Genomic DNA, 113358 nt, shown 5'->3' on the forward strand with positions numbered 1-113358 from the left:
CGCACCCTCCGGACCGGGCGTGCGGCTGGATTCCGGCGTCGCCAGCGGTTGCGTCATTCCGCCGATGTTCGATTCGCTGGCAGCCAAGCTGATCGTCTGGGGCGCCGACCGGGCGCAGGCTCTTGCCCGTGCACGCCGGGCGCTCGGCGAGTTCCAGATCGAGGGCGTGCCGTCGGTGCTGCCGTTCCACCGAGCGGTCGTCGACCATCCGGATTTTGCCGGCGAGACCTTCCGCGTCCATACCCGCTGGATCGAAACCGATTTCGCCGGGACGCTGGAGGCCGAGGCCCGACCGTTGCAGCCGGACACGGCGCCGCTTCTGCGCGCCACCGTCGAACTCGACGGCAAGCTCGTCCGCCTCGGCATCCCGGACGCCTTTTTCAAACTGCTGGGCCAGGCGCCGTCTTCGGCGCAGCAGGAGCCAGACCGCGAAAGCCATGCGGGCGATGTTCGCGCACCCGTGCCCGGGACGCTGGTGCAGTGGAATGTTGCCGATGGCGATCTGGTGAAGAAGGGGGACGCGCTTGCGGTCATGGATGCCATGAAGATGGAAACTGCCGTCACGGCACCAGAAACGGGCGTCATCTCCATTCTTGCGGAAGCAGGTTCCTCCCACAACGCAGGCGAGGTGATCGCCCGCATTTCGCCTTCCACCCGCGACAACAGTTCCAACCTTGCCGGGCAGGACGTGCCGGAAACACTTGAATGAGCGCCACCATGGACAATCAAACGCCACTTCTGTCGGTCGAGGGGCTGAGCGTCGATTTCGGCGTCAGCCGGGTCGTCGAGGACCTCTCGTTTTCCGTCCAGCCGGGCCGGACGGTTGCCATCGTCGGCGAGTCCGGCTCCGGGAAATCCGTGACGTCGCTGTCGATCATGAGGCTTGCCGACATGATGGGCGCGACGTTTGCCGCCGGCCGGATCATGTTCGCGGGGCAGGACCTGCTCCAGGCGTCGCAGAAGCAGATGCGCAAGATTCGTGGCAAGGAGATCGCGATGATCTTCCAGGAGCCGATGACGTCGCTCAATCCGGTCTTCACGATCGGCGACCAGATCTGCGAAGTCCTGCTTCTGCACGAAGACATGAACAAGGCAGAGGCTCTGGCCGAAGCCACGCGGCTGCTGGACCTCGTCCGGCTGCCGGATTCCGCCGAGCTCGTGTCACGCTATCCGCACCAGCTGTCGGGGGGCATGCGCCAGCGTGTCATGATCGCCATGGCGCTCGCTTGCCGGCCGAAGCTCCTGATCGCCGACGAGCCGACCACGGCGCTCGACGTGACCATCCAGGCGCAGATCCTCACCATCATGCGGGAGCTCCAGAAGGATCTCGGCATGGGCATGGTGTTCATCACCCACGACATGGGCGTGGTAGCCGAAATGGCCGACGACGTGGTGGTCATGTGGAAGGGCGAGAAGGTGGAGCAGGGGCCTGTCGAGCAGATCTTCGCCAGTCCGCAGCATCCCTATACCCGCACGCTCCTGGCCGCTGTTCCCCGTCTCGGCAGCATGACCGGCGAGGCCTTCCCGAAACGCATGCCGCTCACCGTCCTGGAAGATGGCCAGCCGAAGCTGGTGGGTGAAGAGCGCGTGCAGGATACCGCCCGCTACGGAGAAAAGCCGCTCCTCTCGGTGAAGGACCTTTCCATCCGTTTCGATATCCGCAAGACGATCTTCGGAAAGGTGACGCACCGGCTGAGCGCCGTCTCCAAGGTCGCCTTCGACATCTATCCCGGCGAGACGCTGGCACTGGTCGGCGAGTCCGGATCGGGAAAATCCACCATCGGGCGGACGATCCAGCAGCTGCAGTCGGCCCATTCCGGCGACATCTCCTTCAATGGCCGGGGCTATTCGGAGATGTCGGCGGCGGACCGCTTCCGCATGCGCCAGGAAATCCAGTACATCTTCCAGGACCCCTTCGCGTCGCTCGATCCGCGCAAGACGGTCGGCTTCTCGATCGCCGAGCCGATCAACACGCATGGCCTGATCTCCGGCAGCAAGGCCGTCCGGCGCCGGGTGGACGAACTCCTGGAGCGCGTCGGGCTGGGCTCCCAATACGCGGATCGCTATCCGCACGAGTTTTCCGGCGGTCAGCGGCAGCGCATCTGCATTGCCCGCGCGCTGGCGTCCGACCCCAAGCTGATCATCGCCGACGAGGCGCTGTCGGCCCTCGACGTCTCGATCCAGGCGCAGATCATCAACCTGTTCATGGACCTGCAGGCGGAGCGAGGTCTCGCCTACCTGTTCATCAGCCACGACATGGCGGTGGTGGAAAAGATGAGCCACCGCGTGGCCGTCCTCTATCTCGGCCAGATCATGGAAATGGGCAGCCGCCGGCAGGTCTTCGAGACGCCGGAGCACGACTATACACGCCGACTGCTTGCTTCCGTGCCGGTGGCCGATCCCGCCGCCCAGCGCAACACGGTGCTGATCGAGGGAGACATCCCCAATCCGGTCCACCGCGTCGGCGAGGAGCCCGCAATCCTCGGTCGAGAGGAAATCCATCCAGGCCACTTCATCGCGAAGAGCGCCTGAACAACCGCGAAGACATCGCACGCATCTGAGAGGAACAGGTACATGACAATAATGAAACGGGGACTTCTATCGGCGGCCGTCGCGCTCGCCATGGCCGGAACGGCGTTTTCCGGCCCGGCGCTCGCCGCCGGCAAGCTGACGCTTTCCAGCTCGCAGGATCCAGGCAGCTGGGACCCGGTCGACACCTTCCTGGTGGCCTGGGCTGCCGTCTCCACCAACATCTTCGACGGACTGACCTACCGTGGCCCCGACATGGAGCTGGTGCCCGGTCTTGCCGAGAGCTGGGAAGAGCTGGACGAGGGCAAGCGCATTCGCTTCACGCTGCGCCAGAACGTATCCTTCCACAACGGCGAGCCCTTCAACGCCGAAGCGGTGAAATATACCTTCGACCGCCTGCTGGGCGAAGAAGGTGCCAAGGGTCCGCAGCGCTCGAACTACATCGCGATCGAGAGCGTCGAGGTCATCGACGAATACACGGTCGACATGAAGCTCACCACGCCGGATCCGGTTCTCCTGACGAAGCTCGCCGGCTACGGCGCGATGATCGTTCCGCCGAAGTACATCGAGGAAAAGGGCGAGGATTTCTTCAACCTCAACCCGGTCGGTACCGGCGCCTTCAAGTTCGTCTCCTACGAGCCGAAGGTCGGCATCAAGCTGGAAGCCAATGCTGACTACTGGGGTGGTGCACCGAAGCTCTCGGAGCTCGAGTACCGCTTCATCACCGAGCCGGCGACAGCCGTTGCCGAGCTGCAGGCCGGTCGCGTCGATATCGTCATCCCGCCAATCATTCCGATCGGCATGATCCCGGTCATCGAAGCCGACGACAACCTCGAGATCGTCAGCGTGCCCGGTCCGACCGTCGATGCGCTGCGCTTCAACACCCGCGACGGCATCACGGCCGACCCGCGTGTCCGCAAGGCGATCATCATGGCGGTCGATCGCAAGACCATCGTGGAATCGATCCTTGCCGGCCAGGGCGCCGAGATCGCGACCTTCCAGAGCGCGCTCTCCTTCGGCCATGACCCGGAACTCGCTCCGCTGCCGTATGATCCAGAAGCTGCCAAGGCACTGCTTGCAGAAGCAGGCGTTGCGGCCGGTTCGCCGCTGCAGATCGACATCCGCGGCAATGATGCCACCATGAACGAAGTCGCCCAGGTCGTGGCGAGCTTCCTGCAGATGGTCGGTCTCAACGCCACCATCCAGCCCTACGAAACGAACGTGCTGCTGAACGACATCATCCCGCAGGGCAAGACCGGCGCGATGTTCCAGCAGAAGTGGGGTGGCTGGACCTTCGACTACGACAACACGGCCTACTCGATGTACCACTCGGGCGAAAAGTGGAACCCCTACGAGACGGACGAAACGCTCGACGAAATGCTGGAGTCCCAGCGTCCGCTGACCGATCGTGCCGAGCGCGAGCGGATCCTGAAGGAGATCGGTGCCTACATCGCCGACCGGGCACTGGAGCTTCCGCTCTACAACTCGAACGCCATCTACGGCGTCTCGAAGCGGGTGCAGAACTTCGTGGCAGCTCCCGACAACCGCCTGAAGCTCACAGACGTCACCGTCGAATAATCGCAACCAGGTGCCGCCCAGCCATCGGGCGGCACCTCCCTCGACTTCAAGGAAAAGAACGTGGCCGGGTTTCTCGTCAAACGCTTGTTGCAAGCGATCTTCGTCGTCATCGCCATCACACTGCTCGTGTCCTTCGCCATCCGGCTGACGGGCGATCCTGCCGTGACCATGTTCCAGGGCGGCGGCAGCATGACGGAGGACGATCTTGCGCGCATCCGTGCCGCGCTCGGGACAGACAAGCCGTTCTTCGTTCAGTATTTCGACTTTCTCAAGGGCATCCTGACGCTCGACTTCGGCCGCAGCTTCGTCGGCGGCACGCAGGTCTCGACGCTGATCGGCAACGCCGTTCCGGCAACGCTGATGCTGGCCTTCGTCTCCATGGCGATCTCGATCGTGCTGTCGATCCCGCTCGGCATCATGGCCGCAACGTCCCGGGGCAAGGGGCTGGATCAGGCGATCCGGATCTTTTCGCTGATCGGGCTGTCCTTCCCCAATTTCTGGCTCGCCACCATGCTGGTGCTCTTGTTCTCGATTACGCTCGGTCTCCTGCCGCCGAGCGGGATGGGCGGCATCGAGAGCTACATCATGCCCGGCGCCACCATGGCCATCATCCTGACGGCGACCAACGTCCGCCTCGTGCGCACCACCATGCTCGACACGCTGCAGTCGCAGTACGTGATGGTGGCCCGTGCCAAGGGGCTCAGCGAGACGAAGGTGCTCTACAAGCATGCGCTGCGCAATTGCGCGATCCCGCTGATCACCTATTTCGGCCTGCAGTTCGGCGGTCTGCTGGGCGGCATCGTCGTCATCGAGCGCGTCTTCAACTGGCCGGGTCTGGGTACGCTTGCCTTCGACGCCGTCGCCGCCCGTGACTACCCGGTCCTGCAGGCCGTCATCACTGTCCTTTCGCTGCTGATCGTCGGCATCAACCTCCTGGTCGATATCGCCTACGGGCTCATCGATCCCCGCATCCGCACGGAGTAAGAACCATGGCCGCAAAAACGTCACGCCTGCAGCGGTTCCACAGCCTCGAGTTCATCCTCGGCGCCTTTCTCACCGTCATCATCTGCGGTGCGGTCCTCCTCTCCGACGTGCTTTTCCCGGGCGCCGAGAAGGTCAATCTGCTCTCCCGTCTGGTGCCCCCCTTCAGCGACATGGCGCATGTGTTAGGCACCGATCCGCTGGGCCGTGACGTGCTGGCGCGGGTGGTCGCCGGTGGCAAGATCTCCCTGCTGGTCGGCTTCACATCGGTCATCGGCGCCGTCATCTTCGGCGTGCTGATGGGATTGATCGCCGGCTACTACCGCGGTTTCTGGGACATGCTGGTCATGCGGTTCGCCGACCTGCAGCTGGCCATGCCCTTCATCCTCCTGGCGATCACCTTCATCGCCATCGTCGGCGGCAGCCTGACGAACACGATCATCCTGCTGATCGTCTCGCAGTGGGTTCAATATGCCCGCGTGGTGCGCGGCTCGGTGCTGACCCTGCGCGAGCGGGAATTCATCCTCTCGGCCCGTGCCATCGGCGTGCGCGACTGGCGCATCATCGTCCAGCACCTGCTGCCCAACCTCATCGGCCCGGTGATCGTGCTGATGACGCTCAACGTCGCCAACAACATCCTTCTGGAAAGCAGCCTGACGTTCCTTGGGCTCGGCGTCGATCCGACGATCCCGAGCTGGGGCGGGATGCTGGCCGATGGCCGTACCTATCTGCAGACCGCGTGGTGGGTCAGCGTCTTTCCGGGCCTTGCCATCCTGCTGACGGTGCTCGGCCTCAATCTTCTCGGCGACTGGCTGCGCGACAGTCTCGACCCGACCGGCAGAAGCTCAAGGTAATCCCATGTCCAAGATCCTCACGACCTCATTCGAGCGCACTCTCGACCAGCTGGTGGCGGGCGCGGTGGCCGGCCAGTCCTTCGAGGCCTGGACCTTCGACGACCGCAACAGCCGCAGCGCCGCGGAGCGCCGCCTGGCGGAGAAGGGCATCACCGCCCGCATCCGCAGCGCCTACAAGCCGCTCCTGTACACCTTCCTCGAAGAGGTTGACCTGCGTGGGGTCGAGGCGATCGAAATCCGATACCCGGTGCATCCCGACGCGCCGCGGAATCGGTTCCGCCTCGAGGCCTATCCGCTGGCAGCGCTCGTCGGCGATGCGAAGATCGACTTCGTGGAGCGCGAGGACGGCGAGTTTTTCTACGACGTGCGTTTGACGAAGACGACCGGTGTGAAGACGCTGAAGGTCCTGGCACCCAACCGCGTGCATGTCGATATCGTCGGTGAAACCAATGTGTCTCCGACAGGCTGGTATCGCGCCGCCGGTGATGACCAGGGCGAGCGCCTGGAGACGGATTACGAGGCGCTGTTCGCGGCGTCGATCACGGCTGTTGCCGAACAGGATTGGGGTTCGGAGGAGCCGTATTTCGAAGAGCTGAACATTCGCGTGGCGCATCCCGCCGAGGACGAGCCGTTGGCGGTCGGCGACGAGGTTGTCAGCCTGCGCGAGGCGCTCCACGAGGATTTCTACTTCTCGCTTCTCGAGTTCTTCCAGAAGAAGTCAGGGCGCCCGCTGGGCGACCGCGGACTGAAGCCCGGGCAGATCGTGCCGGAGATCGTCAAGAGCCAGGGCGAGGTCTCGGTGGCAATCGAGGTGAGGCCGCTTTCAACCTTGTTCCTCGACGGTGAAGAGCAGGATCTCGAGACCGCACGGGAGCCGCTGGCGTTCGCGCAGGTTGCCCGGCTCCTCGGTGAGGTCGACGGCGCGGCCTTTGCGGCTCATTCGCGCTCGGGGCGGCAGGTTTCCGCCCGCTATGTTGCCGGTCGCGACGTGCCGGTGATGATCAGCGGGGGGCAGCACCCGAACGAGACAACCGGTATCGTCGGTGCCTTGCGCGCGGCCGACAGGCTTCGCCAGATGCCGGAGGCGCATTTCACCATCTCTCCGCTGGAAAACCCGGACGGTTATGCCATTCACCAGCGTCTGAGGGTGGATAATCCGCGTCACATGCATCACGCCGCGCGCTACACCGCCCTTGGCGATGATCTTGAGTACCGCACGCCGGAGAACGCCGGAGCGCATCTGAACGAGAAGGAAATCCGCTTCAAGGCGCAGGAGATCAGCGGCGCGGAGCTGCATGTGAACCTGCATGGCTATCCCTCGCATGAATGGACACGGCCGCTCTCAGGCTACGTGCCGCGCGGCTTCGGGATGTGGACGCTGCCGAAGGGGTTCTTCCTCATCATGCGGCATCACGCCAGCTGGGAAGACCAGGCGGAAGCACTGCTCGACCGTGTGACGCGCCACCTCGGCGCGATCCCGGGTCTCCTGGACTACAACAATCGGCAGATCGCCCTCTACGAGATCCATGCGGGCGAGACGGGGTTCCGGATCATCAACGGTTTCCCGTGCCTGTCCTCCATCGACGACCGCCATACGGTGCCGATGACGCTGATCACCGAGTATCCGGACGAGACCATCTACGGGGATGCATTTATCGCCGGGCACACCGCGCAGATGGAAACCGTGCTTTCCGCCTATGCCGCCTGGCAGGAGATCCTTCCCGCCAGACAGGCCGCTGCAGCCTCCGTCTGACGAAGGCTGCCTTCTGGGCAGCGCATGTGGAGCGTTCTGGGTGTCCCACGTCCTACCGGGCAGATCGTCGCCCCAAAAATACCGACAACTTCCACGGATATGTGACCGCCATGCGGTCGCTGATGCGCCCGGCTGCGGCCATTCAGATGCTTTCTTGCCGATCCGGCGTAATTTTAGCGGTTTGCTTGAAAAGCAGTAAACATTTCGACGCTAGAAATGAGGGTCTGCTCAGAACCAAAACCACCAGCATGACGCGGCGGTAGAAAAAGGCGGGGCTCCGGTCTCGCGTTTGGCAGGATGATGTTCCAGTCAAACAGCTTGGCCGAGATAGGGCCGGCATCCGGGCGCCCCATGCACATCAGACTGCTCTCCAAGTTTTTCGGCCTCTTTGCTGTGGTGGTGTCGGTTGCACTTCCAGCCATGGCTCTGGACGCGCCCAAAGGCCCCGTGGTGCTGACGGTGTCGTCGCCGGTGCTCGATCATCCCAATGTCGGCGCGACGGCGCAATTCGATCTGCAGATGCTTGAGGCGCTCGCTGGGCGCTCTGCGAAGGTCAGGACGCCATGGACATCGGGAGAGGTCGAGTTTTCGGGACCGTACCTGCGAAGCGTCCTTGAGGCAGCCGGTGCCCGGGGGGCAAAGCTTCGCATCACCGCTCTGAATGACTACTACGCAGATGTGCCGATGGAAGACGTTGCTCAACTGGACACAATCCTTGCCACCCGTCTTCACGGCAAGACCATGTCGGTCCGGGAGAAAGGGCCGCTCTTCCTCATCTATCCCTTCGACCTGGATCCAAACCTCTACAACGAGAAGTATTTCTCCCGTTCCGTCTGGCAGATCGTCAAAATCGAGGTGACGGATTGAGCGAACTTTCCGACACAGACGCAATTCGGAAGGCAAGCAGGGCGACCGCTGTCCTGCAGACTTTCGCCGTCGTACTCCTCCTTGGGCTGGCGGTGGTTTTCGCGCTGATTTCCAACCGCTATTCCAGCCTTCAGGACGGCATCCGCGAAAATGCGCTGTGGTCGATCTACCAGCTGGATCGGGAGACAAGGAAGCTTCACGAGACCATGCATGATCTCACGACGCGGCGGGATTATGCCCCGGACAGCCTCCGCCCGGCCTTGCTCCGCTACGATATCCTGTATTCGCGCATGGCGATCCTCAACAATGGCGATTTCGACCGGAAGTTCGGAGGCGACAGGGATGCTGCTCCGCTGCTTTCATCGATCCAGTCGAGCATTACGGCCATCGAGCCGGTCTTCAACGAGATCGCCGCGGCAGGCAGTACATCGGAAGCGTCGTTCCAGGCCGCGAAGGTTCATGTCATTCGCCTGATGGCCAACACCGAAGACCTGCTTCTTTACGCCAACAGCGCTGTCAGCCTCGATCGCGCCGAAAACAGATCGCAGTTGCTTTCCCTGCAGGTCAAGTCGGGCCTCCTCGTGATCCTCCTCGTCGTCTGTGTCGGCGTCCTCGTCCATCTTCTCCGGCGGCAGTTGCAATCGGTCAGGGCGGCGGGGTCGAAGCTCAAGGCGATGACGGGCGACCTGGAGGTGGCGTATCGCGCTGTGGAGAGTGCCAACCAGGCAAAATCACAGTTTCTGGCGACCATGAGCCACGAGGTGCGCACGCCGCTCAACGCCATTCTGGGAACTGCCGAGCTGCTGGACCTGTCGGATATCCCGGCCGCTGCCCATCACAGCGTCGGAACCATTCGTCGGTCCGGCGAGGCGCTGCTCGAGATCATCAACGAGATCCTGGATTACGGAAAGATCGAAAACGGCATGCTGGAGATCGAGGCCCGGCCGACGGCGATCCGGTCCGTCGCCTGCTCCGCCCTCGGCATCGTTCAGGATCGGGCGCGGGAGAACCGGAACCTCCTGCAGTTCGAAATCGACGAGGACGCCGTGTTTCCGGTAATCCTCTGCGACCCGACGCGGCTGCGTCAGGTCTTGCTGAATCTGCTTAGCAATGCCTGCAAATTCACCTCCGACGGCGTCATCACGCTCAGGATCAGCCAGTTTCAGACAGATGGCGGCGACCGGATGCGGTTCGAGATTTCCGACACCGGGATCGGCATCGACGAGGACGGCATCGGAAAGCTCTTCCAGCCCTTCAGCCAGGTCGATGCTTCCATCAACCGACGGTTTGGCGGGACCGGCCTCGGGCTGACAATCTGCCGGCAGATCGTGGAGCGGCTGTCCGGCAAGATCGGCGTGTCGAGCATCCCCGGAAAAGGCAGCATCTTCTGGTTCGAGATTCCTGCCACCGCTGTCGAACCCGAGGTGGGGGCAAGCGACGTTGCAACGACAGGCCCGCGGGAGCTTCCACAGTTGAAGGTGCTCCTCGTCGAAGACAACAAGGTGAACCAGGACGTGGCGAAGGGTTTCCTCCTCCGCCTTGGCCAGCATGTCACGGTGGCAGGCGATGGCCTGGAGGCGGTCCGGGAGGTGAGCGAGGGAGACTTCGACCTGGTGCTGATGGACATGCAGATGCCTGTGGTCGACGGCCTGGAGGCAACGCGGATGATCCGGGCACTGCCGGGACTGGCACGGCTGCGCATCATCGCAATGACGGCCAATGCCTCCGATGACGATCGGCGGCTCTGTGCGGACGCCGGAATGGACGGCTTCCAGTCCAAGCCGATCACGATGGCGACGCTGCGAAAAATCGTGCTTGAGACAGACACCGTGGCGCCAAGGCCTCGGACTGTGGTCCAGGAGGAAACGGGTTTTGAGGCACGTCGCCTGGAACTCGTCGAGGCGCTCGGGGATGACGGGTTCCGGGAGCTTCTCTCTGACTTCTTCGAGGACGCGGAGAAGCTGCTCGCGCAGATCAAGACAGCGGCAAATGAAGGCGACGTGAAGCGGACGGCGCGATTGCTGCATTCGCTTCGTGGTGCCTCGGCTAACCTTGGTTTTACGGGCGTTGTCAGCTCATGCATGGCTTTGGAGGCGTCGGGCCTTGCGGCCACCGAACTGGACGGACTGGCGGCGACTTTCCACGAACAACGGCGCCGCATAGCGGCATAGGGGAAATAGTGATGCGTATCCTGCTTGTAGACGACAATAGCACCAACCTTGCGTTCCTGAAGAAACTGGTCGAAAAACTCGGCTATCAGGTTCTGGAATACAGCTCTCCCGAAGCCGTTCTCGCGGATATGCCGGATCTCGATTACGACGTGGCCGTCATCGACTACCTGATGCCGGCATATACCGGCGTCGAACTGCTGGCGGAAATCTGTCGGTTCCCGAAGTACCGCGACAAACCCACCGTCTTCGTCACCGCCGACACCGAAATGTCTGTGCGGATGTTGGCACTGGACGCGGGTGCGATCGACTTCCTGACGAAGCCGGTCGATCCCTTCGAATTCCAGGCGCGGATGCGCAACCTCGGAGCGCTTGTCGAGGCCCGCAACCAGCTTGCCGAAAAGGCGGAATGGTTGCGGAGGGAAGTCGACAAGGCACTCAAGGAACTGCGGGCGCGGGAGGAGGAGATCATCGAGCGGCTCACCATCGCTGCCAGCTACAAGGATTCCGATACGGCCAAGCACACAAGACGGGTCGGTGCCTTCTCGGAAGCCATTGCCAGCGCCTACGGTCTCGATCCGGATTACTGTCGCGATATCCGATTGGCGTCGCCGATGCACGATATCGGCAAGGTCGGGATACCGGACGCCATCCTGCTGAAGAGAGGCAAGCTGACCGAGCGGGAGTATGCCGAGATGCAGCACCATACCCTGGTCGGACGCAGTATCCTGCAGGAGTCGAACTGCAGCCTGCTGCAACTCGCCGCCGAGATTGCCGCTACCCATCATGAGCGGTGGGACGGGCAGGGCTATCCAAACCGCCTGTCGGGTATGGAGATTCCCCTGGCCGGTCGCATCGTCGCGATCGCCGATAATTTCGACGCTCTCACCACGGCACGTCCCTACAAGGAGGCCTGGAGTGTGGAGCGTACGGTCGATCATATTCGCAAGCGTGGAGGCTCGCAGTTCGACCCGGCCTGCGTGTCGGCCTTCGTCAAGGCGCTGCCGACGATCATGCGGATCATGCTCGAGAATATCGATGAGCCCCGCTGGTCTGCCGCCCCGAACGTCACGGTGCAGCACGGCGGGAAAGAACGGGCGGTCGCCTGATTTCTGCATGGCCCAAGCGTCGGCCGGACGTGTTTCTGGCTGATGAGATCGTCTGAAACGGCCGGTTGAGCGTCGTGCTGATCTTCCGCAGGTCATCTCGACAGAGATTTTTGCACACGCGTGCAATTTGTCATTTGGATGTTATGCGCGGCCTCTAAAGCGGACCCGTTGATGATCGTTTCAACGCTTCTGCGGCATCTCGCGCACTGCTCGGCGAGCAGCAGAAGAGTCCATTTTCTCTTCGGAGGTTCAACCATGACCGTTGCTTCATTCATGAAATCCGCAACGCTGGCAGCGGCGCTGCTTGCGTCAACTGCGGTTCTTGCGTCCGCCAAGGATGTCACCATTAAAGTGTGGGCTGGCGGTACCGGCCCCACCAACGACTACCGCATCGAAGCCATCAAGATGGCGGCCGATATCCTGGAGCGCGAGGCGGTGATCCGCGGCGAGGAGCTCAACGTCACCGTGGAAGGTCAGACCTGGACCACCTGGGACGACTTCAAGCAGGCGGTGACGCTCGCGGCTGAATCCAATACCGCGCCCAACATCATCGTTTCCGGCCACGAGGACATCGGCACCTGGTCGCAGTCCGGTCTTCTGCGCCCGGTCGAGGACTACGTCGATTTCGACGCCTGGCCGCTCAACCAGCTCTATCCCAACCTGATCGACGTCGCGTCCTTCGACGGCCGGGTCTGGGGCATCCCGCAGGACGCCGAGTCGCGTCCCTTCTTCTTCTCCCGCAGCCACATGAAGGCGATCGGTTATACGGACGCCGACATCGAGGCGCTGCCGGGCAAGGTCGAGAGCGGCGAGTACACGCTTTATTCGATGCTGGATGATGCCAAGAAGATGCAGGATGCCGGCGTGGTCGAACCGGGCAAGGGCTTCATGCCGCGTCCGTCGAACGGCACCGACTACTGGCAGTTCTATCAGAGCTTCGGCGGCGAGATGACCGACCGCGAATCCGGCAAGCTGGTTCTCGACCGGCAGGCGCTGACGGACATGTATCAGTTCTTCGTCGACGCGGTGGAGAAGGGCGTGGTTCCGGCGACCTACCTCGGCACCACCTGGGACAGCTGGCATGACGCGGTTGCCCACGACAAGGCCGGCATCTGGCATGGCGGCACCTGGCACAAGGCCGAGTGGGAAACCAAGTGGGGCCTCAAGGACTTCTTCGGCCAGATGCAGTACAGCCTCATCCCGGCCGGCAACGAGAAGGGTCGTGCCAACACGATTACCCATCCGCTGGTCTACCTCCTGTCCACGACAGGCACGGATGATGACGCGACGATCGCCGCCGAACTGATCACCATCGCTTCGGAGCCGCGCATCAACGCTCTGCATGCGGTGAAGTCGGGCCACCTCGCGATCGGCACGGCCGAAGCGGAGATTCCGCTCTATGCCAATGATCGCTGGACGACGGTTGCAACGGAAGCCCTGCTTCCGCACGCGACCTCGCTCCCGAACGATCCGGACTTCGGTGTCGTCTGGAAGGCCATGTACAAGGGGCTCGAAGCCTCGTGGACCAAGACCTCCCCGGTTGCCGATGCCGTCAGCGGCGTGGAGAGCGAGATCAAGGCGACGCTGGGCGACAAGGTCGTCATCCGCTGAAGCCGATTGCCGGGCGGAGCTGATGTTCCGCCCGGCGCACCATTCCCTTAAATTTGAGAGATACCGATGCGTACGCGATCCTACATGGTCGGGCTCGCCTTCATGAGCCCTGCGCTCGTCGTGCTGATAGGGTTCTTCTTTCTCCCTGTGGTGCTGACGGGGGTATTCGCCTTCACCAATATGAGCACGTCGACAGGTATCAGCGGCGGTTCCTATGTGGTGACGGGAAACCTTCTGACGGCGCTGAAGGAAAACGGCGTTCCGGTCGAGATCGCCGACGCGCTTTCCAAGGCGAGCTTCGTCGTCGATCCGGAGGGGATTGCAAAGGCCAGGGATGCCGGCACCGATCCTGCGTTTCTCGCAGAGATCGAGCAGCAGTTCGGCGGCAGAACGTTTACGGACGAGCGTCTGTTCGAGCGTGAGCTGAAGACCCTGCAGCACCGGCCGCGCTCCATCCGCGACCTGAAGCTTGCCGTCGACCAGTTCGAGCTTTCCATCCTCAATAGCCGCTTCACCAGCGAATCCGCAGCGCGCCAGGCGATCGCCACGTTCCTGCCTTCGGCGCCTGCCGATACGGTCGATCAGATCGTCGAGGCGAGCTATACCGGCTGGACGTGGACGACGGCCAATTTCAAGCAGCTGTTTTCCACCAGCGACACGTGGCGGATTGTCCTCAATACCGTCTTCTACGTGGCGGTCACGCTATCCTTCACGGTTTTTGTCGGCCTGTTCCTCGCCGTGACAACCTTCTACCTGCCTGCGGGAGCCGCAAGCGCCTTCAGCATGCTCTGGCTCCTGCCGCGGATCACACCGATCGTCCTCTATGCCGTCATGTGGAAGTGGTTCACCTGGGAGGGCGGTTTCCTCTACACCGCCGCGGATGCTCTCGGTCTGCCGGCCTTCAACTACATGAAGGGCTCGGTACCCACCGCCTGGACCATCGTCATCATGGTCAACGGCTTCATCGGTGCCGCATTTGCGATGATCCTGTTTTCCAGCGCGCTAAAGGCCATCCCGGTCCAGCAGCTCTGGGCAAGCGAGGTCGATGGGGCGAGCCGCTGGCAGCAGATCCGCTACATCATCCTGCCGCACCTGCGCTGGCCGATCCTCTTCGTGACCAGCTATCAGACGCTGTCGCTGCTGTCCTCCTACCAGGAGATCTGGCTGACCACGAACGGCGGTCCCGGTCGCACGACGACCGTCTGGGCACTGGAATCCTTCAATACGGCGCTGAACAGCTACACCGGCAACCTCCAGTATGGCCTCGGTGCCGCCATGGCGCTCATCCTGGTTATCGTCGGCGTGTCGCTGTCGATCATCTACCTCAGGCTGTTCCGGTTCGACGAGCTTCTCGGCCGGCCGAAAATCGAATTCTGAGGGAAGCACATGACACGCAATTATTCCAACTGGCCGATCATCCTGGTGTTGCTCCTGATCAGCGCGCCGATCATCGTGATGTATGCCTTCCTGCTGATCGACACGGTCACCACTTCGCCGCCCGGCTCGGCCATCCCGAATGGCTTCACGCTGTCGCACTGGCGCTTCCTGATCGATCCGACCGCGACCGGTGACGTCTGGGGTCCGACGCTGACGACGATCCTGTTCACGGCAAGCATCGTCCTGATCGTGCTCGGGGTTTCCTCCACCGCCGGCTACGCGCTGTCGCGGCTCAACATGCCGTTCCGGCGGTTCTTCCTTGGCGGGATTCTCGTCATGCACGCGTTCCCGCTGGTGACGCTGATCATCGGTGTCTTCCTCGTGCTGCAGTTCGTCGGCCTCTACAACACGCTGACCGGCGTCGTACTGGTCAAGGCCGGGCTGATGCTGCCCTTCGGCATCTGGATCATGAAGGGCTTCTACGACACCGTTCCGTGGGAGATCGAAATGGCGGGCGTGCAGGATGGCGCAAGCCGCTTCACGGTCTGGCGCCGGCTGATCCTGCCGCAGGTCAGACCCGGCCTCTTCGCGCTGGCACTGTTTGCGGCCATCGATGCCTGGGGCGAATACATGCTGCCGCGCATCCTGGCGCCGTCCGCCGATTTCGAGGTTCTGTCGATCTACCTGAACACGGTCTCGGACCCGGATTCCACCACCTACAACTTCAACCTCTTCAAGTCGGTCGGGCTGTTCTACACGCTGCCCATCCTGGCGCTCTACGCCATCTTCCGGGACCGACTGATGAACATTTTCGGCGGAGGCACGAAAGGCTGATGCAAATCGTCCTGAAAGATTTTACCAAGACCTTTGACGGCAATACCGTCATCGACCGCATGAACCTGACGGTTGAGGACGGCGAAATGCTCGCCCTCCTCGGTCCCTCGGGGTGCGGCAAGTCGACGACCCTCTTTGCCGTCTGCGGCATCCACCGGGTCAACGGCGGGCAGATCCTGTTCGGCGACCGCGACGTCAGCAATCTGCCCAGCCAGCAGCGCAATGTCGGCGTCGTGTTCCAGAACTACGCGCTCTATCCGCACATGAGCGTCTTCGAGAACATCGCCTTCCCGTTGACCGTCCGCAAGGACAGCAAGGCAGATGTCGATCGTGCCGTTCGGGACATTGCCGAGCTGACGCACATCTCCGAGCTCCTGGAGCGGCGCCCCGGCCAGCTGTCCGGCGGACAGCAGCAACGAGTGGCGCTGGCGCGGGCCCTGGTGCGCAAGCCCGACGTGCTGCTGCTCGACGAGCCGCTCGCCAATCTGGACGCCAAGCTGCGGCTGGAGATGCGCTCGGAAATCCGCCGCATTCAGCTGGAGACCGGGATCACCGCCATCCTGGTGACGCACGATCAGGTGGAAGCCATGTCGATGTGCGACCGGATCGCCATCATGAAAGGTGGCAAGATCATCCAGATCGACACGCCGAAGGACATGTACAGCAATCCGCGCACCTCCTTTGTCGCCGGGTTCCTGGGCAATCCGCCGATCTCCTTTCTCAAGGGGCGTGCGGAGGCGGGGGGCTTCGTTCTCGACGATGGCAGCCTGAGGCTTCCGCTTCCTGTCGCTTCCCAAATCCCTGACGGAACCGACCTGACGGTCGGCATCAGACCGGAGCACTTCGGGCGCGCCGGCGATGTGCCGATTTCGGGCAAGGTGATATTTGCCGAGACGCAGGGGCGTGAGAACCTCTATGATGTTGCCTTGCCGGACGGCTCTGTGCTGCGCTCGGTGCAACCGGCGCAGGATGACGTGAGAGCGGGGGACAGCGTGAGCTGGAAACTGGAGAGCACCGCGGCGCTGGTCTTTGCCGAGGATGGCCGGAGACTTTAGCATGAACGATCTCTCGGATTTCCTCGCACGCTTTGCCTGGCCCTCCATCGCCTCGGGCCGGCCTTTCTGCATCGGGCATCGCGGGGCAAGCGGCCATAGCGTCGAGAACACGCTGTCTTCGTTTCGCCTCGCTGCCGAACTCGGTGCGGAGATGTGGGAACTGGACACCCAGATGACGGCGGATGGGGTCGTCGTCGTCTCCCATGACGACCATCTTCAGCGTGTCTTCCAGAAGGATCTGCATATTTCGCAGATGTCGTTTGCCGACCTGCGGAGAGAGGTTCCGGATGTGCCGAGCTTCGAGGACGTAGCGGCCCTGGCACGCGAGACCGGCTGCGGCCTCTACGTCGAATTGAAGCGGGCTGGCAGCGGTCCGATCTGCTGGCAGCACCTGAAGGATAAGGAGCAGCGCTTTGCCTGCTTCGGCTCCTTCGACGTGGCGCAGGTGCGCGAACTGCGGGACCTGGGGTGCGACTACCCGCTCTCCGTGCTGGTCCGTGTCGGGGCTGATCCGCACGCGCTGGGCGACGAGGCGAACCCCGATATCCTGCACCTCTGCTGGGAGCGGGCAAGCGAGACGCCGCAGGAGTTCGTCACCGAGGCGCTTCTGGAAAGAGCCTTCGCCGATGGCAGGCAGATCGTGCTGTGGCACGAGGAGAGGCCGGAGGTCTTGAGCGACATCATGGCGCTTCCGGTTCTCGGCATCTGTACCGACCTGCCGGATCTGATGCGCTCGAAGCCGGGCAACGGCAATGGCAACGGCCAGGCGCGCGAGCTTCGCCGGGTAACGTCCTTCGACGTCGCAAAGGCGGCCGGCGTGTCGCGCGCCGCGGTGTCGCGCGCCTTTACACCGGACGCCAGCGTTTCTAACAAGACGCGGGAGAAGGTCTATCAGGCTGCAAAGGAGCTGGGCTACCGGGTCAACTATCTGGCCCGCAGCCTCACCAACAAGCGTTCCGACCTTGTCGGACTGGTTGCGGCCGGGCTCGACAACCCCTTCCGGACCTTGCAGCTCGAACAACTGGCCCACACGCTGATTGCACGCAATTTCCGGCCGATCCTGCTGCCGACGTCCAAGGAGGCCGACAGCGCGACTGTCATCGGTCAATTGCTGCACTACGCCGTCTCCGGCGTGATCGTCACCTCCGACGCGCCTCCCTCCCATATCTTTGAGGAATGCGCCGCCGAGGGCGTGCCGATCGTCCTCATCAACAAGGGAGAGGACTTTCCTTTCGTTGACCGGGTCGTTTCCGACGATCGTATGGCGGGCTATACGGCCGCCGATGTTCTTCTGAAATCTGGAGCGAAAAAGCTCGCCGTGGTCTCCGGGACCGCCGTGTCCTATTCCTCACGCCGGCGGGCGGAAGCTTTTCTGGCACGCTGTTCGACACTCGGCGTCGAGGCGCAGCTGGTGCCGGTCGCGATCAACGATTACCTCCATGGACAACAAGCGGCGGGAGAGCTGCTCGATCTCGGCATCGACGGCGTCTTCTCCGTGAACGACTACATGGCCTGCGGTGTGCTGGACGGTCTCGCTGCGAAAGGCCGCAACGACGGGTCCATCAAGATCGTCGGGCACGACGACATTCCCCAGGCAAGCTGGAGCGCCTATCAACTGACCACCTTCCTGCAGCCCTGCGACGTGCAGGCAAGCCAGGCCGTCGACCTGCTGACCAGCCGCATGTCCGAACCGGATGCCGTGGCGCGGGTGGAGTTCACCCCCATCACCCTGATCACGAGAAGAAGTGCATAGATGACATCATTCGATATCGCCTCGCTCAAGGCCCGCGCCGAGGCAGCCATTTCCGTTGCCCGCGATGTTGGTCGCGCGGCTGCCGCTTTCAGGGCCGAGGCCCTGCCGGAGACGCTTGCTGTGGAGAGCAAGGGAACTCAGGATTTCGTCACCGTGGCCGACAAGCGGGCCGAAGGCGCCATCCGCACTGCGCTGCTCGATGCCTTTTCGGAGGACGCCTTCATGGGCGAGGAGGGGGGCGGAGTTGCCGGTGAAGGCGGGACCTGGGTGGTCGATCCCATCGACGGAACCACCAACTACATCCGCGGCTTCCGCCACTGGGGCGTCTCAATCGCATTCGTCGCAGCGGGCGAGATCCTGGTCGGGGTGATCTACGACGCGGCGCAGGACAAGGTATTCCACGCCATTCGCGGTGAAGGTGCGTTCAAGGATGGCACTGCCATCAGGGCATCCACCACCAGCGACCCCGGGCACGCCATTGCCATCCTCGGCCACTCCCGCCGTACGGACTTCGAGGACTATCTCGCCGTCTCCCGGAGGCTCTACGATCGCGGCATCGACTATCGACGCATGGGAGCGGCCGCAATCGGGCTTGTCCGGGTTGCGGAAGGTATCTCAGATCTCTACTACGAGCGGCAGCTGTCGGCCTGGGACATGCTGGCCGGCATCCTGATTGCCCGCGAGGCCGGTGTCGAGGTGTCTGCGCCCATGCTTGCGGAGATGATCGCCCGCGGCGGCCCGGTCGTTGCCTGCACGCCGGGTCTGAGTGCCGAGCTTGCTTTCCTGGTCGAAGCGGCCGGCCTGTCGCAGGCCGCCCCTGCAGCCTAGCCTTTGGCGTTCGTTCTGTCGGCCCAGGCCTGTTCGGTGGCCAGGGGCTCATCCGTGGTGATCTGGTCGGGCCTGAGCGCCATCAGAGACCGGAATTCCTGCCATTCGCCTTCGCTGAAGCCTTGGGCAGGATCACGCAGGTTGTAGGTCCAGGCGTCGACGATCTTGCCGTGGTCATGGCAGATCCCGATCATGTCCAGCCCCTGCCTGGCGGCGTCCAGCAGAAGCGGCCATGCCAGATAGATGGTCTCGGGCTCCGTCGGTCCGGTGATGTCTGCGATCAGGGCCTTCTCTACGGCGCTCAGGCCCTCGCCGTGCAGCAGATCCACCAGCTGGTCGGTGGGGTCGATCCCGCGCCGCAGGTCGGGCACGCGTTTCTTGATGGCGAGAATCAGATCCAGATCGGAAGCGCTGACGATCACGTGCTGACCCAGGTGGCGGAAATGGTCCGTGAGATGGTCTAGTCCCCGTTCGCCGATCGAGGCGAGGTCGTCCTTCATGTCGAACTGCATGAGCGCATGCGGATGCGCGGTGGGGAGCATGTCGGCCAGATCTTCGCTCAGCGTCAGAGCCTCGCCACCAACCTTCATCTGCAGTTTCCGAAGGTCGGCAGCCGAGGCGTCGCGCACCGGGCCGTGACCCGTCGTCTCTCCCTCCAGAACGTCGTCATGGAGAACCACGAAGCCGCCGTCGGCGCGGACCTTCAGGTCGAGTTCCATGGAGGCACCGAGGCGGAAGCCATCCTTCATGACGGCCGCCGAGAACAAGGGATCGTCGAGCCGGCGGCGAAGACGGTGCCATTTCAGGCGGGTGGCGTGACCGGCGTGGGATATGGAGAGACCTTGATAGTCGCTCATCGGACGCGGCGCCGGAGTGGGCAGTGGGGTAGCTGGCGCGCTTGGCATGAACGAATCTCCTGATGCTGTTGGTCCGTTCCTCCTAGGCACCAAGAATGTCAGTTGTGTAAAAAACCAGAAGCCAGTGCTGCGTATCCGGGCAGCAAGGCCAGTGGGTTCATGTCCCGCAGAGGGTGAGCCAGGCGACCCCGCCGAAGGAGAAGGGGATGGCGATGGCCGCGGCAAGCCAGACGTAGCCGCCAACCTCGCGCACGAATTGCGCGGTGTCGTCGGCCGGCTGCCGTTCTGCCCGGCGCTTTCTGGCCCGGAGGAACGGACCAATACCCGCGGCGATCGAGAGCAGAAGCAGTCCGATCAGCACCGACCGCAGAACGGGATGTTCGCCGAGTGCCGAAACATTGTCGCCGGCAAGATGGCAGCCGGTCGCCTGCACGCCGTAGAACAGCAGGAAAAGGGCACTCCAGAACAGAAATCCGGCGATGATGTAGATGATCGGGTGAATGGTCATGGAGAAACCTCGCTGGTGAGGCTGGCGAGGACGAAGGGGAAGCCCGCGGCGGCGAGCCCCACCATGGCGGCAAAACCGTGCCAGAGCATGCCGATGCGCAGATCCAGATTGCGCCTTGGCGAGACGAAGCCGCTGCGCACCCGCCAGATCCCGTAGCCGGCAAACACGGCTCCAAGCCCGCTGTGCATTGCGGCGTAGATGAAGACGACGAAGATGCTGGCGACGGCCGCATGGCTGCGCGGCGACGGCAGCGCCGTCAACGCCAGCCACAGGAAGACGGTGGTGGCGATCAGATGGCCGACAGTCGTCAGCGAGAGCCAGGCGACTGCGCCTTTGCCGCCCCCGGCGGAAGCCTGGCGACCGGACCACGCAGCCAGCACCAGCGAGACAGCGGCGATTGCAGGTCCCAGCAGCCCGATCTGCCCGATGTCCTGGGGCGGCCAGTTCGGGGCGGAGATCCAGAGGAAGAGGCTCCCGAACAGAAGCGAGATATAGGCGGTCGCATCGGCGACGAGCGCAAAGACCATGGCCCACCAGGATGGCGGCCGGTCCGCCTCGATGTGCGGCGGCAATTCCTGTCCGTTGCCGATCGGAAGGTTTCCGAGGTCATCCTTTTCGGCGGTGTCCCTGCTCCACAGGAGAAACATGAAGACCACGGAGGCAAGGGCAAGGGGAGCGACCCAGTAGAACTTGAAGAGCAGCGACAGGAAGAAGAAGCCGGTGCCGATCGCAGTCCAGAGCGGCATGAAGGTCTGTCGCGGCAGGCGAACCACGTGCTCGGGCTTACCGGTCACGATGTCGACGGCCAGAAGCTCCATGCGCCCGTCGCGCGGAAAGCCGAGCAGCCCCTTGCCGGCGGCAAGCTGCGGTCCGAGCACATCGGGATCGAGCATATCCGCACGCCGATCGATGACCGGGAGGGAGGCGAAGTTGTAGGAAGGGGAGGGCGTCGGCATTGCCCATTCCAGAGTGCCGGCGCGCCAGGGATTGCGCCGGAAGGGACGGCCGAACCGGAAGAGAAGGATGAAATCGAGCGCCACCAGTGCAAAGCCCATCGTCATCACGAAACTGCCGAGGGACGAAAAGAAGTTCAGCATCTCCCAGCCCGATTCCGGCGGGTATTCGAACACGCGCCGCGGCATGCCCCGCAGGCCTGTCAGGTGCATCATGAAGAAGGTGATGTTGAAGCCGAGGAAGATCATCCAGAAGGCGGCCTGCGACAGATGCTGCACGGGCTGTCGACCGGTGATGTGCGGCAACCAGTAATAGGCGGCCGCCAGCATGGGAAACACGAAGCCGCCGACCAGGACGTAATGCAGGTGCGCGACCACGAAGTGCGTGTCGTGGGCCTGCCAGTCGAACGGCACCATGGCCAGCATCACGCCCGTCAGCCCGCCGATCACGAACACGAAGAAGAAGCCGATGATGTGCAGCATTGGAATGGAGAAGCGCGGTCGCCCGTGGCTGATGGTCGCCAGCCAGGCGAAGATCTGGATGGCGGTCGGGATCGCCACCAGGGCGCTGGCGGCGGAAAAGAACGAGAGCGCGACGTGCGGTATTCCCACCGCGTACATGTGGTGGACCCAGAGTCCAAAGGACAGGAAGGCCGTCGAGACCAGTGCGGCGATGATGATACGGTAGCCCGCCAGCGGCGTTCCGGCAAAGACGGGCAGGATGGTCGATATCGCGCCGGCGGCAGGCAGGAAGATGATGTAAACCTCCGGGTGGCCGAACAGCCAGAAGAGGTGTTGCCACAAGAGCGGGTCGCCGCCGCGGTTCGGGTCGAAGAACGGCAGGCCGAAGGCCCGTTCGGTCTCGAGAAGGATCGACCCGAGGATGAGCGGCGGGAAGCCGACCAGCATCATCGTTGCCACGATCAGCATGTACCAGGCAAAGATCGGCATCCTGTCGAGCGACATGCCGGACGCCCGCAGCTTCAGGATCGTCACCATGATCTCGATGGCCGCCGAAAGAGCAGAGATCTCGACGAAGGTGATCCCCAGCAGCCAGACGTCGGAGTTGATGCCCGGCGAATAGATGTCCGAGGAGAGCGGCGTGTACATGAACCAGCCGCTGTTGGGTGCAACGCCGCCGATCAACGCCATGATCAAGATGCTGCCGCCGAAGAGGTAGCACCAGAAGCCGTATGCGGTCAGCCGCGGAAAGGCGAGGTCCCGGGTGCCGAGAAGCTTCGGGAGGAGGTAGATCGTCAATCCCTCGAAGAACGGTATCGCAAACAGGAACATCATCACCGAGCCATGCATGGTGAAGACCTGCGCGTATTGCTCCGCATCCATGAATGCGCTTTGCGACGAGGCAAGCTGCGTGCGGATCAGCATGGCAAGCAATCCGCCGATGGCAAAGAAGACAAGCGCCGTCAGCATGAACCGCTTGCCGACCACGTTGTGGTTGACGGTTGCCAGGCGGCCCCAGCCGGATTTCGTGCCCCAGATCCGGTCCAGTGCATGATGAAGGGCAATCGGCGAAGTGGGTTTCTCGTGGTGATCTGTCATGGGGCTTTCTCGATGCCGAGGGCGGCGGCGTAATCCTCTTCCGCGTGGGCGTGAACCTCGAAGTTCATGCCGGCATGGCCGGTGCCGCAATATTCCGCGCATTGGCCGCCGTAGCGGCCCGGTCGATCTGCGCGCAGCCGCAGATAGGTGACGTGACCCGGGACGGCATCGATCTTGCCCGCCAGGCGCGGGATCCAGAAGCTGTGGATGACGTCCGTGCTGGTGACCGCAACCTCGACAGTTCTTCCGGCGGGGATGTGCAGGACGCCGGATGTGGTGGGGTTTTCGGCTGTATCCGGGTAGCGGAATTGCCACTGCCACCGTGTTCCCAGCGCCTCGACGCGGACGAGCTCCTCGGCTTCTGTGCCGCCACCCCTCAGCAGGTATTCGCCTTGCCAGAAGGCGTAGAATGTCAGGGCAAAAAGGATCGGGATCGGCAGCGCGAGGCCGCCGGCCAGGATCCACGACCGCTGCGAAATCCGTCTGCCGAAGTGCGGGAACATGATGGCGACGAAAAGCAGCCCCATGACCAGCAGGAAAAGCAAGACCGAGGCCGCCAGCATCACCCACCACAGGCGGGCGATCGAGGCAGCGGATGGACCGGCCGGATCGAGTGCCGACAGGTCTCCGGTGCAGCCGGCGAGGAGGGTGGCGCCAAGGCCAAACAGCAACCTTGGGAACCACTGGCGGCATTGCCGGATTATCCCGCGAAAGGGAGTACGGTCATGGCCGACGTCGAAGATAGAAAAAATCCGGTAGTCTCCGAGGTTATGGAAAAGGATGTGACCTCCGCGGTTGCCGTGGCCGGGCATCCGCTGCATGCGATGACAGTTCATTTTCCCATTGCGCTTGTCTTCGTCACCCTGGCGATCGACGTCATCTACTGGTGGTCTGGCGATGCGTTCTGGCTGCGGGCCGGCCTGTGGTCCTCGGGCGGCGCCTTCTTCATGGGCGCCGCAGCGGGTGCGGTCGGGACCATCGAGCTGCTTTCGGTTGCCGGTATCCGCGAGCGTGTCGCCAGCTGGGCGCATGCCATCGCGGCCATCATGCTGATCGCTCTCGCCGGGTTGAACTGGGGCCTGCGCGTGACGGAATCGGCCGAAGTCCTGCCTCACGGATTGCTGGTTTCCATGATGGCGGCAGTGGTGACGGGAATGGCCGGTTGGCATGGCGGCAAGCTCATCTTCGATCATGGCATTGGCCTCATGGTATCGCCCAAGGACTGATGGACTGCACGAGGTCTCGAAGTCCGCCGGGCTTGAACAGGTCCTCGATGATCGACGCATGGATCGTCGGCTTGGCGAGCACGACGAACAGGATGGCAAGAACCACACCGCAGGTCAGGACGGTCGTCATCACGAAACGCCAGACGGGATAGATCTCGCCTTCGCGAAACAGGCGAATGATGACCAGTCCCGTCAGGACGTGCAGGACGGCGAGCAGGGCGACAAAGAAGAGCTTGAGCGAAAACCAGCCGGCAAAGGTCTGCTGACCGAAGATCAGCATGATCCCGCTTGCGACCGCGATGAAGGCAGCCGGAGAGATGACGGCAACATAGGCGAAGCGAACGATCATCTGCAGGCGGTAGAGCGAGTCCTTGTCCTCGACATAGGCACGCTGCACGTAAAGACCCGGCAGGCTGACGAGACCTCCCGCCCAGATTGCGATCGCTGCAATGTGCAGAAACTTCAGGCTGAGGATCATGAAGACCCTCGCTTCAGCCCATCGGTAGCCGATCCGACTCCCCAGTTCATATCGTGACCTATCCTTGGCATGACCGTTCACGACCGCACTTAGGGCGGGAGGAGGAGGCTTCTAGTGACGACGGTGGAAGAAAGCGGCAGGACGGCGCTAACCCCTTGCCTTTGGAAACGCTCCCCTCCCGCCTGAAACACATCTTAACGAAGCGTTATCATCGGCGATGGATCATTTTTCCATCACAATCGTTCTCTCCAACTGAAAAGACGCATGGCGCCATGAGGCGATGTGCGGCAGCATTTTCAGAAGGAGATAACAATGAAGAAGATCCTCGCGCTTACCGTATCCGCAGCAGCCGTCGCATTCGCATCGGCCCCGGCCGCATTCGCCGCTGACGCCGTCCGCTACCAGGAGGCTGCACCGGTCTATCAGGACTCGGGCGCGCGCAATGGCGTGAAGCTCGGCTACCTGGCCTGCGACATTGGCGGCGGCGTCGGCTATGTTCTGGGCTCTGCCAAGGAAGTGAGCTGCGTGTTCACCTCGACCGACGGCGATCGCAGCGACGCCTATGTCGGCAGCCTGCGCAAGATGGGTATCGACCTTGGCTTTACGACGCGCGGCAAGATGGTGTGGGCAGTCTTTGCTCCGACGGCTGGATATCACGCCGGTTCGCTCGGTGGCCTCTACCAGGGCGCCACGGCCGAGGCGACTGTTGGTGCCGGCATCGGTGCGAACATCCTGATCGGTGGTACATCCGGTTCGATCCATCTGCAGACGGTCAGCGTCCAGGGACAGCTGGGCCTGAACATCGCGGCAACCGGCACCTCCATGACGCTGACGCCCGCCAGCTGATCTGGCGAATGGCCCTCTTCACGGAGGGCCGTTCGCTTCCGCGGGCAGCCGTGCTCTCGGAAGCTTGTCTGTCACATATGCGCTGTTGGGTTGAACCTCCGGTCGATCCGGGGTATTCGGCCCCCTTCCTGACGAGCAAGCTCCGAGGCTAGGCGTGACCAGCAGTATCCAGACCCCCTACTACCTGATCGACAAGTCGAAGCTGCTTCGCAACATGGAGACAATCGCCACCTTGCGCGAACTCTCCGGCGCGAAGGCGCTGCTGGCGCTGAAATGCTTCGCCACCTGGGGCGTCTTCGACTTCATGCGCGACTACATGGACGGCACCACCTCGTCCTCGCTCAACGAAGTGCGTCTCGGCCACGAGCGGTTCGGCAAGGAAACCCATGCCTATTCCGTCGCCTACGCCGACTACGAGATCGACGAGGTGATCAGCCACGCCGACAAGATCATCTTCAACTCCATCGGACAGCTGACGCGGTTTGCCGACAGGGCTTCCGGCATCACCCGCGGCCTGCGGCTGAACCCCGGCGTTTCGTCCTCCAGCTTCGATCTCGCCGATCCCGCCCGGCCTTTCTCCCGCCTGGGTGAATGGGATCTTGCGAAGGTCGAGCCGGTCATGGATCTCGTGTCCGGCTTCATGATCCACAACAACTGCGAGAACGGCGATTTCGAGTTGTTCGACCGCATGCTCAGTCAGATCGAGGAAAAGTTCGGACCGCTGCTTCGCAGAGCCGAATGGGTGAGCCTCGGTGGCGGCATCCATTTCACCGGCGACGACTATCCGCTGGAGAAATTCGCCGAACGTCTGAAGCGCTTTGCCGGCGAGTATCAGGTGCAGGTCTATCTGGAGCCCGGCGAAGCCTCGATCACCAAGTCGACGACGCTGGAAGTCTCGGTGCTCGACACGCTCTACAACGGGAAAAATCTCGCCATCGTCGACTCTTCGGTCGAAGCACATATGCTCGACCTGCTGATCTACCGCGAAAGCGCCAAGTTGCTGCCGAGCGATGGACCGCATCGGTTCATGATCTGCGGCAAGTCCTGCCTCGCCGGCGATATCTTCGGCGAGTTCAATTTCGACCAGGAACTGAAGGTCGGCGACCGGATCTCGATCCAGGACGCGGCCGGTTACACGATGGTCAAGAAAAACTGGTTTAACGGCGTGCAAATGCCGTCAATCGCCATTCGCGAACTGGATGGCAGCATCAGGACGGTCCGTGAGTTCGACTACGCGGACTACGAGCAAAGCCTCTCCTGAGGCTTCTGACGATTGGACACAAGGAGCAAGTCCCTATCATGAAGAAGAACGTCCTCATCATCGGCGCCGGCGGCGTCGCGCAGGTGGTGGCGCACAAGTGCGCACAGAACAACGACGTGCTGGGCGATATTCACATCGCATCGCGCACAAAGAGCAAGTGCGACGCGATCATCGCCTCTGTTCACGAGAAAAAGGCGATGAAGCAGTCCGGCGTGCTGGAAGGCCATGCGCTTGACGCGCTGGACATCGAGGCCACCAAGGCCCTCATCCAGAAGACCGGCTGCCAGATCGTCATCAACGTCGGCACCGCCTTCCTCAACATGTCGGTGCTGCGCGCCTGCATGGACACCGGAGTCGCCTACATCGACACCGCAATCCACGAGGAGCCGAACAAGATCTGCGAAACCCCGCCGTGGTACGGAAATTACGAGTGGAAGCGGGCGGCCGAATGCGAGGAGAAGGGCATCACCGCCATCCTCGGCGCCGGCTTCGACCCGGGCGTTGTCAACGCCTATGCGCGTCTTGCCAAGGACGAGTACCTGGACAAGGTGACCGACGTCGACATCGTCGACATCAATGCCGGCAGCCACGGCAAGTATTTCGCCACGAACTTCGACCCGGAAATCAACTTCCGCGAGTTCACCGGCGTCGTTTACTCCTGGCAGGGCGGCGAATGGCAGGTCAACAAGATGTTCGAGATCGGCAAGGACTACGACCTGCCGGTCGTCGGCACGCGCCGCGCCTATCTCTGCGGCCATGACGAAGTGCATTCGCTGGCCAAGAACATGGACGGTGCCGATGTGCGCTTCTGGATGGGCTTTGGCGATCACTACATCAACGTCTTCACCGTCCTGAAATCGATCGGCCTCCTGTCCGAGCAGCCGGTCAAGCTGGCCGACGGTTCCGAAGTCGTGCCGCTCAAGGTCGTCAAGGCCTGCCTGCCCGATCCGTCGTCGCTGGCGCCGGAATACGAAGGCAAGACCTGCATCGGCGACTTCGTGAAGGGAATCAAGGACGGCAAGGAACGGACGGTGTTCATCTACAACGTCGCCGACCACAAGGAGGCCTTCAACGAGGTTGGCTCGCAGGGCATCTCCTACACCGCCGGCGTTCCGCCGGTCGCAGCGGCCATGCTGGTGGCCACGGGTGAGTGGGACGTGAAGAAGATGGCGAACGTCGAGGAGCTGGCGCCGAAGCCCTTCCTCAACATTCTGAACCACATCGGCCTGCCGACCTGGATCCGGGATGAAGAGGGCGAGCGTCCTCTTACGTTCTCCTGATCCATCGGAATGATCTGACCCAAGTGCCGCGGCGTTTGCTGCGGCACTTTTGTTTTTACTTGATGCCCAGCCACTCGTTGAGTTCGGCTTCCGCCCGCTCCAGCGCGCTGTAGTTGATCAGCTTGCGCAGGAAGGCCACCGAAACCGCCCGGCTGCGCAGGTTGTAGCGGCCCTCGTCGCCATCGTCCCCCAACCTCTGATAGACGTCGAGCTTTTCGTAGAGCTGCTGCAGGCGGTTCTGGACGCTGCGCAGCGAGAGGTTCTGCCGCCGTGCAATCATCCGGTCGGTCAGTCCCAGCGCGATGTCGATGAGGATCTCGTATTCGACATCGGTGAAGCCATGGCTGTTGCCGAGGCTCTTCTGCTGCATGCCGCGAACCTCGCGGTCGACGACGCATTGCGATTCCATGAAGATGCCGCGCAGGGCAAGCTTGAGCCGGTCGTCGGAGGCGGACTTCAGGACATAGCCGTAGGCGGCCCCCTCCGGGACGATGCGCGAGACGCCCCGCACATAGGCTTCGTCTGCATAGTTCGACCAGAACAGGATGCGGGTGTCGGGCCGCTCCTTCCAGATCGTCCGCGCCGCTTCGATGCCGTTGCGCTCCGACATCTGGAGATCCATGACGATGTGGGCAGCGCGATGCTGACGCGCCAGCCCCTCGCCGATCCTGCCGTTCTCAGCCTCCAGCACGGTGTCGCATTCCGGCAGGGCCGCTCGAACCGCGTCGTGCAGATAGGACCGGTGGAGAGGATCGTCTTCGATGATGAGGACTTCCATGGTGGCTTCCTTGCTCATGCTGTGCGTATGCCATCCTCACCGAGGAAGAGGCGGACGCGGGTGCCGTGCCCGTCGCTGCTGCCGATCTCGAAGCGCGCTCCTATGAGACGGGCCCTGGTGCGCATATTGTCTATGCCGTGGCCGGCCTGCTCCTGCGGATTGCCGATGCCGACACCGTCGTCGGTCACCGCGACGGAGAGCCCTGTCGGGGCGCTCTGGAGGACGACGACGATGTTGGCGGGCTGGCCGTGCCGGACGGCATTGTTGATCGCCTCCTGGACGATCCGGAAGAGTGCGATCGCCACCGTCTCTTCCAGACCGTCAAGCTTGCCGTCGCTCTCGTCGACCATCCGCCAGTCGATGGGCAAACCGCTTTCCCGGACGGACCGGTCGAGGTGATTTTCGATCGCCTGGGCGACGCCGAAGAGCTGCAGGACGGAGGGCTTGGCCTCCTCGATGATCTGCCGCAGGTCGTGCATGCAGTGCTGCAGACTGCGAAACATCGGCTCCAGCGCTTCTCCCGGCACATCGGGCAGGTGCGTCATCCGCTCCATGCGCCGCGCCAGCCGTGTCAGATCCGCCAGCGTCTGGTCGTGCAGATCCATACCGATCCGCTGCCGTTCCGCCTCGAGGGCTTCCGTAAGTTTCAACGCACCAAGCCTGAGCCCTTCCTCGCGCGCCCGTGCCTCCGTTTCCACCACGGCGGAACGCTTTGCCTGCTCGGCGGCGCGCAGCGCAAAGAAATAGGGGGCCAGCAGGTCGGCGATCGAGCGGGCGTTCTCCACGTCGTCCATCGTATAGTGATCAGCCCGATGGCTGGAGCAGCTGAGGGCGCCGATGAAATCACCCTGGACGCGCAGGGGGACGTGCAGGCGGCTGCGCAGCGAAAGCTCGATGATCGGGCGCGAGAAGGCGCCGGAAAAGTGGAAGCGGGGATCGTTACAGGCATCGCCGGACAGCAGGTAGTCGACCTCGCCGGAGAGCAGGCTGCGGATCGGGCTTCCCGTCAGCAGGGCAGGGGGCTGCTTGCTCCAGTCCGTCTCCAGGCCGCTTTCGTAGGCGATGTGATACTTCCCGTCGACCATCTTGATGCAGACATCCAGATGGTCATGAGGGATGATGTGCCCGATCTCGATGGCCACGGCCTGGATGATGGAATGGAAATCCAGCTGGCCGGCCAGCAACCGGGAAATCCCCAGATAGTGATCGAAGAGCGAGCTTCGTGTCGGATTGAGCATCAGCGACGTCCTCCCAGCCGTCGAAAACCGGGCGGACAAACCACCCGACGTGATTAAGCGCTTCATCGGCTCGATTGTCTTGCGGGATCCCGCATATTTCACGCGTTTCTCCGCAGGATGCTTGCAGGGATTCACCTTTGCAAGCTCGCGCTTCTGCTTCATTGTTTGGTCGCTGACGCAATGGCGCCAGTGAAAACATCCGTCGGGGACCGTTGAGGAGCGGCCTGATGAATGAGCCCGAGGGCACAGGGAGGAAAAATCATGACCATCAAGAAGATGCTTCTGGCATCGATCGCTATCGCATGCGTGACTGCACCCGTTTCTGCGTCGGCCGAGACCGCTGACAAGAAGATCGCGCTGTCCAACAATTATGCCGGCAATTCCTGGCGCCAAGCCATGCTGACGAGCTGGGACAAGATCACCAAGGATGCCGTCAGCCAGGGAATCGTCGCCGCTGCCGATCCATTCACGACGGCTGAAAACCAGGCGACCGAACAGGCCGCGCAGATCCAGAACCTGATCCTGCAGGGCTATGACGCCATCGTCATCAACGCGGCCTCGCCGACCGCGTTGAACGGTGCGGTCAAGGAAGCATGCGACGCCGGCATCATCGTCGTCTCCTTCGACGGGATCGTGACCGAGCCCTGCGCCTGGCGGATTGCCGTCGACTTCAAGGCGATGGGCGAGAGCCAGATTGCCTATCTCGCCGAGAAAATGCCGGACGGCGGCAACCTGCTCGAGATCCGTGGACTGGCGGGCGTTTCGGTCGACGACGAAATCCATGCCGGCATCCAGGCCGGTGTCGAGAAGAACACGCAGTTCAAGATTGCCGGCGCCGTCAACGGCGACTGGGCCCAGGACGTTGCGCAGCGTGCCGTCGCCGGTATCCTGCCGAGCCTGCCGGAAATCAAGGCGGTCGTCACCCAGGGTGGCGATGGCTATGGTGCCGCTCAGGCCTTTGCCGCAGCCGATCGTCCGATCCCGACGATCGTCATGGGCAATCGCGAGGACGAGCTGCGCTGGTGGAAGGAACAGAAGGATGCAAACGGCTACGAGACCATGTCGGTTTCCATTGCGCCGGGTGTCTCCACGCTTGCCTTCTGGGTCGCCCAGCAGATCCTCGACGGTCAGGACGTGAAGAAGGAGCTCGTCGTGCCCTTCCTGCGCATCGACCAGGACAATCTCGAGGCCAGCCTTGAGAACACGGAAGCGGGCGGCGTTGCCAACGTCGAGTACTCGCTGGAAGATGCGCAGAAGGTCATCGACGCTGCCATGTAACGGAGCAGTCCTTGCTCCACCTCTCAGCTGGATGCGGCGCGTGGCGTCGCATCCGGTGGAATCCCTCTTGTCCAGTTGATCCTTCCCATGAATGACAGAGTGCCGAAACAGGAAGTGGTGGCCGCACGCGACGTCAAGGTCGCCTTCGGTGCCGTCAAGGCGCTGGATGGGGCCACTCTCGTCATCCATTCCGGCGAATGCGTCGGCCTTGTCGGCCACAATGGCGCCGGCAAGTCGACGATCGTCAACGTCATCAATGGTGGCCTGACCCCGCAGGGGGGCGCGATCACCTATGGCGGTGCTGCCGTTGACCACGGTATCACCGCGGCACGCGCCAGCGGCGTGCGCTGCGTCTTCCAGGAACTGTCGCTCTGCCCGAACCTGACGATTGCCGAGAACGCCCGCGTCATGCTGAGCGATCTCAAGGGCGCAGGCTGGCGCAGGCGCGGCCTGGCGCTCGTGACGCGGCAGCTGGCGGAGATCTTTCCCGGCCACAGCATCGACTGCGAGAGTGTCGTCGAGGATCTCACCATCGCCGAGCGGCAGATGGTCGAGATCGCGATCAGCTTTGCGGCGGTGGACGCGCGTCCGAAGCTCGTCATCCTCGACGAGCCGACATCGTCGCTCGACGCGGGGCTGGCAGCGCAGCTGATGGCCTATGTGCGCCGCTTCGTGGAGACAGGCGGCTCGGTGCTGCTGATCTCTCACATCCTCGGGGAAATTCTCTCCACGTCCGACCGCATCGTCGTGATGAAGGATGGCAAGGTGGTGGCCGACCGGCCGGCAGTCGACTTCAACACCCGCCGCCTGGTGGAGACCATGGGCAGCGTGGTGCGCGAGCAGGGCTGGCAGCGCTCGGCACGGACAAAGACGGGCGTGCCGGTGCTTTCGGTGCCGCCGCTTCAGGGGGCGCCGATCCGCCTTGAAGCCTTCGCCGGCGAGATCATCGGACTTGCCGGGCTTGGCGGTCACGGGCAGACCGAGGCGCTTCTCGATCTCTATCTTGCCGCCAACGGCAACTGGTGGCCGGCCGCCGAGCCGAAGATGGCCTTCGTGGCCGGCGACCGCGGCCTGAATGGCACGTTCTCGCTCTGGAGCATCCTCAAGAACCTCAGCATCTCCTCGCTCAAGGGGCTGTCCAACCGCAGCGTCATCGACACCGAGCGGGAGAAGCAGGTGAGCGAGAGTTGGAAGAAGCGGATCGAAATCCGCACGCCGGACATGCACAACCCGATCCTGTCCCTGTCCGGCGGCAACCAGCAGAAGGTGCTGTTTGCGCGGGCACTGGCGACGACCGCAAAGATCGTGCTGATGGACGATCCGATGCGCGGCGTCGACGTCGGGACGAAGCAGGAGGTCTACGAGATCCTTCGCGCCGAGGCAGCATCGGGGAGAACATTCATCTGGTATTCGACGGAAATGGACGAAATCCGGCTCTGCGACCGCGTCTATGTCTTCCGTGACGGGGCCATCGCGGCCGAGCTGGTGGGCGATGACATCACGGAGGCCGGGGTGCTGGCGGCCTCATTTGCCGGAGGAGAAGCAGTATGAGACTTTCTTCCAGCGCCGTCCGACTGATCATCCCCGCCGCATCGCTGGCCGTCCTTCTGGCCGCGGTCTTCTACATGCAGCCGCGGGCGATGAGCTATACCGGCCTCAACCTCCTTTTCAATCTGGCCGTCCCCATCGCACTCGCCACGATCGCCCAGATGCTGATCATGTCGGTGAACGATCTCGACCTGTCGATGGGCGCCTTCGTCAGCTTCTGCGCCTGCGTCGCCGCGACCTTTCTGCAGACCTCGCCGGCGATCGGCGTTCTGATCTTTCTCGGCGCCATCGCCGTCTATGCGGGCATCGGCGTCGTCATCCACCTGCGGCAGCTGCCGTCGATCGTCGTGACGCTCGGGATGAGCTTCGTCTGGGGCGGTCTTGCCGTCCTGCTTTTGCCATCGCCGGGCGGGGCCGCGCCGGGCTGGGTCCGGTGGCTGATGACCGTCAAACCGCCGCTCGTGCCGATGGCGATCGTCGCCAGCGTCATCATCGCGGCCGTCACGCATTACGTGGTGATGCGGTCCTCCTTCGGCGTGCTGGTCCGCGGTGTCGGCGGCAACAACCGCTCCGTGGAGCGGGCCGGCTGGTCGGTGGTCGGCATCCGGGCGGCAGCCTATGCGCTGGCCGGGCTCTTTGCGGTGCTGGCCGGGATTGCCCTCGTCGGCCTGACGACGGCGGCGGACGCCAATATCGCGCTTCGCTACACGCTTCTTTCGATTGCCGGGGTCATTCTGGGCGGCGGTGAATTCGTCGGCGGCCGTGTCTCGCCGATCGGCGCGGTGATCGGAGCACTGACGCTGACGCTCGCCGGTTCGTTCCTGTCCTTCATGCGGATATCGCCGGACTGGCAGATCGGGGCGCAGGGCGCCATTCTGATCGTGGTCCTGGCGCTGCGCCTTTTCCTGAACCGGGTCGAAAAGCGGGAGAAGAACCGATGACTGCTCTCACCGCCAAGCCCTGGGTCTGGTCCTTTGCCGCGGCGATCCTCGTGTGGGTCATCACGGTGCTCTTCACCGGGGGATCGAGTTCCGTCAGTCTGTCCCAGGCAACACTCACCTTCGCGGCCTTCTCCGTGATCGTCGGCATCGGGCAGATGTTCGTGATCACGCTGGGGCCCGGCAACATCGATCTTTCCGTCCCCGCCACCATGACGCTGTCCGGAACGCTGGCGCTGAAGGTGATGGACGTTCAGGACAGCATGATCGCGCTGGGCCTTCTGATCGCCATCCTGGTCGGCGTTGCGATCGGCATCGGCAACTATGCGCTGATCAAGCTTCTGCGCATTCCGCCGATCATCGCGACGCTCTCGATGAGCTTCATCGTGCAGTCATGCGCCATCTGGACTAACCGCGGGCTGCGCATCAAGCCACCGGAAATGCTGTCGGACTTCACGACGTCCTATAGCTTCGGCGTTCCCAATGTTGCGCTGGTGGCGCTGTGCCTTTCGCTTGCAGCCTGGTTTCTGCTCGAAAAGACGACCTACGGCCGCTGGATCTCGGCGATCGGCCAGAGCAGCTTTGCAGCGCGCATGGCCGGCATACCCGTCGACGGCACGCGGTTCGTCACCTATGTCCTCTGCGCCGTTCTGGCCGCTTTAGCCGGCTACCTGCTGGCGAGCTTTTCCGGAGGTGCGGCGCTCAACATGGGTGCCGAATACCTGCTGATGTCGATTGCGGTGGTGGTCATCGGTGGTACGGCGGTTGCCGGTGGAAACTCCAATGTTCCCGGCATCTGGGGCGCCTCGCTCTTCATGTTCCTCGTCGTGTCCATGCTCAACACCTATGGCTTCGGCGCGGGCGTGCGCCTCATCCTGACAGGCCTCATCATCATCGCCGTCATTCTCGCTGCTGGCGGCAGGAGGATTTCACGATGACCGCAACAGACGCCTCCTCCCTCCATCACAGTTCCCGGATGCCAGACATGCCGCAGTCACCCTCGATCTACGAAATCCACGACGAGCGCTTCCGCCAGCTGACGGTGGCTAGTTCGGCACTCGAGGAACTTTACGCGGGCTGCCGGTGGGCGGAAGGGCCGGTGTGGATTGCCGACATGCAGTGCGTCATCTTCAGCGACATTCCGAACCAGCGGATGCTGCGCTGGGTGGACGGTGGCGGCGTGTCCGTCTTTCGGTCCGCCTCGAACTTCGCCAACGGCAATACCCGCGATCGCCAGGGGCGGCTGATTTCCTGCGAGCACGGCGGCCGCCGCGTGGTGCGCACCGAGCTTGACGGATCCCTGACGGTGCTGGCCGACCAGTATCATGGCAGGCGGCTCAATTCGCCGAATGATGTGGTGGTCCGGTCGGACGACAGCATCTGGTTCACCGATCCCACCTACGGCATTCTGTCCGATTACGAGGGCTACAAGGCCGAACCGGAGCAGGCGACGCGCAATGTCTATCGGCTCGATCCACAGACGGGTGAGCTGGCGCCGGTCGCGACCGATTTCGGTCAGCCGAACGGCCTGGCCTTCTCGCCCGACGAGAGCAAGCTCTATGTGGCCGACTCCGCCTCCAGCCACGACATCAACGCACCGCGGCATATCCGCGTTTTCGACGTGGCCGACGACCGACGGCTCGTCAACGGAAGTGTGTTCTGCACGATCGACAATGGCGTGCCCGATGGCTTCAGGGTCGATGTGGAGGGCAATATCTGGACGAGTGCCGGCGACGGGGTGCACTGCTTTTCGCCGGACGGCACACTGCTCGGCAAGATCAAGGTGCCGCAGGTGGTCGCCAATGTCGCCTTTGGCGGGGCACGCCGCAACTGCCTGTTCATCACGGCGACCAAGAGCCTTTATGCGGTCTATCTGGCGGTCAACGGCATCTAGTCCAGCATGTCCGCTTCGATGCAGGCCTGGAGAAAGGCTTCACGCGCGATGTCCGGTGACACCCGGAATTCGAGAGCCTCGGCACAGATCGTCTTGGCGCTGCGGCAGTGTTCGCCGTCGACAGCCGGCCAGCGAAAATTCAGATAGCTCAAGGCTTCGCGCGGGCCGCGAATGGTTTCGGGAAACCCGTAGCCGATCCGGACGCGGACGGGAGAAGGCCAGCGAAGGTCGCCGGTTCTGATCATCATGTTCATTGCGATACCCTAGCTTCGGGCACCTCAACGTATCCTGACGGCAAAAGTTGCATCACGTCAGAGGATGAAAACTCGCAAATACCGACGCCGGTGTTCAGTTGTCCCACCGGCGTCTGCGACGTTCTAGGGCAGCTTAAAGGCTGACTTTTTCGTTCTCGCCCATGTCCGGCTTCGAGCTGGAAACGGCAGCTGCTGCCATTTTGATATAGCTGATGACCGTGCCAGGGCTGTCCCAATATTCGGCAAACTCGGGATTGACCTTCAGGATGCGGATCGACGGATCGTCCGGGCCTTCCCACCAGGCCTTTGCCGGAAAGGCCCAGATTTCGCGGATCAGTTCGCGGTCGTTGAGCACTTCGGCGGTGCCGGAGACGGAAACATACTTCTGGCCCTTGGTATCGGCGAAGGCGAGGCAGACGTTTGGATGCCGCGCGACCTCTTCATCCTTGTGGCTGGCAACGTCGGTCAGGAAGTAGACAGAGCCGTCGTCCCTCTTGGTGTAGGCGGACATGGGGCGCGAACGGATATCGCTGCCATTGTGGGTGGCGAGCATGCAGAAACCGATCTTGTCGATGAGTTCCCAAACCTTCGTCGTGTCGTCGTGGTCAGACATTCCTGATCTCCTTTGTTCAGACCAGAAAAACCCGGTGGATCGCCGTCGGTTCCGTCTCCGACCCAGGCGAAATTATTTGCCTGCTCGATGCCTCCCGCCTAAACCGGTGGAACAGGCTGCAGCGGCACGGATGTTGACGCTGCCGCTTCCTCTTTCCGCCTGCGCAGATGGATCCCGTAGATGACGACGAAAGACACCGCCTATTTCTCCCGCCTGGGCGGTCTGCCCGGACAAACCGAGCTTCTCTCCAGCAAGGCGGTGTTCACGACATCCTACGCGGTCATCCCGCGCACCGTGATGACCGACATCGTCACCAGCGTCCTGCCGCATTGGGAGAAGACGCGGGCCTGGATCATCGCCCGGCCGCTGACCGGGTTTTCGGAGACGTTTGCGCAATATGTGATGGAAGTCGCGCCCGGTGGCGGCAGCCGGCGGCCGGAGCCGGACGTGCGCGCGCAGGCAGGCCTCTTCGTCACCGAGGGCGAGATGACGGTGGAGTTCGATGGCGCCGCGCATGTGCTGCGCACCGGGTCATTTGCCTATCTGCCGGCCGGTGCCACCTGGACGCTGCACAACCATTCACCCGAGCCCGCCCGCTTCCACTGGATCCGCAAGGCGTTCCAGCCGGTGGACGGGCTGGAGGCGCCGCCGGCCATCTTCACGAGCGAGGGTGAGCAGGAGATGTTTGCGATGCCGGATACGGACGGCACATGGGCAACGACACGCTTCATCGATCCTTCCGACGTGCGCTACGACATGCACATCAACATCGTCACCTTCGAGCCGGGCGGCACCATTCCGTTCATGGAAACCCATGTGATGGAGCACGGCCTTTACGTGCTGGAGGGCAAGGCGGTCTATCGTCTCAACCAGGACTGGGTCGAGGTCGAGGCCGGCGACTTCATGTGGCTGCGCGCCTTCTGCCCCCAGGCCTGCTATGCCGGTGGACCGGGACGTTTCCGGTATCTGCTCTACAAGGACGTCAACCGGCATGTGGCGCTCTGGTAGGTCGGAGTAGTTCGGTGCGTGATGCTCAGGACAGCGTCACATCCGCCGGGCTGCTGCGCATCCTGACCAGCCGGCCGTTTGGCAGATCGTTGTCCGCCACCTTGGCTCTTGCAGCGTCCGCGTCGAGGCCGAGGTCTAGCCAGCGGCGCATCAGCCGCTCCTCCAGGACCTCTTCCGGCGGCAGCAGCATGATCGTCCAGTCGAAGAGATGTGCCAGCTTCTCCCAGCCGGGTTCGTCGAGGAGAAGGTAATTTCCCTCGACGATGACGAAGCGGTCCTGTGGATCGATGGCACGGGCGCCGGCGATGGCCTGCTCACGGGTGCGGTCGAAGAGCGGCACGAGAACCTCGTCATCCGTTCGCCGCAGGGCGCGAACGACATCGACCAGACCTCGGACATCAAAGGTCAGTGGCGCGCCCTTGCGAGAGAGAAGGCCCTTTTCCCGCAGGACGGCATCATCCATGTGGAAGCCGTCCATCGGGACAATCGCTGCAAGCTCGCCGCGGCTGCGGAGGTCCGATGCCAACTCGTCCGCAAAGGTCGATTTTCCGGACCCGGGTGGGCCGGCGATCGCGACCAGAAACCGGGTGCTGCCCTCCGCCTGTCGCAGAATGCCGTCAGCAATCGAAGGCGCATCCGAGATCATGCGGCAACGGGCTCTTCCGGCGCCTTCGCACCCGTCATCAGAGCGACCGCATCCGACATGCTGTAGTCCTTCGGGTTGATCACCGTCAGCCGCTTGCCGAGGCGATGGATATGGATCCGGTCGGCGACTTCGAAGACATGGGGCATGTTGTGCGAGATCAGCACGATCGGGATGCCCCTGCGGCGCACGTCCAGGATGAGTTCCAGAACGCGGCGGCTTTCCTTGACGCCGAGTGCGGCTGTCGGTTCGTCGAGGATGATCACCTTGGAGCCGAAGGCCGCAGCACGGGCGACGGCGACGCCCTGCCGCTGGCCGCCGGACAGCGTCTCCACCGCCTGGTTGATGTTCTGGATCGTCATCAGGCCCAGCTCCGAGAGCTTGTCGCGCGCAAAGGTCTCCATGGCGGAGCGGTCGAGCTTGCGCAGCCACTTTCCCATGAAGCCGGGTTTGCGGATCTCCCGGCCGAGAAACATGTTGTCGGCGATGGAGAGGGCCGGCGACAGGGCGAGATTCTGGTAGACCGTCTCGATCCCCACCTTGCGGGCCTCGATTGGAGACCGGAAATTGACGACCTTGCCTTCCAGGCGGATCTCCCCTTCGTCGGGGGTAATGGCGCCGGATATTGCCTTGATCATCGAGGACTTGCCGGCACCATTGTCACCGATCACGGCGAGGATCTCGCCGGGATAGAGGTCGAAGTCGGCATGATCGAGGGCGGTGACGCGGCCGTAGCGCTTGACGAGACCGCGGGCGCTGAGAATGGGTTCCTGGGTCATCAGCCTGCTACCTTCCTGATCCATTGGTCGATGGCCACGGCGGCTATGATGAGGACGCCGATCAGCAGATATGTCCATTGCGGGTCGGTGCCGATCAGCCGCAGTCCGAGCGAGAAGACGCCGACGATCAGCGCGCCGAAGAGCATGCCGAGGATCGAGCCACGGCCGCCGAACAGGGACAGGCCGCCGATCACCACCGCGGTGATGGACTCGATGTTGGTGAACTGGCCGGCCGTGGGTGAGACGGAGCCGATGCGGCCGATCAGGACCCAGCCGGCGAAGGCGCAGATCAGTCCCGATAGGGTGTAGACGGAGATGAGCATGCGCCTGACGTTCACGCCGGCGAGTTCCGCCGCATCCGGGTCGTCGCCGACGGCGTAGACGTGGCGGCCCCAGGCGGTGTTGTTCAGAACGTACCAGAGGAAGGCAACGAGAAGCACCATGCCGATCACGCCATAGGTGAGGACGGCGCCGCCAAGGCGCAGGTTCTCGCCAAAGAACTGCAGGATCGGTGCATTCTGGGCGATGTCCTGCGAGCGGATGGTCTCGTTGGCCGAGTACAGGAAATTGGAGGCCAGCACGATCTGCCACATGCCAAGCGTGACGATGAAGGGCGGCAGCTTCATGCGTGCCACGAGCACGCCGTTGATCCAGCCGCAGAAGGCGCCCACCATGAAGCCACACAGAATGGCGATGGTCGGGGGCAAACCGTAGCGGAAGGTGAACTGGCCCATGATCACGGACGACAGAACCATGATGGCGCCGACAGAGAGGTCGATGCCGGCTGTCAGGATCACCAGCGTCTGAGCCGCGCCGACAATGCCGACGATGGCGACCTGCTGCAGGATCAGCGTCAGGGTGAAGGCGGAAAAGAATTTGCCGCCCAGCAGCAGGCCGAAGACGACGAGTGACATGATCAGCACGATCAGTGGCACCGCGGCAGGGCTGGAATGCAGAAAATGCTGCAGCTTCTGAAGGAAATTCCGGTCGTGCGTGTCGAAGGCGGCTACGGACGACGGGCCTCCGGAAGTCAGTGCACTCTCGTAGTCGTTGGTCGAGTTCTGTGCGGCGTGCGGTTCGCTCATTGGGGCTCTCCCGAGTAGGTCCCTCATGCTGGCTTGAGATCGCGGTAATCCACTGGGCCGTGCTGGCCGAGCGTTGATCTACCGGATGCCGCCAAGGTTGCGAGGGGCGCTGGCGCGCCCCTCGTCGATCTTGGCTTGTGGCAAGCTCAGCCCCAGCACTTCTCCATGCCTTCCTTGGTGTCGATCGAGTCGACGCCTTCGGCAGGTTTGTCGGTGACAAGCGCGACGCCTGTGTCGAAGAAGTTCTTGCCTTCCGTTGCCATCGGCTTCTCGCCGGTGTCGGCATAGGCCTTGATGGCTTCGATGCCCTTGGAGGCCATCAGCAGCGGATACTGCTGCGAGGTGGCGCCGATGATGCCTTCCGAGACGTTCTTGACGCCCGGGCAGCCGCCATCGACCGAAACGATCAGCACGTCGCTTTCGCGACCGACGGATTTCAGCGCTTCGTAGGCGCCGGCTGCTGCGGGTTCGTTGATGGTGTGGACGACGTTGATCGTCGGGTCCTGCTGCAGAAGGTTCTCCATGGCCGTGCGGCCGCCTTCCTCGTTGCCGTTGGTCACGTCGTGGCCGACGATCCTCGGGTCGCTTTCGTCGCCGATGCGGTTGATGTCAGCCACGTCGATGCCGAAGCCCTTCATGAAGCCCTGGTTGCGCAACACATCCACGGATGGCTGGGACGGCGTCAGGTTCAGGAAGCCGATCTTGGCGTCCTTGGCGGCGTCCCCGAGGGTTGCAGCGGCCCATTTGCCGATCAGTTCGCCGGCCAGAAGGTTGTCGGTCGCGAACGTCATGTCGGCCGCGTCCACCGGTTCGAGAGGCGTGTCGAGGGCGATGACGAGAATGCCGGCATCACGGGCCTTCTGCACGGCCGGAACAATGCCCTTGGTATCGGAGGCGGTGATCAGGATGCCTTTGGCGCCATCGGCGATGCAGGTCTCGATCGCAGCCACCTGGCTTTCGCTGTCGCCGTCGATCCGGCCGGCATAGGACTTGAGGTTGACGCCGATTTCCTGGGCCTTGGCCGTCGCGCCTTCCTTCATCTTGACGAAGAAGGGATTGGTGTCGGTCTTGGTGATCAGGCAGGCGGATACTTCCTGTGCCTGTGCGGGCAGCGACAATGCAGTGCCCAGAACAAGCGCGCCAAACGCGGTGGCGTAAATTGATGTCTTCATGGTCTCCTCCCAGAGCCTTTGATTCTAGATCAGGGACTATCGTCGTGCGGCGTCAGAAACCTCCTCCAAGGCCGTCCTCGATCCCTGCCTTCATTAAGAGGAAAGAGGTTTGGCTTGTCAATAAATAATTCCGATTGATTTATTTATCCGAGATGCCATTGTCTGCCGGTGCCATAGCGGCGAGGAGCACGCCATGTCCGCAGCAGACATTGGGATCAGGAGCAGTTCACCGGGTCAACACTCAGGCTTTTCCGGTGGTGCCAATCAGGTGCGTGTCCGAGCGTATAACGAGCGGCTCGTGCTTTCGCTCGTCCGCCTGCACGGCTCTCTGTCGAAGGCGGACATCACCCGGCGCAGCGGGCTATCGGCCCAGACAGTCTCGGTGATCATGCGTTCGCTGGAAAGCGAGGGGCTGCTGCTGCGCGGAGAGCCTGTGCGCGGAAAGGTTGGTCAGCCTTCGGTGCCGATGCGCCTCAATCCGGACGCCGTCTATTCCTTCGGCGTCAAGATCGGCCGTCGCAGCGCGGATGTGGTGCTGATGGATTTCGTGGGGCAGATCCGTCTGCAGCATCATCAGACCTATGCCTATCCGCAACCGGACCAGATCATGCAGATCATCACCTCCGGGATCGCACGCCTGGAGACGCAGCTGGATACCCGCCAGAAGGACAGGATCGCTGGCGTCGGCATTGCCGCACCGTTCGAACTGTGGAACTGGGCCGACGAGGTGGGTGCGCCTCCGGAAGCGATGGAGCTCTGGAGAGGCTTCGACCTGCAGGCCGAGGTGACGGCGCGAATCCGCCACCCCGTCTTCCTGCAGAACGACGCAACGAGTGCCTGCGGTGCGGAACTGGTGTTCGGCGTCGGCCCATCCTATCCGGATTTCATCTATTTCTTCATCGGCTCCTTCATCGGCGGCGGCATCGTGCTGAATTCGGCAGTGTTTTCAGGTCGCACCGGAACGGCCGGAGCCGTGGGGCCCTTGCCGGTGCGGGGCAGTGCCGGAGAGACCCGGCAGTTGCTCGACATCGCCTCCATCTTCGTGCTCGAAAATCTCCTGCGGGAGCGGGGCATCGATCCGCAGCCGCTCTGGTATTCGGCGGACGACTGGATCGATTTCGGCGCGCCGATGGAGCTGTGGATCCGCAACAGTGCGGCGGCGCTGGCGCAGGCGATCGTGGCTGCAGCCTCCGTCATCGACTTCGGGGCAGCCGTGATCGACGGCGGCTTCCCGCCCTGGGTGCGCCAGCGGCTCGTCGCCGCGACGATTGAGGCGGTCGGCAATCTCGACCTGCAGGGCGTCATCATGCCGGACATCATAGAAGGGCAGGTCGGCTCCCAGGCACGCGCCATCGGCGGGGCAAGCCTGCCGATCTTTGCGCGCTATCTGATCGACCAGAACGTGCTGTTCAAGAACCTGAGCGAGATCTGACCCGGAAAGCAACGGATGGGTAGCGCCGCCGAGGCGGATGCCAATGCCGCTTCACATCGTTTTTCCCGCCGTCAGCCGATCTGCTTTTCGCCCGGACCGCGCCCATCGGAACTGCGGGAGCGTTCGTCCACCCGATCGGCGCCCTTGGCAAGGTCCGACCCTTTGCTGTCCTCAACGCGCTCCTCTTCGGATCGGCTGCTGTCCTGCAATCCGCGGGCAGAATCCTTGCCCTTTTCCGTCGGTGCCTGCTCGATACCCATGTCTTCCTCCCATGTGGTGAGCAGGATCAACTCGACCGCGTGATGCTGGTTCCCTGACAGGTGGAACCCGATGGCTTTTGTTCCATTGTTAGGGGTTGGGCTAAAGGCCAAGGAGCAGGAGACGGGCATGGCAGGACGCATGGATGACCAGGATTTCGAACGGACGGAGCTGCTGCGGCGGCTGCGTCGTCTGAGCGGTGCGGCACGGCTGATGGACACCGCGCTGCGGATTCCCGGCACCAATATCCGCTTCGGCGCTGACTCGCTGATGGGGCTTGTTCCCGGCATCGGCGATGCAAGCGGTGCAATCGTCGGCTTTGCCATCATTTACGAAGCGCGGCGGCTCGGCGTGCCCACGCACAAGCTCGGTCGCATGGCGGGCAATGTCGCATTGGACGCGGTGGTGGGCAGCGTGCCCTTGCTCGGTGACCTCTTCGACGTCTACTTCAAGGCGCACAATCGAAATATCGGGATGATCCTCGACCATTTCGGAGTGGATCGGTCTGACCTCGACAGGCCGCAACGGCGTTGAGCCTGCGACCTGTCGCTTTTCGATTGCATCTCAGGCCAGGAAGTCTGCCCGGTGCGGCGTGAAGCTGTCGACGAGCCTGCCTGCCTCCAGGGCTTTTACCCCGTGGACGACGTTGGAGGGCACAATGAAGGATTCACCGGCCTCAAGGGTGTCGGTGTGCTCCCCGACGGTCACCTCGAAGCGCCCCTCGGCGACATAGCTCGCCTGGACATGCGGGTGGTTGTGAAGGGCGCCGATGCCGCCCTTCTCGAATGCAAATTCCACCATCATCAGTTCGTCCGTATGCAGCAGCACCCGTCGTCGGTTGCCGCCGCCAAGGTCGGTCCACTCGCCGTCGCCGGCATGGAAGAAGATCTTCTGGTCAGTCATGGGTGTACCCTCCAAAGGCTTTCGGATCAGCGAAGCGTTTCCATGGGCACGGCATCCACGTCGGTGTAATCGACGTTGTCGCCGGCCATCGCCCAGATGAAGGCATAGTTGGAGGTGCCGCAGCCGGAATGGATCGACCATGGTGGCGAGATGACGGCCTCCTCGTTCGCCATGACGATGTGGCGCGTTTCGTCCGGCTCGCCCATGAAGTGGAAGACACGCGCCGTCTCCGGCAGGTCGAAGTAGAGGTAGGCCTCCATGCGACGATCGTGCACGTGGCAGGGCATGGTGTTCCAGACCGAACCAGGGGCGAGCTGCGTCATGCCGACCACCAGCTGGCAGGTCTTGGCGCCGTCGGCGTGGATGAACTGGAAGATCGACCGCTCGTTGGAGGTTGCCTGGCTGCCGAGGTCGACGCGCTTGGCGTCGCCGATGCGGATCAGCGTGGTCGGGTATTTCTGATGGGCCGGCGCGCTGAGGAGGTAGAATTTAGCGGGCGTTGCCGCGTCGTCAGAGGCGAAGGTGACCTTACTGCCCATGCCGATGTAGAGCATGTCGCGGGTGTCGAGCGCGTGGCTTTCGCCGTCCACGGTGATCGAGCCCTTTGCGCCGACATTGACCGCGATCATCTCGCGACGATCGAGAAAGCCTGGCGTGCCCGTCGGCTTGATCGTTTCCAGTTCCAGGGCGGCGGTGGTGGGCACCGCTGCACCAACGATCATTCGGTCGTAGTGGGTGTAGATCAGATTGATACGGTCGGGATTGAACAGATCGCCGATATGGAAATTCTCGCGGAGCTCGCCGCTGCCCATCTGCGATCCCGTCGCCGGATCAAACGCCTGGCGAATCGAATAGTCCGTATGGTTTGCAGTCATGGCATCCTCGCTTTTACTGTCGGAATAGGGTCAGGGCGCAGCATTGGAACCGAACTGGTAATCTGCCTGCTGGCCCGTCAGACGATCGTGGTAACGCCGCTGGCTCTCCATCAGATGCGCGCGCATAGCCATGCGCGCCGCATCCGCATCGCCCGCGGAAATGGCTTTGAGTATGGCAAGATGCTCGCGCTGCAGCGTCGCCTGGTACTCTCGCGTCAAGACGCTGTCCGTCCCCCAGGGCGAGGTGATGTCGCAGGGGATGGCGCGCACCCCGAGGGCATCCAGGACCTCGACGTAGAAGGGGTTGTTGGTTGCGGCCGCAATCGATCGATGGAACATGAAGTCGCTGCGCCCCGTCGCCTCGCCGATGGAGAGCAGCCGGTCGAACTCGAAGAAGGCCTCCTGGATCATGGCTTCCTGGGCGGCATTGCGGCGACCGGCAGCGAGCCCGGCGCTTTCGATCTCCAGCCCCATGCGCACTTCGATGACGTTGAGCGCATGGGAGATCTTCAGCCCGAGGTCCTGCGTGATCGAGGCGAATGCCATTGCCGGCCGCTGGCACACGAAGATGCCGGCGCCCTGGCGCGGTTCCACCAGTCCGTCCGCCGCCAGGCTTGCCACGGCCTCCCGCACCACTGTGCGGCTGACGCCGAAGGCGTCCGTGAGCTGGCTCTCGGTCGGAAGTTTCGCTCCGGACAGGATTTCTCCGGAGAGAATCTGGGAGCGCAGCGACGCGGCCACATGCTCGGAGAGCTTCGGCTTGCGTTCAACCTTGGTGGTGGCGGTAAGATCAGCGGGCATGTCTCGTCCTACTTGAAGACGCCGGGCAACCACAGAGAGATTGCCGGTACGTATGTGACGAGGCCAAGGACTGCTATCCCTGCGAAATAGAAGGGCCAGATCGAGCGCATGGCCTGCCACACCGTAATCTTCCCGACGGCGCAAGCGACGAACTGAACGGCTCCCACAGGCGGCGTGTTGAGACCAAGGCCGAAGTTGAGGATCATGATGACGCCGAAATGTACCGGATCGACGCCATAGGCCTGTGCGACCGGCAGGAAGATCGGCGTACATATGATGATCGTCGGTCCCATATCCATGAAGGTGCCCAGGAACAGCATCATGACGTTGAGAAGCAGCAGGATGATCAGCGGGTTCTCGGAGATCGTGTTCATCCAGGCAATCAGTGCCGCCGGCACCCGGAGGAAGGCCATCAGCCAGGAGAAGGCGGCCGCCATGCCGATGATGAGCAAGACCATGGCCGTGGTGCGCACGGCACCCTTCGTCGCATGGACAAACCCTTCCCAGCTCATCTGCCGGTAGACAAAGACGGTTATGAGGAGCGCGTAGATGACGGCGATGCAGGAGCTTTCCGTTGCCGTGAAGATGCCCGAGCGAACGCCGCCGAAGATGATCGCGATCAGCAGGAGCCCCGGAATGGCGACGACTGCCAGGTGCAGCACCATTTGGAAGCCTGGGAAGGTCTCAACAGGGTAGCCGCGGCTGCGGGCGACGAAATAGGCCGTGATCATCAGGGCCAGGGCGAGAAGAATGCCGGGAATGACGCCAGCGGTGAAGAGGTCGGCAATGGAGATCTTGCCGCCGGCAGAGATGGAATAGATGATCATGTTGTGCGAAGGCGGCAGGAGCAGCGCGATCAGCGCGGCCATCGACGTGACGTTGACCGCATAGTCCGTGCCATAACCCCTCTGCTTCATCTGCGGGATCATCAGGCCACCGACGGCTGCTGCCTCGGCGACTGCGGAACCGGAGATGCCGCCAAACAGGGTTGCCGTGACGATATTGACCTGGCCCAGGCCGCCACGGATATGGCCGACAAGGGAGGCTGCGAAGGCAACGATCCGCTGGGCAATGCCGCCGCGTACCATCAGGTCACCGGCATAAATGAAGAACGGAATGGCGAGCATCGAGAAAACGCTCATGCCGGAATTCAGTCGCTGGAAGACGATGAGTGGCGGCAGGCCGATATAGGCGGCGGTGGCGAAGCTGGCGATGCCCAGGCAGAAGGCGATCGGCGTGCCGATCAGCATGAGAAGCGTGAAGACGCCAAACAGGATCCAGTATTCCATCAGCTTCAGGCCCTCCCGTTCGCGATGTCGAGCTCAGCCGCCACTTCTCCCGGCGGCATTTCATCCAGGATTTCGTCAATGGGCGCACCCGACGCCCTGAGGACGATGCGCTCGAGAGTGAACAGAACGATCAGGATGCCGCCGCCGACAAGCGGCACGTAATCCCAGGCACCAGAGATGCCGAGCGACGGCAGGACGGTGTTCCAGGTCAGCGCAACAAGCTGCCAGCCGTACCAGATCATCCCCACGCCGAAGGCGCATACGACGAAGTCGGTGATCATGCGCAGCCACTTCTTGCCGCTGTCGGGCAGGACGTAGAGCAGCACGTCGAAGCCGAGGTGGTAGTTCTCGCGGACGCCGACCGCAGAACCCAGGAAGATGAACCAGCTCATCAGCATGACGGCGCCAGGCTCGGTCCAGCTGGGTGAATCGTTGAGGATGTAGCGGCAGAAGACCTGCCAGGCCACGAAACCCGTCATCAGCACGAGGCCGATGCCGGCGCTCCAGAGCGCAAGCGTATTGATGCGGCCAAGAAAGCTGGCGGCAGCCTTGAGAGGTTCGGACATGGTGCACACTTGTTTGCGGGTTCTCCGAAGAACGGCTGGTTCGCAGGTTGATCCTGTCGAGAAGCAAAGGGGCGGCCGAAGATCGGCCGCCCCTTAGATCAAGCTACTGAACGGCCTTCACGTCTTCGACCATCTTGATGAGGACGGGGTCGGTAACATGCTTTGCGTAGACCGGCGCCATGGCGTCGATGAAGCCCTGCTTCTCCGGAGTGGTGATCTCCACGCCGGCAGCTTCCACGATCTTGCGGGACTCGCCCACTTTCGCAGCCCACAGCTCGCGCTGCTTGGCGACGCTCTCGGTGGCCGCTTCCTTGAAGATGGCCTGATCCTCTGGGGTCAGCTTATCGAAAGCCGCCTTGTTCATGACGAACACCTCCGGAAGAATGGTGTGCTCATCGAGCGACAGGTATTTTGCCACTTCGTAGTGCTTGGCGGTGTCGTAGCTCGGGAAATTGTTCTCGGCACCGTCGATGACGCCGGTTTCGATCGAGGAATAGACCTCGCCGTAAGGCATCGGCGTCGCGTTGGCACCGAGAGCTGCTACCATGTCGACGAAGATGTCCGACTGGATGACGCGGAACTTCAGGCCCTTCATGTCTTCGACGGAATTGATCGGCTTCTGTCTGTTGTAGAAGGAGCGCGAACCGGCGTCGTAGAAGGCGAGGACAACGAGCCCGGCGCCCTCGAATGCCGTCTTGATCTGGTCACCGATGGCGCCGTCCATGACCTTGTGCATGTGCTCTTCGGACCGGAAGATATAGGGGAGCGCCGGGACGATCGATTCCTTCACGGTACCGTTGAACGGCGCCATCGAAATCCGGTTCAGTTCCAGAACGCCTGAGCGGACCTGCTCGATGGTGTCCTTTTCCTCACCGAGCTGCGCCGAGTGATAGACCTCGACTTCGTAGCGGCCATCGGTGCGCTCCTTGAGCAGCTCGCCGAAGTATTTCACGCCTTCCACGGTCGGATAACCGTCCGGGTGGGTGTCGGACGACCGCAGCACGGTTTGTGCCATGGCTGTCCCAGCCATCAGTGACGCTGCTACCGAGAAGGCGGCAGCGAGTTTTCCGTAATGCAACATGATTTCTCCTCCCATTTGCACCGGCGCACGACGCGCCACTCAAAGCCGATACGCCTCCTTAGCCAACGTATAGGCAAGCTCCCTTGCCAGGCTGAAGGCTTCCTCCTCCTGCAGCCTGTGTTCGGCAACCAGACGCGCCAGGAAGGCGCAGTCCACTCGCCGGGATACGTCATGGCGCGCCGGGATCGACGGAAAGGCGCGCGTATCGTCGTTGAAGCCGACGGTGTTGTAGAAGCCGGCGGTTTCCGTCGTCATTTCCCGGAAGCGCCGCATGCCCTCGGGGCTGTCGTGGAACCACCAGGCGGGTCCGAGACGCAGCGCGGGATAGACGCCGGCCAGCGGTGCCAGCTCGCGGGCGTAGGACGTCTCGTCCAGCGTGAACAGCACGACCGTGAGGTTTGGCTCCAGCCCGACGGCATCGAGCAAGGGCTTCAGCGCCTTGACGTAGTCGGTGCGGGTCGGGATATCGAAGCCCATGTCGCGGCCATGGCGGGACATGATGGAAGGCGAATGGCTGCGCCAGGAGCCAGGATGAATTTGCATGACGAGCCCGTCGTCCAGGCTCATCTTCGCCATCTCGGTCAGCATCTGGGCCCGGAACAGGCGGCGTCCGTCGGCGTCCGCCTTGCCGCTCCTCACCTTGTCGAACAGCGCGGAAGCTTCCGACGGCGACAGGTTGGCCGTGTCCGCCGTGGCATGGCCATGATCGGAGGAGGTGGCGCCGAAGGACTTGAAATAGGCGCGGCGGTTTCGATGCGCTGCGAGATAGCCGGACCATGATCCCGTGTCTTCACCGGAGATATCGCCCAGTTGATCCAGATTGGCGGAAAACCCTTCAAAATCCGGATCGACGACGGCATCCGGCCGATAGGCCGTCACGACACGCCCGTCCCAGCCGCTGTCGCGGATCATCTTGTGCCAGCGCAGGTCGTCCAGCGCGCCTTCCGTCGTGGCGATGACTTCGATGTTGAAGCGCTTGAAGAGAGCGCGCGGCCGGTATTCGGGCTGGCGCAGCTTCTCGGCGATGCGGTCATAGCTGCTGTCGGCCGTGGCCGCCGTCAGCGGCTCGTCGATGTCGAACAGGTTGGACAGCACGTAGTCCATCCAGAGCCTGGTCGGCGTGCCGCGGAAGAGGTGATAGTTCTCGCCAAACCGTTTCCAGATGCGACGGCCATCGACTTCCACAGGCGAACCATCCAGCCGGCGCACGCCCAGGTCCTCGAGCGCAACGCCCTGGCTGAACAGCATGCGGAAGATGTAGTGGTCGGGGACGATCAGCAACTGTGCCGGGTCGGGAAACGGCTCATCCAGAGCGTACCAGCGAGGGTCCGTGTGGCCGTGCGGGCTTACGATCGGAAGGTCGGCGACCGTCTTGTAGAGGGCGCGGGCGATCGAGCGCACGCCGGGCTCGGGCGGAAACAGGACGTCTGGATGTACAAGTGATTTCATGCTGGTCGCCGCTCCTCCTTCGGCCCATAATCGCTAACACGTGGCGAATGTAAGTCAACATACAAAAAATACATGTTGTATGACAAATATTGTGAGGCGACTTTCTCTGCGCTATCAAGGGGCGGAGTGAGGAGAAGCAAATGCGCATTGCCATCATTGGTCTGGGCATGGCATCGGCGCCGCATGCGCAGAGCCTGATCGACCTGCAGGGACGCCTCGATGTAGCTGGTGCCTACAGTCCGACCGCGGCAAGACGCGAAGCATTCGCGGAGACATGGAAACTTCCGGTGACGGGTGATCTTGGCGGGCTTTTTGAAGACCCGACGATCGATGCCGTCCTCATCCTCACCCCGCCCAACAGCCACCTCGAACTCGTCGAGCGTGCGGCCGAGGCAGGCAAACATATCCTTCTCGAGAAGCCGCTCGATATTTCGATGGAGCGTGCGACAGCTCTCGTCGAGATTGCCGAGGCAAAAGGCGTCAAGCTTGGCATCGTGCTGCAACACCGGTTCCGACCTATCAGTCTCGCGCTGCTGCAACTGGTTTCGGATGGAAGGCTTGGAGAAGTTGTCGGTGCCTCCGCCAAGCTCTCCAACTGGCGGCCACAGAGCTATTACGACCAGCCGGGACGGGGAACCCGAGCGCGCGACGGCGGCGGCGTGCTCCTGACGCAAGGCATCCATACACTCGACCTGCTGATCTCGGTCGCTGGGTTGCCTGTGGAAGCCATGGCTTACGCAACAACGACGCCGGTTCACCGGATGGAAACCGAGGATCTGGTTGCCGGCGCTGTTCGATTTACCAACGGCGCGCTCGGCACCGTCAGTGCGACAACCTGCGCCTACCCCGGCATTCCCGATACGATCGAATTCATCGGGACCAAAGGTTCCGCCAGGATCGAGGGCGCCCGGTTGGTCGCAAACCTGCAGGACGGCTCCACGATCGAACTGGATGACGGGCAGCTGGGCGGCGGCGCCGGTGCGGACCCGATGGCCTTCTCGCATGCGCATCATCGCGCGGTGATCGAAGATTTCATCGATGCGGTGGAGCAGGATCGTCAGCCGAAGGTCAGCGGACGCGAGGCTCTCAAGGTTCACCGGCTTATCGAGGCCCTGCTGCGCTCTGCGGAGACAGGACGTCGGGAAGCCGTCTGAGGAGACCCTCAGGCCGGGCCGCTGAACGTTCGCAGGAAGCGCTCCCTGAACAGGTCCATCCGCATCGGCGCCAAGGACGATGCGGGCACCAGTCCTTCGGTCCATTCCCAGGACGAGAGCTGCTCGATCATCGCCGGACTGCCGATGATGTTGACGGGGACATCCCGCGAGGCTCCCTCGCCGGTAATGACGGAGGCCGGCTGGTGATCGCCGAGGATCACGAAGAGCGTGTTGTCACCGTAGCGCGAAACGTAGGAGCCGAGCGTCTCCAGTGCGTAGTCGATCGAGGCCAGATATTGCTCTCGGATCCGCGCCGGATCCGACCAGACCACCGACGGCGGATCGCCCGAGACGGCCTGTTCATCAAAGATCCGGCCATCGCCAATCTTGTCCCAGTCCACCAGCGTGGGGATCGGCGTCCAGGGCGCGTGGCTCGAGATCAAGGCGATCTCCGCCATCACCGGTTTCTCTGCATTTTCGCGATCCATCTTCTGGAAGGCGGACAGCGTGTATTGGTCGGGCATCGTGACCCAGTTGAACGGTTTGCCGCGGTAGCCGAGCCCGCTTGCGTCCCTCACCGTGTCGTAGCCGAAGTAGCCGCTTTCGGGCCAGTCCATGGTGATGGCCGGCATGATGGCCGTCGTGTGCCATCCGGCCTGCCGAAACAGTGCATTGAGGGTTGGACGCTCGCTGGCGATCATGCGGTCGTAGCGCGCCTGGCTGTCCGTCCAGAGGCCGGACAGCAGCGCCCCGTGCGCCAGCCAGCTGAGGCCGCCGACCGTCGGCGCTGTCAGCCAGCCGCTGCGGGCCTGTAAACCGGCGGCAGCGACCTCCTGCGCCATGCTGCTCAACCTCGTCGCAACGCGGGGCGCATACTGCGCATCCTCGATCGCACTTCGTCCGTAGGACTCGACGAAGATGAAGACCACGTCCGTGCCCGTCAGGCGAGAGAGCCGTTGGTCTGGCGGAATGGATGCGGCGGGATCGGACTTCAGCTCCGTCTCGAAGGCCGCGAGGTCTGCGACGGACTGCCGGATCATGGCGATGCGGTTGGTCAGATAGGGAGCAACGTCTGCGGAGACGGGAGGAGCCCGCGCCTCCAACGACATTGTCGCGAGACCTGCGAGAAGCGCTAGAGCAGCGGCTGCGGCAAGGCCGAGAGCGGTCGGTCTGCCCGGCGATCTGAAGCCGCCCAGGGACCAGAAGAAGACGGCAGAGAGGGCAAGCCACAGGAGGATCGCGCCGCTGACGAACGCCGCCGCTTCGGCGCGACCGATGGAGCCGCTCAGCAGGTTCCAGCCGTCGGTCATGATCTTCAGGTCGAGATAGGGATTGAATGGACGCTGGAAGGCGCTGCCGGTCCCCAGATCTGCAAGCTTCAGGAACAGGATGCCGGCAAACAGCGCCGTCGCGAGGGCGCGCAGCAACCGAAAAAATCGTGTCGGAAGCAGCAGGGCCGCCATGGCGAGGCCCAGTATTTCCAACGGCAGGTTCGGCGGGAAGACGTGGTTCAGAGCGGCCGGATTGGAGGGCAGTGCAAGAACGGCAAAACCCAGAAGAAGTGCCGTCGCCATGCGCAGCCAGCCGATTGCATTTGCCCGCGGTGCGGAGCTGTGGCTTAAGCTATCCCCATGAGCCCTTGCGAACAGCCCCATCATCCTGTCTCCTTTCACCGTCAATGCCACGCCAGGGAATGGGCCGCATGAGAGGCATCCGTTATCTCGGTCCACTGGCCGGCTTCGCGATCCTGGCTGGCGTTCTCTATGCGCTCGATGCGGGGCAGATCGGGCGAAGTCTCACATCCATACCGCCCGCCTATGCTATCGCCGGACTTCTTCTGGTCCAGCTGCAAATCGTGCTGTCGGCCTGGCGGTGGCAGTTTACCGCAGGCAGGCTGGGGATGGTCTTGCCGGTCAGTCATGCGATCCGAGACTATTACCTCAGCACGTTTCTCAATCAGGTCCTTCCCGGTGGCGTCGCAGGCGATGCGGTGCGCGCCGTGCGCCATCGCACCGATGAGACGGGGGGATGGAAGGCACCGGCGCTCGGGGTGTTCCTGGAACGCGTTGCGGGGCAGGGCGTGTTCTTTGTTCTCGCCGGACTTGGGCTCATTATCTGGCCCTTCGCCGACGCGGGCGAACTTCCTCCCACCCTGTCGCGGATCCTTCTGATCCTCGCCATCGTGGTGGTCTGCGGGCTTGTTGTCGGCTTCGTGATCCTGCGCTTTCCCCCTGCGTTTCTTGCCGAACGGCTGGAGGCTGGCAAAGCCGCGCTCTGCCGTGTTTTCATCGCGGACGGTGCCTGGAAAACCCAGTCCCTGCTGAGCCTGCTGATCGTCGCGAGCTATGCCGGGATGTTCATGCTCGCCTCGGCTGCGGTCGGGGCGCCTTTGCCATGGCTGGCTGCGGTCACGGCGGTGCCGCTCTGTCTGCTGATGATGCTCATTCCGCTCACCGTGGCCGGCTGGGGTGCGCGAGAGGCGGCGGCGGCATTGCTCTGGCCGCTGTTCGGCTATGCCGCATCCGATGGCGTGGCCGCCAGCATCTTCTACGGTGTCCTGTCCCTGGTCGGGGCCGCGCCCGGGCTTATCGTGGCGCTCATGGCGCTGGTTCGAAAGGATAAGGCAGGCTGAGGTGATCACTGATCGTCCAGCCGGGCGTAGATATCCCCGGATGGCGACGCGACATCGAGGCTCGACAGTTCCGCCAGCAAGGCGTCGTGCGAGATCCAGTCTTCATGCAGAAAGCGGTGCTGTTCACCGCTGACGCGGTTGAAGCGATAGCGGCCGAGGCGCTGCAACTCTGTCATCGCTTCGCGGGCGACACCCATGGCTGCGGGGATATACTCGAAAATGACCAGGGGAAGCGAGGTACTCAGGCCACGCAGGATGTCGGCTTCCGCCCCTTCGACATCGATCTTGCAGAGGGATGGGCGTCCATAGGCTGCCACCATCTGGTCCAGCGTCGTCATCTCAACCCGTTCGATGCGGTCCCAGGCGACCTTCTGGAAGCCTGAGCTTTCCTTGACGGTCGACATCCAGGATTCCGAAGTGCTTGTGACCGTCGGGTGCCTGCTGGAAATATGGAGGTCAATGGACCCCTGCTCCCGACCGATCGCCTTGCGCAGAAGCGTAAGCTTTGGGTGCCGCAGCGTCCGGGTTATGAAATCGGCGAAATCGGGCTGCGGCTCGACCGCCACCACCGTTGCGCCGAGGCCAAGCAGGGTTCTCGACCTGCTCCCGACATGGGCCCCTATGTCGAAGACGAGATCGCCCGGCTGCACGAGTTTTCCGTAGAACTGCCGCAGTGCCCGTCGCCGCCAGGGTTGGCCGTAGTAGATGAGCAGCGACCGGCCGAAACCCAGCGTGCGCGACAGGTCAAGCGACACGTCTGTCTCCATCCGCCTGCATCAGAAGATAGGCGATATCGACGGCAAAGGAGTAAACCAGCGACAACAGGGCAATTGCCAGAACCACTTGCGCCACCAGCGGATTGACGATCGGGGCCATTGCGATGCACAGCGCCACACCCTGCACGACGCAGACGACCTTGCGCCGCATGGATTCGGGAAGCTCGCCCGAGAGCCGTGAAGACGCCATCCTCGCCGCCAGGAAGCCGTAACGCATGAGCCCGATCAGCAGGACCCAGACACCCGCCTTCCCGAGAAGAAGAGCGGCGGTTGCCAGCAGCAGGATCAGCAGCGCATCGACCTCCATGTCGAAGCGGGCGCCAAACCGCGATGATGTGCCGCTTCGGCGTGCCAGGTAGCCATCCAACCCGTCGAGGGCCAGGGCTGCCGCGGCACTGCCGGTGACGAACCAGAGCATTGAGGCACCCGTCACCTGTTCGGCCGTCAGGATGATGCCGCCGATCATTGCTGTCGCTGCTGCGCGCAGTGTGGTGACGATATTGGCGGGCCCAAAGCGGCTGTGAGGATAGGTCGGCAGCTTCACGAGCGCCAGGATCGAGATGCCGACATAGATGACCAGGCTCACCGACAGCGCCTTGCTCCCGACGTCGAGGTCAGTGCCGAAGGTGCGCAGTACCAGAACGATCGCAGCTGCCCCCACCAGCATGGAGCCCAGAGCCTGAGCGTAGACCAACGGTGGTGTCCTGGGCTGGGGGATTGACCGCTCCGGAAGCGTCAGGCCCACCCATCCGGCATGATCAGCCATCGGAGAGCTCCGTGGCGGCCCGGGTGAGGAGGTCGATGTCTAGCGCGTGACCTGCCCGCAATGTCTTGGTGCGAAGATATTCCAGATTGTCCGGCGTAATGCGGCCGGTGACGGACGTGCGCCCGTTCACCGCTATGCCGGCAGCCAGCAGAGCAGCAACCTTGGTGGGATTATTGGTGAGCAGATTGACGGCGCCAATGCCAAGACCGCCGAGCATGGCGACCGCTGCATCGTATCGACGTTCGTCCAGTCCAAAGCCCAGCTCGGCATCGGCATCGATCGTGTCGAGACCTTCGTGCTGATAGCCATAGGCGCGCATCTTGGCGCCGATGCCGGTGCCGCGGCCTTCCTGGTCGAGATAGAGGAGAACGCCGCCGCCCTGTTCTTTCAGGCTCGACAAACCGTTGCGAAGCTGGTCGCCGCAGTCGCACTTCAGCGAGCCGCAGAGATCCCCGGTGAGGCATGACGAGTGGATCCGCACCGGAACAGGTCCGGAGGTATCCGGCTGACCGACAACGATGGCCACCTGGTCCTTCTGCGCGACACCGCCGCGGAACACGACGAATTCGCAATCGCCGAGGTCGCGGAGAGGAACGGGGGTCCGTACGACCACCTCGAAGCTCCGGGCCATCCGGCGGCTCTTGGGCAGATCCAGATGATCGACTTCGGCACAGGCCGCGAACGTCCGTGCGTGTCGAGGAACCTCCACACACATCATCGCCGGCAGCAGAAGTGCAAGTCCCGCAACCTCTCCCGCAGTCCGCATGAGCGAAGTTGCGGGTTTCCACTCGATCTGGGCAGCTGAATCTCGAGCGTAGGCGAGCGCTGACGCAGATGCGAAATCCATATCCCGTGCGGGAATGGCAATGTCGTCCGCATTGCTTAGACCCAGTCGTGCCGCCCGATGGCGGGACAGGTAGAGAGCATGTTGGCCGCCGGCTGCGCGCGCAAACCTCTCGAAGTCACTTGGAGATGCGGCGTCAAGCGCGAGAGCCGCAACGGAGCCTTCAGGCCCGCTCAAAACGATCGGGCGACCGTAACGGAACTCCGAGACTGCCCGCTCCAGGCGCATCGCCGAATCGTCAAACTGGTAGTCGGCACTTTTGTTGGGCGCCCATAGATGCGGTGATACATTCATGACAGTCTCCTCGACAGCTGTACATGGGGCACATAACGGGTCCGGTCAGGCGACGGATCTGTAAGGGCCGTCAATTAAACGTGATATTCCTGTAGCGGGCTAAAGAAAATCCATTCCCTTGCCACAACCGTAAATGCCCCTAAGTCCAGGATGCGCCTGAGCGAAAATGGGGTGATCGTGACATTGAAACAAGAGGTCCCCCCCATGCCGGGCAACGCTGCTCATGCGACATCGCTATGGTTTGCGGCAAAGGCTCGCTGTGTCCTGCGGAATGAGGTGCTGCCGCCGCGTCAGGACGCGGATATCACCATTCGCAGCCTGTTCAGCGGCATCAGCCGCGGAACCGAAGCGCTGGTATTCCACGGACAGGTGCCGGAAAGCGAATTCGAACGGATGCGCGCACCCTATCAGGATGGCGATATGCCATTCCCGGTCAAGTACGGTTATGCTGCCGTCGGTCTCGTAGAGGAGGGGCCGGCTGACCTGATGGGTCGAGCGGTCTTCGCCCTGCATCCTCACCAGGACAGGTTTCGGATCAGGGCTGACGACGCGCGTCTGCTGCCGGAGGGATTGCCTGCCGAGCGTGCCGTTCTTGCCGCCAACATGGAGACGGCGCTCAACATCGTCTGGGACGCCGGGATAATGCCGGGCGACCGCGTGGCAGTCTACGGAGCTGGCGTCGTCGGGCTGCTGACGGCTTACATCGCGTCACGCATCGCGGCGACGGACACGGTGGTCTGCGATACGTCACCTGCGCGTCGACCGGTGGCGGAGGCGCTGGGGATGACTTTCTGCTCGCCCGCCGATGTCCCGCAGAACTGCGACGTCCTGATCAATGCATCGGCCTCGCCCGCGGCTTTGGAAGGCGCCCTCGACCATGCGGGCTTTGAAGCGCGTATCGTCGAAGCAAGCTGGTATGGCGAAAAACGCGTTGAGATCCCGCTGGGGCGCGCGTTTCATGCGCGGCGCCTGTCGATCATCAGCTCGCAGGTGGGAGCCATCGCCGCCAATCGCCGCGCCCGGTGGGACTATTCGCGCCGCATGGGCAAGGCGCTCGAGCTTCTTGGCGATGCCCGGCTGGATGCGCTGATCTCGGGCGAAACCCCCTTTGCTTCCATCGCGGATGCCTATCCGGACATTCTCGCATCTCCCGACACCCTGTGTCACCGCATTCGATACTGAAAAGGAATTGCCATGTTTGCCGTTGAAGTCCGCGACCACATCATGATCGCCCACAGCCTCCCAAGGCCGGTGTTCGGGCCAGCCCAGGGAATGCATGGCGCGACCTTCGTCGTTGACGCCGCCTTTTTCACCGCCGATCTGGATGAAGATGGTCTTGCCGTCGACATCGGCCTGGCCATGCAGGTGCTGGGGGAGGTGTTGAAGCCGCTGAACTACCAGAACCTCGACGAGGTCGAGGAGTTTGCCGGCAAGGTCACCACCACCGAATTTCTGGCGAAGTTCATTTTCGACCAGCTGGCAAAGGCGATTGCAGGCGGACGACTCGGCGATGGCAGCGGTCGCATCCGCCGGCTGAAGGTGATGCTGCACGAGTCGCACACCGCGCGCGGCTGGTATGAGGCGGACCTTTGAGCCGTACGCTCCATTTTGCCTATCCAGGCGAGTTGCAGACCAGGACCGGCGGCTATGGCTACGACCGACGGGTGGTCGCAGCGCTGGGAGATCTTGGCTGGGATGTGAAGCTTGTGCCGCTTGGCGACGGGTTTCCAGCCCGTCCGGACCTTGCGCAGGCCGAGAGCACTCTCGCAGCCATTCCGGACGGCAGCATCCTGATGGTCGATGGCCTAGCCTTCGGGGTTCTCGACCGGGTGGCGAAGACGCTCGGCCAAAGGGTCCGTTTGTTTGCGCTGGTGCATCATCCGCTGGCGCTGGAGACGGGTCTTTCGGAGCATGCGAAGGCGGAGCTTGCGGCGCGCGAGCGGGCAGCCCTGGCCTGCACACGCGGCACGGTCGTCACGTCTGCCGCGACCGCCCGCGAACTGGTTGAAAACTATAGTATCGCAAACGAAGACGTCGTTACGGCTCTGCCTGGCACCGATCCCGGACCGCTTGCGACAGGACGTGGCGCTGTTCCTTGCATCCTCAGTGTCGGATCACTGACGCGGCGCAAGGGGCACGACGTGCTGATTGCAGCACTCGCGACCTTGCGCGATCTTTCGTGGACCTGCCGCATCGTCGGGAGCCGCGACCTGGATGCAGGCGTTGCCGACGAGCTGGAGCGGCTGATCTCCACGCTTCGGCTCGAGGACCGGGTGACGCTCTTGGGCGAGGTCGACGATGTGCAGGCGGAGTTTGCGGGTGCGGATATCTTTGCCCTGGCAAGCCGCTACGAAGGGTACGGAATGGTGTTTGCCGAAGCGCTGGCGCACGGACTGCCGATCGTTGGCTGTGCGGCCGGTGCCGTGCCGGAGGTCGTTCCGGCGACGGCTGGAATTCTGGTGGCGCCGGATGACCGGCAAGAACTCGCCGCCGCCCTTCGGCGGCTGCTGGACGAGCCGCAGACGCGCAGAGCGATGGCCGGAGAGGCCGCCCGCGCCGGAGCGGCACTGCCATCCTGGCGCGACACAGCGGCGATCATAGCCCAATTTCTGGAGAGCAGAGCATGAGCGGTTTCGACAAGGATTGGCTGGCACTGCGCGAGCCTGTCGACCGAAGGTCGCGGGATGCAGGGCTGCTGGAACACGCGGTGACCGCCGTCGGAGAAGGCGGTCGCATCCTGGACATCGGTTGCGGCACCGGATCGACCTACCGCACGCTGGCAGACAGGCTTTCGCCGGCAACCGCCTGGACGCTGTTCGACTACGACGCGCGGCTGCTGGCGGAGGCAAAACGGCGCCATCCGGATGCGGGTATCGCTTTTCTCGAGGGAGACCTCAACGACATCGCATCCCTGCCGCTCGAAGGAACGGCAATTGTGACCGCTTCGGCACTGTTCGATCTCTGCTCGTCGGCCTTCATCGATCGCTTCGTGGGCAGGATTGGGGAGACCGGCGTCGGGCTTTACGCCGCGCTGAACTACGACGGGGAGATGCTCTGGTCGGTCGCCCATCCGCTCGACGCGGCGGTGACGGAGGCCTTCAACGATCACCAGCGAACCGACAAGGGGTTTGGCACCTCCGCTGGACCAGAAGCCTGGCAGGTTCTGGCTGAGCGGCTAGAAGCCGGGGGATTCGCGGTCAGCACTGCCACAAGCCCCTGGATCATGGGTGCCGAAGACGCAGATCTCCAGCGCATGTTCCTGGATGGCGTAGCGCAGGCCGTGCGGGAGGCGGCGCGTCTTTCCGAGGATGAACTGACGGACTGGTACGAATTCAGGCTTGCCTCGATCGAAGCAACCGACAGCTCATGCCGTGTCGGTCACCAGGACGTGCTCGCTCTCCCGTGACACCGACTGCAGGGTTCGGCTGCGAAAATTGCAGTCGAAGACGATATCCGTGCCGATGTTGTAGACCGTGACATCGGGACGGCGCGCCTCCGCCAAGCGGTCGACCGGTGCGAGCGTGATGCCCATCGGGCCGGAGCCGATGATGATCGGCGACACGGACACATGCAGGCGATCGACGAGATCGGCATCGAGGAAGCGGGCAATGGTGTTGGCGCCGCCCTCGACGAGGACTGTCGTCAGGCCGCGTTCCGCCAGACAGTCGAGGATGTCCTGCGGATGCAGGCCTTCGCCGCGACGCGGCAGGCAGACAATCTCCTGGTCCAGATCCCGCAGCGGCGCATCGTCTGCCTGGATGATCAGCACGGGCGTGCCCCCGTCGGTCAGCATCTTGGCGCCGGCGGGAATGCGGCCATTGCAGTCGATCACGACGCGGACCGGGCTCCGGCCGGGAACGGACCGGACGGACAGGCTGGGGTTGTCGGCAACCACGGTTCCGACACCGACGATCACCGCATCCACCAGGGCACGGCAGCGGTGCAGGTGGGCAATGCCGTCGCAGCCGGAGACATCCTGCGCGTCGCCGGTCGGCGTGGCCACGCGGCCGTCGAGTGACTGCCCGACCTGCGCCAGCACGAATGGTCCCTTGCGTGCGGCAATTGTCTCATAGAGCGGAAGGCATGGGAGCGGGAGGTCTGACCGAGGCGGCTGAGGCGAGGAACCGTCTTCGCGGATAGATCGGAGATAGTCCCACGCTTCGTCCGTCATTTGCGTCACGTTCATGCCTCACCTCGGATCTGCAGCCAACTGCTCAAAATGCGCTCCTTGGCAGGATGTTCCCATGGCTTGCTGCCAGTTCCGCTGCTCAGCGTTCCGGAGCGCCTCGCAGAGCATCACGCCCGAGAGCGCACGGCAGATCAAACGGATTGAGGCTGACGTCAGCGCAGGTCGGCAAGATAGGTGTTTTCCGAGCGGGAGCTATGGAAGGTGGCAGGGTCGATCTCTGCAACGATCAGGGCTTCGCTCTCGGCCGGAGCCTCGGCAAGAAGTCCTCCGTCGGGTGCAGCAATACGTGACAGGCCGGCGTAGGCGAAGCGTTCGTCCGTGCCGCAATGGTTGACGTAGGCGACGAAGACCTGGTTCTCGAAGGCCCGGACGCGGATCATGTGCTCGGCGATGAAGGCGCCGGACCAGCCTGACGGCAGTGCCGTCGGCACAACCACCAGGTCGGCGCCTGCCTGGGCGAGGCGACGGACGTTTTCCGGAAACTCGACGTCGTAGCAGATCAGCATTCCCAGCCGAATGCCGTCGATGGTGGCGAGGACGGAAGAGGGTGCCTCCGGCCGAAACCATTGCCGCTCGTAGGGGCCATAGAGATGTGATTTGCGATAGGTCGCCGTCTGCCCTTTGCCGTCGGTCAGGAAGACACTGTTGTAGACGCTCTCCCCATCCTTCTCGGCAAAGCCCGCGACGATGGTCAGGCCATGGCGGCGGGCGATCTGCGAAAGCTGTTGCGTCAGGGGACCGTCGGCAGGCGAGGCGAGGGCGGGAAAGAGGTCGCCGGCACCATAGCCGGTCAAGGCAAGCTCGGGTGCGATCAGCAGCCGAACGCCCTGGGCGGCGGCCTTCCCGGCCGCCGCGTCGATCTTGGCGAGGTTTGCATCGACGTCGCCGAGGACCGCCTGCATCTGGAAGCCGGCGATCTTCATCGGTCGTCCGCCATGGCACCCAGCAGTTTCGGCAGGTCGCCGAAGCGGGCGATCAGCCCAAAGACCAGCGCGGCGATGGCCAGGAACAGTACGGTCACCGAGGCCATGGTCGGCGTATAGCCGTAGCGCAGCGCGTTGAAGATCTTGATCGGCAGGGTTTCCATCGTGAAGCCCACCGTCATGTAGGCGACGATGTACTCGTTGAGCGACAGCACGAAGGCGAAGGCATAGCCGGAGACGAGATAGGGCAGGATCAGCGGCAGCACGACGGTGCGGAAGATCACCCGGTCGCTCGCGCCCATGGTCGCGGCGGCTTCCACCAGCGATCGGTCGATAGCGGAAAAGCCGAGCGACAGGGTCACGAGCGGCAGCGTCACGAAGAAGATCGCGTGGCTGATGACGGCCGTCCAGGGCTGGCCGTAGAAACCGGTGGTGGCCCAGAAGGTGAGAAGGCCGAGCGCCGTGATCACCGGCGGCAGCGTGAAGGGTGCAACGCCCAGCAGCTGGAAGATATTGGCCCAGGGCGCCACCCTGCGCCACAGGAACCAGGCAAGCGGGAGGGCGACGAGAAGCGCCAGCGCTGCCGACAGGGCAGCGAGCGTCAGCGATGCAAAAAGGGCGTTGCGCCAGCCGTCGTCGGTAAAGATCTCGCCGTACCAGGAGAGCGAGAAGCCCTGCGGCGGAAAGGCGAGCGTCTGCTTCTCGTTGATCGACACGCCCACCATCACGATCAGCGGCAGTGCCATGAAGAGCGCGACGGCGAAGAAGAAGAGGCGGCTGAGGATCGTCGTCATGCGGCCTCCCTCCTGCGTCCGGCGTAGACGGCAAGCCCGACGAGCGCCAGCGACACCAGCACCAGGAAGACGGCCATGGCCGCGGCAAACGGCATGTTGGACTGATAGATCGCCTGGTCGGTGATCAGCACGGACAGCGTCCAATGCTGCGGACGGCCGAGAAGCTGCGGCAGCAGGTAGGAGCCGAGCGCGAAGATGAAGACCATGATCAGCGTTGCCAGAACGGTGTTGCGCAGGGCCGGGACGACGACCGTGAAGAAGGCGCGCATCGGTGAGGCGCCGAGCGTTCGGGCCGCCTCCGTCAGCGTCGGGTCGAGCCGCACCAGAGCGGGGTAGAGAACCAGAACCGTATAGGGCAGGGCCTGATAGGTCATCGCCGTCATCACCGCGCCGAAACTCGGTGTCAGCGCCTGCGGTCCCGCCATCAGTCCGAAGTAGGCGAAGAGATTGGTGATGCCGGCCGTGCGCGAGAACAGGGTCGACCACGCAAAGCCGATCATCACTTCGGAAAGAGAGAGGATCGAGAGAAGCACCACGAGCCAGAGGATCTGGACGTTCCGCGCCGACCGCGAGAGTAGGTAGGTGAAGGGAACGCCGATTGCCACGCAGGCGGCGGCGACGGCCATGGCGAGAAAGAGCGAGAAGCCCAGCACCTTGCCGAAGAAGAGGCTGATGAAACGGGCATAATTGTCCCAGACGAAAGCCGGTTGGTAAAAGCCGCCCTGTTCCCGCTCGAAGAATGAGACGGCGATCATTGTCGCGAAGGGGATGACGAAGAAGACGATCAGCATGCCGGCCGGGAAGACCAGCGGCCCGTAATCGGCAAGGCGCTGCGGCGGTTCGCGTCTCATGACGCCAGTACCACGCTGGTTTGCGGATCGAGTCGAATGCCGACGTCCTGTCCCACGGTGACCACGGGCCGGTCGCGAGGAGAAGAGACGGCAACGATCTGCTGACCGCCGGCCTCGACGAAAGTTTCCACCGTGCCGCCAAGGTCGCGGATGAAGGTTACCGTGCCGGTGATGGCCTCGCCGCCGGGAGCGGTCAATTGCACGTCTTCGGGACGCACGGAAACTGTACCCGTCTTGGCGGTGCCAAGCTGCAACCCGTCTACCGATGCGCCGAGGATGGTGGCGCGGCCGCTCGCTTCTGCGGCGAAGGGAATGAGATTGGTGGAGCCGATGAAGTCGGCGACGAAGGAATCGGCCGGGCGGCGGTAGATGTCGACCGGCGCTGCCGCCTGGCGGATCTGGCCACCGTTCATGACGACCACCGTATCGGCCATGGTCATGGCTTCGCGCTGGTCATGGGTGACGACGATGGTGGTGATGCCGAGGCGCTGCTGCAGCTGCCGCAGCTCCACCTGCATGGCTTCGCGCAGCTTGGCGTCCAGCGCCGAGAGCGGTTCGTCGAGCAGGAACAGTTTCGGGGAGATCGCCAAGGCGCGGGCGATCGCGACGCGCTGGCGCTGGCCGCCCGAAAGCTTGCTGACGGAGCGATCGGAAAAGCCCGTGAGGTGGATCATCGCCAGAAGCTCGTTGACGCGCTTCTTCTGGTCGGCCTTGTCGACGCCGCGGATGCGCAGCGCATATGCGATGTTTTCGCCGACCGTCAGATGCGGGAAGAGTGCGAGCGACTGGAAGACCATGCCGAGGTTGCGCTTGTGCGTCGGGACCTCGGTGATGTCGTCTCCGCCCAGCGTGATCGATCCCGTGCTGGGAAGGTCCAGTCCGGCGATCATCCGCATCAACGTGGTCTTGCCGCAACCGGAGGGACCGAGCAGGCACACGAAGGTGCCGTCGGGAACCGACAGGTTCACGTCGTCGACCGCGGTGAAGGTGCCGAACCGCTTCGTCACATTGCTGAGGATTAGTCCGGACATTCGCTCTCCGCTCGTTTTGTCGGGGGCGTTCGATTAGCGCATTTGCGATGGGACGACCACCCCCGCCAGAATGCGAGGGTGGTCGGTAAAAGGCCGGATCAGCCGGCGATCATTTCGGTCCACTTCTGGTTCAGGAAGTCGGACTTCTGCTGGTACATATCGTAGCGCGGAATGATCGGGTCGATGTCGGAGGACACGGCGGCGAACTCCTCGGCCGTCAGGTCGAGCAGGTCACGCTTGATGGTCGGAGAGGTGCCGACCTTGCGCGACAGGATCGCCTGGATCTCCGGCTGGCACATGTAGTTGATGAAGACATGGGCTTCTTCGAGCTTCTCGGATGCGCGCGAGACTGCCCAGCTGCCGGAATCGAGGATGCCGCCTTCCTTCGGGAAGGTCGAACGGACCGGATTGCCATCCGCAGCCGCCAGGCCGGTGACGTCGTGGTAGTACTGACCCATCGGGATTTCGCCGGACTTCAGTGCCTGCTCGAACTGCGCCTCGTCACGGTACCAGAGCCGGACGTTGGGCTTCACTTCGGCAAGCTTGTCGAAGACCTTCAGGATGCCCTCTTCCGTGTCCAGCACCTCGGTGCCGCCGAAGTGGGTCTTGGCGGTGACTTCGAGCAGGAAGGAGTTGGAAACCAGCGCCAGCAGGCCGAGCTTGTCGGCATTGGCCGGATCCCAGAGGGCGGCCCAGGAGGTCGGCGCTTCCGGATAGCTGTCGGTGTTGGTGACCAGCGTGATGTACCAGGAGACGGCGCCGATGCCGGCGACGCGACCGTCCGGATATTTGTTGATGAAGGTCTCGATCAGGCCGGAAGCATTCTCGATCTTGGCCATGTCGAGCGGTGCCCAGAGGTCCGTCGACTGGCCCTTCAGCAGGGCGACCTGCGACATCATGGAGACGTCGGCCGGAGCCTGGCCCGCGCGTGCGGCCTGCTCCAGCTGCACCAGCCAGGCTTCACCGGTCGGCTCGGCGACCGACTGGATGGCGATGCCGGTTGCCTTGGTGAATTCCGGGAAGATGTTGTTGTCGAAGGAATCCTTGAAGTAGCCGCCGTAGACGCCAACCGTCAGGGACTTGTCCTGCGCCCGCAGGATCGAGGGCATGGCCAGCATGGATGCTCCGGCGAGGCCGGCACCCAGCACCGCACGGCGGCTGGCTGTGGTTTTCATGATGTCGCGCATATTGTTCTCCTTTGTTTGCCGGCAGGTTCTCTTGCCTGCGCAGCGAGTTCCCACTCTTGTCGCTATCTTACGTCAGTCGTTGCCCTTCAAGGAAGGGCTGAAGACCATCAGGCTGAGGATTTCAAAGAGCATTTGTGCGCCCGCCTGGGCCGTATTGGTCGTCGTGTCGTACTGCGGAGCCACTTCCACCACGTCGCCGCCGACGAGGTTGATGCCCTTGAGACCGCGGATCAGTTCCAGCACCTCGCGCGTCGTCAGGCCGCCGATTTCCGGCGTGCCGGTGCCGGGGGCAAAGCTCGGATCGAGGCTGTCGATGTCGAAGGAGAGATAGGTGGGTCCGTCGCCGACGATGGCCTTCGCCTTCTCGATGATGGCGGGCATGCCCATTCCGGACACTTCCTCCGCGTGGATGACCGTCATCCCGGAGGCGTAGGAGAACTCCCAGATGTATTCCGCCGCGCCGCGGATGCCGATCTGGATCGTGCGGGTCGGATCGAGGACACCATCCAGTACGGCGTTGCGGAAAGGCCCGGCATGATGGAACTTGCTGTGGTCGAAGGGGCCGCTCGTGTCGCAATGGGCGTCGATATGGATCATGCCGACCGGCGCCTTTTTGCCGACGGCCTTCAGGATCGACTGGCTGATGGAATGGTCGCCGCCGACGGCGAGCGGCAGCACTCCGGCGTCCACGATCTGGTTGAAGCGCTTCTTGATGTCCTCGTGGCACATCTCGAGATTATAGCGGCTGCGCAGCGGCACATCACCGATATCGGCGACACGGATGTCGAAGACCGGTGCGGTCTTCAGCACATGGTTGTAGGGGCCGATCCGCTCGACCGTCCGCAGGGCCCTTGGCCCGAAGCGGGATCCCGGCCGGTTGGTGACGCCAAGGTCCATCGGCACGCCGGTGATCGCTACCTGCAGGTTGCCGAAGTCCGGATCTTCCGCATCGACTGGCATATGCGGCGCCGAGACGAAGGTGGGGACGCCGGCATAGGGGGCCAGACGGGTGCCACTCGCAGAGAAGATCTTGTCGGCGACCTTCCGGAACTCCGGATCGTAGAGATCGCCACCGTGGCCCGATCCGTATTTCTCGCGGAGTTCGCGGAGCTTTTCTTCGTCCAATGCCATGATGTCCGACCGTTTCCTCGCCCGTGCCTAAATTTAATTCCCGAGACTATGTCGCCTTCGTTTTGTGCATTATCGGCAAAGTCAGGCTGGAAATGCAATTGACAATGTTCTAGCAGTCGCCGTGAGAAAAATTCACATACGAGACGCTCCGTGACAACTCGTCTGCCGCCGCTCAATCCGCTTCGCGCCTTCGAGGCGGCGGCGCGTCATGCTTCCGTCTCCGCGGCGGCACGGGAACTGCGGGTGACGCATGGAGCCGTCAGCCACCAGATCCGCGCGCTGGAGGAATCGCTGGATATCGTGCTTTTCGAGCGCGGCGGACGGCGCCTGAAGCTGACGGCGGCGGGAGCCCTGCTGCTGCCGGCCGTCACGCAGGCGTTCAGTGGTATCGCTGCCGCGACGGCGCAGATGCGGCGGCCGGCGACGACCGGCAATCTCACCATCACCTGTGTGCCCGCGCTCCTGTCGTTCTGGATCGTGCCGCGGCTTGCCTCCTTCACGGAGCAGTATCCCGACGTGACGCTGAACCTTGCCGCCTCCAACGATCCAGCCCAGCTGCATTCCCAGGATGTGGACGTCTGCATTCTCTACGGCGACGGAAACTGGCCGGATGCCTGGACACGGCTCTGGAGCAACCTGCAGCTCTTTCCCGTCGCAAGCCCGACTTTGCTCAACAGCCGCCCGCTGCGCTCGATGCGCGATCTGGAGGACCACGTCCTGTTGCATGGGGACCGTGACGGGCGGGAGTGGAACACCTGGCTCGCGGCGGCCGAGGGGGCCGACTTCCCCCGCCGCAGACAGCATTTCATGGGGGATGCCCGGTTTTCGACCGAGGCTGCGCTGCATGGCCAGGGCGTCGCACTGGGGGACACGATCACGGCTGCCAAGCTGATCGCCGAGGGGGAGCTGCTTGTGCCCTTTGATCTCGGCGTCCCGGCCAATGACGCCTTCTACGTCGCCTGCCGGCATGAGATGCGATCCGCCCCGATCGTGCGCGTCTTCATCGACTGGCTCTTTGCCTCGCTGGAGGCCGATCGGTTGCCGGAGCCGACCAGTCTCGCCCGGACGGTTCTGCGCGGCCGCCAGGCGAAGTGAACAGACAGAAAGGGCGACATCGGTGCGGACGCCACCCCCTCTCTGTCATCGACTGTGAAGCGCGTTGGTCAGATCTTCGCCGTTTCACCGGCTTCGCGAAGGGATGCAAAGCGGAGGGTGACGGTTCGAAGGTTTTCATCGATCCACTGAGCCATCTGCTCCTCTTCCTTCAGGTTCGTCTGGAGGGCCGACGTGGCGAAGGAGAAACCTCCCAGTTCGGCCAGCGTCAGGAGCGACTTGTAGGAGGCGATCTCGAAATGCTCGAAGGCGTAGTTGGCAAAGGAGTCCTTGAGGATCTCGTCGCCGGCGACCGTGTGGCCCATGGCCGCCATGCCGCCGGTGAACGATAGCGCCATGTCCTTGATGGACGAATGGCTTTCATCCAGCTGCTGAAGCAGGTCGTCGATGCGGCTCATCTGGCCTTCCGTTTCGCGGACATGCTGTTCGAGGCGGGCAGCGACTTCGGGGTAGTTTTCGATCCGCGAAACCTGCGGCTTCATGATCGACAGAGCCTGGTTTTCCATCGCATGGGCATTCTTGAGGCCCGTCACGAAGATTTCGCGGATAGCGCTGGTATCAGCCATAGTGGTTCTCCATCCAAGGGTTGAGATCGCGGCTCAAACCGCAGGGCGTTGTAAATGTTCCAGAACTCGGACCGGGAACGGCGGGTCGGATGGCTTTTTGTACGCCTTCGTACTATCCAGAGACCACGGCGGAGGGATCGCGGCACCGGGCCGCAGCGATCGCGCCTCAGGGGATGGCATTGGACTGGCTGGCGCTGAGCGAGGAGGAATGGACTGCGGTCAGGCTCAGCCTGAAGGTGGCGAGCGTCGCCATGATCTGCAGTCTCCCGTTCGGCATCTTCATTGCCTATGTGCTTGCCCGCGGCCGATTCTGGGGCAAATCGCTCCTCAACGGCCTGGTACACCTGCCGCTGATCCTGCCGCCGGTGGTGACCGGCTTCCTGCTGCTCGTCAGCTTCGGCCGGCGCGGCCCGATCGGTGCCTTCCTCTACGATTGGTTCGGCATCAGCTTTTCGTTCCGCTGGACGGGAGCCGCACTCGCCTGCGCCATCATGGGCTTTCCGCTCATGGTCCGGTCGATCCGCCTGTCGATCGAGGCCATCGACAGAAAGCTGGAAGAGGCGGCCGGAACCCTCGGGGCAAGCCCCGCCTGGGTCTTCGTCTCCGTGACGCTGCCGCTCGCGCTCCCCGGCATCATCGCCGGCATGATCCTCTCCTTTGCCAAGGCGATGGGCGAGTTCGGCGCAACGATCACCTTCGTTTCCAACATCCCCGGTGAAACCCAAACCCTTTCGGCGGCCATCTACAGCTTTACCCAGGTCCCCGGCGGCGACGCAGGCGCGATGCGCCTGACGCTTGTCGCGGTGGCCATCTCGTTCGGCGCGCTGCTCGCGTCGGAGGCGCTTGCCCAGATGATCGGGCGACGGGGGCGGCAGCCATGACGTTTACCGTCGAAGCACGACACCGCCTCGGCGCCTTCCGGCTGGACGCCAGCTTCACAGCTGAGCACGGGGTGACGGCCCTGTTCGGGCGATCCGGATCAGGAAAGACCTCGCTGATGCGCATCATCGCCGGGCTGTCGCGGCCGGACGAGGGGCGGGTGGTGCTGGATGGCGACGTGCTTCTGGACACCGGGCAAAACATCTTCGTCCGTCCATATCGTCGCCGGTTCGGCTATGTCTTCCAGGAGGCGCGGCTCTTTCCGCATCTCAGCGTCCGGCGCAATCTCGCCTATGGCCAATGGTTTTCGCGCGACCGGTCGCGACGGGACGAATTTGACCGGGTCGTGGAGATGCTCGGAATCGCGCCGCTCCTGGACCGCCAGCCGGACGCGCTGTCGGGAGGAGAGCAGCAAAGGGTGGCAATCGGTCGGGCTCTTCTGAGCGCGCCGCGTCTGCTGCTGATGGACGAGCCCTTGGCGGCCCTCGACGATGAACGCAAGGCGGAGATCCTGCCGTATCTGGAACGGCTGCGGGATGAGGCGGGCATCCCGATCGTCTATGTCAGCCATTCGGTTGCCGAGGTCGCGCGGCTCGCCGATCAGGTGGTGCTGATGCAGGAGGGGCAGGTGGCAGCGGTCGGCGATCCGGGTCAGGTGCTTGCCGGCCGCCGCGCTTCGGCTCTCGACCGGCGCGAGGCGGGAAGCGTCCTCTCCGGTCGCGTCGAAAGCGTCGACGCGGTCAACGGGCTTGCGAGGGTGCGGCTGAAGGACCTGTGCCTCCTCGTGCCGGACGCCGGATTGGCAGAGGGCGCCGCGGTGCGCCTGCACATCCCGGAACGCGACGTTATCATAGCCATGACCGAGCCGGTGGGGCTGAGCGCCCTCAACATCCTGCCCGGAACCGTCGACGCGATCGAGACGGATGGTGACGGCGCCGTTCTCGTGAGCCTGGCGTGCGGCGGCAACATCATCGCGTCCCGCATCACGTCGTTTTCCGCGACAAGGCTGGAACTCCGGGTCGGGCAGCCCGCCTTTGCCGTCATCAAGTCCGTGGCGCTGGAACGGTAGCCTCCAAGAGGCTTCAACAGGCTGGCGCACGGCAATCGCCTGTGCAACATCTGGAAGCGCGGTCGATGAGGGATGGGAGGAGCATCGCTCTGCCTTCACTGCCGCGGCAAGAGTGATCAGTCCGGATGGAGCAGACGCCATGCCTCCGTCCGCAGTCGGGAGGAAGAACATGGCAATCAGCATCGCATTCATCGGTCTCGGCAACATGGGCGGCCCGATGGCGGCCAACCTCGTGAAGGCCGGCTATGGCGTCAAAGGGTTCGACCTGTCGCCGGACTCCCGCGAGGCCGCCGCGGCGACCGGCATAGCAATCGCTTCCAGTGCGGCGGAGGCCGTTGCGGAGGCTGATGCGGTCGTCACCATGCTGCCGGCCGGGCGGCATGTGCTGGCGGTCTGGCAGGAGCTGACTGCCGCGGTGAAGCCGGGGACGCTGCTGATCGACTGCTCGACGATCGACGTCGACAGCGCACGGCAGGCTCATGTCCTCGCGAAGGAGGCAGGCTGCCTGTCGCTCGATGCGCCGGTATCGGGCGGGACGGTCGGCGCCGCGGGCGCAACACTGACCTTCATGGTGGGCGGTGACAAGGATGCCTTTGCGCGCGGGGAGCCGATCCTTCAGGCCATGGGCAAGCGCATCGTCCACTGCGGCGATGCCGGGGCCGGCCAGGCCGCCAAGATCTGCAACAACATGATCCTCGGCATCACCATGGCCGGCGTCTGCGAGGCCTTCGTGCTCGGCGAAAAGCTCGGGCTCTCGCATCAGGCGCTGTTCGATGTTGCTTCCACCTCGTCCGGGCAGTGCTGGTCGCTGACCACCTACTGCCCGGTGCCGGGGCCTGTGCCGACGTCTCCCGCCAACAACGGCTACAAGCCCGGTTTTGCCGCCGCTCTGATGATGAAGGACCTGAAGCTTTCGCAGGAGGCGGCCGTTGCGGCGGGCGCGACGACGGAGATGGGCGCCCATGCCGCCAAACTCTACGAGAAGTTCAGCGACGGCGGCCACGGCGGCGAGGATTTCTCCGGCCTGATCAACTTCCTGCGCGAAAACGCCTGAGTCTCGGGATGCAGGTGGCGCCTCAATCCTCCGAATAGCGCTCCTCGGCCCAGGGGTCGCCGCGCATGTGGTAGCCGTTCTTTTCCCAGAAGCCGGCGCTGTCGGCGGACAGGAAGTCGATCCGCTTCAACCACTTGGCGCTCTTCCAGAAGTAGAGGTGCGGCACGACCAGGCGCACCGGACCGCCGTGTTCGGCCGTCAGCGGTTCGCCCTGCCAGCGATGCACCAGGACCGCGTCCTCGGCGGCGAAATCGGAGAGCAGGAGATTGGTGGTGTAGCCGTCGTAGCTCGTCAGCATCACCGCCGTCGCCTCGGGCTTGGGATCCACGGCATCGAGGAAATCGTGCGTCGAGACGCCGGTCCAGTCGTTGTCGTAGCGCGACCAGGTGGTGACGCAGTGGATGTCGGAGCGGCGTTCTGCCTGCGGCAGCGCGAGGAAGCCGTTCCAGTCGAGGGTCAGGGGATTGTTGACGAGGCCGCGCACGTCGAGCCGCCACTGCGCCGTCGAGACCTCCGGCTGCTGGCCGAGATCGAGCACCGGCCAGTTCTTCACCAGATGCTGGCCGGGTGGCAACCGGTCCTCCGGCCCAGGGCGGGAGATTTGCCCGGTGAGAAAACGCCCTTCCTCCGCCCATTTGCGCTTGGTGCGGGTGAGTTTCGTGTCTTCGGTCTGCATGGGCTCGTCGGCCATGTCCTGTCCTTCCGTTCCAATCCCATCCCTTGCCAGTTTCGATAATCTGGTAAATGAGTGGGCAAATCAATCGCTCCCCTGCCGTCTCCGGCCATCGATCCCTGGAATGCCCATGCCTGCCTTCAATCCGCTCGTCGAAAAACTTGCGCCGCCTCCGGTGCCCTCCGTCTTTGCCTGGGGACGCGCCTATGACGGGTCCCGCGGTCCGCTGATCGATCTGTCGCAGGCGGTGCCGGGTTATCCGCCCCACCCCGACATGCTGACGCTGCTCGGTGAAATGGCCGGCTCCACCGCCTATTGCGGCTATGGACCGATCGAAGGCGAGACGGTTCTTCGCCAGGCCTATGCGGAGCATGTGAGCAAGGTTTATGGCGCCGAGATCGGCAGCGGCAACATCCACGTGACGTCGGGATGCAACGAGGCCTTCGTCAGCGCCGCCATGGCGGTGGCGGGACCCGGCCAGACCGTGCTGATGACCAATCCGTTCTACTTCAACCACGAGACGACGCTGGCGATGATGGGCGTCAAGATCCGCACCGTCTCCTGCGCGGCGGAAGACGGTTTCGTGCCGCAGGTCGAGGCGCTTGCAGCTGCCATCACGCCGGACGTGCGGGCGCTGGCGCTGGTCTCGCCGAACAATCCGACGGGCGCGATCTATCTGGCCGATCTGCTGCGCGAGGTCTTCGAGCTCTGCCTTCGCAAGGACATCTGGCTGATCCTCGACGAGACCTACCGGGATTTCCTTCCGGAGGCAGGTCGTGCGCCGCATGATCTCTTTGCGCAGGACGGCTGGGAGGACCGGCTGATCGGTCTCTACAGCTTCTCGAAATCCTTCTGCATTCCCGGCCATCGGCTTGGCGCCATCACCGCCGGTGCCAAGGCCGTCGAGCAGATCGCCAAGATCATGGACAATCTGCAGATCTGCGCGCCGCGGGCGGCACAGGCGGCGGTCGCCAGGGCGCTCCCCATGCTGGCCGGCTGGCGGGAGGAAAACCGGCAGGAGATTGGCCGGCGGGCCGCGGCGCTGAAGGCGGCGCTGGCACAGGTGCCGGACTGGCGGATCGATGCGATCGGCGCCTATTTCGCCTTCGTGCGCCACCCGTTTCCGTCTCTCGATTCTGCAGCGGTCGCCGAGCGGCTGGCGAAGCAGGCGGGTATCGTCTGCATTCCCGGCATGTATTTCGGCGAGGGCCAGGAGCACTACCTGCGGTTCGCCTTCGCCAACGCCGATGTCCCCACCATCGCTCTTCTGGAAGAGCGGCTGAAGAATTTCGCCGCCGGCTGAGAGCGGGGCCGTGCCTTGTTGCGGGCAGGCTGCTATATGAGTCCGATCTGAAACATCGGCGGAAGACATGGCACAAAGAGCAGGCAGCGCAGATCTTCCGCTTCACGGCGGGCGCGTCCCCGCCTGGCTCGGGCAGCGGATGACGCGGCTCGGCGCCCTGATCACGGAGGCCATCGTCCAGCATTATGGGCGCGACGAGTTCCTGCGACGGCTGGCGCATCCCTTCTGGTTCCAGTCCTTCGGCTCCGTAATGGGCATGGACTGGCACTCCTCCGGCATCACCACCAGCGTCATTGGCGCCTTGAAGCGCGGCCTGACACCGCTGTCCGGTGAGCTCGGAATTCATGTCTGCGGCGGACGCGGCCAGCATTCCCGCAAGACGCCGGACGAGCTTCTGGCGATCGGTGACCGCGTCGGGCTCGATGGCATCCGCCTCGGGACCGCGAGCCGGCTCGTCGCCAAGGTCGACAGCGCGGCCCTGCAGGATGGCTTCGATCTCTACCTGCATGGGTTCATCGTCACCGACGACGGCAAATGGGTGGTGGTGCAGCAGGGCATGAACGGCGACCGCCGCCAGGCGCGGCGCTACCACTGGCTCTCGGAAGGGCTGGAGAGCTTCATGGATTCTCCGCATGCGGCCATAGAGGGCAGGGGGCAGGGAGAGATCCTCAATCTGGCCGACCGCAGGGCCGAAGCCTCGCGGCAGGGGCAGCTCGACCTTCTTGCTTCGTTTGGCCCTGACAAGGTCGTTGCGGAGGTGATCGCGCTGGAAGGACGGCGGCAGCCGGAGCCGGCGCAGCCCATGCTGCCGCATCTCATCATGCCGGGGCATCACGACGTCCGCGAAGGCGACGTCAACATGAAGCGCCTGCACGCCACGCTCGCGGCCGCGGCCGACAGAGGGCCTTCAGATTTTCCGCAGTTGCTGCTGACGCCCGGCGTCGGCGCCCGCACGGTCAAAGCGCTCGCAATGGTGGCGGAGGTGGTGCATGGCGCGCCGTGCCGTTTCTCCGATCCCGCCCGCTTCTCGCTGGCCCATGGCGGCAAGGATCGCCATCCCTTCCCCGTGCCCCTGAAGGTCTATGACGAGACGATCAAGGTCATGAAATCCGCTGTCAGCAAGGGGCGATTGGGGCGCGAGGAGGAGTTGCAGGCGCTGAAACGGCTCGACGACCAGGCGCGGCGGCTCGAGCACTACGCCACAGGCCCCGATCTCAAGGAGATCATCGCCGGGGAATATCGAGATTCGGCCCGGTTTGGCGGCCGCAGTGTCTTCGGGTGGGAGGAAGAGCTTTCCGCGGCGAAAGCCCGAGAAGGCTGACGCAGATCTCCCCCACAAGCACAGTTTGCGCTTGTGGTGGAAGCCGTTTTTTCTCTTCAAGCGGTGGCGCGCTGCGCAGAAGGCGAGACCAGGCGGGCGGCAAGGCTTGCGATCCGCTGCATCGCGGTGACCAGAACCTCATCCGGAACCGTCAGTGAGATCCGCAGGAAGCCGGCTGCCTCAGCGCCGAAGGAAGCGCCGGGCATGACCGCCACCTTTTCCTGGCGCAGCAGTTCCCAGGCAAAATCCGTTCCCGACAGCCCCGTTGCCGACACGTCGATCAGGATGAACATCCCGCCTTCCGGCAGCATCGGCTTGACGAGGTTGGTGCCGGCCAGCGCCTTCTCGGCGATCAGGGCGCGGCGGCTGAAGTTTTCCCGCATCGTCGGGGCCATCTGGAAATCCTGCGACAGGGCCATGGCGGTCATGTCGGCAATGAAGGGCTGCACGCCAAACAGCATGGTTTCCGACACCGGAAGCAGCCTAGCGCAGAACTCCGCAGGACCTGCAGCCCAGCCGCTGCGGAAACCCGGTGCGGCGTGGGACTTTGAGATGGAGGACACGACGATCGTCCGTTCTGCAAGCTCCGGCATGTCGAAGGGCGAGGCAAATTCGACGGTATCGAAGACGAGCTGTTCATAGACCTCGTCGCAGAGGATCCAGAGGTCGTGCTTGCGGCAGACCTCGCCGATCGCGCGGATTTCGTCCGCAGTCAGTACCGCGCCGGTCGGATTGTGCGGCGTGTTCAGCATGACGACACGGCATTCCGGCGTGATCGCCCGCTCCAGATCTTCCGCCTGCATATGGAAGCGGTTTTCCGGCCGCAGCGGCACGAAGACGGGATGCGCGCCGGTGGAGGCGATCACGCCTTCATAGGTGGCGTAGAGGGGATCGCCGACCAGCACGCCGTCACCGGTCTCCACAAGGCCTGCCATGACGGTGAAAAGCGCCGTCTGCGTGCCGGGGAAGCACAGGAAGTTCTCCGCTGTCACATCGGCGCGGCGCCTGGAATATTTGTCCACCAGCGTCTTCAGGACGGAGGGCTCGCCGCGGCCGTTGGAATAGCGGGTGCGCCCGGCATACATGGCGCGGGCGGCCTCATCGAGCAGAGCCTTGTCCGGCGCCACGTCCGGCTCGCCGATCGTCAGTTCGATGATCTCTTCGCCTGCCGACTTCATACGGCGAGCCTCGGAATGCACGGCCCAGCGGCCGGAGCCGAGATCGGCAAGACGGTCGGTGATGGAGGCGTAGCGCATGGTGTCTTCCTTTGTTTTTCAGGCCTTCACGACAGTTCGCCGGGGGCAAGCCTCAAAAGGGCCTCCACCGACATGATCGCCGTCTCGGCAATTTCCTGGTCTTTGAACAAGTTCGGCGCGAGCGTTCCCTCAAGCCAGAGACCGTCGATCAACCCGTTCAGGGCAATGGCATAGGTGCGAATTTCAGCGGCGCTGACGTTTCGGTTGCGTTCAGCGAAAAAAGCGATCAGCAGGGCCTCGAGTTCGGCGAGAAAGCTCATGTAGCTTTCCCGATGGATGGCTGCGAAGGCAGGATCCAGCGGGATGTGGCTGATGAAGGCCGCCCAGAGCGACAGGGTCCGGCTGTCTGTCACCGGTGGCGTGACGTTCGCCACGATGAAGCGTCTCAGTCGCGTGCAGGCGCTGTCGCCCTCGGCTGCCGTCTTCGTGGTTTCGGTTATGCCGCTCATCAACTGGCGGTAGGCCGCCTGCAGCATCTGGTCCTTGGTGGAAAAGTAATGGCGGATCAGGCCGCCGGTCACGCCTGCTCTCGCGGCGATCTGGCGGACGGTGGCACCCTGGATTCCGACTTCGGCGATACATTCGAGGGTGGCCGCAATCAGGTCTTCCCGCCTTTCGGCCTCGCTGGCCCGATGATAGGATCTGCGGGCGATCGTCACAGGACGCACCAAAAACGACTGCGGGTGGGCATGAGATCTCCTCGTCGACGATCGAGCGGCGCTGATCGCTCTGCATGTTGTTATACATGCGCATAATAACATGCAAGGCTGTGGTGGAGCTGGCACCCGATTTGCGCCAATAGGCTTCCACAAAATATGATTAGTTGTCGATATTCTCAGTTTCCAAGGGATGTTCTTAACCGTTCCTACACCGTGAGCTTTCAAACTCTCGAAGCACCAGAGTGGGAGATTTTTGGGCGAGATGGCGATGGACGAGAATCAGGCGCTGCAGAAGCGGCTCAAGTTTATCGGGCTCGATGAAGAGGCGAAGCAGGCGGTCCGCGCACTGTCGCCGGTTCTCCAGGCTGCACTCCCACAGGCACTCGATCAACTCTACGAGAAGGTGAAGAATGCGCCGGACTCGGCGCGTTCCTTCCCCGACGCCACTGATGTCGACGCTGCCAGGAAGAGCCAGCTCCAGCACTGGAAGATGATCACCGGCGCCAATCTCGACGAAGGCTACGTCGAGGGCGCGCAGGCCATCGGCTCCCGCTACGCCCAGGCGGGACTTGAACCGCAGTGGTATGTCGGCGGCTATGCCCTGGTCATCGAGAAGCTCATTCATGCGGTTGTCGAGAACCGCCCGCAATCGCGCTTCGGCAGGAACAACGCGGCAAGCCTCGCCAAAGACATCAGCTCGGTCGTCAAGGCGGCGATGCTGGACATGGATTTCTCCTTGTCCGCTTACCTCGAGGTGAAGGAGGCGGAGCGCCTTAAGGCCGAGGAGGCGCGCCTTGCCGGAGAGAGACAGCAGGAGGCAGCGCTCGAGGCGCTCGACCACGTCCTTAGCGGTCTCGCCAAGGGCGACCTCGAGACGAGGCTGCCTTCGGATATGCCGAAGACCTTCGCGCGGATGGCAAACGACTACAACGACAGCGTCGAGACGCTGCGGACGACACTCGCCACCGTCCGTCACGCCGGCGAGGAGATTCTAACCAGCTCGGGCGCGATCTCGCAGGCGACCAAGGATCTCGCCCGACGGACCGAAGAGCAGGCGACGGGGGTCGAAGCCAGCTCGACGACGCTTCACGAGCTGACAAACAGCGTGGCGGAAACCGCCGAGGGCGCCAGCAAGGCTTCTTCCGCCGTCGATGTGGCGCTGTCCGAGGCGCGGGCGTCCGGACCGGTGGTCAAGCAGGCCGTTTCCGCCATGGGTGCCATCGAGAAATCGTCTGCGGAGATCTCCAAGATCATCGGCGTCATCGACGAGATTGCTTTCCAGACCAACCTGCTTGCGCTCAATGCCGGCGTCGAGGCGGCCCGTGCGGGTGAGGCGGGGCGCGGTTTTGCGGTGGTGGCGCAGGAGGTGCGGGCGCTCTCTCAACGATGCGCGGACGCCGCAAGGGAGATCAAGGATCTGATTTCCGGGAGCAGCCGCCAGGTTCAGACGGGTGTCGACCTCGTCAACAGCGCTGGCGATGCGCTCAACCAGATCACGCTGCGCATCGACGACATCAACACAATCGTCAAATCCATCGCCGCCGCGGCCGGTACGCAGTCGCAGGGCCTTCGGGAGGTGAACGGCTCGCTCAGCCGGATGGACGCCATCACCCAGGAAAATTCGTCGATGGTGCGGGAGACGTCGACCCAGACATCCGACCTCAGGGATGCGGTCGAACGTCTCGTCACGGCTTTGCGTGGCTTCAAGACCCGGAGCGCCGAGCGTCTTGCCCGCGATCGTGTCGATCCCGTCGCGAAGGCTCCCGCCGTTTCCCGGAGCAGGGTCGCCTAGGCGCTACCGACGGCCGTTGGCAAGTCGTTCGGCTTCCGGACGGCGCCGCAGGACCAGCATGGCGGTGGCGCCTATGAAGGGGCCGACGGCGAGGATCGAGAAGGTCCACTGCCAGCCGCCCAGCCACGCGGCCAGATGCGGCATCAGCCAGATCATCAGGATGGTCAGCGCAAAGCCCATGCCCATCTGCAGCGACAGTGCGGTACCGATATAGCTCCGATCTGCGAGCTCCGTCACGGCCGCGGAGAACTGCGCTGAGTCGCCGATGATGGTGATCCCCCAGACGATCACGACAAGCACGAGAAGCCATTGCGGCCCGTCGAAGACGAAGCCGATCAGCAGCGCGCAGGTGCCCGAGGCGATCATCATGCCGGCCGTCGTCGCCGTCCGGCCGAAGCGATCGGACAGCACGCCGCCGGCAAAGCAGCCGATGACGCCTGCAGCGACTGCGGCAAAGGTCAGAAGGGAGGCGTCCGTGGCCGTTCCGACGGCGTTCTTCTCATAGGCTGCGCTGAGATAGGCCAGCAGCCAGGCCCACATGGCGTAGAGCTCCCACATGTGTCCGAGGTAGCCGAGATTGGCGAGGGCGACGTTGCGGTCGCGCAGAACCTTGCCGATCTGACGCGGGTCGAAGACGGCCTTCCCGAAGGGATAGGGCCCCTCGCTGGCAAACCGCAGGAAACCCAGCATGCTGACGAGAGCGGCGAGACTGGAAAGCACCACCACCGTCTGCCAGTGGATCCCCGAAATGGCACCGCGAAACAGGTGGGGGAGGGAGGAGCCGGCAGTGATGGCGCCGATCACGGCGGCGAAGGCGAGCCCCCGGCCGGTGATGAACCAGGTGGACACCAGTTTCAATGCCGGCGGATAGACGCCGGCCAGGGCAAAGCCGGTGGCAAGTCGGCAGAGCGTTGCCATGACCGGTCCCGGTTCCAGCAGGAGAGCCGCGTTCGAAACGGCCGCAAGTCCGGCCGACGCGGCCATCAGCCGGTTCATGCGCACCAGATCCGGCAGATTAAAGAGACTGGCGAGCAGCGCGCCGATGACGAAGCCGATCTGGACGCCATTGGTGAGCCAGCCGGCAGCCGCCGGCGAGAGCGCCCAGGCGCGGCTGACGTCGGGGGCGATCGCATTGGCCGAAAACCAGGTGGAAAACGAAAGCACCACCGCCCCGCAGAGGATGGCGAGCATTCGCCACCGTGCGGATGTCGCCGGATTTTCGCCAGCCGCCGTCACTCCGCGATTTCCGGCACGGCTGCGCCGACGCGATGGAAGGCACGGCCGAAGTAGACGAGCGCGTCATTCCCGGCAGAGGTGTGTGCCGCTGAGACTTCGCAGAAGAAAATCGAGTGGGTACCGACTTCCGTGATGTCGCTGATGCGGCATTCGATCGATGCGGCAGCATTTTGTAGCGCGGGGCTGCCATTCTCGCCCTTCAGCCAGTCCCCGCCAGAGAAGCGCTGGTCGCCGGAAAGGTTCGGATCGGAGAACCGGAGAGCGATTTCCTCCTGCCTTGCCGCCAGGACATTGACGCAGAGCGTGCCGTTGGCGCGAAAGGCCGCATTGTTGCGGCTCGCCCGGTTGAGGCAGAGCAAGAGCGTCGGCGGGTCGTCGGTGACACTGCAGACGGCGGTGGCGGTGCAACCGGTGCGGCCTGCCTCGCCGTCTGACGTGATGACGCAGACGGCAGCGCCGAGCTGGGCCATGGCATTGCGGAACTCTTGCTTGTCCATGCTTGCTTGCACCTTCATCATGCCATGCGTGCGAGCCGGTGTCGGCCGCCGATGTGGCGCTCCGGCAGCCTTGGCGCGCCAAACAGCTTCTGCCTCAACGGGCCCTCATCATAGCTCGTCTTGTAGAGCCCGCGCTCCTGCAGAATCGGGATCACCAGTTCGATAATATCGTCAAAGCACTCCGGCACCACCGTGCGGGAGAGATTGAAGCCGTCGACGCCCGCCTGTTGGCTCCAGGTTGCGAGTTCGTCGGCGATCTTGTCGGCGGCGCCGACCATGGGTGGCTGGCGGCTGCCCAGCACCATCTGCTCCAGCAGCTTGCGTCGCGTCCATTGCGGGCCGGCGCTGCGGTTCATCGCCTCGATGTTGGAAACGATGGCCGCGCTCTTGCCGGTCTCGATCGGTTCATCGAGATCGTATTTGGCAAAATCGATGCCCATGGAGCCCGCCGCATGCACCAGCGCCGCCTCGGAGCTCACATAGGCGCGGTAGTCCTCGAACTTCTCCTGGGCCTCCTTGTCCGTCCGGCCGGTGACGATCGTCGCACCCATGAAGACCTTGATGTCGTCCGGTAGACGACCGTAGTCCACGGCGCGGGCGCGGATGTCGTCGATGATCGATTTCACGCCTTCGATCTTCTGGCCGTTGACGAAAACGCATTCCGCATGGGTAGCGGCAAACTGTCGACCGCGCGTGGAGGAGCCGGCCTGATAGAGCACCGGGCTGCGTTGCGGCGAAGGCTCGCAGAGATGGATGGCGTCGATGTTGTACTGTGGCCCTTCATGGCGGATCTTGTGGACCTTGGCGGGGTCGGCATAGAGGTGGCGCGTCGCATCGTTGACGACGGCGTCGTCTTCCCAGCTCCCCTCCCACAGGCGGTAGACGACCTCCATGTATTCGTCGGCGAGATCGTAGCGGTCGTCGTGGGCTGCCTGGGCGTGAAGGCCGATCGCCTTGGCGGCGCTGTCGAGGTAGCCGGTCACGATGTTCCAGCCGATCCGGCCGCCGGTCAGATGGTCCAGCGTCGACATGCGGCGGGCAAAGAGAAAGGGCGTCTCGTAGGTCAGGTTGGCGGTGATGCCGAAGGCCAGATGTTTTGTCACCGCCGCCATGGCGGGTACCAGCAGCATCGGGTCGTTGACCGGCACCTGCACCGCGCCGCGCAGGGCCGCCGCATTGCTGGCGCCATAGACATCGTTGACGCCGACGACGTCCGCGAGGAATATGCCGTCGAACAGTCCGGCCTCGAGCCTGCGCGCATAATCTGTCCAGTAGGCGAGTTCGGCATAGCGGCGCGACTGGTCGCGCGGATGCGCCCACAGCCCCTGCTGGATATGGCCGACGCAGTTCATATCGAAGGCATTGAATAAGATCTTCTTTGTCACGTCAGTCCCCTTTGCCTCGTTGCCGACGAGGTCTGTCTCATATAGGATTTCGTCGTCCACTATAGAAGACGATTGACGGAAGGCAAGACGGTGCAGGAAATCCAGGCAGATCCGGTTCAGGCGATCGCCTCACGGCTGAAGGTCGAGCGGGAGGCGCGCGGTTGGTCGCTGGCTGAGCTTGCGGAGCGCTCCGGTGTCTCCAAGGCGATGATCAGCAAGATCGAGCGCTCGGAGGCAAGCCCAACGGCGACGGTGCTGGGACGATTGTCGGGCGCCTTCGGGCTTCCTCTCTCGGTCCTGCTGGCACTGGCTGAGCAAAAGCCTGAGCGGCTGAGCGCGCACGACCGGCAGCCGGTGTGGCGCGATCCGGAAACGGGCTATACCCGGCGCGCGATCTCGCCCGCCAACAGCATGGTGGAACTGATCGAAGTCGTGCTTCCGGCGGGCGTGCGGGTTCCTTATCCCGCGTCTGCCTTCGCCTTCCAGCAGCAGCAGATCTGGGTGCTCGAGGGCGAGCTTGAGTTTCGGGAGGGCGATGTCGTCCATCAGTTGCCGCAGGGAGATTGCCTGCTTCTGGGGCCGCCATCGGACTGCATCTTCTACAATCCTGGAATGGGTCCTGCACGCTACGCCATCGCGCTCGCCCGCCGGTAGCAGTCCTGAAATCCTGGAACAAGCCGCCGGACGGACCGTTGGAGCGCCACCACCAGAATTTCCGGTTCCAGGAGAAGACCATGGCCCTGACTGCCCTTGCCCTCAATGCCACGCTGAAATCAAGCGGCGGCGAACCCTCGTCGACCGACCGCATGCTTGGGCTGATCGACGCCGCCATGAAGCCGATGGGTGTGACGACGACCATTCTCAGGCTCGCCGACTACAACATCAAGCCGGGCGTCAGTTCCGATGAAGGCGAGGGCGATGACTGGCCGAAGATCCGCCAGATGATCCTCGACGCCGATATCCTGATCATGGGCACGCCGATCTGGATGGGGCAGCCGTCCAGCGTCTCCAAGCGAGCGCTGGAACGGATGGATGCCTTTCTCAGCGAGACGGACGACGAGGGGCGGATGGTGTCCTACGGGCGCGTCGCGGCCGTCGCCGTCGTCGGCAACGAGGACGGCGCGCACCACGTCTCGGCAGAATTCTACCAGGCCTTGAGCGACGTCGGCTTCACCATTCCCGCCAATGCGGTGGCCTATTGGGTCGGCGCAGCGATGCAGAGCACCAATTTCGCGGATCTGGAACAGATCCCCGAGAAGGTGACGAGCACGGTGGCGATGCTGGCGCGCAACACAGTCCACCTCGCCACGCTGCTGAAGGCCAACCAATATCCCGGCGAGGCGTGATCAGACGCCGAGCCAGAACTTGATCGCGAGGCCGACGATGGTGATGGTCACGACGCCGGCCAGCCACAGGCCGAGGAACCAGAGCAGGCGCTTGCCGGTGCCTGGCTCGGCCATCAGTGGTAGCCTTCTTCCGGATCGACCTTCCCGCGGAAGACCCAATAGGCGTAAGCGGTGTAGCCGAGGATCATCGGCACAAGGACGACGGCGCCCACCAGCAGGAAGGCAAGGCTCGAATCCGGCGCGGCCGCTTCCCAGATCGTCACCGAGGTGGGAACGATGTAGGGATAGAAACTGATGCCGATGCCGGCGAAGCCGAGGACGAAGAGGCCGAGCGCGGCGACGAAGGGGCGGGTGTCGTGGTGGGTGCGAAGCCCGTGGAGCATCATCAGGAAACAGCCACCGACCAGCAGTGGCACGATGAAGCTGAAGGCGGCGGTCGGCCAGCTGAACCAGCGCTCGAGGTAAAGCGGCTCGAGGAACGGCGTCCACAGGCTGACGATGCCCATCGATACGAGCGTCCCGACCGCGGCCAGATAGGCATAGCGGCGCGCCTGTTCGGCCAGTTCACCCGTAGTCTTCATCACCAGCCAGGTGGCGCCCAGCAGGGTGTAGCCGATCAGGACGGCCAGGCCGGTGGCGATCGAGAAAGGCGTCAGCCAGTCCCACCAGCCGCCGGCATAGGCCCGGTCGACCACCGGTATGCCCTGGACCAGAGCACCCAGCGCAACCCCTTGCGAGAAGGCCGCAACCACCGATCCGCCGGTGAAGGCCCAGTTCCACAGGTGCTCGGCCCGTTTGGTCCGCCAGCGGTATTCGAAGGCGACGCCGCGGAAGATCAGGCCCAGCAGCATGGCGATGATCGGCGCATAAAGGGCCGGCAGAATGGTGGCATAGGCGAGCGGGAAGACCGCCAGAAGTCCGCCGCCGCCGAGCACGAGCCAGGTCTCGTTGCCGTCCCAGACGGGGGCAACGCTGTTCATCATCACGTCCTTGTCGTGCTTTTTCTGAAAGAAGGGAAACAGGATCCCGACGCCCAGATCGAACCCGTCGAGGATCACGTAGGCCAGAACGGCAAAGGCGATGATGGCCGCCCAGATGAACGCAAGATCAATGTCCATGGTGATCGAACTCCTGCTTCCGGGCAAGGTGTGGCGCCGGCGTAATGCCGGCGGTGCGGATCGGGCCTTCGTCGAGATCGTCCATTGGATCCTTCGGCAGGCGCGACATCAGCCTCAGGATGTAGAAGGTACCGGCGCCGAAGACGAGGAAGTAGACGATGATGAAGGCAATCAGCGAACTGGCGACGGCCGGTGCCGAGATCGGCGAGATCGAATCTGCCGTCAGCAGGTGTCCGTAGACCGTGTATGGCTGCCGGCCAACCTCCGTCGTGATCCAGCCGGCCAGCACGGCGACGAAGCCTGCCGGACCCATCACCAGCGCCAGACGGTGGAGCCAGTCGTTCTGGTAGAGGGTACCCCGCCAGCGACAGTAGAGACTCCAGGCGCCAAGCCCGAGCATGGCGAAGCCGAGCATGATCATCACGCGGAACGACCAGAAGACGATCGCCACTGGCGGATGCAGCTCCTCGGGCACCGTGTCCAGGCCCGCCAGGGGCGCATTCAGGCTATGCTTCAGGATCAGGCTCGACAGTTTCGGAATCTCGACGGCGTAGTCGATCCGCTTTTCGTCGGGATTGGGGATGCCGAAGAGGATCAGCGGCGCACCATCCGGATGGCTTTCGTAATGACCTTCCATGGCCATGACCTTGGTCGGCTGATGCTCCAGCGTATTGAGGCCATGCATGTCGCCCACGAAGATCTGCAGCGGCGCGACGATCATCAACATCCACATGGCCATCGAGAACATCTTGCCGGCACGAAGCGGCGAGGTGCGCCGTATCAGGTGCAAGGCGCCAACCGCTCCCACCACGAGAGCGGTCGTCAGGTAGGCGGCGAGAACCATGTGGACCAACCGGTAGGGGAAGGACGGGTTGAAGATGATCGCCCACCAGTCGAGCGGGATGAACTGGCCGACGTCATTCATGCCAAAGCCCTGGGGTGTCTGCATCCAGGAGTTCACGGCCAGGATCCAGGTGGCCGACATCAAGGTGCCGAAAGCGACCATCAGCGTGGCGAAGAAGTGCAGCCCCGGTCCGACCCTGTTGCGTCCAAACAGCATGACGCCCAGGAAGCCCGCTTCCAGGAAGAAGGCGGAAAGCACCTCATAGCCCATCAGGGGGCCGATGACGGGGCCGGCCTTGTCGGAAAAGACGCTCCAGTTGGTGCCGAACTGGTAGGACATGACGATGCCGGAAACGACGCCCATGCCGAAGGCGAGGGCGAAGATGGTCTTCCAGAAGTCGAAGAGCTCGAGATAGACCTCCTGCTTCGTCCACAGCCAGAGCCCCTGCAGCACGGCGAGATAGCTGGCCAACCCGATCGAGAAGGCCGGGAATATGATGTGAAAGGAGACTGTGAAGGCGAATTGGAATCGAGCCAGCACTATGGCGTCGAAGTTCTCGAACATGAGCCTCAGACCTTTTCTAACCGGACCACAACGTGGGCTTCCGTTCCCCTAAGATGCGGCCACAGGGCCAAAGGTCAATACGGGCGGATCGCCGCAGCGAGGCGCTTTGCCACAGAGCAAGAAAAATGGCGCTTCCGGAGGAAGCGCCAGATGGGGAGGGTACTTAGACACTGTCGGGAGCCCATTGTGTCTCCGACCGCCTGTTAACACGCCATTCTGGGAGATGTTCCCTCTCGCCGAGTCCAAGTTTTCCCGGGGAACAATCATGTCCGCGGCCCGGTTTGACCATTGAACCACGCGAAGGAGGCAGACATGAGCAAATCCGTTCAGACGACAGATCACAAGGAAATCCAAAGCTGGATCGAAGAGCGCGGAGGCCATCCTGCGCGGGTGAAGGCCTCCGGGGAGGGCGGCATCCTGCGGGTCGATTTTGGCGAGCCGGAAGAGTCGCTCGAGCAGATCGGCTGGGACGACTTCTTTTCCATCTTTGACGAGAACGAGCTCTGCTTCCTCTATCAGGAAGAGACCTCGAGCGGCGGGACCAGCCGGTTCAACAAGTTCGTCTCCCGCACCAACGACTGAGATTTGCGCAACAGGACGGAGATCGTGATGGCAAGCTCCAAGCACCTCAAGACAGATCGGCCGAGTGATGCGGATCTCAAGGGCAATCCCGGAATCGGGACCTCCAGGGGGCGGCATGGCCATATCGTCGAAGGCGTCATCCAAGGCGAGAATACGGAGGAGGGCGATGTGATGAACGACACGCTGCCCTCCGGCGGCATCGACCCGGATCAGCGCGGCCGCAACAACAAATAGCGAAAGCGACAAACGAGCAGAGGGTGCGGCACGAGCCTACCTTCTGCTCCTTTGTCAGAGACGCACAGTCGCCATCAGCGGGAGATGGTCGGACGCGATGCGGGCACGTGGATCCGCGATCACCTGCGCATCGAGAACCTCTATGTCATCCGACACCAGGATGTGGTCGAGACGCATGAGGGGGAAGCGTGACGGAAATGTCGCGCGGGCTTTGGCGCCGGTTTGCAGCTGAACGTCCTTCATGCGTCGCGCGACCTGCCTGTATGCAGCCGACTGGCCGATCGAATTCAAGTCACCGATCAGGATCTGCGACTTTCCCTCGCTTTCGGGGTTGCCAATCCATGAGGGTCCCAGCAGCGTAGTCATCTGTTGAACCCGATCCCGCCTGGGGAGCCCAAGGTGCGTGTTGAACACCTGAACCTGTTTGTCGCCAACGGTGACTTCAACCCAAAGCGCACCTCTTTGCTCGCTGCGGGACGGCAGCATGCCGCCTTTCACGAATTGCATCGGCAGCGTCGTCAGGATGGCGTCGCCATAGCGCTCCTCGGCGACATGGAGGGCAGCGTGAAAATGGAACTTCATCTCCAGGAGGGAGGCTATGATCTCCGCCTGATCGGCTCCCCCCGTGCGCCGGCGACCGACGTCCAGTTCCTGAAGTCCGATGATGTCGGGAGAAAGCGCTGCGATCACGTCCGCGATGCGAGCGGGATCAAGCCGCCGGTCCGTTCCGATGCAACTGTGGACGTTGTAACTGAGGATCTTGAGGACGCGCCGGGAGGGGTCGATCTGCTGCTGCGTGGATGCCATGCGGTTGGGAACCCGTTTGCCGTGCTTTCGTTCCCTGATAGCGGACAGGGAGAGGGCAGGACATGATCACAAGACGGCATCTATTCAAGTTGCTGGTCGTCGTTGCCGTCGTCGTCGCTGCGGTCATCGTCTACCGGAGCCTCGGGCGCTACACCTGGGAAGAAGTCCGGATCTCCGTCGCGGCGATCCCGCTCAGTAACCTGCTCTCCGCATTCGGCTTTGTCATCGCTTCCTATGTCTGCCTGAGCGGCTTCGACTGGCTTGCCGTCCGCTATGCCGGCAAGCCACTACCCTTCCCCCGGACGCTGCTGGCATCCTTTACCGCCCTGTCCATCGGTCATAACGTCGGAATGGCGGCGCTGAGCAGCGGCGCCGTGCGTTATCGCTTCTACTCTCGCTGGGGATTGTCGCCGGAGCAGGTTGCCAAGGTCATCGTCTTCTGCGGGTTTACGGTCGCCATTGGCCTCGAGACGCTGGCCGGCATCGCTCTTCTCTCGTCACCGAACGGGCGAGGCGACATGCTCGGCCTATCGGGGACGGCATCCGTCGTTCTGGCGCTCGTGATCCTGTCGCTGCCGGGCTCCTATCTGATCATCTGCTGGCGCGTGCGGCGCTCGCTGGTCATCGGTCGCTGGAGCTTCGATCCGCCGCCGCTGCGGCTTGCCCTGGGGCAGGTCGTCGTCGGCACCCTCAACTTCGCCTGTGTAGCCGGGGCCATCCATCAGCTGCTGCTGGCGGTTTCCGAAGTGCGTTTTCTCGAGGTCGCGACCGCCTATGTCACCTCGAACATCGCCGCGCTGATCAGCCATGTGCCCGGCGGGCTTGGTGTACTCGAAGCGACCATGCTCGGCCTCCTGCCCGCCAGCGGCACGATCGGAGCGCTCGTGGCGTTCCGCGTCCTCTACTTCTTCGTGCCGCTATTGATCGGTGTGCCGACACTGATTGTCAGCGAGGCCTATTTTCGCCGCCGGCAGACGCCGCTAACCGAACAGACGGCGGCTTAGGCGGCCAAAGGAGCGGCGGACGAGGGTTGCCATCGGCCGGATCGGCCAGAACGGCTGCTTCGGGTCGAAGATGCCCGTCCCGACCAGCGAATCCGTATCTCCCTCCTCTGCGTCCACGTCAAAGGGCCTGAGTCCACGCGGATTGACGTTAAGGCGATCGATGACCGCAATCAGGGAGCCCGTCTCGGCAAAGACCTGTGCCACGTCAGACGGTGCGGCGCCGAGGTGTTCCGCCAGCAGATCGTTGCGGATCGTCTCGATGGCACCTCGACCTTCCGACGTGGCGGTTTCGACCGCGAGATCGCATTCGGTGTCGAGGCCTTCGGAACGATTGTTGAGGTTGGACGAGCCGACGCGGATGAAGCGATCGTCGACGACGATCACCTTGGAATGCACGATGACCTCCTTCTCGCCGCCCTTGCCGTCCGGCGTGACGGCATAGCAGACCCTCAGGCGGCCGTGGCGATCCACCCGCTTCAGGCGACGGATCAGGCGGTTTCGGTTCTGGCCCATCATCGCCTGCTCCAGGAAGCCGTGGGATTCCCGGGTGACGATGACGATGATCTCCGGCCCGCGGCGCGCCTTCAGGCGTCTTGCCAGAGTACGGGCGACCCCAAAGGAGGCGAGATATTGTGACTCGATATAGAGGTGATGCTCTGCTGCGCGCAGGGCCGCATGGGTCAGGCGAATGGCCTCCCGGTGGCCCCGACGACCCTTCCACCTCCACGCTTCCGTGAGCGCCAGAGCGGTGTTGCAATCGGTCAGGGCCGGCTGCAGGTCCTCTGGCCAGGGGGTGTCGCCGGAGGTGGCTTCAACCGGCTGCAGGTCCTGTTTCGTCAGCCGCTTCCAGCGACCGCGGGCGATATCGCCGGCAAGGCGCGCCGGCGGGCCCGCCACAACGGCCTGGACATCGTGCACCGCCCCATAGGGGGTGCCGTCGGGCGAGACACGAAGCGGATTGTCGGCAAGATGCCGGCGGTCGTCCCATCGCCGGGCGGTCAGATCCATGCCTCCGACAAAGGCGGTCCTGTCATCTATGACGACGATCTTCTGGTGATGGCTGGCGCGAAGCGGGTGATCGAAATCGAACTTGAGCGAGATCCGCGGATGATCGCTCCATTCCATCTTGCCGAACATCTTCAAGCTCTTGCCGGAATAGACCGGCCCCATGCCCCAGACGAGCAGACGGACCTCAAGCTCGGGTTTTGTCTCAACGAGATGGCGCAGCAGCTCGCCCAGCGTCGCGCAATGGGGATCGTCCGGGCGGAGCTTGATGTCGGGATTGAAGTCCCACCCAACGATGAACACCGACTTCTGGGCCTGGCGCAAAACCTGATCCAGCCGCCGGAAGTAATCGGCGCCATCAACGAGGATCGAAACCTTGTCCGCCCGCGCACGTCGCCAGGCCGTCCGGCCAAGCTTGATGATCGGGCCGGATTGCGGAGCCTGTTTCTGGGAAAATGCTGTTGCCGTCACGTCCACCTATACGCCCCCGTATGCAAATATTTCACGGAAACGTATTTTGTTCCAGCTTGTTCCATCGTGACGGCCGCGCAGGCCCGTCACCGGAAAACCTCAGTGTCTTCAGCACCGGTAGCTGCCGTCAGGCATAGGCCGGCGGATTGTTCTCGTCCGGGTTCGGATTCGGCGTCTCGTCCGGCAGCCGATCGGGATCCGGCTCTTCGATCGGTGGCTCGGGCCTTCCATCCGGCGTCGGGACCGGCGGCGTCTCATATGGTTCGCGAGGATCAGCCATTGTTGTCTCCTAGTGAGATAGTAGGGCAAACCCGGAGCGCTGCCGAATGTTCCGGCTTTATTGGCCGCCGGACGGCTGTTCTGTCATGCTAGGGGAGGGGAACCGTCTGGTAACCCCGGCCGTTCGGCCTCATGGGACGCAGAATTGGGATGTCAAAGGAGGATATGGTGGCACACACGCAGGACCACTTTGCAAACTGGCTCCGGGATGCTCATGGGCTCGAGGAGCAGGCGGTGACGATGCTGGCGGCGCAAGCCAAGCGCATCGAGAACTATCCCCTGCTCAAGGCGCGGATAGAGGAGCACCTTGCGGAAACGAAGGGACATGTCCAGGCACTCCAGTCCCTGCTGGACAAGCTGCCGAACGGGCGCACGTCGATCTTGAAGGATGTCACGGGCCGGTTGAGCGCGACCTTGCAAGGGCTGGGCGGTGCACTGACGCACGACGAGGTCGTGAAGGGGGCCATGGCCGCCTACGCTTTCGAGCACGTGGAGATCGCCACCTACCGCGTACTCATCGCGGCTGCCGACGAGCTTGGCGAGGTGGAAGCGAAGGCTGTCTTCGAAGACATACTGGCCGACGAGGTGGCCATGGCCTCATGGCTGGAAGAGAACCTCGACGATACGACGCGGCTCTTTCTCATGCGCGATGAACGGGAACTCCAGGCCAAACGCTGACCGGAACTTGACGCGGGCAGGCGCTCAGTGCGCCTGAGGCATCCGCCCAGACAGACGTGCACGAAGCTCTGTCTCGTCGCGTACGCCGTCGCGATAGAGCTGGAAGATCTGCGCCGCCAGCCGGTTCGCTTCGTCGGCGTCTCCGAGGAGCCGTCGCTGGATAGAGACTCCCGCGTAGCATCGCTGAAGGAGAGCGAGTTCCTGTGGCTCGAAAGTGGAATGCGAGGTCTGCGTCATGTCATGCCTCCGTAAATCCGGAACCGGGGTGTTCTGCATCATGCAGAACCCGACGCTCATCCCAAAGAATGGGTTCACCCTACGCCGAATGCCACTGGGTGCAAGCGTGCCGAAGAAGGGGACAGGATGTTCGGCACGAGTCTCACGGAGACGTTACTTCTCCGTCTGCAGATGCGTCCAACTCTCACATAGTCGTCAACGGCTGATGCAAATGGTCAGGCCTCGCAGGCTCGATTGCCTGTGGGCTCGCGAAGGACTGCAGCCAGAGCTGCGTCGACAATATGCCGACGAAGGCGGCGTTGTCCCTGAAGCCGCTGACGGTTGTGGTCCGGCACTTCCGGCTAAGTTTGGCGACTGCCCCGGGGGCGAAAACCCCGCCGGCTGCGATCGCCTGCGGACTGAGAAGATTGGCGACGTAGTCCGGCTCGGGCGAAAAGAACGAGCCGCTGTCCGGCGCCCGGTAGGGCTGCTTCGGCCGCCGCACGACGGTCTCCGGCAGGAGATTTTTGGCAACCCGCCGCAGGATATCCTTCTCGCTCAACCCCTTCAGCTTTGCATCCGGATGAAGCCGGTTGGCAAATTCCACCAGCCGGTGGTCGAGGAAGGGGAAGCGGCCTTCGACCCCATGCGCCATGGCCATGCGATCCCCCTGGCTGGACAGGATGTAGCCCGGCAGGAGGAAGCGCGCCTCCAGGTACTGTGCCTGGTGGAGCGGATGCCAGCGCGCAAATTCGGGAGGCAGGCGGGACGCGAGATCCTCTGCGGCATCGTATCCCTGGAGCGTCGACCGCAGATCGTCGGAGTAAAAGATCTTGGCTGCCGCGGTGCTGCGGAAGCGCGGCCGATGCGAGAACAGCGGATCATCCAGCGCATCCTTGTTGGCACTGAAAAAGGCCGCCAGATAGTCGGTCGACTGCTGCTTCAGGCCGGGCAGGTAGGGATAGAGCTTGCGGAACAGATGCGGACGGATGCGCGAGCCGGGCTGGCGGGCGCAGAAGCGCCGTACCCGCGCTTCCCGAAAGATGTCGTAGCCGGCAAAGACCTCGTCGGCGCCCTCTCCGGTCAACACCACCTTCATGCCGGATTGCCGCACGAGCGCGGCGAGCTGGAAGAGGGGTGCCGGCGCCGTGCGCAGCACCGGCCGCTCGGTGAAGCGGATGACCTCCGGAAAGCTGTTGGCGATGTCCTCGGGTCGGCAGGCAACTGACCGGTGATGGGTGCCGAGGCTTTCCGCGACCTGTCGCTGGAACGCGCTCTCGTCGTGCTCGGCACTCTCGAAGGTGACGGAAAACGTGTTCAGGCCATCGGGAGCCATAGGCGCCGCGAGCGCAGCGATCAGCGAGGAATCCAGCCCGCCCGAGAGATAGGAACCAACCGGGACATCGGCACGCATCCGCAGCCGCGTCGCATCCAGCAGCAGCGCCCGCAGCTCCTCCTCGGCTTCGCCCTCGTCTCGATCCGGTCTCAGGTCGGCGAGATCGGGATAGTCGAGGCGCCAGTAGGATGATGTCCTCGCGCTGCCGTTCTCAAGGATCAGGCAGGTGCCAGGTTCGAGTTCGGAGATGTTCTTGAAGGCTGTGCGCGGCGCGATCGGCGCCCATAGCGTGAAGATCTGGTCGAGGGCGAAAGGATCCAGTTCCGCCTCGATGCCGGGCACCGCGAGCAGCGCCTTCACCTCGGAGCCGAAGTAGATGACGCCGCGCTTTTCCGTATAGAACAGCGGCCGCACGCCCATGCGGTCACGGGCCAGCAGCATGCGGCCCCGCCGCCGATCCCAGATCGCAAAGGCGAAATCGCCGTTCAGCCGCGACAGGCAATCGTCGCCATAGTGCGCGTAGAGCTGGAGAAGAACCTCCGTGTCGCCGCCGGTGCGGAAGCGGCAGCCGCGGGCAATCAGGTCCTCGCGCAGCTCCACGTAGTTGAAGATTTCGCCGTTGAAGGCAATGACGAGGTCTCCGTCCTCGCTGGCCATCGGCTGGTGGCTGTCGCCGAGGCCGACGATCGACAGGCGGACATGGGCAAGGCCGATTCCGGGCGCCGAGAACGTCCCTCGGCCATCGGGACCGCGGTGGGCAATGGCCTGCGCCATGGATTGCAGCAGAGGCTCCGGCCCATCCGGAACGTCAACCTCTCCAACGAAGCCCGCAAATCCGCACATGCTCTTCCGATCCGACCTGTAATCCCTCAAGCTTAAACGCAGAAAGTGCAGCAGCGGTTAACCCGCCCCGCGCCGAAACGGCGGAGGCAAAGGCGGTAAACGGGCGGTCAAACCGGCTCCATCGCCTGGATGACGGTCGGCCATAGTTCCGAGACGGTCGGATGGATCGGCACGGCCCAGCGCAGTTGATCGGCGGTGGCGCCTGCGTTCATCATGTCGAGCACGCCGTGGATGGCTTCGTCGCCGCCGGTGCCGAGGATCGCGGCACCCAGGATCCGGCGGCTGTCGGCATCAGCGATGATCTTCATGAAGCCCTGGGTCTCGCCCTTTTCGACAGCGCGCCCGACGCGGCTCATCGGACGGGTGCCGACCAGGACCTTGTGCCCCGCCGTCTTCGCCTGAGCCTCCGTCATCCCCACCCGCCCGAGTGGTGGGTCGATGTAGAGGGCGTAGCCGAGCACGCGGTCGGAGACCTTGCGGTTCTCGCCGTCCAGCAGATTGGCGGCGACGATCTCGAAGTCGTTGTAGGCCGTGTGGGTGAAAGCGCCCTTGCCGTTGCAATCCCCGAGCGCCCAGATGCCGTCGACATTGGTGGAGAGCCCGTCGTCGACCTTGATATAACCCCGCTCGTCCAGCTCGACACCGGCCGTGTCCAGCCCGAGATCGTCGGTGTTCGGGCGCCTGCCGGTGGCCAGGAGAACGTCGGACCCGATGATCTCCGGATCGCCTTCGCCGCACTCCAGCGCGACGGCCACACCCTCGTCGTGGCGGCGGAAGCGGATGCATTCGGCGCCGGTGCGGACAGTGATGCCCTCGCTCTCCAGGATCTCGCGGATGGCCTGGGACACGTCCGGGTCTTCGCGGCGGATCAGCCGGTCGCCCTGCTCGACAATGGTGACCTCAGCCCCGAACCGGCTGTACATCTGGGCAAACTCAAGCCCGATATAGCTGCCGCCAATGATCACGAGATGGCGCGGCACGCGGTCGAGCATGACGATGCCGCTGTTGGTGAGGTAGTCGATGTCCTCGATCCCCGGAAGATCGGGCACCACCGCCCGTCCGCCGACATTGATGAAGATCTGCGGGGCCTGCAGCAGTTCGTCGCCGACCCTCACACTGTCTGGACCCTCGAAGCGCGCGTGGCCGCGGATCAGCGTGCAATTCTCCATGCCGCCCAGCCAGTTCTCGTTGTTGGTGCGGGCATTGAGCGTCACCTGATGGGAGCGCTGCATGACTTTCGCCATCTGGACCTGCAGAGGACCTTCAAAGGAGAGGCCGTAGTCCTCGACGCGGCGGGCCAGATGCGCTGCATAGGCGCTCGCCACCATAGCCTTCGTCGGCATGCAGCCGGTGTTGACGCAGGTGCCGCCGACATGGTGGCGCTCGATGATGGCAACGGTCTTTCCCGCAGCCGCCAGTCGCCCGGCGAGTGGAGGGCCTGCCTGGCCGGTCCCGATAATGATGGCGTCGAAGGTCTTCACGACACAGCCGCCACTGTGACGGCATTGAGGATGAGCCAGGCGCCGACGATCGCCACCGCGTCTTCGATCAAGGCAGCGGGTGTATCCCGCCCCACCGCCTTCGCAAGCGCGGAGCGAACGGCGGCGCCGCCGTAGGTGCCGGCAACCGCACCGATCGCACCGGCTGCCAAACCCCCGGCCCACATGCCGAAACCGACGCCAATGGCTGCACCGGAAAGAGCCCCCATGACCACGCGGGTCGCAAACTGCGGCGGAACCTTCCGGCTCGGTGTCGACGGCAGCTGGTCGGTGACCAGTTCGGCCACGGCGAGAATGGTGAGGATGACCGCGGCCCAGATGGAGCCCAGGAAGGACAGCCAGGTGCCGTCCAAAACCAGAATGCCGGAATAGGCTGCCCAGCTGACCGCCGCGGGGGCGGTCATGGCGCGAAGGCCTGCAACGACGCCTATCAGAAGTGCGAGGAGGTAGACCATGGCGAGCCCTTTCCGGCCGTGAGGTGAGCATGCTGTGCCTGATCCAATCACGCTGCAGACAGGAGTCAAGTGAAGCTTGTCCGGCTGTACCGGGCGGTCCTCAGATCGGCAACAATCTGTAGCAAATGGCGCAGGCTGCCCCTATGATCAGGGCATCTTGCTGGGAGGAGCCGGATCTACTTGCCACATCGTGTCCTGATCGCGTCGATCGTCTGCATTGCCGTCGTGCTGTCCGTCATCTTCGGCGGCGGACCCATCGCATCCCGCAGCTACCTTGAGGAAACCGCGGCCCAGGCGCAGACGACCTTGCGGCTCGCCGTCGCGGCCCTGGAGGGGCATCTCAAGCGTTACGAAGCCCTGCCGGCACTGATCGCCGACCAGGAGAACATCGAGGAGCTCGTGCAGCGGCCCGGCGACGAGCACCTGCGGACGGTGGCGAATGCCTATCTGAAGGACATCAACGGGCTGCTGACATCGTCGGACATCTACGTCATGACCATGGACGGCAATACGGTTGCTGCCAGCAATCACGACGGTCCCCTGAGTTTCGTTGGCGAGAACTTCAGCTATCGCCCGTATTTCCAGGACGCCGCGCAGGGCCGGCAGTCCCGTTTCTATGCGCTGGGGACGACGTCGCTGAAGCGAGGCTATTATTTCGGCTCGCCGATCGAGGTCCGGGGCGAGATCCTTGGGGTGATCGTCTTCAAGGTCGATATCGACGCCATAGAGCGCTCCTGGAGCGGCGGCGACAGCCGCATCTTCGTCTCCGATCCGGAAGGTATCATCTTCATGACGGGCTCGCCGGAATGGCTGTATTCCGCCATCGAGCCGCTGACGACGGAGCGCCTGGCGCGGACGGAGGCCTCCCGCCGCTATGCGGACGCCTGGCTGCGCGAACTGCCGGTGAGGCGCGGCACCTATGCCGGCCACGACAGCATGACGATCTCGGACGGCACGACGGATCGGGAGTACCTCGTCGCGTCGGCGCAGATGGCGGATGCCGGCTGGACCGTCAACGTGCTGATCGATACCGGCACCGTGCGCGCGCAAGCGAAGACGACGATCATCGCCATCCTGTTGTTTCTGTGCCTTGCCGGACTTTTCCTGGCGATCATCCTGCAGCGACGCGCCAGCCTCAACGAGCGGATGCAGATGCAGGCGGAGGCCAAGGAAGAGCTGGAACGGCGGGTGGAAGAGCGCACAGCCGATCTCGCCCGGGTCAACAGCCGGATCGAGAAGGAAATCGCCGAGCGCCGCCTGACCGAGAAACGCCTGCGACAGACGCAGGCGGATCTGATCCAGGCCGGCAAGCTTGCGGGCCTGGGGCAGATGTCGGCGGCGCTTTCGCACGAGTTCAACCAGCCGCTGGCGGCCGCCAAGACCTATGCGGAAAGTGCTGCAGTCCTGATCGCCCGCGGACGCATCGACGAGGCGAGCGACAACGTGCGGCGGATCTCGGCCCTGATCGACCGAATGGCGTCGATCAGCCGCCATCTGCGCAACTTTGCCCGCAAGCCGAAGGAGAAGCTCGGTGCCGTCTCTCTGGACGAGGTGGTGCGGGACACGCTGGAGATCGTGGACGCCCGGCTGAAGGCGGCGGATGCGGAACTGACGGTGACGCTTGGGACGGAGCTTCCGCAGGTCAGGGCAGGGGCAGTCCGGCTGCAGCAGGTGCTGGTCAACATCATCACCAATGCAGCAGATGCCGTGGAGGGGCTGGAGAACCGGCAGATCAGCCTCACGGCCATGGCGGAAGCCGGCAGGGTCGTTGTCCTGGTTCGCGACCACGGACCGGGCGTCGCCGCCGCGATACGGGAGAGGATCTTCGACCCGTTCTTCACCACGAAGGGCGTCGGTAAGGGGCTCGGCCTCGGACTTTCCATCTCCTACAACATCGTCAAGGATTTTGGCGGCAGCCTGACGGTCTGTGACGCCGCCGAGGGCGGGGCGGTGTTCCGGATCGAACTCGATGCCGCCAGCGAAAACGCGCTCGAGGCAGCGGAATGACAGACCAGAGGGTTCTGCTGGTCGATGACGAAGAGGAATTGCGCCGGTCGACGGCGCAGGCGCTCGAACTGTTCGGACTGTCGGTGCAGACATTTTCCACCGCCGACCCGGTGCTGGAACTGATCGGCTTCAGCTTCGACGGCGTCGTGGTCACCGACATCCGCATGCCGGGGATCGACGGCATGACGCTCCTGCATCGCATCCGCGAGCTGGATCCCGAGATCCCGGTCATCCTCGTGACCGGGCACGGAGATGTACAGCTGGCCGTCAAGGCAATGCGCGAAGGCGCCTATGATTTCCTGGAGAAGCCATTCACGCCGCAGCACCTGGCGGGGGTGATCCGCCGTGCCCTCGATCGCCGGGGACTGGTGCTCGAGAACCGCCGGCTGCGCGCCGTTGCCGGCAAGCGCGACGATCTGGAGGCGCGGCTGCCGGGCCGGACCCAGATCATGGTCGACCTGCGTTACCGGATCCGCGCCATCGGGGCGACGGATGCGGATACGCTGATCATCGGCGACACCGGGGCGGGCAAGGAGGTGGTGGCGCGGGCGCTCCACGACATCAGTCCGCGCGCCAGCCGCCCCTTCATCGCGATCAACTGCGCAGCACTGCCCGAAAACCTGATCGAAAGCGAGCTGTTCGGCCACGAGGCCGGTGCCTTCCCCGGAGCGATCCGGGCACGCTTCGGCAAGTTCGAGCATGGTCGCGGCGGCACGATCCTGCTCGACGAGATAGGCTCGCTGCCCTTCGACCTGCAGGCGAAATTCCTGCGGGTGCTGCAGGAGAGGGTAATCACCCGGCTCGGTTCCAACGAGCTGGTGCCGCTCGACGTGCGCTTCATCGCCACCAGCAAGGTGGACCTGGAGGCGGAGGTGGCGGCGGGCCGTTTCCGCGCCGACCTGCTCTATCGGCTCAACGTCGCGACCATCCATGTCCCGTCGCTCGAGCAGCGCCGGGCGGACATCCCGCTCCTTTTCCTCCACCTGGTGCGGGAGGCTGCCGCACGCTTCGGCCGCGACGATATGGAGGTACCGCCGGACGTGATCTCGTCCGTTGCACAGAGGGAGTGGCCGGGGAATGTCCGGGAAATGCGCAATGCCGCCGACCGGCTGGTTCTGGGGCTCGAGGCCGCAACGGTCGACGCGGGGGCTGGGCGCGACGTCAACGGTCGCCTGGCCGAAAAGGTCGCCGCATTCGAAAAGAACATCATCGCCAGTGCGATAGCGGCGCATGGCGGCGCGCTGCGACCGGTCTATGAAGCGCTCGGCATCTCGCGCAAGACGCTCTACGAGAAGATGCAGAAATACGGGCTGGATCGACGCATCCTCGGGCCGGATCAGATCCTGGACGAGGATCGCGACCTGTAGCTTCGGCCCGGTTATCAACAGCGATGGGTGGATTTCCACCCATCAATCGGCCCGGTTGTTTCCCTTTCCACCCATGTTGCAGCGCGACGGACGATAATAGCCGCTTCGGCAGCGGGTGGAAGATTGCGACTCTCGACCTTCGGACATCAATCTGCGGCAGGCTGGCGCTGGAGGAGCTTGCGCCGGCTCAAAGAGATTTTCATCCTGGAGGAGTTCCATGAAAACCCTGAACGCCATCATTGGCGCTACCGCGCTTGCGGCTGCCTCTCTCATGTCCGTCGCTGCCGGCGCGCAGACCTATCCGGACCGCACGATCACCATGGTCGTGCCGTTCGCTGCCGGCGGTCCGACCGACACCGTCGCCCGTCTGGTCGCGGAAGCCATGTCCAAGGACCTCGGCCAGCAGGTCATCATCGAGAACGTCGGCGGTGCCGGCGGTACTCTCGGCGCTGGACGCGTGGCCAATGCAGAGGCCGACGGCTATACCGTGCTCCTGCACCATATCGGCATGGCGACCAGCGCCACGCTCTACCGCAAGCTGCCCTACGACACGCTGAACGCCTTCGAATATGTCGGCCTCGTCACCGAAGTGCCGATGACCATCGTCGCGCGCAAGGATCTCGAGCCGACAGACCTGCAGGGCCTTATCGAATACGCCAAGGCCAACAAAGATACCGTCACCGTTGCCAACGCCGGCATCGGCGCTGCCTCGCATCTGTGCGGCATGCTGTTCATGAGCGCCCTCGAGACACCTCTCGTCACGGTCCCCTACAAGGGCACCGGTCCGGCCATGACCGATCTTCTCGGCGGCCAGGTCGACATCATGTGCGACCAGACGACGAACACCACCAAGCAGATCCAGGGCGGCACGATCAAGGCCTATGCCGTGACCTCGCCCGAGCGGCTGGATGTCCTCAAGGACGTGCCGACGGCTGCCGAAGGCGGCCTGTCGGACTTCCAGGTCGGCATCTGGCACGGCATCTATGCTCCGAAGGGCACGCCGGCAGAAGCCGTCAGCCGCCTGTCGGAATCGCTGAAGCTGGCGCTCGTCGATCCGAACGTAGCGGCCCGTTTTGCCGAACTCGGCACGGAGCCGTCGCCAGAGACTGACGCCACTCCGGAGGCCCTCAAGGCGAAGCTCGAAGGCGAGATCGCCCGCTGGAAGCCGGTGATCGAGGCTGCCGGCGAATACGCCGACTGAGCTAGCTGCGCTGTTGAAGATCCTCTCCCTGGCCTGCAGGGGGAGGATTTTTCCTTGGCGCGCCTGCTGCGCCCCTCCAAGTCCCGGAGCGACCATGAGATCCTCGAAATTCGACACCACAAATCTTCTTTGCGGCCTGCTGTTCATCGGCCTTGGCCTGTTTTTCGCCATACAATCCCTGACGCTCGACCTCGGCACGGCATTCCGGATGGGGCCTGGATATTTCCCCTTGATCCTTGCCTGCGCGCTCATCCTGTTCGGCGGCATCATTTTCGTGCAGTCGCTGCGCATCGAAGGGGACGCGATCGGCCACATCGCCTGGCGCGGCATGCTCTTCATCCTGCCGGCTCCGATCTTCTTCGGGCTCACCGTTCGCGGCCTGGGTTTCGTACCGGCGATATTCCTGGCGGCGCTCATCGCGTCGTTCGCGTCGTCGAAGATGAAGCCGCTCACCGCGCTGGTGCTCTCGTTCTGCCTGACGATCTTTTCAATCCTCGTGTTCAGCTACGGGCTCGGCCTGCCGTTCCGCCGCTTCGGACCCTGGCTCGGCTTCTAGGAGGGGCAGATGGATTTTTTCAGCAATCTCGCTTTGGGTTTCGCGACGGCCTCGTCGATCGAAAACCTGTTCTTCTGCCTGATCGGTGTGCTTCTCGGCACGCTGATCGGCGTTCTGCCCGGCATCGGCGCAACCGCCACGATCGCCATGCTGCTGCCGATCACCTTCCAGCTGGAGCCGGTCTCCTCCCTGATCATGCTGTCCGGAATCTATTACGGTGCCCAGTACGGCGGTTCGACTACGGCCATCCTCATCAACATGCCGGGTGAATCCTCGTCGGCAGTCACGGCCATCGACGGCTACCAGATGGCCCGTAAGGGCAGGGCAGGGGCGGCCCTTTCGATTGCGGCGCTCGGGTCCTTCTTCGCCGGCACGGTTGCGACCTTCCTGGTCGCCATCTTCGCACCACCGCTGACCGCCATCGCCCTGCAGTTCGGCGCAGCCGAATACTTCTCGCTGATGGTGGTCGGCCTCGTCTCGTCGATCGCGCTGGCGCATGGCTCGATCATCAAGGCGCTCGCGATGGTGTCGCTGGGGCTTCTGCTGGGGCTCGTCGGCACGGACATCTATACCGGCACGCCGCGCTTCACGCTGGGCATCCGTGAGTATTCCGATGGTCTGAACTTCGTCGCCGTGGCCGTCGGCGTCTTCGGGATCGCGGAGATCCTTCGCAACCTGGAAAGCGAGAAAACGCGGTCGCTGCTGATGGCGAAGGTCAGCGGTCTGTTGCCGACGAAGGACGACTTCAGGCAGATGATCGCCCCCGTGCTTCGCGGAACGGTCATCGGATCCGCGCTCGGCATCCTTCCCGGTGGCGGTGCGATCCTTGCCTCCTTCGCGTCCTACACCGTCGAAAAGCGGATGTCGAAGAACCCGGAAGAGTTCGGCCATGGTGCGATCGCCGGCGTGGCCGGTCCTGAGTCGGCCAACAATGCCGGTGCGCAGACTTCGTTCATCCCGCTCTTGACACTCGGCATCCCGGCAAACCCCGTGATGGCGCTGATGATCGGCGCGATGATCATCCAGGGTATCGTGCCGGGTCCGAACGTTGCGACCGAACAGCCGGCGCTGTTCTGGGGCATCATCGCCTCGATGTGGATCGGCAACCTGATGCTCGTCGTCCTGAACCTGCCGCTGATCGGCCTCTGGGTGAAGCTCCTGACGATCCCCTACTACGTGCTTTTCCCGATCATCATGGCCTTCTGCTCGATCGGGGTCTACAGCGTCAACTCCAACGTCTACGACCTCTTCGCGGTCGCCTTCTTCGGGTTCATCGGCTATGTCCTGGTAAAGCTCCGGTGCGAACCGGCGCCGCTGCTCCTCGGCTTCGTGCTGGGGCCGCTGCTCGAGGAAAACCTGAGGCGGGCGATGATCCTGGCCCGCGGAGACCCGAGCACCTTCCTGACCCGACCGATCAGCGCGACGCTGCTTCTGATTGCAGCGGCGGTTCTTCTGGTCGTGCTCCTGCCGAGCGTCCGGAAGAAGCGCGAAGCCGTCTTCCAGGAAGAAGACTGAGACAAGCCTGCAGGCGCTTCAGATCGTCTGGAGCGCCTGCAGTTCCGAAACCGGCGGCTGCTCGGAGATCCGCCTCAAGAGCAGCCGGGCCATCAGTGCCCCTGCCTCTGACAGATCCTCATAGATCGTCTCGGTGCGCGGTCTGATCTGGTCGAAAATCCCCGACGTCTGCTTTGCCACCAGCCTGACATCTCTGCCAAGCTCCAGGCCGCGGTCATACGATGCGGCCATGACGGCGAGCGCCGAGACTTCGCCGCCGCAGATGAAGCCATCCGGCCGGTCCGGTTGCGAAAGCCGATCGTCAATCACCCGACGGATGTCTTCCGACTTGCTGTCGAGGGTCACTTCCTTCGGAATCTCGAACGCGATGCCTTCCTCGCGCACCGCCGTCATGAAGCCATGACGCATGTGATGGGCGAAGGTGAAACGTTCCGGCGGCAGGATGATGGAGAGCTTTGTGGCGCCGGCGGCGATCAGCTTGCGGGCTGCCTGGTATGCGAAGGCGTGATTGTCGAAATCGACGTAGGGATGCTGCGTCGCAAGCTCCGTGCGCCCATGGCAGATGAAGGGGAAATCTCGTTCCAGCAGCAACCTCACCCGTTCGTCGGAGGGTTCGGTGCGGGTAAAGATGATGCCGTCCGCCATGCGGTTGCGCATGATGTGACGCACCGGATCGAGATGCGGCGTGTCGGAGAAATGCGGCGTGATGACGAGGTGATACGTCGTCCGGCGCAGCGCTTCGGTGATGCCATTGATCATCGACGTGGCGTAGCCGAGGATTTCCTCGTGCGGATCGAGGACGAGGCTGATCACATTCGTCCGTCCGGTGCGCAGCCGCTGCGCTGCCCGATCGGGGAAGTAGCCGATCTCCTCGGCAACCCGACGGACCCGCTGCCGGGTCTCCAGCGCAATCTGCGGGGCATCGGCGAGGGCCCGCGAAACGGTAGTCACGGCCAGACCCGTCAGTTCCGCCACCGTCCTCAGCGTCGGTTTGGCGTCATTGCCGATGTACGTACCTCTTTTCGGGACAGTGCGCTCCCCGACGTCTTTTCCATGCCGATCAGTCATCCGGCGTCCTCTCCTCCCAAGCCCCGATGTGCAGCTCCCGACTGCTAACTATATCGTTATAAATTTCGGGGGCAATCTTTTGCAATTATCGCATGACGCAAAACTTGCCTCACGAAAACAATGCCCTAACTGCTCCGTCGACCGCTCTTCCGGCAATGGCGCGGGGTTGACAGCCCCCGGTTTTATATCGTTATAAATTATTTATCCGGAGAGGAGCCCGGATCTAGAGGGAGATTCTCATGAATATCAGAACATTTACGAAGCTGGCTGCCGGTGCTGCCGTGATTGCACTCACAGCGGGGACTGCAAAGGCTCAGGAGAGCGTTGAAGTCCTGCACTGGTGGACCGCAGGCGGCGAAGCCGCAGCGCTCAACGTCCTCAAGGACAACCTCCAGAAGGAAGGTATCTCCTGGCAGGATATGCCCGTTGCCGGCGGCTCCGGCGTGCAGGCCATGACGGCGCTTCGTGCCCGCGTGACCTCCGGCGATCCGCCGACAGCCGTCCAGATGCTCGGTTTCGACATCAAGGACTGGGCCGAAATGGGCGTTCTCGGCAACCTGAACGATCTGGCGGCCGAACAGGGCTGGGACAAGGTCATTCCGGCGGCCCTCCAGGAATTCTCCAAGTTCGATGGCGACTGGATCGCTGCGCCGGTCAACGTCCACTCGACGAACTGGCTGTGGCTCAACAAGGCCGCCCTCGACAAGGCCGGTGGCGCCGAGCCGAAGAACATGGACGAGCTGTTTGCGCTGCTCGACAAGTTCAAGGAGCAGGGCATCACGCCGCTCGCCCATGGCGGTCAGCCCTGGCAGGACGGCACCCTCTGGGAGTCGGTCGTCCTTTCGGTCGGCGGCATGGACTTCTACAAGAAGGCCGTCATCGAAGCGGATGCGGAAGCGCTTTCGAGCGATACCATGCGTCAGGTCTTCGACGACATGACCAAGCTTCGCGGCTATTTCGACCCGAACTTCTCCGGTCGCGACTGGAACCTGTCGACGGCGCTCGTGATCGAGGGCAATGCCGGCGCCCAGCAGATGGGCGACTGGTCCAAGGGTGAATGGCTGCGCGCCGACAAGAAGCCGGGCACCGACTTCGTCTGCATGCGCTTCCCGGGCACCCAGGGTTCGGTCCTGTTCAACTCCGACCAGTTCGTCATGTTCGACGTCGGTGACGACCAGCGCGACGCCCAGCTGAAGATGGCTTCGGCCGTTGAAGATCCGGCTTTCCAGATTGCCTTCAATACCGTGAAGGGCTCCGTCCCGGCGCGTACCGACGTTCCGGACACCGAGTTCGACGACTGCGGCAAGAAGGGCATGAAGGATCTGGCGGAAGCTGCTGCGAGCGGCAATCTCGCCGGCTCGATGGCCCACGGCCATGCCCAGCCTTCGGCTGTCAAGGAAGCGATCTTCGACGTCGTGACCCAGCACCTGAACGGTCAGATCAACACCGATCAGGCTCTCGAGCGCCTGCCGCAGGCGATTGCCTCCGCGCAGTAAACCGAGAGCTTCTCGACACCATGAATGGCCGGGGTCTACCCGGCCATTTTCTCACTCCAGACTTCGAACTTGGATCCGGGCTTTCTGGCCGGAGGTGGCGCATGACGACGATCGAACCCGTTCCCTATGTGACAGAGCAGCGGTCGCGACGGTCCTACAAGGATCGCCTGGGCACCCTGTTGCCGAAGATCGTGCTTGCGCCGTCCTTCGCCATCACGCTCGTCTTCGTCTACGGGTTCATCCTGTGGACGGTCTATCTCTCGTTTACGCGGTCGCGGATCCTGCCGATCTACGAGATCGTCGGCTTCGATGCCTATTACAATCTGTGGTCGCAGCCGAGCTGGTACATGGCGATCAAGAACCTGGCGATCTTCGGCGTTCTCTACATCAGCTTCTGCATCGTCATCGGACTTACCATCGCCATCCTGATGGACCAGCGGATCCGCGCCGAAGGCGTGCTGCGGCCGATCTTCCTGTATCCGATGGCGCTCTCCTTCGTCGTCACCGGCACGGCCTGGAAGTGGTTCCTCAACCCGGGTCTCGGGCTTGAAAAGACCATGCACAACCTGGGCTGGGAGAGCTTCAAGTTCGACTGGCTGATCAATACGGACATGGCGATCTACACCATCGTGATCGCCGGCGTCTGGCAGGCCTCGGGCTTCATCATGGCGATGTTCCTGGCGGGCCTGCGGGGTATCGACGGCGAGATCATCAAGGCGGCGCAGATCGACGGCGCCCCGACGTTTGCGATCTACCGCCGCATCATCATCCCGATGCTGCGTCCGGTCTTCCTGTCGGCCATCATCGTGCTCGCGCACATGGCGATCAAGTCCTACGACCTCGTCATCGCGCTCACCGGCGGCGGGCCTGGCAATGCGACCGAACTGCCGTCGACCTTCATGTATTCCTACACCTTCACCCGCAGCCAGATGGCCGTCGGGTCGGCAAGCGCCGTGATGATGCTGATGGGCATCACGGCCATCATCGTTCCCTATCTTTATTCCGAGCTTCGGGAGAAGCGTTCATGAGTGCTCCCAGCGACACCGTCAGCGCCGGTTCGGCACGAACCACGCGCCTTGTCATCTACACGCTGCTGCTTGTGCTGGCGGCCATCTACCTGCTGCCGCTCTACGTGATGCTGACGACCTCGTTCAAGTCGCTGGCGGAAATCCGGGGTGGCGACATGCTGGCCCTGCCGCGCGATCCGTCGCTGGATTCCTGGTTCAAGGCCTGGGGTGAAGCCTGCATCGGCGTCACCTGCGAAGGCATCAAGGGTTACTTCTGGAACTCCATCAAGATGGTGGTTCCCGCCGTCCTAATTTCCACGGTGCTCGGCGCGCTGAACGGCTACGTGCTGACGAAATGGCGCTTCCCGGGCCACAAGCTCGTCTTCGGCCTGATGCTGTTTGCCTGCTTCATTCCGTTCCAGGCCGTCCTCATCCCGATGGCCCGGGTGCTCGGCATCTTCGGCATGGCCAACACGACATCCGGCCTCGTCTTCGTGCATGTGGTCTATGGCCTGGGCTTCACGACGCTGTTCTTCCGCAACTACTACGAGGCGTTTCCGGACGAGCTCATCAAGGCGGCGATGATGGATGGCGCCGGCTTCTTCAAGATCTTCTGGCGGATCCTGCTGCCCAGCTCGGGGCCGATCATCGTCGTCACCGTCATCTATCAGTTCACCAACATCTGGAACGACTTCCTGTTTGGTGTGTCCTTCTCGTCGGGCGCGGAATCGCCGATGACGGTCGCCCTCAACAACCTCGTTTCGTCCTCCACCGGCGTCAAGGAATACAACGTCGACATGGCTGCGGCCGTGTTCGCGGCATTGCCGACGCTGTTCGTCTACATCGTCGCCGGACGCTATTTCGTGCGCGGCCTGATGGCCGGCGCAGTCAAGGGATAACTTCAATGAGCTTTCTCGAGATCAAGAACCTCAGCAAGAAGATCGGCAACAACGAGGTTCTGAAGAACATCAACATCGAGCTGGAGAAGGGCGGCTTTCTCGTTCTGGTCGGCCCTTCCGGCTGCGGCAAGTCGACCCTGCTCAATGCCGTCGCCGGCCTGATGCCGCTGACCTCCGGCGAAATCATCGTCGACGGCCAGGTGATCAACGACCTGCATCCCTCCAAGCGCGATATCGCCATGGTGTTCCAGAGCTACGCGCTCTATCCGAACATGACCGTGGAAGAGAACATTGGCTTTGCGCTGGAAATGCGTGGCGTCGAAAAGGCGGAGCGGGCCGAGGCCATCCGCAATGTCGCCAAGGTGCTCCAGATCGAGCATCTGCTCGACCGCCGTCCAAGCCAGCTGTCCGGCGGACAGCGGCAGCGCGTCGCTATGGGACGGGCGCTGGTGCGCCAGCCGCGGGTCTTTCTCTTCGACGAGCCGCTCTCCAACCTCGACGCGAAGCTGCGTGTGGAGATGCGGGCCGAGATCAAGTCGCTGCACCACAACACCGATGCGACGATCATCTATGTCACGCACGACCAGATCGAGGCGATGACGCTCGCCACCAAGATCGTGGTGCTGAAAGAGGGCGCCATCCAGCAGGTCGGAACGCCGGCCGAGATCTACAACCGCCCCGCCAATCTCTTCGTCGCCGACTTCATGGGTTCGCCGGCGATGAACATGCTGAAGGGGAAGATCGTTTCCACCAGCGGCGTCCGGCAGATTTCCATCTTCGACGGCTCGGCCGTCGTTGCCATTCCCTCGTCGGTCACCACCGATCTTGTCGAGGGCAGGGAGGTCATCCTCGGACTTCGCCCCGAGGGGATCACGGACTCCGGCCTCGTCGATCCCACCGCGGACGCGATTGCACGGATCGATGCGGATGTCGTCCTCGTGGAGCCGACCGGTTCGGACACCTTCGTCACGGCCAGGCTGCAGGGCACGACGTTTACCGCGCGTGTCCGCGCGGATGTGACGATCGCTCCCAAGGAGCGGTTCACCTTCGTCTTCAATTTGGACAAGGCCGTCGTCTTCGATCCCACCTCCGGCGAGCGTCTGCTCTGATCACGCGAGATTCGAAACGCTTCCGCCCGGCGCAACGAATGTGCCGCGACACGCGTTGAGGGGGGTGACGGTGCGCGCAAGCCAAACCAATTTCGGTTGTTGCCGCGCGACTGGTTGAACCCGGGAGCGACAGATGACGACGCAGGACAAGAAAAGCAAAGCCGAGACGATTGAGCAGGATGCCAAGGGGCAGTTTGCCAACGTCAAGGCGGGCGGCAAGAGTTCGGGTGTCGCAAGCGCCAAGCCGACCGTCATCACCGGCTCGGAGGATGGTACGGCACACAAGGCACCTCCAGGCCAGAAGACGCCGAGCAACGAATGGGATTCCAATTTCGACGTCGGCGAGCATTCGACGGATCAGAAATAGCGTTGTCAAACGCTCGCTGCGAACGGTCAAACACAGGCAGTTGAATCGATTGGGGAACGTCGTGTCCCAAATCGAGCGGCTGAACGCACGCCTCCCAGAATTTTCATTGTAACCCATCAAACTATTGGCCGCTTTGGGAAAAGCGGCTAAAACGAGCTCGTGCTATATTAGCAAAGGGTGGGTTTATGAAGCTTTCTGCCACTGCGGTTGCGTCCAGCGCCGTCGGAGCGATGGGCTGTGCGTGAGGGTATGAGGCTTTCACGCCTGTTCCCGACGGCTTCGATTGGCGTGTACCTGGTGGCGCTCTCGACCGTTGTCGCAATTCCCCTGGTGGCTTTCGTCATCTTCCTAATGATGGAACTGGAGCAGAGAGAAAGCGAGCTTCTCGCTGTCAATACGGCCGACGATGCGCAGATGGTGGCGCGGTCGGTCGACCGCACGCTCCAGGATATGACGACAACGCTGCGAATCCTGTCGACATCGCCGGAGCTGGAAGAGGGCAATCTGCGGGCCTTTCATGAACGCACGCAGAGAAGCCTCCTGTCGAACGCGCTCTACGTTCTCGCCGTCGATGCAGAGGGAATGCAACTGCTGAACACGCGGGTACCCTTCGGCACCCCACTTCGCCGGATGTCGGACACGGCCGCCCTAGAGGCGGCTCTCGAGACGCGCGTAACGCATGTTTCGGACGTGTTTTTCGGCGCGACCAGCGGCCAGTTCGTGTTCAATGTGACGATGCCTCTGTCTGAAGAGATGACGCGCAGTTCCGGGGCTGCTGCTCTCGTGGTGACGCAGAATGCGTCCGAACTGCAGAAGCTGATTTCGCCGGATGCGCTTCCACCGCAATGGTCGGTCGCGATCACCGACGGAGCGGGCAAAATCATCACCTCCATCGGGGCAAGCAAGACTTCGCCGATCAGCGCCTTCCATGAAGATACGGTGCGGCTGATGACCGGCATCAATGGGACCATCGAGGATGTCGGGGAGGGGCCACGGCAGATCTACGGCTATGCGCAGGTCCTGGGCTCCAACTGGAAGGCGGTGGTCTGGGGGCCGATCGACACCGCGCAGTCGGCCATCATCCGGACCTCGCGCCAGCTGATCGTCGGCAGCCTGATCTTTCTCGGGATCGGAATGCTGTGCGGCTACCTGATAGCCCGCCAGCTGAGAATCCCGATCCGGCAGATTGCCGCGATGGCCGATAGCATCGGCAAGGGGCAGATCGTGCCGCCCGTCGAGACCCATATCCGCGAGGCCAGCCAAATCTCGATTGCGCTCTCCAATGCCTCGTTCGACCGGAGCCAGGCGGAGGACAGGATGCATCTGATCCTCCAGGAGCTGGTGCATCGCACAAAGAACATCCTGACACTCGTGCAGGCGATGATGCGGCAGCTGGCGCGTCAGGAAGGGACGATGGAGGACTTTCAGCGGGCGATTTCCGCCCGGCTTCAGGGGCTGGGCAAGTCGATCGAAGCCCTTGCAAGCGAGCAGTGGGTAGGCGTCCCGCTGAAGCGTCTGATCACGATCCAGATGGAGCCGTTCGCCGAAGCCGCCGACCGGGTCGAGCTCGAAGGAGACGACTTTCCGCTCAGGGCGGAGGCTGTCCAGAACCTCGGTCTCGTGCTGCATGAGCTGGCCACCAATTCGCTCAAGTACGGCGCGCTCTCCGTGCCACAGGGGAAAGTGCAGGTTCGCTGGCAGCAGGACGATCCGACAGATCCCGCCTCTCTCCTGAGACTGACCTGGGAAGAGTTCGGCGGACCTCCGGCGATAGAACCTTCCCGTACCGGTTTCGGCACGACGATCATCAAGCGGCATGCCGCAGCGGCATTCGGAGGGCAGGTTGACATCCAATACCGCGCGTCGGGTTTTCTCTGGACGCTGATCGCGCCGCGGGAAGCCTTTGAAAGGGGACCGGGAGAGGCCGTGCAAGAGTTGATGGGATGATGACGCCGCGCCTCGGAACGAAGCGAAGTGATCGTCGTTCTTAGGCCCATGGATGTCTCAGCTTTCTCTGCTCTCGACCATCAATCCCTGAAGGCTATAGGTCTTACCTATGTCTGCAATACTGAACCCGGCATCAAACGACTCCGGGCTGGTCGCGGGTTCTGCTACCGGCTGCCCAATGGCGAACTGCTGACCGATCCGGAGGAGAAGCGCCGGATTGCAGCGCTTGGCCTGCCGCCGGCCTACAGGGATGTCTGGATTTGCATCGATCCGCGGGGGCATCTCCAGGCGACCGGTTTTGATGCCCGCGGGCGCAAGCAGTATCGCTACCACCCGGACTGGCAGAGCCATCGCAGCGAACTGAAGTTCGACCAGCTCGTCCGCTTCGGCGAGGTGCTGCCGCGGATCCGTCGACGGGTCGAAAAAGATCTGGCGCTCGGCCTCGACAATCCGGAGGCCGTGCTTGCCGCGATCGTGGCGCTCATGGATGCCGCGCACCTGCGGGTGGGCAACCGGGCCTACGCGAAGGAAAACAAGACCTACGGCGCCACGACGCTGCTGAAGCGCCACATGAAGCTTTCCGGTGAAGCCGTCGTTCTACGCTTTACGGCGAAGGGTGGCAAGAAGGTCAGCCACACGCTCAAGCATCCGCGCCTTCAGCGGATCTTCGAGGAGATTGCGGACCTGCCGGGCCGCCAGCTTTTCTCCTGGCCCGACGAGCACGGCACGCCGCACCCCGTCGATTCCGGACGTCTGAATGCCTATCTGGCCGAAATCGCGGGCTTTCCAGTGTCGGCCAAGACCTTTCGAACCTGGGGCGGCAGCCTCGCCGGATTTTCGGCGGTCTTGCGGGCGGTGAAGGACGGACAGAAGCCGAAGATCAAGCTGATCTGCCATGCCGCCTCGGAGGCGCTGCACAACACGCCAGCGGTCTGCCGCTCAAGCTATGTCCATCCGGCGATCCTGTCGCTGGCAGAAGATGCTTCGGGGCTGGAGAAAATCTTCGCGGAGCAGTCAGACGGTGGGCCGTCCAGACGTCTTCGGGCAGATGAGAAACGGTTGCTGACCTTTCTCAAGTCTTCCGCGGAAGCGGTGGTGGCCGCACCACCGTCAAGCGGTGCGGCCACCACCAAGAAGATGTGATCAGGCGGCGCGGCGGTCGTGCCGGCCTTCCTTCACTTCCTCAATGATCTTGGCCACGAATGCCGGGAGATCCTTCGGCGAGCGCGATGTGATGATGCCGTTGTCGACCACCACTTCCTCGTCGACCCAGTTGGCGCCGGCATTGCGCACGTCCGTCTTGATCGACGGGTAGGAGGTTGCCTTGCGGCCGCGCAGCGCATCCGCCTCGACCAGGAGCCAGGGGGCATGGCAGATCGCCGCCACCGGCTTGCCGCTCTTTACGAAGTCGCGGACGACCCGCATGGCATCTTCGTCCGTGCGCAGGACGTCAGGGTTGATCTGGCCGCCAGGCAGGACGATGGCATCGAAATCCTCGACGTTGACGTCGGACGCGAGCAGATCGACGTCGACGCTGTCGCCCCAGTCGGTTTCGTCCCAGCTCTTGATCTGGCCGCTTTTGGGTGACGCGATTTTCACGTTCGCGCCCTGCTTGCGCAGGTCGTCGAGAGGCACGCGCAGTTCCGAACGTTCGTAGCCATCGGTGGCGAGGATGAGAATGGATGAAGACTTAATGTCAGCCATTGTTGAACTCCTAATATCTAATTGTATGCTTATTACGGACGCTAGAGGCGTCCGCTCGTCAGATCCCGCCCATTGATCGATGCAGGCACGCTGATCTCGTCCTGAGGCTTTCGGGGAAGGGGAAGTTCCACCGCTTCAGGAACCAGCACCTGCACGTCCTGCGGATGATCGGGTTTCCCAAGATCCCCACGAGACAGACCGAACCTGGCGAAAAACCGCCGAAGAATGCTCTGCATCGTCTCTTCCTTTCGCTTGAAAGGGCCGCCGCCCGTCTTGAAAGAACCCCTTCAGGCACCATTCGTTCCACCTGCCTGCTGTCCCCGCTCGAAGTTTTTATCCAGGGTGATGGAACAAAAATGCCGTCGCGGTGTTTTCACCGGTCGCGGCCCAGCCGCGGAGGGGAAGCAGCCTGCAGGCAAGAGGGGTCGATTGAAGGGCACATCACTGCCGCCGTTCCGGCTGGCCCACCAAGGAAAGACTTGTTCTGACTCTCCGCGTTCGCATGCGAGACCGCGGGCGGTTGCTCTCGTGTTCCTTTTGAGCGTGGCTCTCTCTTCCTGTTCCGGAATTCAATCCGCGCTTGATCCGGCCGGTCCTGAAGCCGAAGATGTCGCGACGCTCTTTTACGTCATGCTTGTCGGCGGCGCGGCGATCTGGGTCGGCGTGGTCGGCACGCTGTTCTACGCGACGCGCGTCAGAAGAGAGCCGCATTCGGAGCGAACGGCAGGCTGGGTGATCCTTCTCTGTGGGGCGGTCGGTCCGGTCTTCATCCTCGGAGCTCTGCTCACCTATGCGGTCTGGCTGTTGCCCAACATGCGGCCCTGGACGGCCCCCGGAGAAGAGGGCGGGCTTCGGCAGATCGAGGTGACCGGAGAACAGTTCTGGTGGCGGGTGAGATACCTGGACGCGTCCGGCGGCGTTCTTCTCGAGACGGCGAACGAGATCATCATGCCTGTGGGAGAGCGGGTGCTCTTCTCCCTCCACGCGCCGGACGTCATTCACTCCTTCTGGATCCCCTCGCTCGGCGGCAAGATGGACGTGATACCCGGACGCATCAACCGCATTGCGCTGGAGGCCTCGAAAGCCGGTGTCTATCGTGGTGTCTGCGCCGAATTCTGCGGCGCTTCGCACGCATTGATGGCCTTTACGGTGGAAGTGCTGGAGGCTGAGGTCTTCGACGCCTGGCTGCAGCAGCGGCTGGCGGCCGATGGGTCGTCCGGGGCGGACGGGCTCGGCCTCTTCCTTCGCCATGGGTGCGGCGCCTGCCATACGATCGCGGGAACGCAAGCGGACGGAAAGATCGGTCCCAATCTGACGGCATTGGGCGCGCGGGGTTCGATCGCAGCCGGTACGCTTCCAAATACGCAGGACAATATCGCACGCTTCATCCGCTCCCCGGAAGAGATCAAGCCGGGGGTGCACATGCCGTCCTTCGCGATGCTGCCGGAAGGCGAGGTCGAGACGATTGCTGCTTATCTGAAGGGGCTGGAATGACGAACGCACTCGGCGATTTCTCTCCGGAAGAACGTGTTGCGCAGGAGGAGCGCCTGCGCAAGGTGTGGAAGACGCCTGGCGGATGGCGCTACTGGACGTCCGTGAACAACAGCGAGATCGGCATGTGGTACGGCGTCACGGCCTTCACCTTCATGCTTTTCGCCGGCGTTCTGGCGCTGCTCGTGCGGCTGCAGCTTTCCGTGCCCAACAACGATTTCCTGAGCGCTGACTTCTTCAACCAGGCCTTCACCCTTCATGGCACGGTGATGATGTTCCTGTTTGCCGTGCCGATCTTCGAGGCGATCGCCATCTACCTGCTGCCGTCGATGCTCGGCGCACGGGAACTGCCGTTTCCGCGGCTTTCGGCCTTCGGCTTCTGGAGCTTCCTGATCGGCGGGGTCTTCGTCTGCGGCTCGATCTTCTTCAACTCGGCGCCGAACGCCGGCTGGTTCATGTATCCGCCGCTCGCGACCAAGGAGGAATATTCCGGCATCGGCGCCGACATCTGGCTGCTCGGCCTGTCCTTCATCGAGGTGGCGTCCATCGCCGCTGCGGTGGAGATCATCGTCGGTATCATGAAATGCCGGGCGCCGGGCATGCGCATCAACCTGATGCCGATGTTTGCCTGGTACCTGCTGATCGTTGCGGGCATGATCCTCTTCGCCTTCCCGCCGCTGATCGCCGGCGATCTGCTCTTCGAAATGGAGCGGATGTTCGACTGGCCGTTCTTCGATGCGTCAAGGGGCGGGGATCCGCTCCTCTGGCAGCATCTTTTCTGGATCTTCGGGCATCCCGAAGTCTACATCATCTTCCTGCC

General features: G+C 63.2%; 111 protein-coding genes and 1 pseudogene (2 of these 112 only partly in view). 61 read left to right on the forward strand and 51 right to left on the reverse strand.

What is annotated here, in order from left to right; genetic code table 11:
* From EO99_RS0106435 to EO99_RS0106510, 16 genes and pseudogenes are all read left to right on the forward strand, one after another.
* Positions 1–709, forward strand: the 3' end of a protein-coding gene (locus EO99_RS0106435; RefSeq protein ID WP_051679724.1) for an acetyl/propionyl/methylcrotonyl-CoA carboxylase subunit alpha. It extends 1070 nt beyond the left edge of the window; 709 of the gene's 1779 nt are visible here — the last part of the coding sequence; its start codon lies off the left edge, out of view; its stop codon occupies positions 707–709.
* The gene (locus tag EO99_RS0106440) at positions 706–2532 is read left to right on the forward strand and encodes an ABC transporter ATP-binding protein (protein ID WP_029617822.1); all 1827 of its coding nucleotides are present in this window, start codon (positions 706–708) and stop codon (positions 2530–2532) included. Before EO99_RS0106435 ends, EO99_RS0106440 begins: the two co-directional genes overlap by 4 nt.
* Before the next feature lie 42 nt (positions 2533–2574).
* On the forward strand, positions 2575–4107 hold the full coding sequence (locus tag EO99_RS0106445; protein ID WP_029617823.1) for an ABC transporter substrate-binding protein: 1533 nt from the start codon (positions 2575–2577) through the stop codon (positions 4105–4107).
* A 60-nt stretch (positions 4108–4167) separates the two neighbouring features.
* Positions 4168–5091, forward strand: coding sequence for an ABC transporter permease (locus EO99_RS0106450; protein ID WP_029617824.1), 924 nt, complete (start codon positions 4168–4170; stop codon positions 5089–5091).
* 5 nt (positions 5092–5096) lie between these two features.
* Positions 5097–5942, forward strand: a complete 846-nt coding sequence (locus EO99_RS0106455; protein WP_029617825.1) for an ABC transporter permease — start codon at positions 5097–5099, stop codon at positions 5940–5942.
* A gap of 4 nt (positions 5943–5946) precedes the next feature.
* Positions 5947–7695: a M14 family metallopeptidase gene (locus EO99_RS0106460; RefSeq protein ID WP_029617826.1), complete on the forward strand. Its 1749-nt coding sequence runs from the start codon at positions 5947–5949 to the stop codon at positions 7693–7695.
* Between the two features lie 351 nt (positions 7696–8046).
* A complete protein-coding gene (locus tag EO99_RS0106465; RefSeq protein WP_029617827.1) occupies positions 8047–8562 on the forward strand; it encodes a molybdopterin-dependent oxidoreductase in 516 nt (171 codons plus the stop codon).
* Positions 8559–10733, forward strand: coding sequence for an ATP-binding protein (locus EO99_RS0106470; RefSeq protein ID WP_051679725.1), 2175 nt, complete (start codon positions 8559–8561; stop codon positions 10731–10733). The genes EO99_RS0106465 and EO99_RS0106470 overlap by 4 nt, the downstream gene beginning before the upstream one ends.
* Before the next feature lie 11 nt (positions 10734–10744).
* Complete coding sequence (locus EO99_RS0106475; protein ID WP_037111195.1) at positions 10745–11839, forward strand: HD domain-containing phosphohydrolase; 1095 nt, start codon at positions 10745–10747, stop codon at positions 11837–11839.
* Between the two features lie 255 nt (positions 11840–12094).
* Positions 12095–13450, forward strand: coding sequence for an ABC transporter substrate-binding protein (locus tag EO99_RS0106480; RefSeq protein WP_029617830.1), 1356 nt, complete (start codon positions 12095–12097; stop codon positions 13448–13450).
* Between the two features lie 66 nt (positions 13451–13516).
* Positions 13517–14827 carry a carbohydrate ABC transporter permease gene (locus EO99_RS0106485; protein WP_051679726.1) on the forward strand — a complete coding sequence of 437 codons (1311 nt, stop codon included), beginning with the start codon at positions 13517–13519 and terminating at the stop codon, positions 14825–14827.
* Positions 14828–14836: 9 nt separating this feature from the next.
* Positions 14837–15661, forward strand: coding sequence for a carbohydrate ABC transporter permease (locus EO99_RS0106490; protein WP_029617832.1), 825 nt, complete (start codon positions 14837–14839; stop codon positions 15659–15661).
* Positions 15661–16716 (forward strand): ABC transporter ATP-binding protein, encoded by a 1056-nt coding sequence (locus tag EO99_RS0106495; protein ID WP_029617833.1) that lies wholly within the window; start codon positions 15661–15663, stop codon positions 16714–16716. The genes EO99_RS0106490 and EO99_RS0106495 overlap by 1 nt, the downstream gene beginning before the upstream one ends.
* Position 16717: 1 nt before the next feature.
* Positions 16718–17428 (forward strand): annotated as a pseudogene (locus EO99_RS28070) (glycerophosphodiester phosphodiesterase); the annotation flags it as partial.
* Between the two features lie 15 nt (positions 17429–17443).
* Positions 17444–18469, forward strand: coding sequence for a LacI family DNA-binding transcriptional regulator (locus EO99_RS0106505; RefSeq protein WP_051679746.1), 1026 nt, complete (start codon positions 17444–17446; stop codon positions 18467–18469).
* Positions 18470–19297: an inositol monophosphatase family protein gene (locus EO99_RS0106510; RefSeq protein ID WP_029617834.1), complete on the forward strand. Its 828-nt coding sequence runs from the start codon at positions 18470–18472 to the stop codon at positions 19295–19297.
* Here EO99_RS0106510 and EO99_RS0106515 read toward each other — a convergent pair.
* The 4 genes from EO99_RS0106515 to coxB (EO99_RS0106535) form a co-directional block, all read right to left on the reverse strand.
* Positions 19294–20154 (reverse strand): glycerophosphodiester phosphodiesterase, encoded by an 861-nt coding sequence (locus tag EO99_RS0106515; RefSeq protein ID WP_029617835.1) that lies wholly within the window; start codon positions 20152–20154, stop codon positions 19294–19296. The genes EO99_RS0106510 and EO99_RS0106515 overlap by 4 nt on opposite strands.
* Positions 20155–20311: 157 nt before the next feature.
* Positions 20312–20662, reverse strand: coding sequence for a hypothetical protein (locus EO99_RS26235; RefSeq protein WP_051679727.1), 351 nt, complete (start codon positions 20660–20662; stop codon positions 20312–20314).
* Positions 20659–23175 carry a cytochrome c oxidase subunit I gene (ctaD, locus tag EO99_RS0106530; protein ID WP_029617837.1) on the reverse strand — a complete coding sequence of 839 codons (2517 nt, stop codon included), beginning with the start codon at positions 23173–23175 and terminating at the stop codon, positions 20659–20661. Before ctaD (EO99_RS0106530) ends, EO99_RS26235 begins: the two co-directional genes overlap by 4 nt.
* Positions 23172–23846, reverse strand: coding sequence for a cytochrome c oxidase subunit II (coxB, locus tag EO99_RS0106535; RefSeq protein WP_029617838.1), 675 nt, complete (start codon positions 23844–23846; stop codon positions 23172–23174). The genes ctaD (EO99_RS0106530) and coxB (EO99_RS0106535) overlap by 4 nt, the downstream gene beginning before the upstream one ends.
* A 54-nt stretch (positions 23847–23900) precedes the next feature.
* On the opposite strand from coxB (EO99_RS0106535), the gene EO99_RS0106540 reads away from it, so the two are divergent.
* Positions 23901–24401 (forward strand): DUF2231 domain-containing protein, encoded by a 501-nt coding sequence (locus tag EO99_RS0106540; protein WP_029617839.1) that lies wholly within the window; start codon positions 23901–23903, stop codon positions 24399–24401.
* Here the strand turns inward: EO99_RS0106540 and EO99_RS0106545 are convergent.
* Positions 24379–24879, reverse strand: coding sequence for a CopD family protein (locus tag EO99_RS0106545; protein ID WP_029617840.1), 501 nt, complete (start codon positions 24877–24879; stop codon positions 24379–24381). The two genes, EO99_RS0106540 and EO99_RS0106545, sit on opposite strands and share 23 nt — an antisense overlap.
* 312 nt (positions 24880–25191) lie before the next feature.
* Here EO99_RS0106545 and EO99_RS0106550 point away from each other — a divergent pair, with 312 nt between their 5' ends.
* The 3 genes from EO99_RS0106550 (at position 25192) to EO99_RS0106560 (ending at position 28266) form a co-directional block, all read left to right on the forward strand.
* Positions 25192–25725 carry a DUF992 domain-containing protein gene (locus EO99_RS0106550; protein ID WP_029617841.1) on the forward strand — a complete coding sequence of 178 codons (534 nt, stop codon included), beginning with the start codon at positions 25192–25194 and terminating at the stop codon, positions 25723–25725.
* 214 nt (positions 25726–25939) lie between these two features.
* The gene (locus EO99_RS0106555) at positions 25940–26986 is read left to right on the forward strand and encodes a carboxynorspermidine decarboxylase (protein ID WP_051679747.1); all 1047 of its coding nucleotides are present in this window, start codon (positions 25940–25942) and stop codon (positions 26984–26986) included.
* Positions 26987–27024: 38 nt separating this feature from the next.
* Positions 27025–28266, forward strand: a complete 1242-nt coding sequence (locus tag EO99_RS0106560; protein WP_029617843.1) for a saccharopine dehydrogenase family protein — start codon at positions 27025–27027, stop codon at positions 28264–28266.
* 55 nt (positions 28267–28321) lie between these two features.
* Here EO99_RS0106560 and EO99_RS0106565 read toward each other — a convergent pair whose 3' ends face one another.
* On the reverse strand, positions 28322–29044 hold the full coding sequence (locus EO99_RS0106565) for a response regulator transcription factor (protein ID WP_029617844.1): 723 nt from the start codon (positions 29042–29044) through the stop codon (positions 28322–28324).
* A gap of 14 nt (positions 29045–29058) precedes the next feature.
* Positions 29059–30282 (reverse strand): GAF domain-containing sensor histidine kinase, encoded by a 1224-nt coding sequence (locus EO99_RS0106570; protein ID WP_029617845.1) that lies wholly within the window; start codon positions 30280–30282, stop codon positions 29059–29061.
* Positions 30283–30543: 261 nt separating this feature from the next.
* On the opposite strand from EO99_RS0106570, the gene EO99_RS0106575 reads away from it, so the two are divergent.
* From EO99_RS0106575 to EO99_RS0106595, 5 genes are all read left to right on the forward strand, one after another.
* Positions 30544–31560 carry an ABC transporter substrate-binding protein gene (locus EO99_RS0106575; RefSeq protein ID WP_029617846.1) on the forward strand — a complete coding sequence of 339 codons (1017 nt, stop codon included), beginning with the start codon at positions 30544–30546 and terminating at the stop codon, positions 31558–31560.
* Positions 31561–31647: 87 nt separating this feature from the next.
* Positions 31648–33111 carry a sugar ABC transporter ATP-binding protein gene (locus EO99_RS0106580; protein WP_029617847.1) on the forward strand — a complete coding sequence of 488 codons (1464 nt, stop codon included), beginning with the start codon at positions 31648–31650 and terminating at the stop codon, positions 33109–33111.
* Positions 33108–34049: an ABC transporter permease gene (locus tag EO99_RS0106585; protein WP_029617848.1), complete on the forward strand. Its 942-nt coding sequence runs from the start codon at positions 33108–33110 to the stop codon at positions 34047–34049. The genes EO99_RS0106580 and EO99_RS0106585 overlap by 4 nt, the downstream gene beginning before the upstream one ends.
* The gene (locus EO99_RS0106590; protein ID WP_029617849.1) at positions 34046–34984 is read left to right on the forward strand and encodes an ABC transporter permease; all 939 of its coding nucleotides are present in this window, start codon (positions 34046–34048) and stop codon (positions 34982–34984) included. Before EO99_RS0106585 ends, EO99_RS0106590 begins: the two co-directional genes overlap by 4 nt.
* A 47-nt stretch (positions 34985–35031) precedes the next feature.
* Positions 35032–35940, forward strand: coding sequence for an SMP-30/gluconolactonase/LRE family protein (locus EO99_RS0106595; protein WP_156034673.1), 909 nt, complete (start codon positions 35032–35034; stop codon positions 35938–35940).
* Here EO99_RS0106595 and EO99_RS0106600 read toward each other — a convergent pair.
* Together EO99_RS0106600 and EO99_RS0106605 are read right to left on the reverse strand one after the other, a co-directional pair.
* The gene (locus EO99_RS0106600) at positions 35937–36194 is read right to left on the reverse strand and encodes a DUF982 domain-containing protein (protein WP_029617851.1); all 258 of its coding nucleotides are present in this window, start codon (positions 36192–36194) and stop codon (positions 35937–35939) included. The genes EO99_RS0106595 and EO99_RS0106600 overlap by 4 nt on opposite strands.
* A 133-nt stretch (positions 36195–36327) precedes the next feature.
* Positions 36328–36807 carry a pyridoxamine 5'-phosphate oxidase family protein gene (locus EO99_RS0106605; RefSeq protein ID WP_029617852.1) on the reverse strand — a complete coding sequence of 160 codons (480 nt, stop codon included), beginning with the start codon at positions 36805–36807 and terminating at the stop codon, positions 36328–36330.
* Between the two features lie 180 nt (positions 36808–36987).
* Between EO99_RS0106605 and EO99_RS0106610 the strand changes: the two genes are divergently transcribed.
* Complete coding sequence (locus EO99_RS0106610; RefSeq protein ID WP_029617853.1) at positions 36988–37815, forward strand: bifunctional allantoicase/(S)-ureidoglycine aminohydrolase; 828 nt, start codon at positions 36988–36990, stop codon at positions 37813–37815.
* A gap of 25 nt (positions 37816–37840) precedes the next feature.
* Here the strand turns inward: EO99_RS0106610 and EO99_RS0106615 are convergent, their stop codons facing one another.
* The 4 genes from EO99_RS0106615 to EO99_RS0106630 all read right to left on the reverse strand — a co-directional run bounded on the left by EO99_RS0106615 (position 37841) and on the right by EO99_RS0106630 (position 41494).
* Positions 37841–38461 carry a nucleoside triphosphate hydrolase gene (locus EO99_RS0106615; protein WP_029617854.1) on the reverse strand — a complete coding sequence of 207 codons (621 nt, stop codon included), beginning with the start codon at positions 38459–38461 and terminating at the stop codon, positions 37841–37843.
* Positions 38458–39237, reverse strand: coding sequence for an ATP-binding cassette domain-containing protein (locus tag EO99_RS0106620; RefSeq protein WP_029617855.1), 780 nt, complete (start codon positions 39235–39237; stop codon positions 38458–38460). The genes EO99_RS0106615 and EO99_RS0106620 overlap by 4 nt, the downstream gene beginning before the upstream one ends.
* Positions 39237–40322, reverse strand: coding sequence for an ABC transporter permease (locus EO99_RS0106625; protein WP_029617856.1), 1086 nt, complete (start codon positions 40320–40322; stop codon positions 39237–39239). The genes EO99_RS0106620 and EO99_RS0106625 overlap by 1 nt, the downstream gene beginning before the upstream one ends.
* Before the next feature lie 146 nt (positions 40323–40468).
* The gene (locus EO99_RS0106630) at positions 40469–41494 is read right to left on the reverse strand and encodes a sugar ABC transporter substrate-binding protein (RefSeq protein WP_029617857.1); all 1026 of its coding nucleotides are present in this window, start codon (positions 41492–41494) and stop codon (positions 40469–40471) included.
* 193 nt (positions 41495–41687) lie between these two features.
* Between EO99_RS0106630 and EO99_RS0106635 the strand changes: the two genes are divergently transcribed.
* Complete coding sequence (locus tag EO99_RS0106635) at positions 41688–42926, forward strand: ROK family transcriptional regulator (RefSeq protein ID WP_029617858.1); 1239 nt, start codon at positions 41688–41690, stop codon at positions 42924–42926.
* 71 nt (positions 42927–42997) lie between these two features.
* Here EO99_RS0106635 and EO99_RS0106640 read toward each other — a convergent pair whose 3' ends face one another.
* The gene (locus EO99_RS0106640; RefSeq protein WP_029617859.1) at positions 42998–43186 is read right to left on the reverse strand and encodes a hypothetical protein; all 189 of its coding nucleotides are present in this window, start codon (positions 43184–43186) and stop codon (positions 42998–43000) included.
* Positions 43187–43325: 139 nt separating this feature from the next.
* Here EO99_RS0106640 and EO99_RS0106645 point away from each other — a divergent pair, with 139 nt between their 5' ends.
* Complete coding sequence (locus tag EO99_RS0106645) at positions 43326–43718, forward strand: DUF4112 domain-containing protein (protein ID WP_029617860.1); 393 nt, start codon at positions 43326–43328, stop codon at positions 43716–43718.
* Between the two features lie 30 nt (positions 43719–43748).
* Here EO99_RS0106645 and EO99_RS0106650 read toward each other — a convergent pair whose 3' ends face one another.
* From EO99_RS0106650 to uxaC, 7 genes are all read right to left on the reverse strand, one after another.
* Positions 43749–44087 carry a cupin domain-containing protein gene (locus tag EO99_RS0106650; protein ID WP_029617861.1) on the reverse strand — a complete coding sequence of 113 codons (339 nt, stop codon included), beginning with the start codon at positions 44085–44087 and terminating at the stop codon, positions 43749–43751.
* 26 nt (positions 44088–44113) lie between these two features.
* Positions 44114–44962 (reverse strand): 5-dehydro-4-deoxy-D-glucuronate isomerase, encoded by an 849-nt coding sequence (gene kduI / locus EO99_RS0106655; RefSeq protein ID WP_029617862.1) that lies wholly within the window; start codon positions 44960–44962, stop codon positions 44114–44116.
* 30 nt (positions 44963–44992) lie between these two features.
* Entirely contained in the window at positions 44993–45763 is a 771-nt protein-coding gene (locus tag EO99_RS0106660; protein WP_029617863.1) for a FadR/GntR family transcriptional regulator, read from the reverse strand.
* An 8-nt stretch (positions 45764–45771) separates the two neighbouring features.
* Complete coding sequence (locus tag EO99_RS0106665) at positions 45772–47052, reverse strand: TRAP transporter large permease (RefSeq protein ID WP_029617864.1); 1281 nt, start codon at positions 47050–47052, stop codon at positions 45772–45774.
* Between the two features lie 5 nt (positions 47053–47057).
* Positions 47058–47618 (reverse strand): TRAP transporter small permease, encoded by a 561-nt coding sequence (locus EO99_RS0106670; RefSeq protein ID WP_029617865.1) that lies wholly within the window; start codon positions 47616–47618, stop codon positions 47058–47060.
* A gap of 103 nt (positions 47619–47721) precedes the next feature.
* Positions 47722–48699: a TRAP transporter substrate-binding protein gene (locus EO99_RS0106675; protein WP_029617866.1), complete on the reverse strand. Its 978-nt coding sequence runs from the start codon at positions 48697–48699 to the stop codon at positions 47722–47724.
* A 39-nt stretch (positions 48700–48738) separates the two neighbouring features.
* Positions 48739–50148, reverse strand: coding sequence for a glucuronate isomerase (uxaC, locus tag EO99_RS0106680; RefSeq protein ID WP_029617867.1), 1410 nt, complete (start codon positions 50146–50148; stop codon positions 48739–48741).
* A 140-nt stretch (positions 50149–50288) separates the two neighbouring features.
* Here uxaC and EO99_RS0106685 point away from each other — a divergent pair, with 140 nt between their 5' ends.
* A complete protein-coding gene (locus EO99_RS0106685; protein WP_029617868.1) occupies positions 50289–51302 on the forward strand; it encodes a Gfo/Idh/MocA family protein in 1014 nt (337 codons plus the stop codon).
* 8 nt (positions 51303–51310) lie between these two features.
* On the opposite strand, the gene EO99_RS0106690 is transcribed toward EO99_RS0106685, so the two are convergent.
* A complete protein-coding gene (locus EO99_RS0106690) occupies positions 51311–52957 on the reverse strand; it encodes a sulfatase-like hydrolase/transferase (protein ID WP_235776774.1) in 1647 nt (548 codons plus the stop codon).
* Positions 52958–53004: 47 nt separating this feature from the next.
* On the opposite strand from EO99_RS0106690, the gene EO99_RS0106695 reads away from it, so the two are divergent.
* On the forward strand, positions 53005–53934 hold the full coding sequence (locus EO99_RS0106695) for a lysylphosphatidylglycerol synthase transmembrane domain-containing protein (RefSeq protein WP_029617870.1): 930 nt from the start codon (positions 53005–53007) through the stop codon (positions 53932–53934).
* Between the two features lie 5 nt (positions 53935–53939).
* On the opposite strand, the gene EO99_RS0106700 is transcribed toward EO99_RS0106695, so the two are convergent.
* From EO99_RS0106700 to ribA, 3 genes are read right to left on the reverse strand one after another with little or no spacing between them, the layout of a single operon-like run.
* Complete coding sequence (locus tag EO99_RS0106700; RefSeq protein WP_235776775.1) at positions 53940–54689, reverse strand: FkbM family methyltransferase; 750 nt, start codon at positions 54687–54689, stop codon at positions 53940–53942.
* Positions 54679–55476: a CDP-alcohol phosphatidyltransferase family protein gene (locus tag EO99_RS0106705; protein ID WP_077067044.1), complete on the reverse strand. Its 798-nt coding sequence runs from the start codon at positions 55474–55476 to the stop codon at positions 54679–54681. The genes EO99_RS0106700 and EO99_RS0106705 overlap by 11 nt, the downstream gene beginning before the upstream one ends.
* Entirely contained in the window at positions 55469–56614 is a 1146-nt protein-coding gene (gene ribA / locus EO99_RS0106710; protein ID WP_029617873.1) for a GTP cyclohydrolase II RibA, read from the reverse strand. The genes EO99_RS0106705 and ribA overlap by 8 nt, the downstream gene beginning before the upstream one ends.
* A gap of 204 nt (positions 56615–56818) precedes the next feature.
* On the opposite strand from ribA, the gene EO99_RS0106715 reads away from it, so the two are divergent.
* The 4 genes from EO99_RS0106715 to EO99_RS0106730 are packed head-to-tail and all read left to right on the forward strand — an operon-like array spanning position 56819 to position 60020.
* Positions 56819–57796 carry a zinc-dependent alcohol dehydrogenase gene (locus EO99_RS0106715; protein WP_029617874.1) on the forward strand — a complete coding sequence of 326 codons (978 nt, stop codon included), beginning with the start codon at positions 56819–56821 and terminating at the stop codon, positions 57794–57796.
* Between the two features lie 12 nt (positions 57797–57808).
* Entirely contained in the window at positions 57809–58207 is a 399-nt protein-coding gene (locus EO99_RS0106720; protein ID WP_029617875.1) for a 6-pyruvoyl trahydropterin synthase family protein, read from the forward strand.
* Positions 58204–59241, forward strand: coding sequence for a glycosyltransferase family 4 protein (locus EO99_RS0106725; RefSeq protein ID WP_029617876.1), 1038 nt, complete (start codon positions 58204–58206; stop codon positions 59239–59241). Before EO99_RS0106720 ends, EO99_RS0106725 begins: the two co-directional genes overlap by 4 nt.
* The gene (locus EO99_RS0106730) at positions 59238–60020 is read left to right on the forward strand and encodes a class I SAM-dependent methyltransferase (protein ID WP_029617877.1); all 783 of its coding nucleotides are present in this window, start codon (positions 59238–59240) and stop codon (positions 60018–60020) included. Before EO99_RS0106725 ends, EO99_RS0106730 begins: the two co-directional genes overlap by 4 nt.
* Here the strand turns inward: EO99_RS0106730 and EO99_RS0106735 are convergent.
* From EO99_RS0106735 to speB, 7 genes are all read right to left on the reverse strand, one after another.
* Positions 59979–60800: a RibD family protein gene (locus EO99_RS0106735; RefSeq protein ID WP_029617878.1), complete on the reverse strand. Its 822-nt coding sequence runs from the start codon at positions 60798–60800 to the stop codon at positions 59979–59981. The two genes, EO99_RS0106730 and EO99_RS0106735, sit on opposite strands and share 42 nt — an antisense overlap.
* Positions 60801–60955: 155 nt before the next feature.
* The gene (locus EO99_RS0106740) at positions 60956–61726 is read right to left on the reverse strand and encodes a carbon-nitrogen hydrolase family protein (protein ID WP_029617879.1); all 771 of its coding nucleotides are present in this window, start codon (positions 61724–61726) and stop codon (positions 60956–60958) included.
* Positions 61723–62520, reverse strand: a complete 798-nt coding sequence (locus tag EO99_RS0106745) for an ABC transporter permease (protein ID WP_029617880.1) — start codon at positions 62518–62520, stop codon at positions 61723–61725. The genes EO99_RS0106740 and EO99_RS0106745 overlap by 4 nt, the downstream gene beginning before the upstream one ends.
* Positions 62517–63371, reverse strand: a complete 855-nt coding sequence (locus EO99_RS0106750; protein WP_029617881.1) for an ABC transporter permease — start codon at positions 63369–63371, stop codon at positions 62517–62519. The genes EO99_RS0106745 and EO99_RS0106750 overlap by 4 nt, the downstream gene beginning before the upstream one ends.
* Positions 63368–64402 carry an ABC transporter ATP-binding protein gene (locus tag EO99_RS0106755; RefSeq protein ID WP_029617882.1) on the reverse strand — a complete coding sequence of 345 codons (1035 nt, stop codon included), beginning with the start codon at positions 64400–64402 and terminating at the stop codon, positions 63368–63370. The genes EO99_RS0106750 and EO99_RS0106755 overlap by 4 nt, the downstream gene beginning before the upstream one ends.
* Before the next feature lie 98 nt (positions 64403–64500).
* Positions 64501–65589: an ABC transporter substrate-binding protein gene (locus EO99_RS0106760; RefSeq protein ID WP_037111198.1), complete on the reverse strand. Its 1089-nt coding sequence runs from the start codon at positions 65587–65589 to the stop codon at positions 64501–64503.
* 72 nt (positions 65590–65661) lie between these two features.
* Positions 65662–66720 (reverse strand): agmatinase, encoded by a 1059-nt coding sequence (speB, locus tag EO99_RS0106765; RefSeq protein WP_029617884.1) that lies wholly within the window; start codon positions 66718–66720, stop codon positions 65662–65664.
* A 150-nt stretch (positions 66721–66870) separates the two neighbouring features.
* Between speB and gcvA the strand changes: the two genes are divergently transcribed.
* Positions 66871–67815 carry a transcriptional regulator GcvA gene (gene gcvA / locus EO99_RS0106770; protein ID WP_037111200.1) on the forward strand — a complete coding sequence of 315 codons (945 nt, stop codon included), beginning with the start codon at positions 66871–66873 and terminating at the stop codon, positions 67813–67815.
* A gap of 68 nt (positions 67816–67883) precedes the next feature.
* Here the strand turns inward: gcvA and EO99_RS0106775 are convergent, their stop codons facing one another.
* Positions 67884–68399 carry a ferritin-like domain-containing protein gene (locus tag EO99_RS0106775; protein ID WP_029617886.1) on the reverse strand — a complete coding sequence of 172 codons (516 nt, stop codon included), beginning with the start codon at positions 68397–68399 and terminating at the stop codon, positions 67884–67886.
* Between the two features lie 173 nt (positions 68400–68572).
* Here EO99_RS0106775 and modB point away from each other — a divergent pair, with 173 nt between their 5' ends.
* The 3 genes from modB (at position 68573) to mmsB (ending at position 71401) form a co-directional block, all read left to right on the forward strand.
* Complete coding sequence (modB, locus tag EO99_RS0106780; RefSeq protein WP_077067045.1) at positions 68573–69280, forward strand: molybdate ABC transporter permease subunit; 708 nt, start codon at positions 68573–68575, stop codon at positions 69278–69280.
* Entirely contained in the window at positions 69277–70347 is a 1071-nt protein-coding gene (gene modC / locus EO99_RS0106785) for a molybdenum ABC transporter ATP-binding protein (protein ID WP_029617888.1), read from the forward strand. Before modB ends, modC begins: the two co-directional genes overlap by 4 nt.
* Positions 70348–70516: 169 nt before the next feature.
* Positions 70517–71401, forward strand: coding sequence for a 3-hydroxyisobutyrate dehydrogenase (gene mmsB, locus EO99_RS0106790; RefSeq protein ID WP_029617889.1), 885 nt, complete (start codon positions 70517–70519; stop codon positions 71399–71401).
* 22 nt (positions 71402–71423) lie between these two features.
* On the opposite strand, the gene EO99_RS0106795 is transcribed toward mmsB, so the two are convergent.
* On the reverse strand, positions 71424–72092 hold the full coding sequence (locus EO99_RS0106795; RefSeq protein ID WP_029617890.1) for a sulfite oxidase-like oxidoreductase: 669 nt from the start codon (positions 72090–72092) through the stop codon (positions 71424–71426).
* A 112-nt stretch (positions 72093–72204) separates the two neighbouring features.
* Here EO99_RS0106795 and EO99_RS0106800 point away from each other — a divergent pair, with 112 nt between their 5' ends.
* Positions 72205–73377, forward strand: a complete 1173-nt coding sequence (locus EO99_RS0106800; RefSeq protein ID WP_029617891.1) for an aminotransferase — start codon at positions 72205–72207, stop codon at positions 73375–73377.
* A gap of 67 nt (positions 73378–73444) precedes the next feature.
* Complete coding sequence (locus EO99_RS0106805) at positions 73445–74698, forward strand: DUF763 domain-containing protein (protein ID WP_029617892.1); 1254 nt, start codon at positions 73445–73447, stop codon at positions 74696–74698.
* A gap of 56 nt (positions 74699–74754) precedes the next feature.
* Here the strand turns inward: EO99_RS0106805 and EO99_RS0106810 are convergent, their stop codons facing one another.
* Both EO99_RS0106810 and EO99_RS0106815 read right to left on the reverse strand, forming a co-directional pair.
* On the reverse strand, positions 74755–75954 hold the full coding sequence (locus EO99_RS0106810) for a pyridoxal phosphate-dependent aminotransferase (RefSeq protein WP_029617893.1): 1200 nt from the start codon (positions 75952–75954) through the stop codon (positions 74755–74757).
* A 26-nt stretch (positions 75955–75980) separates the two neighbouring features.
* Positions 75981–76607, reverse strand: a complete 627-nt coding sequence (locus EO99_RS0106815) for a TetR family transcriptional regulator C-terminal domain-containing protein (protein ID WP_029617894.1) — start codon at positions 76605–76607, stop codon at positions 75981–75983.
* Positions 76608–76881: 274 nt separating this feature from the next.
* On the opposite strand from EO99_RS0106815, the gene EO99_RS0106820 reads away from it, so the two are divergent.
* Positions 76882–78405: a methyl-accepting chemotaxis protein gene (locus tag EO99_RS0106820; RefSeq protein ID WP_235776776.1), complete on the forward strand. Its 1524-nt coding sequence runs from the start codon at positions 76882–76884 to the stop codon at positions 78403–78405.
* A gap of 3 nt (positions 78406–78408) precedes the next feature.
* Here the strand turns inward: EO99_RS0106820 and EO99_RS0106825 are convergent, their stop codons facing one another.
* Genes EO99_RS0106825 through EO99_RS0106835 form a run of 3 tightly spaced genes read right to left on the reverse strand, consistent with a single transcriptional unit; the run spans position 78409 to position 81523 of the window.
* On the reverse strand, positions 78409–79641 hold the full coding sequence (locus EO99_RS0106825; protein ID WP_029617896.1) for an MFS transporter: 1233 nt from the start codon (positions 79639–79641) through the stop codon (positions 78409–78411).
* A complete protein-coding gene (locus tag EO99_RS0106830) occupies positions 79638–80138 on the reverse strand; it encodes a flavin reductase (RefSeq protein ID WP_029617897.1) in 501 nt (166 codons plus the stop codon). The genes EO99_RS0106825 and EO99_RS0106830 overlap by 4 nt, the downstream gene beginning before the upstream one ends.
* A 17-nt stretch (positions 80139–80155) precedes the next feature.
* Positions 80156–81523: an LLM class flavin-dependent oxidoreductase gene (locus EO99_RS0106835; protein WP_029617898.1), complete on the reverse strand. Its 1368-nt coding sequence runs from the start codon at positions 81521–81523 to the stop codon at positions 80156–80158.
* Between the two features lie 72 nt (positions 81524–81595).
* Here EO99_RS0106835 and EO99_RS0106840 point away from each other — a divergent pair, with 72 nt between their 5' ends.
* Positions 81596–82177, forward strand: coding sequence for a helix-turn-helix domain-containing protein (locus tag EO99_RS0106840; RefSeq protein ID WP_235776777.1), 582 nt, complete (start codon positions 81596–81598; stop codon positions 82175–82177).
* A gap of 80 nt (positions 82178–82257) precedes the next feature.
* Complete coding sequence (locus EO99_RS0106845; protein ID WP_029617900.1) at positions 82258–82869, forward strand: flavodoxin family protein; 612 nt, start codon at positions 82258–82260, stop codon at positions 82867–82869.
* A 113-nt stretch (positions 82870–82982) separates the two neighbouring features.
* On the opposite strand, the gene cydB is transcribed toward EO99_RS0106845, so the two are convergent.
* Both cydB and EO99_RS0106860 read right to left on the reverse strand, forming a co-directional pair.
* On the reverse strand, positions 82983–83987 hold the full coding sequence (gene cydB, locus EO99_RS0106855; protein WP_029617902.1) for a cytochrome d ubiquinol oxidase subunit II: 1005 nt from the start codon (positions 83985–83987) through the stop codon (positions 82983–82985).
* Entirely contained in the window at positions 83977–85395 is a 1419-nt protein-coding gene (locus tag EO99_RS0106860) for a cytochrome ubiquinol oxidase subunit I (protein ID WP_029617903.1), read from the reverse strand. The genes cydB and EO99_RS0106860 overlap by 11 nt, the downstream gene beginning before the upstream one ends.
* A 312-nt stretch (positions 85396–85707) precedes the next feature.
* Between EO99_RS0106860 and EO99_RS0106865 the strand changes: the two genes are divergently transcribed.
* Both EO99_RS0106865 and EO99_RS0106870 read left to right on the forward strand, forming a co-directional pair.
* Positions 85708–85977: a hypothetical protein gene (locus tag EO99_RS0106865; protein ID WP_029617904.1), complete on the forward strand. Its 270-nt coding sequence runs from the start codon at positions 85708–85710 to the stop codon at positions 85975–85977.
* A 27-nt stretch (positions 85978–86004) separates the two neighbouring features.
* The gene (locus EO99_RS0106870; protein WP_029617905.1) at positions 86005–86211 is read left to right on the forward strand and encodes a hypothetical protein; all 207 of its coding nucleotides are present in this window, start codon (positions 86005–86007) and stop codon (positions 86209–86211) included.
* Between the two features lie 54 nt (positions 86212–86265).
* Here the strand turns inward: EO99_RS0106870 and EO99_RS0106875 are convergent, their stop codons facing one another.
* Entirely contained in the window at positions 86266–87018 is a 753-nt protein-coding gene (locus tag EO99_RS0106875) for an endonuclease/exonuclease/phosphatase family protein (RefSeq protein ID WP_051679732.1), read from the reverse strand.
* A 62-nt stretch (positions 87019–87080) separates the two neighbouring features.
* Here EO99_RS0106875 and EO99_RS0106880 point away from each other — a divergent pair, with 62 nt between their 5' ends.
* A complete protein-coding gene (locus EO99_RS0106880) occupies positions 87081–88022 on the forward strand; it encodes a lysylphosphatidylglycerol synthase domain-containing protein (RefSeq protein WP_081851994.1) in 942 nt (313 codons plus the stop codon).
* Here EO99_RS0106880 and EO99_RS25570 read toward each other — a convergent pair.
* On the reverse strand, positions 87999–89504 hold the full coding sequence (locus tag EO99_RS25570) for a phospholipase D-like domain-containing protein (RefSeq protein WP_051679733.1): 1506 nt from the start codon (positions 89502–89504) through the stop codon (positions 87999–88001). The genes EO99_RS0106880 and EO99_RS25570 overlap by 24 nt on opposite strands.
* 121 nt (positions 89505–89625) lie before the next feature.
* A complete protein-coding gene (locus EO99_RS27980) occupies positions 89626–89778 on the reverse strand; it encodes a hypothetical protein (protein ID WP_173425139.1) in 153 nt (50 codons plus the stop codon).
* 167 nt (positions 89779–89945) lie between these two features.
* Between EO99_RS27980 and EO99_RS0106895 the strand changes: the two genes are divergently transcribed.
* Complete coding sequence (locus EO99_RS0106895; protein ID WP_029617908.1) at positions 89946–90455, forward strand: ferritin-like domain-containing protein; 510 nt, start codon at positions 89946–89948, stop codon at positions 90453–90455.
* Between the two features lie 24 nt (positions 90456–90479).
* Here the strand turns inward: EO99_RS0106895 and EO99_RS0106900 are convergent, their stop codons facing one another.
* The 4 genes from EO99_RS0106900 to EO99_RS28190 all read right to left on the reverse strand — a co-directional run bounded on the left by EO99_RS0106900 (position 90480) and on the right by EO99_RS28190 (position 94804).
* Positions 90480–90692 (reverse strand): hypothetical protein, encoded by a 213-nt coding sequence (locus EO99_RS0106900; protein ID WP_139014995.1) that lies wholly within the window; start codon positions 90690–90692, stop codon positions 90480–90482.
* 184 nt (positions 90693–90876) lie between these two features.
* Positions 90877–92850 carry an asparagine synthase (glutamine-hydrolyzing) gene (asnB, locus tag EO99_RS0106905; RefSeq protein ID WP_051679734.1) on the reverse strand — a complete coding sequence of 658 codons (1974 nt, stop codon included), beginning with the start codon at positions 92848–92850 and terminating at the stop codon, positions 90877–90879.
* 107 nt (positions 92851–92957) lie between these two features.
* Complete coding sequence (locus tag EO99_RS0106910; RefSeq protein ID WP_029617911.1) at positions 92958–94331, reverse strand: FAD-containing oxidoreductase; 1374 nt, start codon at positions 94329–94331, stop codon at positions 92958–92960.
* Complete coding sequence (locus EO99_RS28190; protein WP_029617912.1) at positions 94328–94804, reverse strand: membrane protein; 477 nt, start codon at positions 94802–94804, stop codon at positions 94328–94330. Before EO99_RS28190 ends, EO99_RS0106910 begins: the two co-directional genes overlap by 4 nt.
* Positions 94805–94984: 180 nt before the next feature.
* Between EO99_RS28190 and EO99_RS0106920 the strand changes: the two genes are divergently transcribed.
* From EO99_RS0106920 to EO99_RS0106940, 5 genes are all read left to right on the forward strand, one after another.
* The gene (locus EO99_RS0106920; RefSeq protein WP_029617913.1) at positions 94985–96811 is read left to right on the forward strand and encodes a sensor histidine kinase; all 1827 of its coding nucleotides are present in this window, start codon (positions 94985–94987) and stop codon (positions 96809–96811) included.
* Positions 96808–98178: a sigma-54-dependent transcriptional regulator gene (locus tag EO99_RS0106925; RefSeq protein ID WP_029617914.1), complete on the forward strand. Its 1371-nt coding sequence runs from the start codon at positions 96808–96810 to the stop codon at positions 98176–98178. Before EO99_RS0106920 ends, EO99_RS0106925 begins: the two co-directional genes overlap by 4 nt.
* Before the next feature lie 217 nt (positions 98179–98395).
* On the forward strand, positions 98396–99379 hold the full coding sequence (locus EO99_RS0106930; protein ID WP_029617915.1) for a tripartite tricarboxylate transporter substrate-binding protein: 984 nt from the start codon (positions 98396–98398) through the stop codon (positions 99377–99379).
* Between the two features lie 94 nt (positions 99380–99473).
* A complete protein-coding gene (locus tag EO99_RS0106935; RefSeq protein ID WP_029617916.1) occupies positions 99474–99935 on the forward strand; it encodes a tripartite tricarboxylate transporter TctB family protein in 462 nt (153 codons plus the stop codon).
* 9 nt (positions 99936–99944) lie between these two features.
* Positions 99945–101450, forward strand: a complete 1506-nt coding sequence (locus EO99_RS0106940; RefSeq protein ID WP_029617917.1) for a tripartite tricarboxylate transporter permease — start codon at positions 99945–99947, stop codon at positions 101448–101450.
* 18 nt (positions 101451–101468) lie between these two features.
* Here the strand turns inward: EO99_RS0106940 and EO99_RS0106945 are convergent, their stop codons facing one another.
* Entirely contained in the window at positions 101469–102518 is a 1050-nt protein-coding gene (locus EO99_RS0106945) for a LacI family transcriptional regulator (RefSeq protein WP_029617918.1), read from the reverse strand.
* 239 nt (positions 102519–102757) lie between these two features.
* On the opposite strand from EO99_RS0106945, the gene EO99_RS0106950 reads away from it, so the two are divergent.
* From EO99_RS0106950 to EO99_RS0106980, 7 genes are all read left to right on the forward strand, one after another.
* Positions 102758–104014 carry an ABC transporter substrate-binding protein gene (locus tag EO99_RS0106950; protein WP_029617919.1) on the forward strand — a complete coding sequence of 419 codons (1257 nt, stop codon included), beginning with the start codon at positions 102758–102760 and terminating at the stop codon, positions 104012–104014.
* Between the two features lie 101 nt (positions 104015–104115).
* Positions 104116–105042, forward strand: a complete 927-nt coding sequence (locus EO99_RS0106955) for a carbohydrate ABC transporter permease (RefSeq protein ID WP_029617920.1) — start codon at positions 104116–104118, stop codon at positions 105040–105042.
* The gene (locus tag EO99_RS0106960) at positions 105039–105920 is read left to right on the forward strand and encodes a carbohydrate ABC transporter permease (protein WP_029617921.1); all 882 of its coding nucleotides are present in this window, start codon (positions 105039–105041) and stop codon (positions 105918–105920) included. The genes EO99_RS0106955 and EO99_RS0106960 overlap by 4 nt, the downstream gene beginning before the upstream one ends.
* A 5-nt stretch (positions 105921–105925) precedes the next feature.
* The gene (locus EO99_RS0106965) at positions 105926–107029 is read left to right on the forward strand and encodes an ABC transporter ATP-binding protein (protein ID WP_029617922.1); all 1104 of its coding nucleotides are present in this window, start codon (positions 105926–105928) and stop codon (positions 107027–107029) included.
* 133 nt (positions 107030–107162) lie between these two features.
* The gene (locus tag EO99_RS0106970) at positions 107163–107396 is read left to right on the forward strand and encodes a hypothetical protein (protein WP_051679735.1); all 234 of its coding nucleotides are present in this window, start codon (positions 107163–107165) and stop codon (positions 107394–107396) included.
* Between the two features lie 249 nt (positions 107397–107645).
* Positions 107646–109343 carry a sensor histidine kinase gene (locus EO99_RS0106975; RefSeq protein ID WP_037111207.1) on the forward strand — a complete coding sequence of 566 codons (1698 nt, stop codon included), beginning with the start codon at positions 107646–107648 and terminating at the stop codon, positions 109341–109343.
* A 48-nt stretch (positions 109344–109391) separates the two neighbouring features.
* Positions 109392–110486: a DNA topoisomerase IB gene (locus tag EO99_RS0106980; RefSeq protein WP_051679736.1), complete on the forward strand. Its 1095-nt coding sequence runs from the start codon at positions 109392–109394 to the stop codon at positions 110484–110486.
* On the opposite strand, the gene EO99_RS0106985 is transcribed toward EO99_RS0106980, so the two are convergent.
* On the reverse strand, positions 110487–111047 hold the full coding sequence (locus EO99_RS0106985; protein ID WP_029617926.1) for a type 1 glutamine amidotransferase domain-containing protein: 561 nt from the start codon (positions 111045–111047) through the stop codon (positions 110487–110489).
* Between the two features lie 41 nt (positions 111048–111088).
* The gene (locus EO99_RS0106990; protein ID WP_029617927.1) at positions 111089–111283 is read right to left on the reverse strand and encodes a hypothetical protein; all 195 of its coding nucleotides are present in this window, start codon (positions 111281–111283) and stop codon (positions 111089–111091) included.
* Between the two features lie 292 nt (positions 111284–111575).
* Between EO99_RS0106990 and coxB (EO99_RS0106995) the strand changes: the two genes are divergently transcribed.
* Positions 111576–112541, forward strand: coding sequence for a cytochrome c oxidase subunit II (gene coxB, locus EO99_RS0106995; protein ID WP_235776778.1), 966 nt, complete (start codon positions 111576–111578; stop codon positions 112539–112541).
* On the forward strand, positions 112538–113358 hold the 5' portion of the coding sequence (gene ctaD, locus EO99_RS0107000; RefSeq protein ID WP_029617929.1) for a cytochrome c oxidase subunit I. It continues 1690 nt past the right edge of the window; only the first 821 of its 2511 coding nucleotides appear in the window; it begins with the start codon at positions 112538–112540; its stop codon lies off the right edge, out of view. Before coxB (EO99_RS0106995) ends, ctaD (EO99_RS0107000) begins: the two co-directional genes overlap by 4 nt.

Origin of the sequence: Pseudorhizobium marinum (genome assembly GCF_000705355.1) — a bacterium.
In the GTDB taxonomy this organism is placed as follows: Bacteria; Pseudomonadota; Alphaproteobacteria; order Rhizobiales; family Rhizobiaceae; genus Neorhizobium; species Neorhizobium pelagicum.

Bases quoted from the DNA above. Each gene is read 5' to 3' on its own strand.
- EO99_RS0106495 (WP_029617833.1), top strand. From the start codon at position 15,661: ATGCAAATCGTCCTGAAAGATTTTACCAAGACCTTTGACGGCAATACC.
- EO99_RS0106545 (WP_029617840.1), bottom strand. From the start codon at position 24,879: ATGATCCTCAGCCTGAAGTTTCTGCACATTGCAGCGATCGCAATCTGG.
- EO99_RS0106625 (WP_029617856.1), bottom strand. From the start codon at position 40,322: ATGAGCGAACCGCACGCCGCACAGAACTCGACCAACGACTACGAGAGT.
- ribA (WP_029617873.1), bottom strand. From the start codon at position 56,614: ATGAATGTATCACCGCATCTATGGGCGCCCAACAAAAGTGCCGACTAC.
- EO99_RS0106610 (WP_029617853.1), top strand. From the start codon at position 36,988: ATGACGACGAAAGACACCGCCTATTTCTCCCGCCTGGGCGGTCTGCCC.
- EO99_RS0106965 (WP_029617922.1), top strand. From the start codon at position 105,926: ATGAGCTTTCTCGAGATCAAGAACCTCAGCAAGAAGATCGGCAACAAC.
- EO99_RS0106960 (WP_029617921.1), top strand. From the start codon at position 105,039: ATGAGTGCTCCCAGCGACACCGTCAGCGCCGGTTCGGCACGAACCACG.
- modC (WP_029617888.1), top strand. From the start codon at position 69,277: ATGACGTTTACCGTCGAAGCACGACACCGCCTCGGCGCCTTCCGGCTG.
- mmsB (WP_029617889.1), top strand. From the start codon at position 70,517: ATGGCAATCAGCATCGCATTCATCGGTCTCGGCAACATGGGCGGCCCG.
- ctaD (WP_029617837.1), bottom strand. From the start codon at position 23,175: ATGACAGATCACCACGAGAAACCCACTTCGCCGATTGCCCTTCATCAT.
- EO99_RS0106590 (WP_029617849.1), top strand. From the start codon at position 34,046: ATGACTGCTCTCACCGCCAAGCCCTGGGTCTGGTCCTTTGCCGCGGCG.
- EO99_RS0106550 (WP_029617841.1), top strand. From the start codon at position 25,192: ATGAAGAAGATCCTCGCGCTTACCGTATCCGCAGCAGCCGTCGCATTC.
- EO99_RS0106555 (WP_051679747.1), top strand. From the start codon at position 25,940: ATGGAGACAATCGCCACCTTGCGCGAACTCTCCGGCGCGAAGGCGCTG.
- uxaC (WP_029617867.1), bottom strand. From the start codon at position 50,148: ATGAAATCACTTGTACATCCAGACGTCCTGTTTCCGCCCGAGCCCGGC.
- EO99_RS0106635 (WP_029617858.1), top strand. From the start codon at position 41,688: ATGTCCGCAGCAGACATTGGGATCAGGAGCAGTTCACCGGGTCAACAC.
- EO99_RS0106925 (WP_029617914.1), top strand. From the start codon at position 96,808: ATGACAGACCAGAGGGTTCTGCTGGTCGATGACGAAGAGGAATTGCGC.
- EO99_RS0106455 (WP_029617825.1), top strand. From the start codon at position 5,097: ATGGCCGCAAAAACGTCACGCCTGCAGCGGTTCCACAGCCTCGAGTTC.
- EO99_RS0106865 (WP_029617904.1), top strand. From the start codon at position 85,708: ATGAGCAAATCCGTTCAGACGACAGATCACAAGGAAATCCAAAGCTGG.
- EO99_RS0106820 (WP_235776776.1), top strand. From the start codon at position 76,882: ATGGACGAGAATCAGGCGCTGCAGAAGCGGCTCAAGTTTATCGGGCTC.
- EO99_RS0106570 (WP_029617845.1), bottom strand. From the start codon at position 30,282: ATGCTCAATCCGACACGAAGCTCGCTCTTCGATCACTATCTGGGGATT.
- modB (WP_077067045.1), top strand. From the start codon at position 68,573: ATGGCATTGGACTGGCTGGCGCTGAGCGAGGAGGAATGGACTGCGGTC.
- EO99_RS0106875 (WP_051679732.1), bottom strand. From the start codon at position 87,018: ATGGCATCCACGCAGCAGCAGATCGACCCCTCCCGGCGCGTCCTCAAG.
- EO99_RS0106940 (WP_029617917.1), top strand. From the start codon at position 99,945: ATGGATTTTTTCAGCAATCTCGCTTTGGGTTTCGCGACGGCCTCGTCG.
- cydB (WP_029617902.1), bottom strand. From the start codon at position 83,987: ATGGACATTGATCTTGCGTTCATCTGGGCGGCCATCATCGCCTTTGCC.
- speB (WP_029617884.1), bottom strand. From the start codon at position 66,720: ATGGCATTGGACGAAGAAAAGCTCCGCGAACTCCGCGAGAAATACGGA.
- EO99_RS26235 (WP_051679727.1), bottom strand. From the start codon at position 20,662: ATGACCATTCACCCGATCATCTACATCATCGCCGGATTTCTGTTCTGG.
- EO99_RS0106955 (WP_029617920.1), top strand. From the start codon at position 104,116: ATGACGACGATCGAACCCGTTCCCTATGTGACAGAGCAGCGGTCGCGA.
- EO99_RS0106580 (WP_029617847.1), top strand. From the start codon at position 31,648: ATGAATGACAGAGTGCCGAAACAGGAAGTGGTGGCCGCACGCGACGTC.
- EO99_RS0106480 (WP_029617830.1), top strand. From the start codon at position 12,095: ATGACCGTTGCTTCATTCATGAAATCCGCAACGCTGGCAGCGGCGCTG.
- EO99_RS0106510 (WP_029617834.1), top strand. From the start codon at position 18,470: ATGACATCATTCGATATCGCCTCGCTCAAGGCCCGCGCCGAGGCAGCC.
- EO99_RS0106775 (WP_029617886.1), bottom strand. From the start codon at position 68,399: ATGGCTGATACCAGCGCTATCCGCGAAATCTTCGTGACGGGCCTCAAG.
- EO99_RS0106595 (WP_156034673.1), top strand. From the start codon at position 35,032: ATGCCGCAGTCACCCTCGATCTACGAAATCCACGACGAGCGCTTCCGC.
- EO99_RS0106675 (WP_029617866.1), bottom strand. From the start codon at position 48,699: ATGTTGCATTACGGAAAACTCGCTGCCGCCTTCTCGGTAGCAGCGTCA.
- EO99_RS0106945 (WP_029617918.1), bottom strand. From the start codon at position 102,518: ATGACTGATCGGCATGGAAAAGACGTCGGGGAGCGCACTGTCCCGAAA.
- EO99_RS0106600 (WP_029617851.1), bottom strand. From the start codon at position 36,194: ATGAACATGATGATCAGAACCGGCGACCTTCGCTGGCCTTCTCCCGTC.
- EO99_RS0106475 (WP_037111195.1), top strand. From the start codon at position 10,745: ATGCGTATCCTGCTTGTAGACGACAATAGCACCAACCTTGCGTTCCTG.
- EO99_RS0106720 (WP_029617875.1), top strand. From the start codon at position 57,809: ATGTTTGCCGTTGAAGTCCGCGACCACATCATGATCGCCCACAGCCTC.
- EO99_RS0106645 (WP_029617860.1), top strand. From the start codon at position 43,326: ATGGATGACCAGGATTTCGAACGGACGGAGCTGCTGCGGCGGCTGCGT.
- EO99_RS0106490 (WP_029617832.1), top strand. From the start codon at position 14,837: ATGACACGCAATTATTCCAACTGGCCGATCATCCTGGTGTTGCTCCTG.
- EO99_RS0106485 (WP_051679726.1), top strand. From the start codon at position 13,517: ATGCGTACGCGATCCTACATGGTCGGGCTCGCCTTCATGAGCCCTGCG.
- EO99_RS0106730 (WP_029617877.1), top strand. From the start codon at position 59,238: ATGAGCGGTTTCGACAAGGATTGGCTGGCACTGCGCGAGCCTGTCGAC.
- EO99_RS0106870 (WP_029617905.1), top strand. From the start codon at position 86,005: ATGGCAAGCTCCAAGCACCTCAAGACAGATCGGCCGAGTGATGCGGAT.
- EO99_RS0106755 (WP_029617882.1), bottom strand. From the start codon at position 64,402: ATGTCCGGACTAATCCTCAGCAATGTGACGAAGCGGTTCGGCACCTTC.
- EO99_RS0106900 (WP_139014995.1), bottom strand. From the start codon at position 90,692: ATGACGCAGACCTCGCATTCCACTTTCGAGCCACAGGAACTCGCTCTC.
- EO99_RS0106685 (WP_029617868.1), top strand. From the start codon at position 50,289: ATGCGCATTGCCATCATTGGTCTGGGCATGGCATCGGCGCCGCATGCG.
- EO99_RS0106515 (WP_029617835.1), bottom strand. From the start codon at position 20,154: ATGAGCGACTATCAAGGTCTCTCCATATCCCACGCCGGTCACGCCACC.
- EO99_RS0106795 (WP_029617890.1), bottom strand. From the start codon at position 72,092: ATGGCCGACGAGCCCATGCAGACCGAAGACACGAAACTCACCCGCACC.
- EO99_RS0106980 (WP_051679736.1), top strand. From the start codon at position 109,392: ATGGATGTCTCAGCTTTCTCTGCTCTCGACCATCAATCCCTGAAGGCT.
- EO99_RS0106690 (WP_235776774.1), bottom strand. From the start codon at position 52,957: ATGGGGCTGTTCGCAAGGGCTCATGGGGATAGCTTAAGCCACAGCTCC.
- EO99_RS0106460 (WP_029617826.1), top strand. From the start codon at position 5,947: ATGTCCAAGATCCTCACGACCTCATTCGAGCGCACTCTCGACCAGCTG.
- EO99_RS0106805 (WP_029617892.1), top strand. From the start codon at position 73,445: ATGGCACAAAGAGCAGGCAGCGCAGATCTTCCGCTTCACGGCGGGCGC.
- EO99_RS0106705 (WP_077067044.1), bottom strand. From the start codon at position 55,476: ATGGCTGATCATGCCGGATGGGTGGGCCTGACGCTTCCGGAGCGGTCA.
- EO99_RS0106990 (WP_029617927.1), bottom strand. From the start codon at position 111,283: ATGCAGAGCATTCTTCGGCGGTTTTTCGCCAGGTTCGGTCTGTCTCGT.
- kduI (WP_029617862.1), bottom strand. From the start codon at position 44,962: ATGACTGCAAACCATACGGACTATTCGATTCGCCAGGCGTTTGATCCG.
- EO99_RS0106670 (WP_029617865.1), bottom strand. From the start codon at position 47,618: ATGTCCGAACCTCTCAAGGCTGCCGCCAGCTTTCTTGGCCGCATCAAT.
- EO99_RS0106505 (WP_051679746.1), top strand. From the start codon at position 17,444: ATGCGCTCGAAGCCGGGCAACGGCAATGGCAACGGCCAGGCGCGCGAG.
- EO99_RS27980 (WP_173425139.1), bottom strand. From the start codon at position 89,778: ATGGCTGATCCTCGCGAACCATATGAGACGCCGCCGGTCCCGACGCCG.
- EO99_RS0106565 (WP_029617844.1), bottom strand. From the start codon at position 29,044: ATGGAAGTCCTCATCATCGAAGACGATCCTCTCCACCGGTCCTATCTG.
- EO99_RS0106880 (WP_081851994.1), top strand. From the start codon at position 87,081: ATGATCACAAGACGGCATCTATTCAAGTTGCTGGTCGTCGTTGCCGTC.
- EO99_RS0106585 (WP_029617848.1), top strand. From the start codon at position 33,108: ATGAGACTTTCTTCCAGCGCCGTCCGACTGATCATCCCCGCCGCATCG.
- EO99_RS0106575 (WP_029617846.1), top strand. From the start codon at position 30,544: ATGACCATCAAGAAGATGCTTCTGGCATCGATCGCTATCGCATGCGTG.
- EO99_RS0106715 (WP_029617874.1), top strand. From the start codon at position 56,819: ATGCCGGGCAACGCTGCTCATGCGACATCGCTATGGTTTGCGGCAAAG.
- EO99_RS28190 (WP_029617912.1), bottom strand. From the start codon at position 94,804: ATGGTCTACCTCCTCGCACTTCTGATAGGCGTCGTTGCAGGCCTTCGC.
- EO99_RS0106975 (WP_037111207.1), top strand. From the start codon at position 107,646: ATGAGGCTTTCACGCCTGTTCCCGACGGCTTCGATTGGCGTGTACCTG.
- EO99_RS0106665 (WP_029617864.1), bottom strand. From the start codon at position 47,052: ATGGAATACTGGATCCTGTTTGGCGTCTTCACGCTTCTCATGCTGATC.
- EO99_RS0106740 (WP_029617879.1), bottom strand. From the start codon at position 61,726: ATGAAGATCGCCGGCTTCCAGATGCAGGCGGTCCTCGGCGACGTCGAT.
- EO99_RS0106620 (WP_029617855.1), bottom strand. From the start codon at position 39,237: ATGACCCAGGAACCCATTCTCAGCGCCCGCGGTCTCGTCAAGCGCTAC.
- EO99_RS0106465 (WP_029617827.1), top strand. From the start codon at position 8,047: ATGCACATCAGACTGCTCTCCAAGTTTTTCGGCCTCTTTGCTGTGGTG.
- EO99_RS0106935 (WP_029617916.1), top strand. From the start codon at position 99,474: ATGAGATCCTCGAAATTCGACACCACAAATCTTCTTTGCGGCCTGCTG.
- EO99_RS0106630 (WP_029617857.1), bottom strand. From the start codon at position 41,494: ATGAAGACATCAATTTACGCCACCGCGTTTGGCGCGCTTGTTCTGGGC.
- EO99_RS0106615 (WP_029617854.1), bottom strand. From the start codon at position 38,461: ATGATCTCGGATGCGCCTTCGATTGCTGACGGCATTCTGCGACAGGCG.
- EO99_RS0106985 (WP_029617926.1), bottom strand. From the start codon at position 111,047: ATGGCTGACATTAAGTCTTCATCCATTCTCATCCTCGCCACCGATGGC.
- EO99_RS0106650 (WP_029617861.1), bottom strand. From the start codon at position 44,087: ATGACTGACCAGAAGATCTTCTTCCATGCCGGCGACGGCGAGTGGACC.
- EO99_RS0106950 (WP_029617919.1), top strand. From the start codon at position 102,758: ATGAATATCAGAACATTTACGAAGCTGGCTGCCGGTGCTGCCGTGATT.
- EO99_RS0106760 (WP_037111198.1), bottom strand. From the start codon at position 65,589: ATGCGCGACATCATGAAAACCACAGCCAGCCGCCGTGCGGTGCTGGGT.
- asnB (WP_051679734.1), bottom strand. From the start codon at position 92,850: ATGTGCGGATTTGCGGGCTTCGTTGGAGAGGTTGACGTTCCGGATGGG.
- EO99_RS0106830 (WP_029617897.1), bottom strand. From the start codon at position 80,138: ATGGACAAGCAAGAGTTCCGCAATGCCATGGCCCAGCTCGGCGCTGCC.
- EO99_RS0106445 (WP_029617823.1), top strand. From the start codon at position 2,575: ATGACAATAATGAAACGGGGACTTCTATCGGCGGCCGTCGCGCTCGCC.
- EO99_RS0106605 (WP_029617852.1), bottom strand. From the start codon at position 36,807: ATGTCTGACCACGACGACACGACGAAGGTTTGGGAACTCATCGACAAG.
- EO99_RS0106800 (WP_029617891.1), top strand. From the start codon at position 72,205: ATGCCTGCCTTCAATCCGCTCGTCGAAAAACTTGCGCCGCCTCCGGTG.
- EO99_RS0106745 (WP_029617880.1), bottom strand. From the start codon at position 62,520: ATGACGACGATCCTCAGCCGCCTCTTCTTCTTCGCCGTCGCGCTCTTC.
- EO99_RS0106750 (WP_029617881.1), bottom strand. From the start codon at position 63,371: ATGAGACGCGAACCGCCGCAGCGCCTTGCCGATTACGGGCCGCTGGTC.
- EO99_RS0106970 (WP_051679735.1), top strand. From the start codon at position 107,163: ATGACGACGCAGGACAAGAAAAGCAAAGCCGAGACGATTGAGCAGGAT.
- EO99_RS0106735 (WP_029617878.1), bottom strand. From the start codon at position 60,800: ATGAACGTGACGCAAATGACGGACGAAGCGTGGGACTATCTCCGATCT.
- EO99_RS0106930 (WP_029617915.1), top strand. From the start codon at position 98,396: ATGAAAACCCTGAACGCCATCATTGGCGCTACCGCGCTTGCGGCTGCC.
- EO99_RS0106845 (WP_029617900.1), top strand. From the start codon at position 82,258: ATGGCCCTGACTGCCCTTGCCCTCAATGCCACGCTGAAATCAAGCGGC.
- EO99_RS0106695 (WP_029617870.1), top strand. From the start codon at position 53,005: ATGAGAGGCATCCGTTATCTCGGTCCACTGGCCGGCTTCGCGATCCTG.
- EO99_RS0106440 (WP_029617822.1), top strand. From the start codon at position 706: ATGAGCGCCACCATGGACAATCAAACGCCACTTCTGTCGGTCGAGGGG.
- EO99_RS0106560 (WP_029617843.1), top strand. From the start codon at position 27,025: ATGAAGAAGAACGTCCTCATCATCGGCGCCGGCGGCGTCGCGCAGGTG.
- EO99_RS0106540 (WP_029617839.1), top strand. From the start codon at position 23,901: ATGGCCGACGTCGAAGATAGAAAAAATCCGGTAGTCTCCGAGGTTATG.
- EO99_RS0106860 (WP_029617903.1), bottom strand. From the start codon at position 85,395: ATGTTCGAGAACTTCGACGCCATAGTGCTGGCTCGATTCCAATTCGCC.
- EO99_RS0106810 (WP_029617893.1), bottom strand. From the start codon at position 75,954: ATGCGCTACGCCTCCATCACCGACCGTCTTGCCGATCTCGGCTCCGGC.
- EO99_RS0106640 (WP_029617859.1), bottom strand. From the start codon at position 43,186: ATGGGTATCGAGCAGGCACCGACGGAAAAGGGCAAGGATTCTGCCCGC.
- EO99_RS0106660 (WP_029617863.1), bottom strand. From the start codon at position 45,763: ATGCCCGCTGATCTTACCGCCACCACCAAGGTTGAACGCAAGCCGAAG.